The organism is Stenotrophomonas sp. YJH_SMC_40, from assembly GCF_059368615.1.
In genome coordinates, this window is the sequence record NZ_JCAFRX010000008.1 from 112663 (window position 1) to 225525 (window position 112863).

Below are 112863 nucleotides of genomic sequence, written 5' to 3' on the forward strand. Positions count from 1 at the left end.
GAACGAAGCCCGATGGTGGTCGGGTTGTCGCCTTTTAATTGGACGAACGTTCGTTCACTATTCGCGCATGAGCCGAGCCGACCGCAACGAGCAACGCATCGCGCAGATCCTGCAGGCCGCCCTGCAGTGCTTCCTCGCGAAGGGATTCCACCAGACCAGCATGCGTGACATCGCGCAGGCGGCCGGTGTCAGCCTGGGCAATCTCTACAACCACTTCCCGGGCAAGGAAGCGATCATCCTTGCCGTGGCGGTGGCTGAGAGCGAAGAGCTGGCACCGTTGCTGCAGCGACTGGCCGCGTCCGAAGGCGAGCGCGCACAGGTGCTGGCTTTCCTTCGGGACTTCCACGCACTGTGCCGGCAGCCGGAATGGGCGACGCTCGCCGTCGAAGTGCTGGCCGAGAGCGCACGCAATCCGGCCGTAGCCGAGGCATTTGCGGCCAATCGCAGGCAGTTGCAGGCGGTCCTGGCCGAAGCCCTGCAGCAGGTGGCACAGCGCGAACGCCGGCGTCCCGTGCTGGCCCCGGCAGTGCAGGCGCAGGTGCTGCTGGATGCCATTGAAAGCGATGCACTGCGTCGGGGGCTGGGCGAAGCCGGTGGCGGCGATGAGGCTTCGCTGGATCTTGGCCTGCTCGCGCTGCTGCTCGGGGCGCGCGCATGAGTGCCGTTGACCGGCGATTGCACGGCCTTGATCTGGCGCGCTACCTGGCCTTGGCCGGCATGGTGCTGGTCAACTTCCGCCTGGCGATGGCCGTGCCGGCAGAGGGCGCCGGATGGTTGGCAGGCTTCTTCCACTTTCTGGAAGGCAAGGCTTCGGCGACGTTCGTTACGCTGGCTGGCTTGGGCCTGGTGTTGGCCACGCAGCGGCAAGGGGGGTGGCCGGCCAGCGTGCAGACCTGGAGGCGCGCGCTGTTCCTGATGGTGCTGGGCCTGCTCAACCTGACCCTGTTCCCGGCCGACATCCTGCACTACTACGCGGTGTATTTCGCGCTGGCGGTGCTTTGGCTGCGTGCCTCGCCGCGCGTGCTGCTGGCCAGCATCGTGGCCATTGCCGCCTGTTCGTTCTGGGCGCTGCTGCACTGGAACTACAGCGAAGGCTGGAACTGGCAGACGCTGGAATATGCCGGCCTGTGGCAATGGCCGGGCGCGGCCCGCAACCTGCTGTTCAATGGCTTCCACCCGTTGATGCCGTGGCTGTGCTTCTTCCTGCTGGGGATGCTGCTGGCACGGCTTCAGTTGTCGCAGCCGCGGGTACAGCATGCATTGCTGGTGCTGGGGCTGCTGTTGATCGGGGCTGGACATGGCGTGCAGCAGCTTGCGCAGGGAACGCCCTGGCAGGTGTGGCTGGGAACGCAGCCGATGCCGCCGGGACCGGCTTATGTGCTTACGGGTGCGGGTGCGGCCTGCAGTGTCATCGCCGCCTGCCTGTGGCTGGCGCGTGTGCGACCGGGTGACTGGTTGGAGCCGTTCACAGCGGCCGGACGCATGACCCTGACCCTGTATGTGGGCCACATCCTGCTGGGCATGGGCACGCTGGAAAGCCTGGGCCTGCTCGATGGCAGCGCGTCGCTCGCATCGGTGCTGCTGTGGGCGCTGCTGTTCCTGATGCTGGCGACGGGCGCGGCCTGGCTATGGTCGTGGCAGTTCGCACGCGGCCCGCTGGAGACGGTGATGCGGCGCATCGCAGGCTAGTTCCCTGGTCGTACTGAAGCGATGTTGTGACGGACATGTCTGTGCCGCGGCGAACGCATCTGCGATAGTGGTGGCAGGTAACACTTTCTGCTTGCATCCATGTCATTCGCTTCGGCGCAGCATCTCGGCGAAGTCCTGCAACAATCCTATGGCATCACCCCCACCGCCGTGGTGCCACGCCCGGTGGGCGCCGACGCCAATGCCAGCGTGTATCGCGTCGATGCGCGGCACGGGCAGTGGTGGTTGAAATGCCGTACCTACCAGGTCGCCCCAGCGGTGTGGGACAGCCTGCATTGGATGCGCGGCACGCTGGGTATCGATGAGATCGTCGCGCCGTGGCCGGCGTTGACCGGTGGTGCGTCTGTGCAGCGCTGGGGATTGCAGTTCACCCTGTTCCCGTATGTGGAAGGTCAGTCCGGGTTCGAGGCGGCGTTGAGCCGCACGCAGTGGAAACGGCTGGGGGAGGTGCTGCGGCGCCTGCATGGCGCGCAGTTGCCAGCGGAACTGCAGCAGGCACTGCCGATCGTACGGCTGGAAACCGCGGCGCTGGAGACCGTCGGGCAATGGTTGGCCGGCGAGGGCCTGGCGGCCGCGAAGGACGGGCTGGGTCGCGCATTCGTTTCGGTATGGGACCAGCAGCATGCGCGCATCGCGGCGCTGCATGCGCAGGCACGGGAGCTGCTCGCGGCGTTGCAGGACGCGCCGGTAGACCTGCATCTGTGCCACACCGATCTGCATGCTGGCAACCTGCTGATGGGCAATGACGGGGGCCTGCACCTGATCGATTGGGATGGTCTGTCGCTGGCCCCGCGCGAGCGTGACCTGATGTTCATCGGTGCCGCTGTTGGCGGGCGCTGGGGTCGCGAGAATCCACTGGGGTTCGAGGAGGGCTACGGCAGCGACCGCGGTGATCCGCGCTGGATCGCCTGGTACCGGCACTGGCGCATTCTGCAGGACCTGATCGAGTTCCAGCAGGTGCTGCTGGGCAGTGACGGAGAGGACCGATCGCCGCAGCTGCGCCGGCAGTCACTGCACTACCTGGGGGAGCAGTTCGCACCGGGCAATGTGTTCGATGCGGCGGAGCGGGTATATCGCGCGCTGGATCAGCTTCCAGGCCGTTGCCAGGATCTCCCCGGGTAGAGTCGACTGTTAGTCGACTATCGCGCGCAGCGCGGTTTCTGCCCGCTCCGAACGAAAAGCAGTCGACTAACAGTCGACTCTACCCATGGCCTGTCCATGCACGACCCGTGGCTTGCCTGTGCAGGCCCCATGGCTTGTCCATGCAGATGGCTTTCATTCGGCGGGCTTGGCCGCTGCCGAGGCCGCCGCGCTTGCGGCGCGGCGCGACAACACGGCTTCGCGGTGGGCGATGTAGGCGTTGGCGGCGAGGATGATGCCGGCACCGATGAGCGTCCAGCGATCCACGCTTTCGTTGAACAGCAGCCAGCCGCATAGCGTTACCAGCGGCAGCTGCAGGAAGCTGATCGGGGTCAGCGCCGAGACTTCACCGAGCCGCAACGCCCGCGTCCACAGCAGCTGACCGACGGTGCCCAGCACGCCGGTGGCCAGCAGCCACAGCCACGCCATGCCGGAGGGCCAGACCCAGACGAATAGTGCCGGGACCAGCGACAGCGGCACCCAGAACACGTAGGTGTAGAGCACCACGGTGTCAGCGCTGTCGACACGGGTCAGCTGCTTGATCTGGATCGCCACCAATGAGCTGAGCACGGCGGCTGCCACCGCTACCAGGCTGCCGGCGGTGAAGCCGGCGGTACCGGGGCGCACGATCACCAGCACACCGATGAATCCAACCACCACCGCGGCCCAGCGGCGTACACGCACGGTCTCGCCCAGCCACAGCACGGCGGCGATGGTGACGAACAACGGCGTGGAGTACGAGAGGGAAACCGCCTGCGCCAGTGGCAGATGGCCCAGTGCCCAGAATGCGCACAGCATCGAACCCAGGCCAATCGCACTGCGCACGAAATAACGCGGCAGCTGCTGCGTCTTCAGTGGTGCATGGCCGGGGCGCAGCAGCATCGGCAGCAACGCGAGCAGGCCAAAGGCATTGCGAAAGAACGCCACTTCCTGGGTTGGTACGTACCGGGTGGCGTAGCGGATGGCGACGGCCATCAGGCCGAATGCCATCGTGCTGCCGAGCATCAGCAGCGCCGCCCGCATCGGGGTGGCGCTGGGGGAGAGGGCGGGGGTGTTCACCACTGTGCGCCGAGCAGGCGGGGCTCCGGTTCGATCGGCACGCCGAACTTTTCCAGCACCGAGGCCGAGATGCGTCGCGCCAGCGCCAGCAGCTCAGCACCGGTGGCGTTGCCGTGGTTGACCAGCACCAGCGCGTGGCTCGGCGCAACGCCGGCATCGCCTTCGCGGAAGCCCTTCCAGCCGCAGGACTCGATCATCCATGCCGCCGAGACCTTGCGCTTGTCGTCCTGTTCGGCCGGGAACACCGGCAGCTCGGGGAAGTGCTGCAGCAGCACGTCTACCTGTTCCAGTGGCAGCACCGGGTTCTTGAAGAAGCTGCCGGCGTTGCCCAGCACATCCGGATCGGGCAGCTTGCGGCGGCGGATCGCGATCACCGCATTGGCCACGTCCACGGCACTGGGCAGCCCCACGCCCTGTGCCTGCAGTTCCTCGCGGATGCCGGCATAGTCCATGCGCAGGTCGTGCAGCAGCGGCAACTTCAGCTCGATGGCGGTGATCAGGTAGCGATCGGGCTGCTGCTTGAACACGCTGTCGCGGTAGGCGAAGCCACACTGTTCGTTGTCCAGCCGCACCCAGGCCTGCTCCTGGCAGTCCCAGGCTTCAACGGCCTGGATGAACTCGCCGACCTGCGCGCCATAGGCACCGATGTTCTGGATCGGCGCGGCACCGGCCGTTCCGGGAATCAACGCCAGGTTCTCCAGGCCGGACAGGCCTTCCTGCAGCGACCACATCACCAGGCCATGCCAGGGCACGCCGGCCCCGGCGCGGATCACTGCGTGGTCAGCGCGGTGTTCCAGGAAACTGATGTCACGGTTGCCGAACACCAGCACGGTGCCCGGCAGGTCTTCGGCGATCAGTACGTTGCTGCCGGCACCCAGTACCAACAGGGGACCGCTGGCCACTTCGGGCAATGCCAGCACTTCCGGCAGCAGTGCGGCATCGTGCAGTTCCAGCAGCTGCGCGGCGCTGGCCTGCACGTGGAAGGTGTTCAGCGCCTGCAGCGGCGCATTGCGGGTGAGCGTCCAGCGCAGCGGGGCGTTGCCGTCGACGGTATCCATGGGCGCGCTCACAGTGGGGCCACCGCGCCGCGGCTCGGCGCTTCGCGGCGGCGACGGATCGCCTCCACGCATTCGGAGACCAACGCCGGGCCACGGAAGATCAAGCCGCTGTAGCACTGCACCAGCGCCGCGCCTGCGGCCATCTTGGCCACCGCATCGGCACCGGACAGGATGCCTCCGACACCCACCAGCGGTACCGATTCGGGCAGGCGCGAGCGCAGGCGGCGCAGCACCAGGGTGGACTGCTCCAGCACCGGCGCACCGGACAGGCCGCCGGCCTCGTTGGCCAGCGGATCGCCGGCCACCTTGCTGTGGTCGATGGTGGTGTTGGTGGCGATCACGCCGTCCACCTGCAGTTCGCCCAGCACGCGCGCGGCGGCATCGATGTCGCGGTCACTCAGGTCCGGTGCCACCTTCACCAGCATCGGGACCCGGCGGCCATGCTGCGCGGCCAGTGCTTCCTGGCGGTCGCGCAACTGGCTGACCAGCTGGCGCAGCGCGGTTTCCTCCTGCAGTTCACGCAGGCCGGCAGTGTTGGGCGAGGAGATGTTGACGGTGATGTAGTCGGCCAGCGGATACACCTTGTCCAGGCAGGCAATGTAATCGTCCACCGCCTGTTCGTTGGGGGTGTCCTTGTTTTTGCCGATGTTGATGCCGAGCAGGCCGCGACGGTTGCGCGCGCGTTCGACGTTGCGCACCAGCGCGTCCACGCCCGCATTGTTGAAGCCCATGCGGTTGATGATCGCATTGTGCGCCGGCAGCCGGAACAGGCGCGGCTGCGGGTTGCCGGCCTGCGGACGCGGGGTGATGGTGCCGATTTCGACGAAGCCGAAACCCAGCGCGAACAATGCATCGATGTGCTCGCCATTCTTGTCCAGGCCGGCGGCCAGGCCGACCGGATTGGGGAAGGTCAGCCCGAACACGGTGCTCGGCATCGGCGCGATGCGTGCGGCCAGCAGCGGCGTGGTGCCGGTGCGATAGGCCAGGTCCAGTGCGGACAGGCCGAGGCCGTGGGCGCGCTCGGCGTCGAGCGAGAACAGGAAGGGGCGGGCAAGCGAATACATGCGTCGGTTCAGTCCAGCGTGCCGAGGAAGGCTCGGGTTCGATATTCAAAAGCGACCTGGCCGTCGACCGCGTGGGCGGCGAACAGGTCCTGCAAGGCGTCGATCATCGGCGCGTGGCGAGGATGACCGGATTGGGGTGCGTAGGAGGAGGACAGCAGGCGCCCGCGCAGGGCATCGAAGTCCAGATGCTGTACGTTCGGCAGCTCTACCATGCCGCGCAGGCCGGGGCCGAACCAGGCCTGCATGGTGGCATCGTCCTGGTAGCGCTCGGCCACGGCGGTGTAGTCGGTGCCGTAGTCCAGCAGCAGCTGTTCGTAGCCGATCAGGAACGGGCTGGCATCGAGCAGACGCGAATTCCAGTAGATCAGTGCCAGGCCACCTGGACGCAGGATGCGCTGCCACTCGGCGCGCACCGCCACGGTGTCGAACCAGTGGAAGGCCTGCGCCACGCTGACCAGATCGACGCTGGCATCGTCCAGGCCGGTGGCCTCGGCGCGACCATCGACGGCGGAGAAACGCGGGTACTGGGGTGCCAGCCAGTGTTCGGCGGCGGCACGCATGGCGGCATTCGGCTCGACCGCCACCAGTGGATGATCGCTGGCCAGAAACTGACGGCTGGAGATGCCGGTTCCCGCGCCGATGTCGGCCACCAGCGCCTGGTGGCTGACGCCCATCGGGCCGTGCAGCCAGTCCAGCAGCGCGGGCGGGTAATCGGGCCGGTAGCGGACGTAGGCGGCGACGCGGCTGCTGAAGCGTTCAGTGCTGTCGGAGGTGGTCATGGCGTCAGTTCGACACCGCGGCCAGCCACGCCAGGCCACCGAAGAACAGGATGAAGACCAGAATGGCGGCAAGCACGGCGCCGACCATCACCCAGCCCAGCACAAGGCCGGTGACGGCCAGGCCATCGCCTTCCAGTTCATGCGGGCGGCGGCGGATCTCGGCGCGGGCCATGTGGCCGGTGATGATGGCCACGATGCTGGCCACGAAGGGCAGGACGGTCCAGCTGGCGATGCCCATGACCAGGCTGACCACGGCCAGGGCGCTTGTCTGTCGGGGTGCCACGCTCATCGGGGTCCTCCTTGGCAGTGTGCACATGATAGTGCCTCTGCCCAAGCAATCCCATGCCCGGCGGATGCGATGGCAGGCGTGGACCCTGGTGGGCGAACGAGGTGCTAGCCCTGGTAGGCGCCGACCTTGGTCGACAAAGGGTATTTCAGCAGGGCAGGCGTCGACCTTGGTCGACGAAAGGCATGCCAACCAAGGTTGGCAGCTACCGGAGTGCCGGTATCAGCCCATCAACACCTGGCCGCCATCCACGTTGAGCACGCTGCCGGTGACCCAGCGCGCCAGCGGCGAGCACAGGAACAGGGCGGCGTCGGCAATTTCGCGCGGATGGCCGAAGCGGCCGAACGGGATCTTCGCCAGGGTGCCGTGGTACAGCGCCGGATCTTCGGTGCGACGGCGATCCCACAGGCCGTCATCGAATTCAATCGAACCGGGGGCGATGGCGTTGACCCGGATCCGGTCCTTGGCCAGCGCCAATGCCTGCGACGTGGTGTAGTGCGACAGCGCGGCCTTTGCGGCGGCGTAGGGCGCGCCACCGGGGCGTGGCTGCTGTGCGGCAATCGAGGACAGGTTGAGGATGCAGGCATCGCTGGATGCGCGCAGCCACGGCAGTGCCAGGCGCGAGGCCCGTACCGCCGCCATCAGGTCGATCTGCAGGCTGGCGGCCCAGCCATCCTCGTCGTCGGCCATGCCGTAGCCGGTAGCGTTGTTGATCAGCACATCGATGCCGCCGAGTGCACCGGTTGCGGCCTGCAGCCAGACCTGGATCTGGCCGGCATCGGCCAGATCGGCGGAGACGGTATGCAGCGGGGTGCCCTGTGCCTGCGCATCGGCGCGCAGGGCATCCAGTCCGGCCTGGCCGCGGGCGCAGACCGAGACCTGCGCACCGGCGCCGGCGAATGCCAGCGCCATTTCACGACCGATGCCCTTGCTGCCGCCAGCGATCAGCACGCGGCGACCGGTGAAATCGAGGGTCGGAGCCCCATTGGGGATCCGGCCCTGGGCAGGGGTCAGATCCCCGGAGGGGCTCTGACCCGCAGCCATGGCAGAAACGTCTGCCATCACAGATCGAACTTGATGCCCTGGGCCAGCGGCAGCGAGTCCGAATAGTTGATGGTGTTGGTCTGGCGGCGCATGTAGACCTTCCACGCATCCGAACCGGACTCGCGGCCACCGCCGGTGTCCTTTTCGCCACCGAAGGCGCCACCGATCTCCGCACCGGACGTGCCGATGTTGATGTTGGCGATGCCGCAGTCGCTGCCAGCGGCCGACAGGAACTTCTCGGCAGTCTTCAGGTTCTGGGTGAAGATCGAGGACGACAGGCCCTGCGGCACGCCATTCTGCATGTCGATGGCTTCATCGAGGGTGTCGTACGGCATCACGTACAGGATCGGCGCGAAGGTCTCGTGCTGGACCACGGCATCGCTGTTCTTCAGGCCGGAGACAATCGCCGGCAGCACGAAGTTGCCGGCGCGGTCGATGCGGGTGCCGCCGGTTTCGATGGTGCCGCCGGCAGCCTTGGCCTGGGCGATGGCATCGAGGAACTGCTGCACGGCGCCGTCGCTGTTCAGCGGGCCCATCAGGTTGGCCGCATCGGTCGGGTCGCCGATCTTGCCTTCGACCTGCTTGTAGGCCTTGACCAGAGTGGCCAGCACGTCGGCGTAGATCGAGCGGTGCACGATCAGGCGGCGGGTGGTGGTGCAGCGCTGGCCGGCGGTGCCGACAGCGCCGAACACGATGCCCGGCACGGCCAGCTTCAGGTCGGCGGTTTCGTCCAGGATGATGGCGTTGTTGCCACCCAGTTCCAGCAGACAGCGGCCGAGGCGGCGCGCGACCTTCTCGTTGACGGTGCGGCCGACCTGGGTCGAGCCGGTGAAGCTGATCAGCGGCACGCGGCGGTCATCGACCATCTTTTCCGACAGCGCGGTGCCGGCATCGTTGATCAGGAAGAAGATGTCCGGGAAGCCGGCTTCGCGCAGGGCGTCGTTGCAGATCTTCAGCGAGGCGATGGCGGTCAGCGGCGTCTTGTTGGACGGCTTCCAGATGCACACATCGCCACAGATGGCGGCCAGGAACGAGTTCCAGCTCCACACCGCGACCGGGAAGTTGAAGGCGGAGATGATGCCGACCAGGCCCAGCGGGTGGTACTGCTCGTACATGCGGTGGCCGGGGCGCTCGGAATGCATGGTGTAGCCGTACAGCATGCGGCTCTGGCCCACGGCGAAATCGGCGATGTCGATCATCTCCTGCACTTCGCCGTCGCCTTCCGGCTTGCTCTTGCCCATTTCCAAGGCGACCAGCGAGCCAAGCGCATCCTTGTGCTTGCGCAGCGCTTCACCGCACAGGCGCACGGCTTCACCGCGGCGCGGGGCCGGCGTGGTGCGCCAGACCTTGAAGGCTTCCTGGGCGCGGGCGACGACGGTCTCGTACTCGGCCTCGGTGGTCGCGCGGACCTGCGCGATCGGCTCGCCGGTGGTCGGGTTGACCGGGGTGATCAGCTCACCGCTGGTCGCGCTCGACCACTCCCCGTTGCCCAGGTACGTGCCAGCGTTGATCGCGTCCAGGCCAAGGGACTTGAGCAGCTCGGAAGACATGCAGACTCCTGTGTTTCGTTACGTTGTTTGGTGCCATCGCGGGCAGGTGGGGGGCGCGATGAACTGAATCGCCGATGGTAGCAGAGCGGCCTGTCCGGCCATGGTGCAACGCGCCAGCGCCGCCGTGTGGAGCACGAATGCTTGGAGCGCAGGGTGTGTTGCCTGTAAACTTCCCGGCTGCATGGCCCCGTAGCTCAGCTGGATAGAGCGTCCCCCTCCTAAGGGGAAGGTCGCCCGTTCGAATCGGGCCGGGGTCACCACAATCAATAACTTAGGCGGACTCAGTGGTGAGCATTTCCCACTGTTTCCCGCATATCCACAGGATTTGGTCCCAGTAGTCCCAGCGCTCCTGCTCAGTACCTGAGCTTCGCCACCGCGCCATCGTCGCCCTCAGGCGTCAGATGGGCGTAGAACTTCTCGGTCGTGGCGTAATCGGCATGGCCGGCCAGAATCTGCACCCTTCGCAATGGCACTCCGGCCATGACCGCAGCTGGGCGCGCGCTGCGCTCGGGACGGTTGAGCCGGCGCCATGCGGCGATGGGCTTGTCTGGGTCGGCATGCTTGCTGGTCGACCTGCAGGCGCACTCGACTCGGTGGCCACCGCCGGCGGAGGCGCACGGCGCAGTTCGGCAACCCCCTCCGGGTGGCTGATATGTTCCTGGGTCATGGCTTGGTGCACTCCTCCATGTGGTCATGGAGCTTTTCCAGGAGGTAGGCCGCTTGCGCGGCGTCAATGGTGCCGCCAAGGTCGATGACGGAGGCAACTGGAAGTATGCGGAGATGGTGATCAATGCCGAGGCTCCGATGGTTGCATTCATCAGCGACCTTTACCCATTCTTCCCGCAGTTTCAGGAGATCGGCGCAAACCAGTTCAGGCTGACGCTGTGGACGAACACGCCCGCGCGTCTGCAGGGCTGGGCCTACGTGTTCGATCGCCCCGCCAACGAGGATGCGCAGTATCTGGCATTGTGGGATGCGAACGGCCGTCTGACTTATGCGCTGGGCGCAAAGCCCATGCGGATCATCGGTGTGGGCGGCGTCTTTCCCAATGGTGGTATGGGAGAGGGCAGGTTCCCTGACTTCACCGGCAAGACGGTCGCCGGGGTGATCTGCGCCCCTGCCACCAGCACTTTCCAGAACAGTTTCACCGTGATGGGAATCGGGGACGGGCAGGGCGTCAGTGGGAAACACGGCCTGTTCGGTAACGCCATCACCATTCCGAAGATCGGAACAGGCGGCTCGCCAAATCAGGCCGTGGTCGGGATCGTGATGGCCGTGGATGTGAAGAACTACTGACCGGTTGCAACGTGCCGAGATGCCGCTGGGGTTCGATTGAAGCGCGCCTATGCGACCTGCTGCAGCAGTCGCCGTTGTTCCGCGGCGTGTTCACCGCGCGGCTGACCCGGTAGGCCTGCAGTCGGTGGCCCGCTGTCCTTTGCTAGGAGGCTGTCAGCTGATTCAACGCGCTGAGTAGGAATGCGTCTTGTCCGTTTCCTGCAGCGAACGAGAGTCCCACCGGAAGATGATCTACGGACAGAAGAGGCGCTGAGACCTCAGGTAGCCTGGCGACACCCGAGAATGCTGTAATAGCCATGGTTCTATCGTAAAAATCCAGTACTGAGTCCAGAGTTGTCAGGCTGTTCTTCAGTGGTGCGGCAAAGGGTGTTGTCGGGAAGCAGATGAGCGTACCCGGCCTGAAGAAGGTGTTTATCTTGCGGTGCAGTAACTCCCTGAGCTCCCAGCTTTGGGCAAGAGACGTCCGATCAAAGCTCACTACATTCGCATAGGCCTGTGAAAAGCCGTATCCCATCTGCGGCTTGTGGTGGTCAATCCAAGTGCCGAGCGTGCTTTGAACTTCGGCTGTTTGGATATTACGTAGCGCGCGAAGGTTGCATGCTTCGAGTGGAAGGTCTTCATTGGTGATGTCACTGAAGCGAAGAACCTCAAGGCTGACGCCAGACGCGCGAGACAGTGTCTCCAGAGTGGCATATCCAGTAGCTCGCACATCTTCGTCAGCAATGTCCATTGCGTCTTCAAGCACGACAAGTCGTTGAACTGCTTGTTGGGGTTCAACGTGGGCAGGGGATATCGCCTGCATTGCCTTGATCAGCACATCAAGCCCGCTGGCGATGACCCCGACTGTACTGACGCTCGGCATGAAGGGGAGAACTCCTGCTTCGGACACTCGGTGAAGGGATGGCCGTATTCCCCATACACCACAGAAGCTTGCAGGAACCCGTATCGAGCCGCCTGAATCGGTGCCTAGCGAGAAATCGCAGGAGCCAGTCGCAACGGACGCGGCTGATCCGCTTGAAGAGCCGCCCGGAATTCGGTCCGGAGCTTTAGGGTTTAGCGGGGTTCCAAAGAACTGGTTCTGCCCCTCCAGGCTGTAGGTGAACTCATCTGCGACAACTTTGCCCACATATCGAGCACCGGCGGCGAGAGCTAGGTCCACACAGACTGCGTTGTGCAACGCAGCGGGGTGTTCACTTAGCCAATCTGGTGAGCCGTATGAGGAAACCAGGCCGGCTACGTCGATGTTGTCCTTCACAGAGAACGTCACGCCGCTAAGCATGCCCGCTAGAGTGGTTCTGATATCACCTTTGGAAAGAAAGGCGTTTGTATGTTCGCCAGATTCCATTTCTTGCTTCAACTTCATATGCAAATCGTGTAAGTGCGATGTCGGCCGTTGCCGCTTTGATTCGCTGGCCAGCTCCTGCTTTTTTTAGCCTAGACTGCCTCGCATGCCTTCTTGCACGGTTGCATCGATTAGACCTTGGAACATCTCCTGTTGACCGGTCGGAAGTACAGTCTGCAGCGTGGCGCGGCGCTTGTCGGCGTTGAACAGGGATTCGACTGCCCAGCCAACCAGGTACAGTGCTGCGAGGCAGCCTCCGGCCGTAGCAACCCGTCCATGGCAAACCAGGGGGCTGTCAATCGGCTCGACCCCCAGGGCTTCCAGGCTTCCGCGAGCGTCTGGGTGCGTCGTCGCACGTCGGGTTGGCAGCAGTCCAAGGCTCTCGAGAACGAAAGCTCCCGCGCAGATTGAACCGATGTACTGCTTGGACGGATCCAGCTTAAGGGAAGGCAAGAAGTTGGGGTCGCTAAGGGCGTCTGGAATGCCCTGCTTTCCGCTTGCAATCAATACCACGTCCGCTCGATTTGCTTCGCAAAGGGGGCCGTGAACCGTGATGAACAGACCATTGGAGGACCGAACTCTAGGGCTTGCGGCTAAGATTCGCACATTCCAGTCGTCTGTGTTCCTGCCCAAAATGTCCCACATTAAAAAAAGGTCGATATCGGTGAAGTTATCGAAAGTGATCAGCGCTATGGTCTTCAAAATTGCTTCCTGAAATTACTAATTGTCTTTTCGCCTTCGCCTTCGCCTTCGCCTTCGCCTTCAGCTTGAGCGAGGGGTCAGCTGCAGCCGCATAACGACTTCTTCGAATTCATCTTGCTCGACGACTTCGAACCCGAATCGTTTGAAGAATCTTTGCATTACGTCATGGCCGGGGACATGGCATACCGAGATGCTGGTGTACTCGTCAAGCTGAGCAATCTCTTCGATAGCAAGGGCAATTGCTATGGTGCCCATCCCTTCGCCTTGCCGCCCGATATCGATCATGAGCTGATCGATGAAAATTTCATTTGGATGGCCGTTCTCATGGTTCGGATAGTACTGAAGGAATCCGACCGGGCATTCATCCAAATAGATTGCTCGATTGACGTAGTGCTCAAAGAACTTTGAAGCGGCCAGTGCTTCTGAATTGAGCGCCACATACTGTTCTTGGTCTTTGGAGATCTCCAAATTGATGATATCGACCCAGTTGCTCTTTGTTACCTGCCTCAAACTAATGTTCATACTCACTAAGCACATTCCGCAGACTTCGGTCGTCCAACTTTGACTCCGGCTCGTCAAGTCGTATTGAACGAAATTGCTCGCGGCTGGAGGTAGCGGCGCGCACGGCCGACGCACGTGTCTGCGGTGCCTGCGGCCAGCAGGACCCTCACTACGCTGCCACAAGGGGTCATCGCGCTGGGCTCTTTCCGAACTGCTCAGCCACGCGACCAGCGCGTTCGCAGGATCTGCGACGCCCGGCCGTATGCTTCCGGCCATGCTTCCCTCGCACCGCTACCAAGGTTTCCGCACCGCCCCGATTCCCTTTGGCTGGGTCCAGACGGGTGAGCGCTGGGCGCTCTGATACAACGGCCGCGGGACGGCCGGCGTCGAACCCGATGGCGGCCTTGGGGTGCGCCTCTGGTTGGAGAGCTGCAAGTTCTGGGAAGTGAAGGAAATCCGCGCCGCCAATGTCAGGCAGGCGAAGCGCTACGCCGCGCGTTGGTGCGCCGCCAGACTGTATCCCGAGCTGCCTCTGCGTGAGGCCGTTGCCCGGCTGACCGACAGCACGCCGATCCAGGTGCCCCCGCCACTGCCCAGCCTGCCGCCGACCCGCGAGCAACGGCAACAGGCCTGGCGCCTGGCGGAGGCCGGGACAGTGGAGGTGGCGCGAATCAAGGAAGCGCTGGAGCCACGCCGACCGCAGAAGGAGACCAAGCCAAGGGCGAGAGATCCCATGAAGGCGTGGGTCGGGGCAGGTAGAGAGCAGCTGTTCCGAGATCGAATCTGATGCCCCGTTCAGGGGAGGCGGTCGACGTTGCTTGCCCGTCAGACTTGCCCTTTCACCAGAGAGAGCAACGATGAGCGCCAGCAATGGCAAGACCGCCAGCTTCGACACCATGGAAGCCCAGATGAGGCGCACCTACGAGAACGCGCAAGTGCTGCTGGCAGAGTTGGGTGGGTCGCTGGCTGACGTGGTCGAGGAAACGTTGTTCGTTATCGACGTTCCGACCGCGTTCGCGGCCAGCGGCAAGGTCCGGCCGGCCGTGTATGGTCAGCCGGTGCCGCAGGTTGCCAGTAACCTGATTGGGGTCCCGGCGCTGGCCTTCCCAGAGCAGCTGATCGAGATTGCCTTCCGGGCAGAAGTCCAGAGCTGAAGACAGGAGCGGATGGGGGCGTACGCGCCTCATCCGCCACGTCCGCGCCGGAGGCCGCGAGGGTGACCTGTCGATTCAGGCGAGAGAGCACTGGCGCTGTAGGGCGCAGCCCTCATGACGAAATGTGAGCCCCACCGCCATCACGACGGCAGGGCTCAGTCCTCAGAAGGGTGCTACTGAAAGAACAAGCCCCACTGCGCAGGCAATCCAAGACAGAGTAAGCAGGAACAGCGTCCGTGGCTTATTGGTGAACCATTCGGCATTCCGCACCCTCGCTCTATAGGAAACGATGAGCGCGATGAAGACGAGGGATGGAATGATGTACGGCCAGACAAGAGCGCCCTTGGCACCCCTTCCGATCGACAGTCCGGCCAGCATCCATACTGCAGAGCTCATCGTCAGGATCAAAAATGCCCGGATAAGAATGCCGTTTCCGTGGATCGGTCGCTCTGATCCACGTTCTATGGGGTTAGGGAGTTCACTTGGCATTGTGCACCTGAGGGAGTGTAGGAACAGCCGATTCGGAAACCAACATATACCGGTGGAGAGTTTGCGCCGATCCAACGGACACCCAGGTTGTCGAGGTGTCTTATCATCTCACCACCCGGGCCTGCCGCAAGTGGGCCCGTCGGATAAATGTACGTTTGGGAAGCTTGATCGGGGCTCGCAATATCCTTCTGCCCGTCAGGAATCACATTGCCTGCTGCGTCTCGCCCGGATCCGCGGATGTATCTGTACCCGTGATCTTGATAGGTGTATTGCACGAGAATGTAGCGTTCAACGCATTTCAGTTCCTTCCTGGAGTTGTAGATTGCGTGCAAGATAAGCGCAGCATGAACGTGCTGGTGTTTCACCTTATGCTCGCGAGCCTAGCGCGAGCTTTTGCCGATTTTGGCGGAAGAGCTCTTTGATCACGTAGCACGGGTGCTTGGGAAAGGTGAACATTCGCCAGTCCTGCCTCTCGGGCTCCGTGATGGGCAGTGATCACCAGCGTCTTATCCCACGGCAGTGGTCACAATGGCCAGTCAAGTGCGCAGAAGGGCCCAGACTGTCGAGCCTGTCATATTTGCCCGTATACCTGCGGGGTAGACTCGGTTGGCACGCATGAGGCGTGCACTACGCCAATACCGAGGACGATAGTCATGTTGAAGGGATTGAAACCTCTCACCGCTGCCGCCGTGTGCCTGCTCGGCCTGTCCGCCTTTGCCCAGAGCGCTGCTGCGGCACAATGGGTAGACAGCGGCCGCACCGCGTACGTAAAGACCAGTTTCTTCGGCAGTTTCGCCTACCACACCTGCGACTCCAGCGGTGCGCAGATCCAGGGGTACCCGGGTAGCTGCGGCAGCGATGCCGGCAGTGGCTGGACGTCCAACTACACGGCCTCCAGTGACCTTGCCAACAGTCAGCTCATGGCCTGCAACCACAATCCGTTCCAGCTCGGCTCGGCCTGCTACGGCCTGGCGTATGCGATCAATGGCCAAGCGTACGCTGGCGGGCTGCCTGCCGCCTGCAATCTCGGCGCGCGCGCGGTGGTCACCGCGTCCAGCATGGAAACCGTCGAGATCCAATACGAAGAGCTCGACGTGGACACCATCGAGTCGGCACGCGAGTACGTCTGCCGGTAAAGCGCCGACAGGTCGCCGCCGTCGAGTGCGGCGGCTTCCTGCATGGGACATCCGTCTCACGCACTGTTACCGCAGCCCAGTTCGCGCAAGCACGTCCGCTGCAAGCGCCTGATCATCAGCCTCCAACCCAGGCAGCGGCCGCGGCAGGTTGACGGGACCACACAGGCTTCCATATGCCCGCACAGTTGCAACCGGTTCAACCTCGGCATTATCCGCGTATCGCTGGCTGGCTCGATTCGGTTGCAGCGACGCAACGCTGGGCTGGCCCGGGCGTTGCGTTTCCTCTGCTGCCTGAGGCATTCGCACAGGCTCTTGAACTGGCCGAGCGCCCGGGTTGGGTGCTGTTGGACGGGGAGGGTGCGTGCATGGGGTTCGGCCAGTACTGGTTGACCGCGCCCGGCACTGCCCACCTGGGCCGCATCATTGTCTCGCCGCAGGCGCGTGGGCGCGGCCTGGGCCGGGTGCTGATGCAGTTGTTGTGTGCCGAGGCCCTGCGGTCGCCGGATGTGCAGCGCCTGAGCCTGCGTGTCTATCGTGACAACGTCGCGGCGGTCGCGCTCTACCGCGATTTCGGCTTCCAGCCGGTGGAAGATGCCTCGACGCCGGAATTGTTGTTCATGCAGCGCAGCGAGGGCTGAGCCGTGATCACGTGGGCAGCGGTACGGTCTGCTGCGCCTGCCATTCCCTGGCGGTGATGCGGCTGATGTGTTCGGTGCGGTAGTCGGCGAGGAAGCGGTTGAACTGGTTGACCTCGGCGTGGTGATGGCGGAAACCGCATTTGGACTGCGCGCTCATCGATTGCAGGTTGTCGGCGAAGTAGCCGCACGACAACGCATCCAGCTGCAGATCCAGGAAGGCATGCCGCATCACCTCACGTACGGCTTCGGGTACCAGGCCACGCCCCCAGTACGGTACGCCGATCCAGTAGGCGATCTCTCCCTCGCGCTCGCCCAAGCTGAAGTTGCTGTCTGCACCGATCAGGATGCCGACGCAACCGATGGCACGCCCGTTCTCGCGGCTCTGCAGGGCGTAGACCTCCGGTCGGTTGAACACGGTGCGGATGATGTCGGCACTCTCCTCTACGCTGGCATGCGGTGGCCAACCGGCGATGGGCCCCACGCGCGGGTCGCGGGCGTACTCGTACAGATCGGCGGCGTCACTGTCGCGCCAGGGGCGCAGGATCAAGCGTTGGGTGGCCAGTTGCATGGCGGGTCCGTCGGTGGAAAGAGAGCGCACAGGCTAGGTTTCGACGGGCGGGGAGCACAGGGTGGGACCTTGATGGTTTCGGTACTTTTCACAACTTCTTCGTTCGGGCGGATATGCTCTGCCGCGATATCCCAGTGGAATCCCAGTGGATCGGCCCATGGATCGCATTCCCCAGCTTCTGGAACAGGACGAATCCATGCGCTTGGAAGTCAGTACGCTGGCTGAAGGCTTGGGTGTTCCGCTGTCGTTCGGGCACGCCTATCTGACGGTGCTGGTGTGCGTGTCCGGGCGTGCGCGGTTCGCACTGAACTTCCGCGAAGTGGCGGTGCAGCGGCACGACGTACTGGTGCTGGCGGAAGATACGCTGGCGCTGCTGCGGCAGCGTTCGCGCGGCTTCCTTGCGGTGGCCTGCCTGGTGCCGAAAGCGCTGGCCTCGGAGGTGGCCTATGTGCTGCCCAATGCACTGTTCAAGTTCCTGCACGAGCACCCTCATTGTGTACCGTCACCGCTGGAGGTGCCGCTGCTGCAGGGTTGGCTGCAGCAGTTGATGGATGCCCAGCACAACGGTGGCCGCCATCGGCACGTGATGCTGCGCAACCTGCTGCAGACGTTTTTCCTGAAGTTCGCCACACTGCTCCCGGCATACTACGAGGCGGCGCCGCAGGTCGGCCGACGCGAGCGCCTGGCCTGGAGCTTCTGGGAACTGGTCGGCCAGCGCAGCACGCGCCAACGCGACGTGCAGTCCTACGCCGAGGCGCTGTGCATTACCCCGTTCTATCTCTCGCAGGTGACCCGGGAATGCTTCGGCGAAACGCCGAAGGCGTTGATCGACCGCCAGGTGGTGCTGGAGATCAAGGCGCTGCTGAGCTACAGCGAACTGCCGATCGGTCGCATCGCCGAACGCCTGTGTTTCGAGGACGCGTCCTACCTGTGCCGCTATTTCCGGCGGCACACCGGCCAATCGCTGACCGGCTACCGCCGGGCGGGGCAGGGCGGTATCAGTGCGATACGAACAAGGGCGCCGGTACTTCGGCGAGCAGATCCTCGGTGACCCCGCCGAGCACGCGTTCGACCACGCGACTGCGGCTGTAGGGCCCCAGCACCAGCAGATCGGCTTCGGCATCAAGTACATGCTGGCGAATGGTGGCGGCTACGCCCCCTTGGCTGGAGCTGATCGCCTGGATCTCCACTTCAACGCCGTGCCGCGCCAGATGCTGGGCCATTTCAGCGCCGGGTGCCGCTTCAGCCTTGGGCGTGTCGACCATCAGCAGGTGCACGGCCTGCGCGCGGGCCAGCAGAGGCAGGGCATCTGCCACCGCACGACGGGCCTGCTTGCTGGCATTCCAGGCCACCACGATACGCCGGCCAACCTGCTCGCCCTTCCAGCGCGGCGGCACCAGCAGCATCGGTACCCCGGTCTGGCGCAGCGTGCCCAGTGGATGCCAGCCGGAGGGCGCGCCTGGTGTGTGCGGATAGCCGGCGATGATCAGGTCGCAGTACAGCGACTGCAGCGCCAGGTCAGCGCCACCCAGGTAGTCCGAGACGATGCGCAGTTCGGTGCTGATCTGCAGCGGCTCGGAAACGGCACGCAGGTTCTGCATCAGCTGTGCGGTGCAGGCGGCATCCGCGCGGGCCTCGTGGTCCAGCGCGGCGGCGATGCCGGCACCGCGCGCGAAGCCGTTGGCGATGTCGGTGGGATGCAGGGCCGTGGAGACTGCGACCAGATGCGCCTGCTGGGCCTGCGCCAGGTCGGCGGCGATGTTGAGAACGCGGTGCCCGGTGTCGCTGGCGTCGAACAGCACGGCGATATCGCGTAGTGGGTGCAGCATGGTGTTGTCTCCCTCGATGCCTGTGACGCGTTCCCTGCCGTGCACCGACCCGGGTGCACCGGACGCACCGCTGTTGTAGCGCATTCGTGATTCGTGTGAATCATATTTGATTCAGTTTATTAATTGATGATTCATGCTAGCGTGAGGGCCAGCCCACACCCCCTCGCTTTTCATGCGACCTGCCGCAGCACGTACACGACGCGACCTGCCCCATGCGCTGGCGGCCACCCTGGTCAGCCATCCACGCTGCACCCTCAGCGAACTCGCGCGCGGGGCGGGCATCAGCCGCGCGACCCTGTACCGGTTTGCGCCTACCCGCGAGGCGATCGACGAGGCCCTGTTCGCGGCCGGTTTCGAGCGCGTGGAAGCGGCGGCGGCCTGGTTCGACCAGGGCGGTGATGCACGCCTCGTGCTGGAGCAGGTCACCGCCACGCTGCTGGCGGACTGGGAGCTGGTGACGCTGCTGTTCGCGCGGATGATGGAAGAGCAACAGCGCGTGGGAGACTTGCATCTGCTGCCGGAGCGCTGGGCGCCGATCGGCGAGCGCTTCGAGGCCTTTTTCCTGCGGGGTCAGGCGGCCGGAGAGTTCAACGTCGGTTTCACCGCGGTATGGCTCGCGGACTTCTACTGGAGCTGCTTCTACGGCATCACCTGGTCACTGGCACGCGGTCGGCTGGCGCCGGCAGCGGCAGCCTCTACGCTGCTGGCGTCGTTCCAGCGGGGGGCGATGATGGGTTGACCGCAGGGGTTTCCTGCGGGGGCGCCGTGGCTTACGCCTGCCTGAGCAACTGCACCAGTTGGCGCAGGCGATAGGGCTTGGGCAGGAACTCCACCTGCTCGGGCAGCGGCGGCAGCTGCGAACGGGCATAGCCGGACGAGAGGATCATCCGTGCCTGCGGCTGTTCGCGTGCCACATGCTCGCTCAGCTCGATGCCGGACATGCCGTTGGGCATGCTGACGTCGCTGAACACCACGTCGAAACGTGCTTCGCCCTTGAGCAGTTCCGCCGCCTCGTGGCCATCGGCGGTCGTGGCCACATCGATGCCGAGGTCGCGCAGGGCCAGGCCGATCATTTCACGCAGATCGGTCTGGTCTTCCACCATCAGTACGCGGATCGGGTCATCGGTCATCGGCAGGGTCCTCCATTGCGGGTAGCAGCAGGCTGACCGTGGTGCCGACACCGGGCGTGGTGGACACGTCGACGAAGCCGCCGCTCTGGGTAGTGAATCCGAACACCTGGCTCAGGCCCAGGCCGCTGCCTTTGCCGATGTCCTTGGTGGTGAAAAAGGGCTCGGTGGCCCGTTCGGCGATGTCGGCCGCCATCCCGTGGCCTTCATCGCAGACGCTGAGAGTGACATAGCCACGTTGCAGCGTGGAGTCCGCGTCCGGGTCGAGGCGATGCTCCAGCGCGGTGCCGATCAGGATGCGGCCGCCTTCAAGGGTAGCATCGGCGGCATTGGCGACCAGATTGGCCAGCGCCGTCTGCAGCTGCAGCGCATCGGTGTTGACCGCAGGCAGGCCGGGTGCCAGCTGGGCATCCAGCATCACCGTGGACGGGCAGGCGCGTTGCAGGTCCGGCAGCCACTGCTGTATCAGCACATTGATATCCAGTGGTTCGCGGATCAGGGTCTGGCCAGTGCTGAACGCCAGCAGCTGGCGGGTCAGCAGCGCACCACGATCGGTCGCGCTCTGCGCGGCATCGAGCAGCTCGGCGGCGCGCGCATCGTCACCGCCAACGCGCAGGGACAGCAGGTCCAGTGCGTTGCCGATGGTGGTCAGCAGGTTGTTGAACTCGTGAGACAAGCCGCGGCTGAGTCGGCCGACGGTCTCGAACTGTTGGGTATTGCGCAGCGCTCGTTGGGCATCACGCAGCAGGCGCTGTGCCTGCCACTGCTCGGTGATGTCGCGGGTGATCTTGACGAAGCCCAGCAGCTCACCCGCTTCAACCACCGGCTCGATGACAACACTGGCACGGAATGACGAGCCATCGCGGCGTACCCGCCAGCCCTCATTGGCAACGTGGCCATGCTGCGCTGCATGACGGAGCAGGCGTTGCGGTTCTCCTGCCTCGCGGTCGGCGGCCAGGTAGAAGCGACCAAAGTGGGTGCCCACCACTTCATCGGCTGAATAGCCCTTGATGCGCTCCGCACCCGGGTTCCAGCTGCAGACGATGCCATCCGGATCAAGCAGGTACAGCGCATGGTCGCGCACGCTGTCGATCAGCAGTCGCAGTTGGCGGGAAGGGTCCGTCAGCACGGACGTCGTAGAGGCGGCAGCGTCCACGTAAAAATAAGTGTTACCCCTGTGAGGGACGTGAAGCTAGGCATTCAAGTGTGAAGGAGGCGTGGAGGCGGGACACGTGCCATTTGTCCTGTGCGGCTGAATACGACACGGAGTACCATCACCCACCCTTTTTGTTCTGGAACCGACCTGCATGCGTCCTGGTGCGACTACGCGTGACCGCTGGATCTGGATGACGTCCGCCGTGCTGCTGGCTGCGACCATCGCATTGGAGCTGGTGGTACCGCTCGGTTATGCGGTATGGCTGGCGTATTTCCTGGCCGTGGGCGTCACGGTGTTCCAGCGCAGTGTGCGCGCGCCGTTCATCGTGGCTGTGCTCGCCTGCGTCCTGCTGGTCATCGGTTTCAACATCGCCCCGGCCAGCTCGAACTCGGCGTTCTCGCTGGTCAACCGAAGCATCGGTGGTTGTGCGTTCCTGATGATCGCGCTGATCGTCTCCCGCGCGATCCAGGCACGCCGGGACGCAATGCGGGCGTTGTGGCTGCAGGAGGCCGAGAACGCGGTAGCGATGAGCCTGCGCGGCGACCTCGGCCCGGAGCAGATTGCCGAGGCGGCAGCCACCAGCCTGGGCGCGCAACTGGAGGCCGACGTCGGCGCCGTGTACCGGCTGGAAGGCGGACGACTGCAGCTGACCGGCGGCCTGGCGTTGCCGTCCGGCATGCCGGCGTCGCTGGCATTGCAGGAGGGCGTGGCCGGGCAGGTGGCGCGGGATGAGTGCATCCGTCACCTGGAGGGCAGCGACGACGCCGTACTTGAACTGCAGACCAGCCTGGGGCGGTTGCCGGTGCGCGAGCGCATCCTGGCGCCGATCAGCAGTGACGGCACCGTGGTAGGCATCGTCGAGCTGGGACGCGCCCGGGCGGGTGCGCAGCGCGACCTGGATCGTGAGCTGCTGGAGCGCTGCGCCGAGACCATCGGCATGGCGCTGCGTGCATCGCTGCTGCGCGCACAACTGGTGGTGCTGCTGGAGGAATCGCAGCGCCAGGGCGAGGAGCTGCAGGCCCAGCAGGAAGAGCTGCGCGTGGCCAATGAGGAACTGGAAGAGCAGAGCCGCAGCCTGCTGCAGTCGCAGAGCCATCTGGAAGAACAGCAGGCCGAGCTGGAACAGAGCAACGTCCAGCTGGAAGAGCGGACCCACGAGCTGGAGGCGCAGAAGCAGGCACTGCTGGTCGCGCAGAGCCAGCTGGTGCGCAACAGCAACGAACTGGCCGCGACATCGCGCTACAAGTCCGAGTTCCTGGCCAACATGTCGCACGAACTGCGCACGCCGCTGAACAGCTCGCTGATCCTGGCCAAGCTGCTGGCCGACAACAAGGACGGCACGCTCACCGAAGAACAGGTGAAGTATGCGCGTGCGATCCTGTCGTCCAACAACGATCTGCTGGCGCTGATCAACGACATCCTGGACCTGTCGCGCATCGAGGCCGGCCACGTCGAGCTGGCCGATGAAGTGGTGGTGACCGACAGCGTGCTGCAGCGCCTGCGCGAGACTTTCGAGCCGATGGCGCGGCAGAAGGGCCTGGCCCTGCAGATCGAGGCCGATGCGCTGGCGCCGAGCCAGCTGGTGGTCGACAGCCAGCGCCTGCAGCAGATCCTGAAGAACCTGCTGGCCAATGCGGTGAAGTTCACCGAGCATGGAAAGGTCAGCCTGCACGTGCGCGCGGCCGGTCAGGGGCGCATCCGTTTCGAGGTCTGCGACAGCGGTATCGGCATTGCCCGCGAGCAGCTGCAGGTCATCTTCGAAGCCTTCCGCCAAGCCGATGGCAGCACCCGTCGCCGCTACGGTGGCACCGGCCTGGGGCTGTCGATCTCGCGCGATCTGGCCGAGCGCATGGGCGGCAGCATCCAGGTCGACAGCGAACCGGGCCGTGGCAGCTGCTTCATTCTGGAACTGCCGTTGCAGGGCGCGCCCGCGTCGAACGCCGCGGACATCGCCGCAGCTCCCGTGGCTTCGCCTGTCGCGGCCGCTGTGCCGGCGATGCAGGTGCCAGCAAGGGCTCCGGTGGCGCCGCCGACGACGGTGCCCAGCGTGGCCGACGACCGCGGTCGTCGCCAGCACCCGGGCCGCCTGATCCTGGCCGTCGAGGACGACGCCACGTTCGCCGAAGCGCTGGTGGCCCTGGCCCATGAACTGGATTTCGACTGCGTGGTGGCCGGGACGGCCGAAGAGGCGCTGGCCCTGGCCGGCGAACTGCGACCGAACGGCATCCTGCTCGATATCGGCCTGCCGGACGTGTCCGGCCTGAGCGTGCTGGAGCGCCTGAAGCGCAACCCCGATACCCGCCATATTCCTGTGCACGTGGTCTCGGCAACGGACCGCAGCCAGGTGGCGCGCGAGCTTGGCGCGATCGGGTTTGCGATCAAGCCGACCACGCGCGAGCGCCTGGTAAGCGCCATCGAGCAGCTGGAACAGACCAGCCAGCGCGACGTGCGGCGCCTGCTGATCGTCGAGGACGACAGCGAGCTGCGCCACAACCTGGAACTGCTGCTGGGCCGTGATCAGCTGCAGATCGTCGCCGTGGGAACGCTTGCTGGCGCGCTGGAGCAGCTCAGCACGGTCACCTTTGATTGCATGGTGATGGACCTGTCACTGCCTGACGGCAGCGGCTACGACCTGCTCGAACACATGGCCGGCAACGATGACGTCGGCTTCCCGCCGGTGATCGTCTATACCGGTCGCGCGCTCGGTCGCGAGGAAGAACAGCGCCTGTGCCGCTATTCCAAGAGCATCATCATCAAGGGCGCACGTTCGCCCGAACGCCTGCTGGATGAAGTCACCCTGTTCCTGCACAGCGTGGAAGCCAGCCTGCCCACCGACCAGCAGCGCCTGCTGCGCGAGGCGCGCCGTCGCGACACCGTGCTCGATGGACGCACCGTACTGCTGGCCGAGGACGACGTGCGCAACATCTTTGCGCTGTCCAGCGTGCTCGAGCCGCTGGGCGTGACGCTGGAGATCGCGCGCAATGGGCAGGAGGCAGTGGACCGCCTGGCCGAGCGCGAAGTCGACCTGGTGCTGATGGACATCATGATGCCGGAGAAGGATGGCCTGGCCGCGATGCGCGAGATCCGCGCGCAGCGTCACCTGCAGGACCTGCCGATCATCGCGCTGACTGCCAAGGCCATGCCGGACGACCGTGAGCGTTGCCTGCAGGCGGGCGCCAACGATTACATCGCCAAGCCCATCGACGTCGACAAGCTGGTCTCGCTGTGCCGGGTCTGGTGCTCGCGGCAATGAACGAACAGGCGCTGTTCGACCTCGAACTGAAGGTCCTGCTGGAGGCGCTGTACCAGCGCTACCACTACGATTTCCGCAGCTATGCGGTGTCGTCGCTGCGCCGACGCATGCGCCAGGCGATGCAGCGCTATGAGTGCGAGCGGCTGGTCGACCTGCAGTACCGGCTGCTGCACGAGCCGGACCTGTTCGCCCAGGCCATGCAGTTCTTCACTGTGCAGGTCTCGGAGATGTTCCGTGACCCTGCGTATTTCCGTGAGCTGCGCGAGCAGGTGGTGCCAGTGCTGCGTACCTATCCCTCGGTGAAGCTGTGGGTGGCCGGCTGCAGCACGGGCGAGGAAGTGTGGTCGCTGGCGATCCTGCTGCATGAGGAAGGCCTGCTCGAGCGCAGCATCGTCTATGCCACCGACATCAATCCGGCCGCGCTGGCCACCGCCGAGGCGGGCGCCTATGGCATCGACCGGATGGCCCAGTTCAGCCGCAACTACCTGGCCGCCGGTGGCACCGCGTCGCTGTCGGACTACTACGCCACCGCCTACGATGGTGCGGTGTTCGACCGCCAACTGCGCCGCAACGTGGTGTTCGCCGACCACAGCCTGGCCACCGATACCGTGTTCTCCGAAGTGCACCTGGTGTCGTGCCGCAACGTACTGATCTATTTCAACCGCGACCTGCAGGATCGTGCCGTCGGCCTGTTCCGCGAAGCGCTGGTGCACCGGGGCTTCCTTGGCCTGGGCAGCAAGGAGTCGCTGCAGTTCGGGTGTCACCACGATGCCTTCGAGGTCTGTTCGCGAGAGCACCGCCTGTACCGGAAGGTGGCCTGATGACGCTGCCGGTGCGCCCGGCCGTGCTGGTGATCGGCGCGTCCGCCGGTGGCGTGGCGGCCCTGCAGGCGGTGCTCGGCGCACTGCCGGCGAAGCTGCCGGTACCGGTACTGGCCGTGCTGCACCTGCCGCGAGACCGCACCAGCCGCATCGCCGAGGTGCTGGCGCCGCACTGCGCGTTGCCGGTGCGCGAAGCCGAAGACAAGCAGCCGTTGCAGCCGGGCACGGTGACGTTCGCGCCGCCGGATTACCACCTGCTGGTGGAGGACGAGGGGGCGTTGGCGTTGTCGGTGGATGCACCGGTGCTGTTTTCCCGTCCGGCCATCGATCCGCTGTTCGATTCCGCTGCTGCGGTGTTCGGCGCGCAGGTATTGGCCCTGCTGCTGACCGGTGCCAGCAGTGATGGCAGCGAGGGCGTTGCCGCCGTGCGCCGTGCCGGTGGCCATGCCTGGCTGCAATGTCCCGAGGAAGCCGAGGCGTCGATGATGCCCGCTTCCGCCCTGCAGTACGCCGGCGCCGATGCCGTGCTGCCCCTTGAACTGATGTGTCGCCGCCTGAAGGAGTTGTTTGCATGAACCTGTTGCCACCGGAACCTGCGCAGTCGCAGACCCCGGTCAACCTGCTGATCGTCGATGACGTGCCGCAGAACCTGGTAGCCATGCAGGCCCTGCTGCAGCGCGAAGGGGTCAACCTGCTGCTGGCCGGCTCGGGCGCGCAGGCGTTGGAGCTGCTGCTCGAGCACGAGGTGGCATTGGCCCTGCTTGACGTGCACATGCCGGAGATCGATGGCTTCACCCTGGCCGAACTGATGCGCGGTTCGCATCGCAGCCGCGACGTGCCGATCATCTTCCTGACCGCCTCTCCGGATGATCCCCTGCGCGTGTTCAAGGGCTACGAAAGCGGTGCGGTCGATTTCCTGCACAAGCCGGTGGCGCCGCAGGTGATCCTGAGCAAGGTCAACGTCTTCATCGAGCTGTACCAGCAGCGGCAGCTGCTGAAGGCGCGCAACGAGGCACTGGAGCGGGCGCTGAAGCTCAACGAGACGATGGCTGCCGTTTTGACCCACGACCTGCGCACGCCGTTGTCGGCGATCCTGCTGTGTGCCGACAAGCTGGCGCTGGAGCTTCCGGAAGACAACGCAGGCGCGCAGCAGACCCTGCAGTACCTGGAAGCCAGCACCCTGCGGATGGCGCGGATGGTCGAGCAGCTGCTGGATTTCTCGCGGATCCGCAGCGGTGGCCTGAGGCTGGAGGCAAGTGCCTGCGATCTGGCCGACGTGACGCGCGCGGTAGTCGCCGAGGCGGGCAGCGCGCATGGGGCGGACCGGATCCACCTGGACCTGCAGGGAGACACGCGGCTGCAGGGCGATCTGGATCGCCTTGGCCAGGTCGCCGCCAACCTGGTCGGCAATGCGCTGACCCATGGCAGCGAGGCGAGGGTGGAGGTGGATGGGCGCGACCCGCGCGGCGTACTGCTGCGGGTCAGCAACGCCGGCCGGATCGATGACGCGCTGTTGCCGCGACTGTTCGAACCGTTCAAGGCCAGCTTCCACGAGAGCAAGGGCCTGGGCCTGGGCCTGTACATCGTCGATCAGTTCGTCCGCGCGCACGGCGGGCGCATTGCGGCCCGCAACGAAGCGGGCCAGGTGGTGTTCGAGGCAATGCTGCCACGGCGCTGCGACGGCACGGTCTTGGCGGCAACCTGAACGCTTCAGCCAGCATCCCGGCGGACTGAGACGGACTGGTCCGCAACTGCCAGCGTGGGCGCCTATTCTCGCCAGCTTTCCTGCAGTGACTGGTCCGGATTCTCCCGGCGCCTGCAGGGCGATCGTTCGGCACCGACGCCAGTGGACCTGCTCGATCAGGTGGTGCAGTCGGCGCTGCACGCAGGCTGATGGTCTGCGCCGGATTCAGCGCGAAGCAGCACCGCAGTACGCCGCATGCAGCGCCTGCAGCACGCCCAGTGCGGGCCCTTCAAGGATCCGGTAGTGGATCGCCTGCGCTTCGCGCCGGGTCGCCACGATATCCAGTCCGCGCAGCACCGCCAGATGCTGTGACAATGCCGATGCGCTCAGGCCGGTCAGTGCCTGCAGTTCCGGTACCGGCGCTTCACCTTCCACCAGGCGGCACAGCACCCGCAGCCGGGCCGGGTGGGCCAGGCTTTTGAGCAGCGTGGCTGCCTGCGACGCGTGTTCGGCCATCGCGGCGCTGTCGAGCTGGGTCCGGGCCATGGTTGACCATTTTATTTAGAATGATCTAATTTAGAATAATCTAAACAAATGGGCAATCTCATGTACGGCAGCGAAGAGGGTAGGGCATGAACCTGCCATGGAGTGCGGCGGCAGGTGGTGCGTTGATCGGCGCCGCCGCGGTGCTGTTGCTCGCCACCATCGGACGCGTGGCGGGCATCAGCGGCATCACCGCAGGCAGCCTGCGCGCAGGCAAGGGCGAGCGTGCCTGGCGCTGGGCCTTCTTGGCCGGCCTGACCGCATCGGCGGGGCTGGTGCTGTGGTGGCAATCGGTGCCCGAGGCATCGCCGCGTGCGCTGCTGCGTGATGCGCTGCCGGCATGGCAGTTGATGGGAGCCGGCCTGCTGGTCGGCTTCGGTACGCGGCTGGGCAACGGCTGCACCAGCGGCCACGGTGTCTGCGGCATGGCCCGCGCTTCGAAGCGATCGCTGGCGGCCGTGCTGGTGTTCATGGCCTGCGCGATGCTGACCACCTTCCTGGTCCGTCATGGCGGAGGCCCAACATGAGCCGCGCAGTCTGGGCCGCCGGCGCGGCGGGCGCATTGTTTGGCATGGGGTTGGCGCTTTCGGGAATGACCGACGCGCGTCGTGTCCTCGGCGTCCTCGACATCACCGGTGACTTCGATCCCACGCTGCTGTGGGTGCTGGGCTCGGCGCTGCTGGTCAGCGCGATCGGGCAGCGGTGGGTGTTGCGGCGACAGCAGCCGCTGTACGCAGACCGCTTCCGGCTGCCTGTTACCCGGCGTGTGGATGCTCGCCTGCTGCTGGGTGCCGCGCTGTTCGGGATCGGCTGGGGCTGGGCGGGCTATTGCCCAGGCCCGGCCATCGCCGGGGTGGCCGTGGCGTCGCGCGAAGCCCTGTGGTTCGTGCCTTCGATGCTTGCAGGATTCTGGCTGCACGACCGCTTCGTCCGTTGAGGCTTTCACCCCTGTCTCACCCTGCCTGGGGTCCTATCTTCGGATCACGGGGAAAAGGAGTGCAACGACATGGCACGGATGAAGTGGATGGGAAGGGGAATGCTGGCGGTCGCGCTGGCCGCAGCCGTGGCACCGGCACTGGCCTGCACGCGCGCGGTGTACCTGGGTGACAACGGCGATGTGATCACCGCGCGCTCGATGGACTGGAAGGTCGATGTGGCGACCAACCTCTACATACTGCCGCGCGGCATTGCGCGCACCGGCCAGGCCGGCCCGAAGTCGCTGGCGTGGACCGCGCGCTACGGCTCGGTGGTGGCCACCGGCTACGACGTGTCGACCACCGATGGCATGAACGAAAAGGGCCTGGTGGCCAACCTGCTGTGGCTGGTCGAATCGGAGTATCCGCAGCAGCGTGGCAACAAGCCGGGCCTGGCGATTTCGCTGTGGGCGCAGTATGTGCTGGACAACTTCGCTACCGTGGAAGAGGCGGTCGCCGCGTTGAAGCGCGAGCCGTACGCGATCGTCACCGACAAGGTGCCCGGTGAAGATCGGCAGGCGACGCTGCACCTGTCGCTGTCCGATGCCAGCGGCGACAGTGCCATCGTCGAGTACATCGGCGGCCGCCAGGTGATCCACCATGACCGGCGCTACCAGGTGATGACCAATTCGCCGATCTTCGAGCAGCAGCTGGCGCTCAACAGCTACTGGCAGCAGATCGGCGGCACGGTGATGCTGCCGGGCACCAACCGCTCTGCTGACCGTTTCGCGCGCGCCTCGTTCTACATCAACGCCATTCCCAAGGCCGAGGATCCGGTGGAGGCCCTGGCCAGTGTGTTCAGCGTGATCCGCAACGCGTCGGTGCCGTATGGCATCACCACGCCGGGTGAGCCGAACATCTCATCCACGCGCTGGCGCACCGTGGCCGACCACAAGCGGCGGCTGTACTTCTTCGAATCGGCATTGACCCCGAACACCTTCTGGGTCGATCTGAACAAGGTCGATTTCGCCGGCAAGGTGCTCAAGCTCGACCTCGGCAAGGACCAGCGCAATACCTTCGCCGGTGATGCACTGGGCCAGTTCGTGCCCAGCGCACCGTTCGCCTTCCTCGGCGTCGACGGTTAGTTCGACGCCTGGCTGGAGGCCGGGTAGACCGCCTGGATCGTGCAGCTGCCGCGCGTGTACTGCGGCAGCGGGGCGATGCTTTCACCGCGCAGATCGTCTGTCTCGAATTCGGCAGTCATGATCCGATCGCCGGGATTGCCACAGATCAGGCCGTTCTGCAGGCCCGAGTGGAAGCTCAGCTGCGGCGCGCGGTCGAGCTGGCGGCAGTGGCTGCCGAGTTCGACCCGGTAGTAGCGATGGCCGCCATTGCGGCGCGGGTTGGTCTCCACCAGCATGCCCTGCGGGTCGGATGACCAGGCACGCACGTTGCGCGTGGCAAAGCAGTAGGACGGTGAGCCGCCGAAGCTGCGACGCACCTCCTTGCGTTCGCGGATGGTCACGGCAGGCAGGGTAGCGGTGCGCAGGCGGTCGCTGTCGCGGGCGACGCTGGCATAGTCGCGATTCTGCAGCGGGGTGACCGCGCTGATGGTGCATCGGCGGCCGTCGACCACGACGCGTTCGCTGGGGCGGCCGCAGGCCCAGCCGGCGGGGGCTTCCAGTTTCAGCGAGGTGGCACCGCGGACGCCGGGGCAATCTTCGTTGAAGTCGATCCGAAAGGGCTGGCCGGAGGCGGCGCGCAGTGCGATCGAGCGCGGTGATGCCTGCTCCACTTCCTGTACGCCGACAGCGTCCATGCAGTGCGGAGCCGGTGGCGTACGCTCCTGTGCGGAGACCGAAGCTGCGAGCGCCAGGCCGAGGCCGGCGGCGAGCGCCAGGGACACCTGCTGATGGGTCATGTCCTGCACTCCCTGCGTTGGATGACGGATCGACTATAGCAACGGTTTGCACGGCCGTTGTTACACGCGCACACTGCCCGGATGGGCGCCATCTTCCATCTGCGGCACTACGGCCAGGCCACCGGCCTGGACCGCCATGACTACGCGCAGTGGGTGCTGCCAGTGCAGGGTGAACTGCAGTTCGAAATGGAAGGCCGCGGAGGTCGGCTGGACGTGCTGCAGGGGGCATTCGTGGCCGCCGGTGAGGCGCATGACCAGATGGCTGATGGTCCCAATGGTTTCGTGATCGTTGACTGTCCTCCGGGCGTACTTGATGACGGCACGCAGGAGCATCTGTGCCGGCAGCGCTGGCTGCATCTGCCGCTGGCATTGCGCCGACGCCTGGCTGAGGTGCAGGCAGGGCAGTCAATGCAGGCGCTGCTGCCGCAGTTGCTGCAGGTATTTGCACCTGCCGGCAGTGGCGCGCGCATGCAGGGTCTGTGTGCGGCGGTCCAGGCCGACCCCGGGCAGGCGTGGCCGGTGGCGCGCATGGCGGCGTTCGTCGGGGTCAGCGAGAGCCGTTTGCATGCGCTGTTCCGGCAGGAGTTCGGGCTCAGCCCGCAGGCCTGGCTCAGTGCAAGCCGGTTGCGTTGGGCCAAGCACCAGCTGCGCACCAGCGTGGCGCCGATCAGCGATATCGCGCTGGCCGCGGGCTATTCCGAGCAGAGCGCACTGACCCGTGCGCTGCGCCGCGAGTGCGGCCAGACTCCCGCAGCGTGGCGCCGGGGCGCCGGACTGTAGGGTCGAGCCACGCTCGGCTTTGCGCACGCGCGGCCGGTCAGGGCAATAGCCTCGGTCAAGAGCGCCCGCTGGCCAGCGCTTACACTGCGCGGCCTGTTCTCTCCCCCCGAAGAACCCGAATGCGCAACAACCCGATGGCCCTGGGCATCGCCAATGGCGTTGCCGCTGGCGCGCTGTGGGGCGTGGTCTTCCTCGCGCCCGCCGTGCTGCAGTCGTTCAACGCCCTGCAATTGTCGGCCGGCCGCTATCTGGTCTACGGCCTGATCGCCGTAGTACTGCTGCTCCCGCGCTGGAAGCGGCTGGCACCGCAGCTGGGTCGCGCCGAATGGATCGGGCTGCTGTGGCTGAGCCTGGCCGGGAACCTGGTGTACTTCCTGCTGCTGGCCACGGCGGTGCAGTGGGCTGGCGGTGCGGCGGCGTCGCTGATTGTCGGCCTGATTCCGGTGGTGGTCACCCTGGTCGGCGTGCGCGAACAGGGTGCAGTGCCTTTGAAACAGCTGCTGCCGGCACTGGGCCTGTGCGTGCTGGGCGTGGCCCTGGTTGGTTGGGAAGCACTGATGTCCGAGCACCTGGCAACCCCGTGGCGGCAGCGCCTGATCGGCCTGCTGTGCGCGTTCGGCGCGCTGTTCTCGTGGGCGTTGTACTCGATCGGCAACAGCCGCTGGCTGGCGCGTCGACCGGACTTGTCCAGCCACAACTGGTCGCTGCTGACCGGCGTCACCACCGGCGGCCTGGCCCTGCTGCTGGTGCCGATGGCCTTCATCGGCCACACCAGCGGGCACACGGCGGCGCAGTGGAGTGGCTTCTGGGCAATCAGCGCCGGTGTGGCGGTGGTGGCCTCGATCCTCGGCAATGCGTTCTGGAACCGCGCCAGCCGCCTGCTGCCGCTGACCCTGACCGGCCAGATGATCGTGTTCGAGACGCTGTTCGCGCTGGCGTATGCCTTCGCCTGGCAGCAGCGCTGGCCTTCGCTGCTGGAGGCGTTGGCGATCGTGTTCCTGGTGGCCGGCGTGATGCTGTGCGCGCATGCCCATCGTACTCCACGGGCGATCGCCGAACATGCCGGCTGAATGCGTGCGTCAAGCGTGCTGATGCTGCCTTGGTCTCAGATGCAACCAAATGTCGGCACGTTGAGCGATGATCGCGGCACTGGCTTTTTGCATCGCAGCACTTGACAGCAGGCCGGCGCACAGTGTTTTCTGTGCGTCATGGTTCTTGATGACGCCCACGCCAGCCTGATCGCTCCCGCCACTGCGGGCCGTTCGACTGCGCCGGTCGCCACCACCACCATTACCACCACCACCGTCACCACTGCCCTGGTGCGGCCCGTCGTCTTCGTGTAACTCCCGAAAACCACGGCCCCGCACCATACAGGTGGCGGGGAAACTCGACACCTGCATGCGACGGGGCCTCCTGCCGAGGTCTGCATGTCTTCCCACGCCCCCGCTCATCCCGTTGCCCCGGCCGATCTGGCTGCACCGTCCATCGTCGTGCACAAGTTCGGCGGCACCTCGGTGGCCGATGCCGAACGCTACCGCCATGTTGCGGGCCTGCTGCTGGCCCGTCCCGAATCGCTGCAGGTCACTGTCGTTTCGGCAATGAAGGGCGTCACTGACGCGCTGATCGAACTGGCCCAGCTGGCGGCCAAGGGCGACGAAGGCTGGCGCGAGGCCTGGCATGCGCTGCGCGCGCGTCACCGTGGCGCCGCCGTGGCCCTGCTGGGCGAGCAGGTGGGCGAGACCGTCGAATGGATCGACGCCCGCTTCGATCAACTGGCCGAAGTGCTGGCGGCGCTGGCGGTGATCGGCGAGCTGCCGCGCGAAGTACTCGACCGCGTGCAGGGCCTGGGCGAAGTATTCTCCGCGCAGCTGCTTGGCACCTACCTGCGTGCCTTGGGCGAAGACTGTGCGGTACTCGATGCACGCGACGTGCTGGTGGTCGGGCATGGCGAACTGGGTGTGGATGTCGACTGGGAGTCCAGCGCGGACCGCCTGGCCAAGTGGCGCCTGCGGCATCCGCAGATGCGCCTGGTCGCCACCGGTTTCGTTGCCCGTGACCGCCATGACCGCATCACAACGCTCGGCCGCAATGGCAGCGACTATTCCGGCGCGATCTTCGCCGCGTTGTTCAATGCCGATGAACTGCACATCTGGACCGACGTCGACGGCGTGCTGTCGGCCGACCCGCGACTGGTGCCCGAAGCGGTGCAGCTGGAATCACTGAGCTACGACGAGGCCTGCGAGCTGGCTTATTTCGGCGCCAAGGTGGTGCATCCGCAGACGATGTCGCCGGCGATCCGCCTCGGCCTGCCGATCTTCATCCGCAATACCTTCCAGCCGGCGCATCCGGGGACGCGCATCAGCGCCGAGCGCTCGCCGCGCGGGCCGGTGAAGGGCCTGACCCTGAGCCCCGGGCTGTCCCTGTTGAACCTGGAAGGCACCGGCCTGATCGGCGTGCCCGGTACCGCCGAGCGCGTGTTCGCGGCGCTGCGCCAGGCGCAGGTGTCGGTGGTGATGATCTCGCAGGGTTCGTCAGAGCATTCGATCTGCTGCGTGGTGCGCGCTGCCGAAGCGGCGCGTGGCCGTGAGGCACTGCTGCACGCGTTCGCGCATGAACTGTCGGTAGGGCAGGTGCAGCGCGTGCAGGTCAGTGAGGGCGTCAGCGTGCTGGCGGCAGTGGGTGACGGCATGGCCGGCCAGCCCGGTGTTGCGGCGCGCCTGTTCGAGGCGCTGGGACGCGCGCAGGTGAACATCCTGGCGATCGCGCAGGGCTCGTCGGAGCGCAATATTTCTGTGGCGGTGGACAGTGCCGATGCCACCCGCGCATTGCGGGCCGCACATGCGGGCTTCTGGCTGTCGCCGCAGACGTTCGCGGTCGGTGTGATCGGGCCGGGCAACGTCGGCGCGGCACTGCTGGACCAGCTGCTGGCGGCCCGCCCGCAGCTGCTGGCCAAGGCCAATGTGGATCTTCGCCTGCGCGCGCTGGCCTCGCGTTCGCGCATGCGGCTGGAAGTGGATGGCCTGCACGCCGATTGGCGGGAGGCATTGCAGGACGCGGGCGAGCCCAGCGACCTGGATCGCTTCACCGAACACCTGCTGGCCGCGCACCTGCCGCATGCGGTGGTGATCGACTGCAGTGGCAGCGCCGACGTGGCCGAGCGCTATGAGGGCTGGCTGGCCGCCGGCATCCACGTGGTGACTCCGAACAAGCAGGCCGGTGCTGGCCCGCTGCCGCGCTACCAGCGCATCCGCGCTGCTGCGGCGGCCAGTGGTGCGCGCTTCCGCTACGAAGCCACGGTGGGCGCGGGCCTGCCGGTGATCACCACGCTGCGTGATCTGGTCGATACGGGCGACGAGGTGCTGGCGATCGAAGGCATCTTCTCCGGCACGCTGGCGTGGCTGTTCAACCGCTTCGACGGCAGTCAGCCGTTCTCGCAGCTGGTCGCGCAGGCGCGGTCGATGGGCTACACCGAGCCGGACCCGCGCGATGATCTTTCGGGCGTGGACGTGGCGCGCAAGCTGGTGATCCTCGCCCGCGAGGCCGGCCACGCGCTCAGCCTGGAACAGGTACAGGTGGAAAGCCTGGTGCCGGCGCTGCTGCGCGATGGCAGCGTGGATGACTTCATGGCGCGTCTGGGCGAGTCCGATGCCAGCCTGTTGCAGCGGTTGCAGGACGCGCGGGCGCGTGGCGCGGTGCTGCGCTACGTGGCACAGCTGGGCGCTGACGGTGCCTCGGTGGGCCTGCAGGAACTGCCCGCCGACCACGCCTTCGCCAACCTTCGGTTGACCGACAACGTGGTGCAGTTCCGTACCCGTCGCTACTGCGACAACCCGTTGGTGGTGCAGGGTCCGGGCGCCGGCCCGGAAGTCACCGCCGCCGGTGTGTTTGCCGACCTGCTGCGGGTCGCGGCCGGTGAAGGAGCGCGCCTGTGATCGCACGTGCGTTCGCGCCGGCCTCGGTGGCCAACGTGGCGGTGGGCTTCGACATTCTTGGTCATGCCATCGCCGGTGTTGGCGATACCGTGAGCGTGCGCCGCATCGACGAGCCGCTGGTGCGCATCGAAGCGATCCGTGGCAGTGCGGTCGAGCTGCCGCTGGAGGCAGCCGGGAACACCGCGGGCGCTGCGCTGATGTCACTGCGCGAAGGCCTGGGCCTGAATTTCGGATTCGCGGTGGAGATCGACAAGGGCATTCCGTTCGGTTCCGGCATGGGCGGTTCGGCAGCGTCATGCGTTGCTGCGCTGGTTGCCGCCAACGCGCTGCTGGATGTACCGCTGTCGCGCGAGGCGCTGTATCCGTTTGCGCTGGATGGCGAGGCGGTGGCCAGCGGTGGCCGCCACGGCGACAACGTGGGGCCGTTGCTGCTGGGTGGTTTTGCGCTGTGTACGGCCGACCGCCTGCTGCCAATTCCTGTGCCGGCGGCCTGGCACAGCCTGCTGGTGCATCCGCACGCGGTGCTGGAAACACGCCGTGCGCGCCAGGTGCTGCAGGGCAGCTACGCGCTGGGTGAATTCGTGGCACAGAGTGCGAACCTCGCGCTGGTACTCAGCGGTTGCCATCGTAGTGATGCGGCGCTGGTGCGGGCTGGATTGCGCGATGTGCTGGTCGAACCACGGCGGGCCGGCCTGATTGCAGGTTTCGAAGCAGCCCGCGATGCGGCGCTGTCGGCCCATGCAATGGGTGCGGGCATCTCCGGTGCCGGACCCAGCGTGTTCGCTTGGTTCGAGGACGCCGACCAGGCCCGCGCCGCTGCCGCACCGGTGCAGGCGGCATTTGCCGCCGCCGGTTTCGACAGCGATGCCTGGGTGTCGCCGCTGGATGCACCGGGAGCCCGCTTGTGCTGAATCCTTCCCCATTACTGGATACCGAACCCATGCAATTTGTTTCGACCCGGGGTCAGTCCCCGGCCGTTGGCCTCAGTGCGGCGATCGCTGCAGGATTGGCGCCCGATGGAGGGCTGTATGTTCCGCAGGTGCTGCCGGCGCCACGTGAGCTGCGGGCCGGCGCAACGCTGGCCGATACCGCCGCCGATCTGCTGGCACCGTTCTTTTCCGGCGACGCGCTGGAGTCTGCGTTGCCGTCGATCTGCCGGGAAGCGTTCGACTTTCAGGTTCCGCTGCGTGCACTGGGCGGCGGTGACCATGTGCTGGAGCTGTTCCATGGGCCGACGGCGGCGTTCAAGGATATCGGTGCGCGCTTCCTGGCCGGAACACTGTCGCGGCTGCAGGCCGGCAAGGACCGCGATCTGACGATTGTTGTCGCCACGTCTGGCGATACCGGCGCCGCCGTTGCTGCGGCCTTCCATCGCCAGCCCGGCGTGCGCGTGGTAGTGCTGTATCCGGATGGCCGCGTGTCACCGCGCCAGGCGCATCAGCTCGGTTGTTTCGGCGACAACATCCAGGCGCTGCGCGTGGCCGGTGCCTTCGACGATTGCCAGGCGATGGTCAAGCAGGCACTGGCTGACCGCGAACTGCAGGCGCAGGTGCCGCTGAGTTCGGCCAACAGCATCAGCCTCGGCCGCCTGCTGCCGCAGATGAGTTATTACGCGCATGCGGCGTTGTCCCATTACGCGACACATCGTCGTCGGCTCAACCTGGTGGTGCCGACCGGCAACCTTGGCAATGCGATGGCGGCCGTGCTGGCGCGCGCGCTGGGCGTGCCGATCGGGCAGATCGTGCTGGCCACCAATGCCAATGCGGTACTGCCGGCGTACTTCAATGGTGGCGACTACCAGCCGCAGGCCAGCGTGGCCACCGTGGCCAATGCAATGGACGTAGGGGCGCCCAGCAACTTTGAACGCCTGCGCTGGCTTTACCTCGGAGATGACGCCGAGCTGCGCGCTGCGTTCCGCGCGTTCGCGGTGGATGACGTGACCATCCGCGCGACGATTGCGGCGGCGCACGCCAGCAACGGCGAACTGTTCTGCCCGCATACGGCCACAGCGGTGAAGGTGCTGCAGGACCTGCGCGCGCGCGGCGCCAAGGGCGACTGGGCGGTGGTGGCTACCGCACATCCGGCCAAGTTCGAGGCAGTGGTGGAGCCGTTGATTGGCGAATCAGTGGCCGTGCCGCCGGCGCTGGATGCGTTGCTGCAGCGGCCCGCGCACGCGGAACCGTTGGCCGCGGAGTATGCGGCGCTGCGCGAGGTGTTGCTGCGTTGATCGAAGGCATCTGGGGTTGCCGGCCAGCGGCCGGCACTACCCGTGCTGCGTCCACCTGGTAGTGCCGGCCGCTGGCCGGCAACGCAACCAACCGCGATGCGGTCAGATCAACCCTTCACCGGCCAGCGTGCGCAACCCGTCCTCGTCGAGGATCTCCACCACGTTCAGGTGGGGCAGGGCGATCAACCCCTGCTGGCGCAGCTTGGTGAAGGTACGGCTGACCGTTTCCATGGTCAGGCCCAGATGGTCGGCGATGTCGCCACGCCCCATTGGCAGCGAGACGCGCAGGCCATCGCCACCCAGCTTGGCCTCGCGCGCGGCCAGGCGCAGCAGGAAGTCGGCCACTTTCTCGGCCGGCTGCAGCCGCGCCAGTGCCAGCGCGGCATCCTGCGCGGCGTCCAGCTCCTGGCAGGCACGCTGCAGCAGCTTGCGTTCCAGGTGCGGGAAACGGCTGCGAAGCGCCTTCATCTGCGGCAGCGCGACACGGCATACGCGGCTGTCTGCGATGGCCTCGATATCGTAGCGGTGGTGGTCACTGCCGCTCAGGCCCAGGTAGTCGCCGGGAAGCACGAAGCCATTGATCTGGCGGCGGCCATCGGCCAGGGTGCGCACCAGGCGCAGGGCGCCGCCGGTCAATGTATAGACATGGTCGCGCTCTTCGCCGGTGCGGGCCAGGGTACTGCCCATGCTGACCTGCTGGGAAACGGTGACCTGTTCCAGTGCCTGCACTTCATCGGGCGACAGCGCCGAGCACACCGCAAGGTGGCGAACCGAGCAGTGCAGGCAGTCCAGCGTGTTGCAGGACGGCGAGGCGGGATCGTTGGTGGCGGGCGGAGCGCCGGAAGGCCGTGACATGTTGCGGGGGCGTATCGCGGGCGGGGAGGGCCTTATGATACTTCAAGCGGCCGTTCGACCCTGCCCGAGGCGGGGGCGCTAGAATGTCGCCCCCTCCCACGTCCCGTTCCAGCAGGAGTTCCGCCCGTGATCAAGCCCCGTACCCCGCCCGGCACCCTTGAACTGCTGCCGCGCGAGCAGATTGCGTTCCAGCGCATGCTGGACGTCATCCGCCGCAACTACGAGCGCTTCGGGTTCCTGCCGGTGGAGACGCCGGTGTTCGAGCTGTCCGACGTGCTGCTGACCAAGTCCGGTGGCGAGACCGAGCGCCAGGTGTATTTCGTGCAGTCCACCGGTGCGCTGGCCAACGCCGCCGAATCGGGTGACCGTTCGCTGCCGGAAATGGCGCTGCGCTTCGACCTGACCGTGCCGCTGGCGCGCTACGTGGCCGAGCACGAGCATGAACTGACCTTCCCGTTCCGTCGCTACCAGATGCAGCGGGTGTACCGCGGCGAGCGCGCCCAACGCGGCCGCTTCCGTGAGTTCTACCAGTGCGACATCGACGTGATCGGCAAGGACAGCCTGAGCGTGCGATACGACGCCGAAGTGCTGGCGGTCATCCACGCGGTGTTCTCGGAACTGCGCATCGGTGACTTCAGCATCCAGCTGAACAACCGCAAGCTGATGCGTGGCTTCTTCGAGAGCCTGGGCGTGGCCGAGGGCGAGCGCCAGCTGGCAGTGCTGCGCGAAGTGGACAAGCTGGACAAGCGCGGCGCCGATTACGTGCGCGAGACGCTGGTGGGCGAGGGCTTCGAGATTCCGGCCGAGCAGGTCGAGAAGATCCTGGCGTTCGTGGCCGTGCGTTCGCAGGGCCATGCCGATGCACTGGCGCAGCTGGCCACGCTTGAAGCCGACGCCGGTTCTTCGGAGATCCTGCGTACCGGCGTCGCCGAACTGCGCGAAGTGCTGCAGCTGGTGCAGGCGCTGGGCGTGCCGGAAACCGCGTACTGCCTGAATTTCTCCATTGCGCGCGGCCTGGACTACTACACCGGCACCGTCTACGAGACCACGCTGACCGACCACCCGCAGATCGGTTCGATCTGCTCGGGCGGCCGCTACGAAGACCTGGCCAGCCACTACAGCAAGTCGAAGCTGCCGGGCGTGGGCATCTCCATCGGCCTGTCGCGCCTGTTCTGGCAGCTGCGCGAAGCCGGCCTGATCGATGGCATCGAGGGCAGCAGCGTGCAGGCGCTGGTGGCGCTGATGGACGAGCAGGGCATGCCGCAGTCGCTGGACATCGCGCGCCGCCTGCGCGCCGGTGGCATCAACACCGAAGTGCAGATGGAGCCGAAGAAGATCGGCAAGCAGTTCCAGTACGCCGCCAAGGCCGGTATCCGCTTCGTGGTGCTGGCCGGTGAGGACGAGCTGGCGCGCGGCGTGGTGGCAGTGAAGGACCTGCTGCGCGAGCAGCAGTTCGAAGTCTCCCGTGACGAGTTGGCCAGCACCCTGCAGGTCGAGCTGGAGCAGTCGAAGGTGATGTAACGGCCCCTGGCAGCATGCAGCGCTTCAACGAAACGCCCACCAACCGGTGGGCGTTTTCGTTTCCGGGCCTCGTTCCGGGGTCAGGGCCGTTTTCCTCTGGAAAACAGATCCGACCCCGGCAGTCCCGACAGCTCGTGACCACCTGTCGAGGGCGGGGTCGGTCCGGAACCCAGCTGTGCCGATGCTCCGGCCTCTGCGGGTGCGGGTGCAGGGCAGCAGCCCTGCCGCACCCTCAACCCTCGATTTGACGCACTGCGCAAGAATGCGCTAATGTACTAACGCGCTATTACATTGATGCATGGAAACGACCCCGTGAAAGCCCGCCCCGAAATTGCCGTCAAAGACCCGAAGGCCGACCTTGAAGCCCTGGCCCGGGCCTTTGCCGCCCTGCGCGAGCCGGAACAGGTCGAGGCCTTCCTGCGCGATCTGTGCACACCGGCCGAGCTGGAAGCCATGGCTGACCGCTGGAAGGTGGTGCCGCTGCTGCAGCAGGGCGTGCCGTATCGCGAGATCCACGAGCGCACCGGGGTCAGCGTGACCACCACCGGACGGGTGGCACGCACCCTTGAGCATGGCCATCGAGGCTATGCCGCCGCCATCGACCGCCTTGCCTCGCGCTGATCCGCGCCCCGTTCCGAACTTCGAGACCTCCCCCATGAGTGCAACCCAGGCAGCGCCGGCACGAGACCGGCTGCGTATCGCCATCCAGAAGAGTGGCCGGCTGGCCGAACCCGCGCGCAACCTACTCAGCGCCTGCGGCCTGAGCTGGCGCGAGAGCCGCGACAAGCTGTTCTGCTACGGCGAATCGCTGCCGGTGGACCTGCTGCTGGTGCGCGACGACGACATCCCCGGCCTGATCGCCGACGGCGTCTGCGACCTCGGCATCGTCGGTCGCAACGAGCTGGACGAGCAGGCCGCGGCACGTCGCCAGGTCGGCCTGCCGGATGCCTACCAGGCGCTGCGCGGGCTGGGCTTCGGCCAGTGCCGGCTGATGCTGGCGGTGCCGGAGGAGTGGCAATGGCAGGGTCCGGCGCAGCTGGCCGGCACCCGCATCGCCACCAGCTACCCGGCCATCCTCAAGCAGTGGCTGGCCGAGCAGGGTGTGGATGCACAGGTGGTCGAGCTGTCCGGATCGGTGGAAATCGCCCCGCGACTGGGTACCGCCGACCTGATCTGCGACCTCGTCTCCAGCGGCGCCACGCTGCGCGCCAACCAGCTGACCCCGGTGCACAACCTGCTCGACAGCGAGGCGGTGCTGGCGGGTGCGGTGCGCGTGCCGGATGATGCGCGTGCATCGCTGCGCGCGATGCTGCTGCGCCGCCTCGATGGCGTGGTACAGCGGCAGGACCGCAAGCTGCTGATGTTCCGCGCCAGCGAGGATCGCGTCGACGCGCTGTCGCAGCTGCTGGCCGATGCCGAGCCGCTGGTGCGGCTGCCGGCCGATGGCGGCGCGCTGCGCCTGCAGACCATGTGCCCCGGCCCGCTGAGCTGGCAGCGCATGGAAGAACTCGAGCGCGCTGGCGCGCAGGGCCTGATGGTGTTGAGCGTGGAGCGGTCGCTGGCATGAACCGTCTGATCTGGTCCCGACTTGATGAGACCGCGCGCAGCGCGGCGCTGACCCGCCCGGTGCAGACCGTGGCGCAGCAGACCCGCGACGCGGTGGCGACGCTGATTGCACAGGTGCGCACACAGGGCGACGACGCGCTGCGCGCGATCACCGCACGTTTCGACGGTGTCGAGCTGCGATCGTTCGAAGTGAGCGAAGCCGAGTTCGCAGCGGCCGATGCCGCCGTCCCCGCCGAACTGCGCCAGGCGATGGTCGAAGCTGCCGAACGCATCGCCCGCTTCCACGCCGCCGGCGTGGGTACGGGGTATGCGGTGGAAACCGCGCCGGGCGTGGTCTGCGAACGCATGCTGCGGCCGATCGGCCGCGTCGGCCTGTATGTGCCGGCCGGCAGCGCACCGCTGCCGTCCACCGCGTTGATGCTGGGCGTGCCCGCGAAGCTGGCCGGCTGCCCGCAGGTGGTGCTGTGCACGCCGCCGCGCGCCGACGGCACGGCCGATCCTGCGGTGCTGGTGGCCGCGCGACTGACCGGCGTGCAGCGTGTGTTCAAGCTGGGCGGCGCGCAGGCGATCGCCGCGATGGCCTATGGCACGGCCAGCATTCCCGCCTGCGACAAGCTGTTCGGACCGGGCAACAGCTTCGTCACCGAAGCCAAGCAGCAGGTCGCACAGGACGGCGCCGCCGCCATCGACATGCCGGCCGGTCCCTCCGAAGTGCTGGTGATTGCCGATGCAGGTGCAAACCCGGCGTTCGTTGCAGCCGACCTGCTGTCGCAGGCCGAGCACGGCCCGGATTCTCAGGTGCTGCTGCTGACCGACGATGCCGCGATGCTGGCGGCGGTCGAGGCCGAAGTGGAGCGCCAGGTGGCCTTGCTGCCGCGCCAGCAGATCGCACGCCAGGCGCTGTCGGCCTCGCGGCTGATCCAGGTCGATTCGTTGGACGAAGCCTTCGCGATCAGCAACCGCTATGCACCGGAGCACCTGATCCTGGCATTGCGTGATCCGCGTGCGTGGCTGGACAAGGTGCAGGCGGCCGGCTCGGTGTTCCTGGGTGATTACACCCCCGAGGCACTGGGCGACTACTGCAGCGGCACCAACCACGTGCTGCCCACCGCGGGTGCCGCACGTGCCTACAGTGGTGTCAGTGTGGCCAGCTTCCAGAACCTGATCAGCGTGCAGAGCGCCAGCGCCGCCGGCCTGGCAGCGATTGGCGGCTGCGCGCGCATCATCGCCAGTGCCGAAGGCCTGGATGCACATGAACGTGCGGTCGCAGTGCGCATGGAGGTGGCAGCATGAACGCGGCAATCGATGATGTGCTGGCACTGGTTCGCCCGGATCTGCAGGCCTTCGCCGGCTACAGCTCGGCGCGCAGTGCGGCGGTGCAGGGCGAGGTCTGGTTGAACGCCAATGAATCGGCCTGGGCCAATCCCGCTGATGCCGCGGGCAGCAGCCGGCGCTATCCCGAACCGCAGCCGTTGGCATTGCGTGAGGGACTGGCGGCCCTGTACGGCGTGACGCCACAGCAGCTGCTGATCGGTCGCGGCAGCGACGAAGCCATTGATCTGCTGGTGCGCGCGCTGTGCGTGCCGGGCCGCGATGGCGTGCTGGTCACGCCGCCGGTGTTTGGCATGTACGCTGTCTGCGCACGCCTGCACGGTGCCGCATTGATTGAAGTGCCGCTGGTGGACAGCGAGGATGGCCTTCGCGCCGACCTGGATGCGGTGATCGACACCGCCAGGGCGCGCAATGCCAAATTGGTGTTCCTATGCGCACCGTCGAACCCGGCCGGCAGTGATATCGCCCTGGACGAGGTCGAACGGGTGGCAGTTGCGTTGCGCGGGCAGGCACTGGTGGTGGTGGACGAGGCCTATGCCGAGTACGCGCAACGTCCGTCGGCGACCACGTTGCTGGCCGCACACGCCAACCTTGCGGTACTGCGCACCTTGTCCAAGGCGCACGCGCTGGCTGCTGCCCGTATCGGCACTCTGATCGCCGCCCCGGAACTGATTACCGTGCTGCGGCGTTGCCAGGCGCCGTACCCGGTGCCGACCCCGTGCGCCGAGCTGGCCGTGCAGGCCCTGCAGCCGGCCGCGCTGGCACGCACCGCCGAACGCGTGGCCACGGTCATCGCCGAACGCGAGCGCCTGCGAACGGCACTGGCCAGCCTGCCCGGTGTACGCCGGGTGTATGCCTCGTCCGGCAACTACCTGCTGGTCCGCTTCGCCGATGCGCAGGCGGCGTTCGACACGTTGCTGAATGCCGGTGTGGTAGTGCGCGACCAGCGCGCCGCGCCGCAGCTGGACGATGCATTGCGCATCAGCATCGGCAGTCCCGAAGAGAATGACCGCGTGCTTGCGGCCCTGTCGGCGCGGAGGGCCGCAGCATGACCCCGATCCTGTTCATCGACCGCGACGGCACCCTCATCGAGGAGCCGGCCGACTTCCAGATCGATGCCTACGAGAAGCTGCGCTTCGTGCCGCAGGTGATCCCGGCGCTGCTGAAACTGCGGGATGCCGGCTACCAGTTCGTGATCGTCACCAACCAGGATGGCCTGGGCAGCGACAGCTACCCGCGTGCCAGCTTCGATGGCCCCAACGAGCTGATGCTGCAGATCTTCGAAAGCCAGGGCATCACTTTCCGTGACGTGCTGATCGACTGCAGCTGGCCGCACGACAATGCGCCGACCCGCAAGCCGGGCATCGGACTGATGACGGCTTATCTGCAGGACCGCAGCATCGACTGGGCGCGTTCGGGCATGGTCGGCGATCGCATCACCGACCTGCAGTTTGCCGACAACCTCAACATCCGCGGTTTCCAGCTGCGCACCGCGCAGTTTGGTGGCGAGTGGGATTGGCCGGGCATTGCCCATGCGCTGGCCGATGCGCCGCGCACCGCCGTGGTCCAGCGCAACACGAAAGAAACGAAGATCCGCGTCGAACTGGACCTGGATTGCGCGGGTGATGCACGCATCTCCACCGGCCTGCCGTTCTTCGACCACATGCTGGAACAGATCGGCAAGCACGGCGGCTTCGCGCTGGACATCCAGGCCGAGGGCGACCTGCACATCGATGAGCACCACACCATCGAGGACACCGGGCTGGCCCTGGGCCAGGCCCTGCGCGAGGCGTTGGGCGACAAGCGCGGCATCGGCCGCTACGGCTTCACCCTGCCGATGGACGAGACGCTGGCCAGCGCCGCACTGGATTTCAGCGGCCGCCCCTACTTCGTGTTCGAGGGCGAGTTCAAGCGCGAGCGCGTGGGCGACATGCCGACCGAGCTGGTGCCGCATTTCTTCCGCTCGCTGTGCGATGCCAGCGGCCTGAACCTCAACCTGCAGGTACGCGGCGACAACGATCACCACAAGGTGGAGGCCTGCTTCAAGGCGCTGGCGCGCGCGCTGCGTCCGGCGCTGGCCCGGCAGGGCACGGCACTGCCGAGTACCAAGGGGGCGTTGTGAGCGATGTTGCGCTGATCGATGCCGGTGGCGCCAACCTGGGCTCGGTGCGCTACGCACTGGAGCGCCTGGGCGCGACGGTGCGGCTGGTGCGCGATGCGGACGGCCTGGTTGGTGCGCGGCGGGTGATCCTGCCCGGCGTCGGCGCCGCCGGTCCCGGCATGCAGCGCCTGCACGCTCAGGGCCTGGTGGAACCGCTGCAGCGACTGGAGGTGCCGTTGATGGGCATCTGCCTGGGCATGCAGCTGCTGTTCGAACGCTCCGAGGAAGCGGGCGTAGAGACACTGGGACTGATTCCGGGCGTGGTACGCAAGCTGGTGCCGGCCTGTGGCATCCGCGTGCCGCACATGGGCTGGAACCGCCTGCTGCCGCTGCGCGAATCGCTGCTGCTGCGCGGCGTGCCGGAGCGTGCCAGCGCCTACTTCGTGCACAGCTACGCCGCGCCCCTCAATACCCACACCGTCGCTGCCTGCGACCACGGCGGCCTGTTCACTGCCGTGGTGGAGCAGGGGCGTTACTACGGCGCACAGTTCCACCCCGAGCGCTCCGGCGAGACCGGCTCGCTGATGCTGCGCAATTTTCTCGAGGGCACTGCTGCATGAGTTTCATCGTCTACCCCGCGCTGGATATCCGCGACGGCCGCGTGGTGCGGCTGCGCCAGGGCGACTACGCGCAGGAAACCTCGTATGGCGACGATCCGTTGCCACGCGCGCAGGCCTTCGCCGCGCAGGGTGCGCAGTGGATGCATCTGGTCGATCTGGACGCTGCGCGCGCCGGTGGCTATACGCTGGCGCCGCTACTGTCGTCGATCCGCGCGCAGACATCGCTGCAGGTGCAGACCGGCGGTGGCGTGCGCGGCCGCGACGATGTGGCGCGCATCCTCGATGCCGGCGCCGGTCGCGTGGTGGTCGGCTCGCTGGCGGTGCGTCGCCCCGATGAAGTGGTCGGCTGGCTGGAGGAATTCGGCGCCGAGCGCATCACGATTGCGCTGGACGCGCGCCAGGACGCACAGGGGCAGTGGCAGCTGCCGGTGCACGGCTGGACCGAGAACGCCGGGGTGACCCTGGATGAGCTGGCTCAGCGCTACGCGCGCGCCGGCATGCGCCACCTGCTGTGTACCGACATCGCCCGGGACGGCATGCTGGCCGGGCCCAACATCTGCCTCTACCGGCACTTGTCGGGGTTGCTGCCGGGGGTGGCGGTGCAGGCCTCCGGAGGCATCCGCGACGTGGCCGATGTGGCCGAGGCGCGTGCCGCCGGCTGTGGCGGTGCGATCCTCGGCAAGGCACTGCTGGAGCAGCGCATGGACCTGGCGGAGGCGCTGGCATGTTGAGCCGCCGCATCATTCCCTGCCTGGACGTGCGCGATGGCCGCGTGGTCAAGGGCGTGCGCTTCCGCGACCACGTCGACATGGGCGACATCGCCGAGTTGGCGCAGCGCTATCGCGACCAGGGGGCGGACGAGCTGGTGTTCTATGACATCGGCGCCAGCCCCGAGGCGCGTTCGGTCGACGTGGCGTGGATCGAGCGCATCGCGCGGCTGATCGACATTCCGTTCTGCGTGGCCGGTGGCATCGACAGCGTGGAGACCGCGCGCCGCGTGCTGTTTGCCGGTGCCGACAAGGTGTCGATCAACTCGCCGGCGCTGGGGCGCCCGGAGCTGATCACCGAGCTGGCGGACGAGTTCGGCGTGCAGTGCGTGGTGGTCGGTGTCGACTCGGTACGCGAAGCGGATGGCCAGTGGCGGGTGCGGCGTTTCAGCGGCGACCCGGACAAGACCCAGGCGGTGCCGCTGCGCACCCTGGACTGGATTGTCGAGGCGCAACGGCGGGGCGCCGGTGAGATCGTGCTGAACTGCATGGACAGCGATGGCGTACGCCGTGGCTACGATGTCGTGCAGCTGCAGCAGGCGAGGGCCCTGTGCCAGGTGCCGCTGATCGCCTCCGGCGGTGCGGGTGCGATGGCGCACTTCGCCGAAGCCTTCGACCAGGCCGACGTCGACGGCGCGCTGGCCGCCAGCGTGTTCCACAGCGGCGCCATCGCCATTCCAGAATTGAAGCGCTACCTGCGCGGACAGCAGATCGAGGTGCGGGATGTCTATTGAAGTCAGGCCGTCGTTGGACGCATTGCAGGCGCTGGATTGGGCCAAGGGTGACGGCCTGCTGCCGGCGGTGGTTCAGGATGCCGATACCCTGCAGGTACTGATGCTGGGCTATGTGAGTGCCGAATCGCTGGCGGCCACGCTGGCCATCGGCCACATGACCTTCTTCAGCCGCAGCAAGCAGCGGTTGTGGACCAAGGGCGAGCAGTCCGGCAACGTGCTGGTGGTGCAGTCGATCAGCGTCGACTGCGATGCCGATACTTTGCTGATGATGGCACGGCCGGCGGGGCCAACCTGCCACACCGGTGCAGAGAGCTGCTTCGACCAGGCGCCGAAGGATTTCCTGGGCGGGCTGGGCCAGCTGGTGGCGATGCGTGAGGCGCAGCGTCCGCCGGGCAGCTATACGACCAGCCTGTTCGAGGGCGGCATCCGCCGTATCGCGCAGAAGGTGGGCGAGGAGGGCGTGGAGACCGCCCTGGCGGCGGTGGCCCAGGATGACGAAGCGCTGCTCGGCGAGGCTTCGGACCTGCTGTATCACCTGCTGGTGCTGCTGCGCGCGCGTGGCTTGTCGCTGGATGATGCGCGCGCGGTACTGGAAAAACGCCATCGTTGAAGTGGGGTAGTGCCGGCCGCTGGCCGGCAAGCCCCAGATGCCCGACGATCATGAGGTTGCCGGCCAGCGGCCGACACTACCGGCAATGCGTCATCGCGTGCGCGATGTCATCAACGGAATCTACAATAGGCGGTCTTTCTTTTCCCGGACCGCCCATGAAACTGCCTGCCACCTGGCTGTGCTGCCTGTTGCTGACTTCGCCGGCCTGGGCCGCGGATACCGTGGTCAGCGGCAAGGTCTATCTGGAGCGTGACGGCCGGCCGGGGCGCGGCGCGACCGATCCGGGCCTGGCCGGCGTGCAGGTCTCCAACGGCGAGGCCATCGTCAAGACGGCTGCAGACGGCAGCTACAGCCTGCCGGTGCGTGATGGCCAGACCGTGTTCGTGATCAAGCCCGATGCGTATTCCTTCCCGAAAGCGGCCGACGGCCTGCCTTCGTTCTGGCGGCACTATCGCCCGAACGGTTCGCCGGCGTTGAAGTACGGCGGCATCGCCGCGACCAGCGACGTCACCCGCAACTGGGATTTCGCCCTGCAGTCGGATCGCCATGACAGTCGGCGCGGCTTCCAGATGCTGGTGTTCACCGATTCGCAGACCGCCAGCCTGAAGGATATCGGCTACTACCAGCAGTCGATCGTCGCGCCATTGGTGGGACAGACCAAGGCGCGCATGGGCACCACCCTGGGTGACATCGTCAACGACGACCTGACCCTGTATCCGGCGATCAACAAGGTCACCACCGAACTTGGCGTGCCGTGGTTCCATGTGCCGGGCAACCATGACCTCGATTTCGATGCGGCCAGCGACGAACACTCGCTGGACAGCTGGCGCAACATCTACGGCCCGGATACCTACGCGGTGGAAGAGGGTGGCGCCAGTTTCGTGTTCCTGGATGACGTGGTGTACGACCCCAAGGCCAAGCCGAAGTACGTCGGTGGCCTGCGCGAAGACCAGTTCGCCTTCCTTGCCAGCTACCTGAAGGGCCTGCACAAGGATCGCCTGCTGGTGCTGGGCATGCACATCCCGCTGTTCGACGCGGCGCCGGGGCGCGAGACCTTCCGCCATGCCGACCGCCAGCGCCTGTTCGGCCTGCTGAAGGACTTCCGCAACGTGCTGGTGCTCAGCGGCCACAGCCACACCCAGCAGCACGTCTACCATGGCAAGGCCGAGGGCTGGAACGGCGACAAGCCGCTGCACGAATACAATGTCGGCGCCAACTGCGGTGCGTTCTGGTCAGGCGTGAAGAATGCCGCCGGCGTGCCGGACAGCACCATGAGCGATGGCACGCCGAAGGGCTATGCGTTGCTCGACGTGGCCGGCAATGGCAGCTACAGACTGCAGTACCGCGTGGCCGGAAAACCGGCCAGCGAGCAGATCGGCCTGCATGCGCCGAAGGTGCTGCGCCAGGGCGCCTACCCGGCCTGGGGCATCTATGCCAACGTCTACATGGGTGAGGATTCCAGCGTGGTCGAGTACCGCGTCGATGGTGGCGCCTGGCAGCCGATGAAGCAGGTCAGCCAACCCGATCCGCGCCTGATGGTGGAGAACGTGGCCGACGATCTTGCAATCAGCCTGCGTGGCTACGACCGCTCGCCGGAGGCCACCGCATCGCCGCACCTGTGGCGTGGCACGCTGCCGACCGATCTGGCCGTGGGCAGCCACAAGGTCGAGGTGCGCTCCACCCAGCCCGACGGCGCGGTGTTCACCGCCAGCACCAGCTACAGCCTGCAGACTGCCCAGCCCTGACCCCGCACACCACCGCTCCAGCGAAAGGACCCCGCATGGATATCCGCTTCATGGCCGGCACCACGCCGGTGACCCTCAGCCGCCACTGGTTCACCGGCGCGATGCAGTTGCAGAGCGCCACCGAGACGGTCTGGGTGCAGCACCCGCTGCATCCGGGCACCCACTTCTCGTTCTCGCTGGTACAGTCGTGGCTGCGCCACATCGCCGGCCATGAAGTGCTGGTCGAGCGCACCCGGCCGCTGCTGTTCGCCGGCTTCCGCCCGCAGCGGCTGCGCGTGCTGGTGGATGGTGTGCAGGTGGCCGAACAGGAAGGCATGTAGGCCAACCTGAACCATCGGCGCGCTAGGCAAAGCCGCCCCGATGCCTGAGAATCGGGGCGATTCAATCGATCCAAGCAGGCCAGCGTGACCATCGCAGCAGCGTCCCCGGTTTCCTCCGACTCCGCCCGCGGCGGTCTTCCACGCCGTCTGGTCGTTGCCGATGTCGGCGGCACCTTCGCCCGCCTTGCGCTGGCTGAAACCCAACCCGGCCAGGCGCCGCTGCTGGGCAGCCATCGCACCTACGCCTGCGCCGAGCATCCCAGCCTGGCGGCGATCCTGGCCGATTTCACCGCAGGCCTTGGCCAGCCGGTGCAGACCGCGGTGGTGGCCATCGCCGGACTGCTTGATGGCGATGTGCTGATCAATTCCAACCTGCCGTGGACGGTCTTGCTGTCGGCCACCCGCGCGCAGTCCGGGTTGGGAGAACTGCAGCTGATCAACGATTTCGAGGCGGTGGCGCTGGCCATCCCTTATCTGCGGCCGGACACGCTGGTGCCGCTGAACGGCGATGCTGATCCGGCGCAGGCATTCCCGGCGCTGGTGCTGGGTGCCGGTACCGGCCTGGGCGCCGCACTGCGCTTTGCCGACGGCGAGCGCCCGGTGCTGGCCAGCGAGATCGGCCATGCCGCGCTTGGCGCCGGCAACGCGCTGGAACTGCAGGTGCTGGGCAAGCTGCTGCAGCGCTGGTCGCACGTGGACAACGAGCGTGTGCTGTCGGGCAGTGGCCTGATGAACCTGTACCCGTGCCTGTGCGAGCTGCGCGGTGCCACTGCGGTGTGGACCAGCACCGAAGCGCTGGTCGGTGCCGCCCGCAGCGGCGAGGATGCACTGGCGGTGGAAACGCTGCAGGTGTTCTGTGCCTGGCTGGGCAGCCTGGCCGGCGACGCGGCAATCGCCGTCGGTGCGCGCTCGGTGTACCTGGCCGGGGGCATTTCCGCGCATGTGCAGGATTTCCTGGCCGATGGCCGCTTCCGTGAGCGCTTCCTCAACAAGGGCGTGCTGACCGAGGTGCTGCGCCAGGTGCCGGTATGGCGAGTGGAGCACGGCCAGTTGGGCGTGCTCGGCGCAGCGGTCTGGCACGCCGCACGGCAGCCCACGCACGACTGATCGGCAGGGTCGGCATCGGGCCGGCCGTGCGTTGCAGACTGGGAGGGGAAGATGGTGGATCGCAGGCAGTTCCTGCAGGCCGGTGCACTGGCTGCAGGCATGGCGGCTTTGCCGGGCGTGCAGGCGCGCACGCAGGGTGGGGCCAAGGTGGTTTCGACCTGGGACTTCGGCGTACCGGCCAACCAGGCCGCGTGGAAGGTACTGGCGCAGGGCGGCAGCGCGCTGGATGCGGTGGAAGCAGGCGCACGCTGGGCCGAGAGCGAGCTCTGCAACCCCACCGTCGGCCATTGTGGCAACCCGGATCGCGACGGCGTGCTGAGCCTGGACGCGAGCATCATGGATGGCGATGGCCGATGTGGCGCAGTGGCCGCGCTGGTCGACATCCTGCATCCGGTGTCGGTGGCCCGCAAAGTGATGGAGAACAGCCCACACGTGCTGCTGGTGGGCGAGGGCGCGCAGCAGTTCGCGATGCAGCAGGGTTTCGAGCGCAAGCACCTGCTGACGCCGCAGGCCGAAGCGGCCTGGCGCGAGTGGCTGAAGACGGAGAAGTATCAGCCGCAGATCAACGCCGAGCGCCGTGGTATTCCCGGCAACAGCGACAACCACGACACCATCGGCATGCTGGCGCTGGATGCCAAGGGCCACCTTGCCGGTGCCTGCACCACCAGCGGCATGGCCTGGAAGCTGCACGGCCGGGTCGGCGACAGCCCGATCATCGGTGCTGGCCTGTATGTCGACAACGAAGTGGGGGCGGCCACTGCCTCGGGCGTGGGCGAGGAGATGATCCGCAACGCCGCGTCGTTCCTGGTGGTCGAGCTGATGCGCCAGGGGCGCTCGCCGGCGCAGGCTTGCCGCGAAGCCATCGACCGCGTGGTGCGCAAGCGCCCGCAAGCTAGCAGAACGCTGCAGGTGTGCTTCCTGGCCATGAACAAGCAGGGCGAGGTGGGCGCCTACGCGTTGCATCGCGGCTTCGTCTACGCCGTGTGCGATGCGCAGCGCCAGGATGACCTGCGCGACTCGCCGTCGATCTACACGAGCACCCAGGCGTGAGCACGCGGCTGACTCTGGAGGTTGCCAGTAACTCGCTGGCTTCGGCGCTGGCGGCACAGGCCGGCGGCGCCGACCGCATCGAGCTGTTCGACAACCTGGCGGAGGGTGGCACCACGCCGTCGTTCGCCAGCATCGCGATTGCGCGCGAACGCCTGTCGATTCCGCTGTTCGTGCTGGTGCGGCCACGCCCGGGCGACTTCCACTACGACGCGCTGGAAACCGAACTGATGCTGCGTGACATCGCGCAGTGCCGCGCGCTCGGCTGCGACGGCGTGGTGATCGGTGCGCTGGATGTGCAGGGCGGTATCGACCTGGCGCTGTGCCGTGAACTGGTGCAGGCTGCCGGGCCGCTGCAGGTGACCTTCCACCGCGCCTTCGATGCCGCCCGCGATCTGCCGGCGGCACTGGAACAGGTGATCGAACTGGGTTGCCAGCGCGTGCTGACCTCGGGCGGCCAGGTCAGTGCCGAGGCCGGTGCCGATGTGCTGGCAGGCTTGGTCACCCAGGCGGCGGGACGTATCACGGTGATGGCCGGCGCCGGGCTGGGCCCGGCCAATGTCGCCGCCGTCGCACGACGCAGCGGCTGCACCGAACTGCACGCCTCGGCCAAAGGCCTGCGGCGCTCGGCCATGCAGTTCCAAAACCCGGCGCTGCGCGGGCTGGACCCGGACTGGAGCCAGACCAGCACCGCGACCGTGGCCGCACTGCGTCAGGCCCTCGACGGCTGATCGCAGGGCCGGGGTCGGATCCCTTCGCAGAAGGGCTCCGACCCCGCTGCGGAACGCGCACCGGTTGCCGAAAAGTGACGCTTCTGACGTGCGCGGATGGCCAGTCAGTCTGCCAAACATCGGAACGCAGGGGCCTCTGTGTTTCCGGGTAGACGATCAAGCCAGGATTATTGACAGTGGGGTCCAACTCCCCGTGGCAATGATCCTCCTTCCGCATGCCTCGATTGCTCCTGCTATTTCTCTGTTTGCTGCACACCGCCGCAATAGCTGCAGAGGAAGGACAGCCCCCAGTGTTTATCTGGAAGGCGGTCGGACCCGAGGGCGGCGGCATCGACGATTTGCTGGGCGGCGTGACGCTGGCACCCTCTGCTACAGGCGTGTTCGTCGACGCACGGGTACATCGGATCGGGGAGAAGCGCTTTCGCGCGCTCTATCAGGTGTTCGATTCAAACGCTTCCAGCCCGATGGGGCGCTGTGGCGCGGGGCGTGAGATCCATCTGTTCGTCTACGAATTGACCCTGCCGAAGCCCATTGAGCGCGGCAGGGTATTGATCAGCAGCTGCCTTGAGACCCTGTCTCTGGCGAGCCAGAACTCAGGGCGACTCCACAGTGAATCCGACTTTTCCTCGGTCATCTGGCAGGGCGACGGGTTCACCATCGAGTGGTGGGGTATCAGACACAGAGGCGATGCGTCGAGCGGCTACGCCCTCCGAAATGGCCACTTCGTCCCGACTCGATCGGGTGAGGGGAATCGCTGAGGGCGGACAAAACCGTTCCGCGCGCGATTGTCGCGATCGTGTCATTGACGTGTGTGCTGTTCTCTCAGCGATGTTTCGCAACCCTTTGATTGTTCTGGATGCCGGCAGCCGATAGCGGCATTCCCTCGGGCATTGCTGCATCGCCGCATGCCCGGCGTGGTTCAGCTGTGCTTTAGTTTGGATCGATCCACAGGGGAGGGCGTCGGGACGGTCTTGAACCGATCCAGGTGCCCGGATCAGCCGTAGTGCCGCGCCACCACTCGTCCGTGCGTTCACACTTTCGAAGAGCAACCACCCATGGCTCAGTCCGTCCGCAAGCGTCGTCACCTGCTGTCCCAGGGCCTGGTCCTGGCCCTGTTGCCCCTGGCTGCCAGTGCGCAGGAGGCCGCCAGTTCGTCCACCAAGGATCTCGACGCGGTCACCGTCACCGGTTCGCGCATCAAGCGCGCCAGCGTCGAAGGCCCGGCACCGGTCAACGTGATCACCGCCGCGCAGATCCAGAAGGAAGGCTTCGTCAGCGTGTACGACGCGCTGAAGACCCTCACCGAAGCGACCGGCACTGTTGAAGCCGCCTCGCAGTGGGGCTCGCACACGCCCAATGCCAGTGGCCTGAACCTGCGCGGGATGGGCCCGAACCGCTCGCTGCTGCTGGTCAACGGCCGTCGCGTGGCCGACTACCCGCTGCCCTATGGCGGTGAAACCAACTTCTCCAACTACGGCAACATTCCGGCCGCGGCGGTGGAGCGCATCGAAGTGCTGACCGGTGGCGCCTCGGCCATCTATGGCTCGGATGCGATCGCCGGCGTGGTCAACGTCATCTTGAAGACCAACTACGACGGCGACGAAGTGCGCGTGCGTGGCGGCACCTCCACCGAGGGTGGACGCGACACCTGGGACCTGTCCTGGGCCGGCGGCAAGACCGGTGACAACTGGAGCGTGACCTACGCGTTGCAGTACACCAAGCGCGATCCGTTGTTCGGCCGTGACCGCCCGCAGATGGACGATGCCGATGATGCGCCGTACCCGTCCTGGAACATGGAACAACGCAAGGTCGGCTTCCGTCCTACCGCCGGACTGGCGTTGATCGATCCGACCACGGGCCAGCGCCTGGCGCCGCCCACCGGCACCTGCGAGAAGTTCGGCAGTGAGTACTACACCGCCGATCGACTGGTCTACAACTACACCGCCAACACCATCACCAACACCGGCCGCCTGTGCGGCATGAGCGCCGACTACGCCAACTGGCTGCTCACCGGCGGTGCCGAGAACGTGTCCGGCAACCTGTATGCCACCTTCGATTTCAGCAACGACCTGCAGGCCTGGACCAATCTGGCGGTCTACCGTTCCGAAGCGATCTGGGGCACCAATCCGCCCGGCGTGTCGCTGATCGACGATGACAACGGCTACTACTGGGACGCCAACCGCAACCGTCCGATTCTTGGCGTGCGCCAGTTCACCCCGAATGAGGTTGGCGGGCTGGATACGTTGCGCAACACCAACCGCGAACTGTCCTGGGACTGGAGCGCCGGCCTGCGTGGCCGCCTCGCCGACCGCTTCGACTGGAGCGCCACGGTGGGGCGCTCGTACTACCGCGTGGAAGAACGGCAGAACGTGGTCGACAAGCAGAAGTCGTACGACTACTTCCTCGGCCCGAAGCTGGGCACCACGGCCGATGGCGAGGCGATCTACGCCTTGAACGAATCGCGCTGGTGGAATCCGCTGACGCCGGACCAGTACTGGCAGATGGGTACGGTGGCGAAGAACCGTGCGGCGTCCTGGGTCAACCAGGCCTCGGCCGATATCACCGGCGAACTGTTCCAGGGCTGGGCCGGCCCGATCTCGTTCGCCGCAGTGGCTGAAGTCGCGCAGCAGGGTTATCACCTCAGCCCCGACCCACGTGCCGGCATCGACTTCGACCTGCAGAACGTCGATCGCGGTGGCGGCGAGCGCACCCGCTATTCGGCCGGCGTCGAGTTCAAGATTCCGCTGCTGGACAGCGTGACCGCCACTGCGGCCGCGCGCTATGACCGCTATGGCAACTACAAGGCCGACGACAGCAGCGAAGCACTGAACATCGGCAGCCAGAAGGAAACCACCTGGAACGTCGGCCTGGAATGGCGCCCGGTTGAATCGCTGCTGGTGCGTGGCTCCTATGCCACCAGCTTCCATGCGCCGGACATGCATTACCTGCTGGGCCAGCCGAGCAGCTCCGAAGTGCAGACCTATGACCGCCTGCGCTGCATCCAGAGTGGCGCGTACCTGGTCAACAACTGCGGCGTGGGCAACACCGATGTCTGGTACACCTTCGACGTGAACCGGCGTGGCACGCCGCTGCTGCGCTCGGAAACCGGTGATTCGTGGACGGTCGGTTTCGTCTGGGACGTGATGCCGAACCTGTCGGTCAGTGCCGACTACTGGGCGATCAAGCTGGAAGACATGATCGTCGACGTCGGCGCCGATGAGGTGCTGGCCAGCGAGGCCGGCTGCCTGACCGGCAAGAACATCGATGGCACGCCATGGGCCAATCCGGCCGGTGGCGAATACTGCGCCGGCATCCTGGCCCGCGTGAACCGTGACGGCAGCGGCCGCCTGGTGTCGATCGAGCGCGGCCCGTTCAACCTGGCCAGCCGCGAAGTGCGTGGTGTCGACCTGACCGCACGCTATCGCCTGGAAACCGCGCAGTGGGGCAGTTTCCAGCTGGGCCTGAACTACACCAACCAGATCTCGACCAAGGAACAGCGCTACGCCAACGACTCGAACCCGGAACGCCGCGACCGCGACCTGCGCAGCAAGCTGCGCGCGAGCCTGGCCTGGCAGCGCGGCAACTGGAATGCCAATGTCTATGCCGACCGCGTGGGCTCGGTGCCGGGCGTGCGCTACCACTGGGGCACCGACCGCCTGGACAACCCCGGCGGCTGCCTGCCGTTCGCCGACGGCTACGTGCCCAGCGACAGCCCGTCGCTGAACTGCCTGGAGCCGGCGACACGTCCCGACGGCTCGCCGAACCCGAACCCCAATGCCGGGCAGCAGACGGCGCGCTACTACGGTCGAGTGGGGCCGTTCATCACCTGGAACTTCAACGTGGGCTACCAGGTGACCGAACACGCGAAGGTAAACGTGTACGTCAACAACGCCTTCAACTCCGCCAGCTGGAACCACAAGGACCCGTACAAGCTGGATTACGACTTCGCCCCGACCCGCCTGCTTGGCGCGGTCGGCCGCGAGTTCGCGTTGGAGTACGTGTTCACCTTCTGAGCAGACCCGCAGGGGGCGCCGGGCCTGATCCGCCTGGCGCCTCCGTCCGCTCAGCAGTTCCACGCCATGCGTGGATGAACCCCATCATGAACCCCGGGGTGGCTGGATTTGACCTTCCCACGATGGCAAGGTTTAGCCTGTCCGCATCCAGAAGGAACCCCGGGAATCCGATCATGAGCACGCCCCGCGCCACTGCAGCCCCCGCAAGCCCTGCCACCATCAGCCTGCCCATCGAGGGCATGACCTGCGCCAGCTGTGTCGGCCGGGTCGAGGCGGCGCTGTCCAGGGTCGAAGGCGTGGGCAGTGTTTCGGTCAATCTGGCCACCGAGCGCGCGGATATCCGCCCGTCCGGTCCGGTCGATCGGGCCGCGTTGATCCAGGCGGTGGAGCGGGTGGGCTACGACGTGCCCCCCGCCACCGTTGAACTGGCCGTGGACGGCATGACCTGCGCCTCCTGCGTGGGCCGCGTGGAGCGCGCGTTGCTGGCGGTGCCAGGCGTGAGCCAGGCCAGCGTGAACCTGGCGACGGAGCGTGCGACCGTGCGCGGCGTGGCTGATACGGCCGCCTTGGTTGCGGCCATCGACAAGGTCGGCTACGCCGCCCGCCCGATCGAGGCCGGTGTGCAGTCCGATGATGAAGCCGCTGAAAAGAAGGATGCCGAGCGCGCCGAACTGAAGCGCGACCTGATCGTGGCGACCGCGCTGGCGCTGCCGGTGTTCGTGCTGGAGATGGGCTCGCACCTGATTCCCGGCATGCACGAATGGGTGATGGCCACCATCGGCATGCAGGCCAGCTGGTACCTGCAGTTCGTACTGACCCTGCTGGTGCTGGCCATTCCCGGCCGCCGTTTCTACCAGAAGGGGTTCCCGGCACTGCTGCGGCTGGCGCCGGACATGAATTCACTGGTGGCGGTGGGCACCGCCGCGGCGTTTGGCTACTCGGTGGTGGCGACCTTTGCACCGCGGCTGCTGCCGCCGGGCACGGTGAACGTCTACTACGAAGCGGCCGCGGTCATCGTTGCGCTGATCCTGCTCGGCCGCTTCCTCGAGGCCCGCGCCAAGGGCCGTACCTCCGAAGCGATCAAGCGTCTGGTCAACCTGCAGGCCAAGGTCGCGCATGTGATCCGTGACGGCCGAACGGTGGATGTCCCGGTCAATGAAGTGCTGAGCGGCGACGTGGTGGAAGTGCGCCCGGGCGAGCGCGTGCCGGTGGACGGCGAGGTGGTTGAAGGCCGCAGCTACATCGACGAATCGATGATCAGCGGCGAGCCGATCCCGGTCGAGAAGCAGCCGGGCAGCAGCGTGGTGGGCGGTACGGTCAACCAGAAGGGCGCACTGACGGTACGTGCCACGGCGGTGGGCGCGCAGACCATGCTGGCGCAGATCATCCGCATGGTCGAACAGGCGCAGGGCTCGAAGCTGCCGATCCAGGCGGTGGTCGACAAGGTCACGCTGTGGTTCGTGCCGGCGGTGATGCTGGCCGCGCTGGCGACCTTCGCAGTCTGGCTGATCTTCGGCCCGTCGCCAGCCCTGAGCTTCGCGCTGGTCAACGCGGTAGCGGTGCTGATCATTGCCTGCCCGTGCGCGATGGGGCTGGCCACGCCGACCTCGATCATGGTCGGTACCGGCCGCGGCGCCGAAATGGGCGTGCTGTTCCGCAAGGGCGAAGCACTGCAGCTGCTGAAGGACGCGAAGGTGGTGGCGGTGGACAAGACCGGCACGCTGACCGAAGGCCGCCCGCGCCTGACCGACTTCGAGATCACGGACGGTTTCAATCGCAGCACCGTGCTGGCGGCGGTTGCCGCAGTGGAGTCGCGCTCTGAGCATCCGATTGCCCGCGCCATCGTCGATGCAGCCACCGAGCAGGGCATCGCGCTGCCATCGATGGTCGATTTCGAATCGGTCACCGGCATGGGCGTGCGTGCCAACGTTGATGGTGCGCGGGTGGAGGTCGGTGCCGATCGCTTCATGCGCGACCTGGGCGTGGACATCACTTTGTTCGCGACGCTGGCGGCAGAGCTGGGCACCCAGGGCAAGTCGCCGCTGTATGCCGCCATCGACGGTCGCCTGGCCGCAATCATCGCGGTATCCGATCCGATCAAGCCGAGCACGCCGGCCGCAATCGCGGCACTGCATCAGCTTGGCCTGAAGGTGGCGATGATCACCGGTGACAACGCTGGTACCGCGCAGGCAATCGCGCGCCAGCTCGGCATCGACGAAGTGGTGGCCGAGGTGCTGCCGGAAGGCAAGGTCGAGGCGGTGCGCCGCTTGAAGGCCACGCATGGCCATGTCGCCTTCGTCGGCGACGGCATCAACGATGCGCCGGCACTGGCTGAAGCCGATGTCGGCCTGGCCATCGGTACGGGTACCGACATCGCGGTGGAGTCGGCCGATGTAGTGCTGATGTCGGGCAACCTGCAGGGCGTGCCGAATGCCATTGCGCTGTCGAAGGCGACGTTGGGCAACATCCGGCAGAACCTGTTCTGGGCGTTCGCCTACAACACCGCGTTGATCCCGGTAGCGGCAGGCGTGCTGTACCCGGTCTGGGGCGTGCTGCTGTCGCCGGTATTCGCGGCCGGTGCGATGGCGCTGTCCAGTGTGTTCGTGCTGGGCAACGCACTGCGCCTGCGCCGCTTCCAGCCGCCGATGGCGGATGCCGCCGCTGCCACCCACTGAAGGAGATCCGCATGAACATCGGTGAAGCCGCCAAGGCCTCCAGCGTGTCGGCGAAGATGATCCGCTACTACGAACAGATCGGCCTGATTCCCGCCGCTGATAGAACCGAGTCGGGCTACCGGGCGTATTCGCAGGCGGACATCCACCGCCTGCGTTTCATCCGCCGCGCGCGCGATCTTGGCTTCCAGGTGGCCGAGATCACTGATCTTCTGGGCCTCTGGAATGACACCTCGCGGCACAGTGCCGACGTGAAGCACCTGGCTGAACAGCACATTGCTGATCTTGAACAGCGCATCGAGCACATGCGGCAGATGGCCGACACGCTGAAATCGCTGATCAGTTGTTGTGCGGGCGACGAGCGCCCGGAGTGCCCGATCCTGCAGCGGCTGGGTGAGGACGATCAGACGCCGGTGCCGGTCGATACCGCGAAGACCGGTGCGGTGCGGCGGCGTACGCACAAGCATTGACTCGATATCGCATGCATGAAAAAGCCCGCCGGGTGCAGCAGCACCGGGCGGGCTTTTCTGTGTGAGACGGGGGCAGGGGATCAGGCAGTACGTGGCGGGAAGCCGGCGTCGTTCACTGCGGCGAAGACGTCTTCCTGCGATGCGGTGGTCTGCACCTTGACCAGGCCGGTCGGCGGGTCGGCGACCACGCTGGCGTTGGGATCGATCTGCTGGATCGCACGGGTCACGCTGCGCGCGCAGCCGCCGCAGGTCATGCCATCGACATGGAATTCCATCTGTAGCTCCTTCGGTGCTCTTGGGGTGGAGTCAGTGTGCACCTTCCAACGATGTCAGGGTCAAGCGCCGGGCTGAACGAAAGGCAAGGCGCCGACAAAAAAACGGCAGCCACCTGTACCAGCGCGGCTGCCGTGGAGGAACGTCCCCGCCAGGGCGGGGCGTGGGTTGCACCGGGGCGCGCCCGGGCAACCCGGTGTTGCCTTAGAACTTCCAGGTAGCGCCGAAGTACAGCTGGCGGCCTGCATAGGTATTGGAGACCAGGCGTGCCTTGGTGTCGCTTCCCAGGTGCACGCGCTGCTCGGACTTGGTGGCATTGATCACCGAGGCGGTCAGGGTCCAGTCCGGGGTCAGGTTGTAGGCCACGTTCAGGTCCAGCTGGTCATACGGCTCGGTGTAGACGGTGAGGCCATTGTTGAGCCCACCGACCACCTGGCCGCGACGGTTGAACGAGGCGCGCGCGAGGAACTTCTCGTTCTCGTAGAAGACCGTCACGTTGGCCTGGTTCTTGGCGCTGCCGACCAGCGGCGAGGAGCCGATTTCCTGCCCGTCCAGAACAATGGAAGCCAGGTTGGTGTCGTTGTAGGTGTAGTTGGCCTGCACGCCGAAGCCGAAATCGAAGGTGTACTGGCCATACAGCTCGACGCCCTGCGACACACCATCGCGGCCATTGGCCTGGGTCTCGTAGCGCTGCACGTTCACCGCTTCACCGTTGATGACCATGGGCGTGTCGCGCACCACCGGCAGGGTGAAGTTGTCCACGTTCTTGCGGAACAGGCTGACGCCGGCGACCGCGCCAGGCTGGAAGTACCACTCCAGGCCCAGGTCGAACTGGGTGGCCTTGAACGGCTCCAGCTGCTTGTTGCTGCCCTGGCCGACCCAGCCTGCGGTCGATGCGCCACCGGCAACGCGGCGATCATTGACGTACTCCTCGCTGTAGTAGCTCAGCGCGCCCGGTGCTGCGATATCGGTGTAGCCAGGGCGGGCGATCACCTTCGATGCGGCACCACGCAGCACCAGCGTGTCGGTGATGTCCCATGCAATGTTGAAACTCGGCAGCACGTCGGTGTAGGTGCGGTCCACGCCGATCAGGCTGTAGGTCTTGCTCTGCGCCAGGTCATGCGGCAGGCGCACGAAGCCGCTCTCACAGCTGTAGGTCGGGTAGGCCGCAGCGGCGGGGTCGGTGCACGCCATCGGCGCGCCGGACGCGTTGTCCAGGAAGTAGTCGTTGAACTTCTCGATCGAGTCGGAAGACTGCGCGAACTGCTTGGTGCGCACCACACGCACGCCGACATTGCCGCGCAGGCGCTCGGTGCGGAAGTTGGCCTGGAAGTAGCCGGAGTAGATCTTCTCGTTGACGTTGTAGACGAAGTCTTCCTCGGTACGGTTGTGCGAACCACCGTAGGTCTTGTTCAGATAGTCGATGTACGCCGGGTAGTTGATGCCCGGGAACACGTTGGCATTGAAGCCACCGGCAATGTTGCTGATCGGGTTCGACAGGAAGAAGCCGGGCTGCGCATCGCCGGCAGTCGGATCGCAGCCACTCTGGTAGCGGCTGTTGTCATAGTCGGCCGGGTCACGGCCCGGGCATACCCAGTAGGTGTTGCCGGTGTTGCGGTGGACCTTGCCATCACGGTACTTGGCACCGAACTGGATCGAATCCAGCCAACCGGACTCGAACAGCTTGGTCACGTCGGCCTGGAAGTAGTTCTGCTTGACCTCGGTGCGCTTCCACGACGAATCGGTCGAGCCGGTGTCGACTTCGGCGATGCCGTTCATCAGCTGCTGCTGCAGGTCGGGCGAGAAGGTGGCAGACGGCGTGCCGGTCAGGTCCCATGCGCTGTACTGGTTACCGGACAGGTAGTCGTTGCCGACCTTGCGGCGCGGCTTGGCCGACATGCGGAAGTTCATCGACGGACCACCTTCAGACCAGGTGCGGCCACCGGTGAACGAGGCCTTCCACAGCGGGCTGATGTCCCAGTTGATGGTCAGGTCGGCGGTCTGCGACAGCGCCTTTTCCTTGCTGTAGCCACCGGTCAGCTGCGGTGTCGGAATCGTGCAGTCGTCCGGGCCCCAGCCGCCGGGCTTGAGGCCGGCGGCCTTGGCCTGGTCTTCGCTGCAGTAGTAGGTCTTTCCGGCCAGCTTTTCGAACTGGGCACCGGTGACGGTGTTGCCGCTGGGGTCGAAATCCAGGCCGTTGAGCAGGCGGCCGCCGGCCCAGTTTCCATCGCCGTTGAAGCGGGCCATGCTCCATTCCGGAATCTTCAGCATGTTCTGGGTGTAGTCACCCTGCAGCTCGAAGCGGAAGTAGTTGGCGGTCATCGTGACGTTGTCGACCGGCTTGAACTGGAAGGTCAGCTGGCCGCCCTTGCGCTCGCGCTTTTCTTCCTTCACGGCGAAGTTGACCGAGGTCGGCATGAAGAAGTCGCTGTAGTTGCCGCCGGTCTGGTTGTTGAAGCCGGACTTGCCCCACCAGTAGTGGATGCCGTCCTGCTGCTGCACATTGCCATAGGCGTCGCGTGCCTTGCCGGCCCCGTACCACTGGTAGTCCTCGGTGCTGGCTTCCATGGTACGGGTCGTGCGCTTCTGCTGCGTCACGCCGACCAGCACGCCGAAACGCTCATCCTTGCTGTGCCACGAATACAGGGCCGAGGCCTGCGGGTCGATATCGTGGTGGGTATCGGAGGAGGTGCCCTCGAGCGTGACGAAGCCCGAGTTGGACTCCATGTCCAGCGGACGGCGGGTGTGCAGGATGACCGTGCCGCCGATGCCGCCTTCGTCGATGCGTGCTTCCGGCGACTTGAACAGCTCGGCGCTGGACAGCATGTTCGACGGCAGCAGGGTGTAGTTGAACGAACGGGTGGCTTCGTCGTTGGTTTCCGACGTGGCCACGTAGTTGCCATTCAACTGGGTCAGGGTCAGGTCCGGCGCAAGGCCGCGCACGCTGACACTCTTGCCTTCACCACCGCTGCGGGTGATGACCACGCCGGGCACGCGCTGCAGTGCGTCGGCCACGTTCTTGTCGGGAAACTTGCCGACGTCCTCGGCAGTGATCACTTCGACAACGGCGTTGGCGTCGCGCTTCTGCTCAAGGCTCTTTTCGATGGCGTAGCGGTAGCCGGTGACCTGGACGCTGTCCAGGTTGGTGGCTTCCTGCGAGCCGGTGGTGGTTGCCTGCTGCGCGGCGGCGCCGGCCGGAACGACGGCGGCGGCCAGGGCCAGCGCGATGGCCAGCGACAGTGCGTCCTGGCCATGCGTACGTGTTGAATGCTTCATTCCCATCTCTCCCTCTCTCCTGGATTGATCCGGTGACGTGGCACGGACAACTTGAATCGATCTAATTTGAAGTGACATTGTCGCTATCGCCATGCAGTGGCAGTTGCACCGTGCGCGTGGCCTGGTACGTCCTGTTGCCGCTCCCCCAACTCCCGGCCATCGCAATGTCGGCTTGGATCGATCTAAGCGATGGGCGGGCGTTTTTTAGCATGGGTCGCCCGTGGGCGCATGCTGCTCCGCAATATGGTACTGGCGTGGCGAAGGGATGACGGTTTGCTGAAAACAGTGAAATCGTTTTCGTGCGCAGGGGAGGGTGGGTCGGGAGGGCTGCGCCCTGCACCCGCGGTGTGCCGGCCGCTGGCCGGCAACAACCCAAAGCCAAAGCCAAAGCGGCTCTGGTTTTCTGCTGGTTTGGCGGGGCGGTGTGGGCTGGCAGGACACGCCGTAAACCCCCCTTCCGGGGTCCGGCCCAGCCGCTGGCGGCTGTGCGTTCGGGCGCTTGCGAAGCAGTGCTTCGCAAGCAAAGCGCCCTCACCCCTGGGGCTCGATGGCGCCATCCATGGCGCCAACGGTCCTGCCAGCCCACACCGCCCCACCTTTGACAGTTTCCCGGTGACGGTTGGACTGATCCTGGAACGACATGGGGTCCTGGGGCCAGATCCGTTTTCCTTTGGAAAACGGATCTGACCCCAATCGATTTCGTTATCTGACAGAGATTCATCCACGCATGGCGTGGATCTACAGATCGCGGGACTCTGTCGAAGGCGGGGTGGGTCCGGTTGCGGGGGCGTGAGCCGCATGGATGCGGCGACCGAGCTTACATGGACGTACTTGCAGCGTCCCCCGTAACCGGACCCACCCCGCCATCCCACGGACAGCCGGCTTTTGCTGTTGCTGTTGCTCCAGCTCGAAGCAGGTGCAGGGCGCAGCCCTGCCGAACACCCCCTCTCATGCTGCGCCGCAGAATGCATTCGGCTGAAGCCGCATGCTCTACTTGAATCGATCTAAATCCACGGTCTGGTGGGTCGGGCGTCATTCCAGGGGGAGCTCTCTGCCGGTCACGGCGGGACTCAGCGGAACGGTGCCGAACGATCCCGGCCGTCTGCCTCCGCGTCATCGACTACAGGAACCCGACATGCGTCCAGTGCCGTCCGCTCCCGCCGTCCCATTGTCCTCCCGCCCGCTGGCGCGCTTGGCCTGTCTGCTGGCATTTTCGGCCATGCCGATGCTGCTGCAGGCCGCACCGGCGGCGCTGGAGCGCGAGGTCAACACCTTCATCGGCAGCAAGGACGACGGCAATACCTTCCCCGGCGCATCGGCACCGTTCGGCCTGATCCAGGTCAGCCCGATCGGCAGCCACTATTCCGGCTGGCGCTACGACGACGAGAAGATCCGCGGTTTCGGCCACTCCTTCATCTCCGGCGCCGGTTGCTGGGAGCAGGGCGGGCAGGTGTCGATCCTGCCGGTCACCGGCAGCATCGGTCCGGGCGGCGATTTCGATACTGCTGACGCCAAGAACTTCAACCACAAGACCTATGCCGCTTCGTACACGCATGACGGCGAGATCGGCCAGGCCGGCTATTACAAGGTGCGCCTGACCAGCTACGGCGGCATCGACGCCGAGGCCACCGCGCGTACGCGTGCCGCGGCCGAGCGCTACACCTTCAGCCAGCGCCAGGGCGAGGGCCACGTGCTGGTCAACGTCGGCCAGGCCAACGAACGCCACTCGGTGATCGGCAGCGTGGTCGATGTGGTCGGCGACCGCGTGGTCGAGGGCAAGCTGGTCACCAAGAGTTTCTGCGGCGGCCATCAGTACACCACCTGGTTCCGCATCGAGTTCGACCGCCCGTTCAAGGCGCATGGCACCTGGGGCGAGGGCGGCGGCCTGCCGGGCGCGCGTCACAGCATGGAAGGCGAACAGAAGCCGAACGGTGCCTGGCTCAGCTTCGACCTGGCCAAGGGCCAGTCGGTAACGGCGATCACCGCGATATCGCACGTGGATGCCGAGGGCGCGCGCATCAACCTGCGCGCGGAAGGCATGGAGGGCGGCGCGCTGCTCGGTTTCGACCGGATGCGCGCGCTGTCCCAGCAGTCGTGGCGCGAGCAGCTGGGCCGGGTGCGCGTGCAGGGCGGCACCGCCGACGACCGCGCTGTGTTCTACAGCGCGGTCTACCACGCGCTGCTGCAGCCGATGACCGGCAACGACGCCGACGGCCGCTACCGCGGCTATGACGATGGCATCCACCGTGCCGATGGCTGGACCTACTACGAGTACTTCTCGCTGTGGGATACCTACCGCGCGCAGAACCAGTGGCTGGCACTGACCCGCCCGGACGTGGCGCGCGACATCGGCCGTACCCTGCTGGCGATCGACGAGCAGGGCGGCTGGCTGCCGCGCTGGGGCTATGCCAACTTCGAGACCAACATCATGACCGGCGATCCGGTCACCCCGTTCATGGTCGACCTGTGGCGCTTCGGTGCGCTCAAGGGCCGTGAATCGCAGGCCTGGGATGCGCTGCGCCGCAATGCCTTCGGCACGCCGCCGCTGAACTCACGCATGGCCGGCCGTTCCGGCAACCCGACCTACCTGGACAAGGGCTATGTGGTCTACGACCGCGCGTTCCCGTCCAAGGGCATGGACGTCGATCCGCACCACGGCGGTTCGGCAACGCTGGAATACGCACTGGCCGACTGTGCGCTTTCGCAGATGGCCGATGGCCTCGGCCATGCGCAGGACGCGGCGACGCTGCGTGAGCGCGGCCGCAACTGGCGCAAGGTGTGGGACCCGCAGGTGCGCGACGCCGAGACCGGCTTCACCGGTTTCCCGCGCCCGCGCACCGAGGATGGCCAGTGGTACACCCCGGCCGATGGCCACTACAGCCCGCGTTCGCACCACGGTTTCCATGAAGGCACGGCGTGGCAGTACCAGTGGCTGGCGCAGCAGGACGTGCCGGGGCTGGTCGAAGCGATGCAGGGCCGCGAACAGGCCGGCCGCCGCCTCGACGCATTCTTCGCGATGGACGCGCTGCAGGCCGATCCGCTCAACGCCGCCCGCAAGGAGTGGGTGGTCGGGCCGTACAGCTACTACAACCAGTTCCGCTACAACCCGAACAACGAGCCGGACCTGCACTCGCCGTGGCTGTACACGCTGATCGGCCAGCCGTGGAAGACCGCGGCCGTGGTGCGTGCCGCGCAGCAGTTGTTCACCAACGCGCCCAATGGCGTGACCGGCAATGACGACCTCGGCACGATGTCGGCCTGGTATCTCTTCAGCGCCATCGGCGTGTACCCGGCGGTGCCGGGCAGCGGCCAGTTCCTGCTGCACACCCCGCGCTTCAGCAAGGTGGAACTGGACATGGGCAATGGCCGGACGCTGCGCATCGACGCGCCGGGTGCCGATGGCCGCCGCCTGCAGTACGTTCAGGGCGTGCAGGTCGATGGCCAGGCGCATGCGCCGGTCTGGCTGGACTGGAACCAGCTGCAGCAGGGCCCGCGCCTGCAGTTCGCGCTTGACGCGAAGGCGCCGGAGCAGGGCTGGGGTACGGCGGTGAAGGACCTGCCGGTGTCCTGGTGCGCGGCACCGGGCAGCCAGCTGCGCTGAGCCGGACTGTGCCGTTCGCGGTGACCCAGCGAACGGCACGGCACGACACGGCCCTGATCCATTAGGCTTGAGCCTCCAGCGGAGTCCGGGAAGACGATGAACGACAACGGCAGCAGTCCCAGCAAGCGCGCCGGCAAGGCAGTGACGGTGACCGACATCGCGCGTGCCATCGGCGTGTCACGGGCGACCGTGTCGCTGGTGTTGCGCGGCAGCCCGCTGGTCAACGTCGATACCCGTGCCAAGGTCGAGGCCGAGCTGCGCCGGCAGCGCTATGTCTACAACCGCGCTGCCGCCAACCTGCGTCGACGTACCTCGTCGAGCATCGCGCTGGTGATCAACGATCTTTCCAACCCGTTCTTCGCCGAATTCGCGTCCGGCGTGGACGAGGCGCTGGGCGGACGCGGTTACGTGACCCTGCTCGGCAGCACTGGCGAATCGCCGGAGCGCCAGCAGGCCGTGCTGTCCACGTTGATGGAGCACACCCCCGCCGGCCTGATCCTGTCGCCGGCCGAGGGCAGCGATACCGTGCAGTTGCGACAGGCACTGGGTGCCAATGCCAACGTGCTGCTGTTCAACCGCGAGCTGGAAGGGGCCGACTGGGATTTCCTGACCCTGGACAACCAGCACGGCGCCTATCTGGCCACGCGCCACCTGATCGAGCGCGGACATCGCCAGATCGCCTTCTTCGGCGGCCACGCCGCTTCCAGTTCCTGCCACCAGCGCCGTGCCGGTTTCCAGCAGGCGCTGGCCGAGGCCGGTCTGTCGCTGCCGCCGGGCTGGATGATCGAGTCGGCACCGAACCGCCTGGAAGCCGCAGCGCGCACCGATGAGCTGTTTGCCGATGGCCATCGGCCGAGTGCGGCGGTCTGCTACAACGACACCGTCGCGCTGGGCCTGATGCTGGGCTTGAATTCACGGGGCATCCGTCCGGGAGGTGACTTTGCCGTTACCGGCTTCGACGATATTTCCGAGGCTGCGGTGGCGGTGCCGCCGTTGACCACGCTCACCGCCGATCCGCGCGAGCGGGGCCGGCAAGCTGCGGCGCTGCTGCTGCAACGACTGGACGAACCGGACGCGCCGCCACGGCGCACGGTCGCGCCGGTGCAGTTGCGCATCCGCGAAAGCAGTGCCGCACGACCGAACTGATTTATTCCATACACCCCTTCCACGCAACAACGACCTTCCGCGCATCGAGGCGCGTACCGCATGCCGATCTCCGCAACGCCCCGTCCAACGGGATCTTCGGGCAACGCACCTGCCGTCACCAACGGCAAGGCGCTGGCCGTGGTCACCACGATCTTCTTCATGTGGGGCTTCCTGACCTGCCTCAATGACATCCTGATCCCGCACCTGAAGGCGGTGTTCGAGCTGAACTACGCCAAGGCGATGCTGGTGCAGTTCACCTTCTTCGGCACCTATTTCCTGATGTCGCTGCCGGCGGGTCGGCTGGTGGCGGCGCTGGGCTACAAGAAGGGCATCGTGGCCGGCCTGGTGATTGCCGGTATCGGTGCGCTGGGCTTCTGGCCGGCGGCCGAGCTGCGCGTGTATGGCGCCTTCCTGGGCGCACTGTTCGTTCTGGCCACCGGCATCACCGTGCTGCAGGTTGCTGCGAACCCCTACGTCGCGCTGCTGGGCCCGGAGCAGACCAGCTCCAGTCGCCTGACCCTGGCGCAGGCACTGAACTCGCTGGGCACGGCCATCGCCCCGATCTTCGGCGGCATGCTGATCCTGTCCAACACGGTGAAGAGTGCCGATGACATCGCGGCACTGCCGGCCGCCGAACAGCTGGCCTACCGTGCCGCCGAGGCGCAGGCCGTGCAGGGCCCCTACGTAGGCCTGGCCGTTGCGCTGGTGCTGCTGGCGCTGTTCGTATACCTGTTCCGCCTGCCGGCACTGAGCGACGCCACCGAGCAGGCCGACCAGGGCCACCACCACAGCTACCTGGATGCGCTCCGCAAGCGCCACCTGCTGCTGGGTGTGCTGGGCATCTTCTTCTACGTCGGTGCCGAAGTTTCGATCGGCAGCTTCCTGGTCAACTACCTGTCGATGCCCAACATCGGCGGCTTCAGCGAGCAGGAAGCCACGCATTACGTGTCGGCCTACTGGACGATGGCGATGATCGGCCGCTTCGCCGGCTCGGCGCTGCTGGCGCGCTTCTCGCCCAGCCGCCTGCTGGCGATCTTCGCGCTGGTCAACGTGGGGCTGCTGGTCACGACCATGCTGACCTCCGGCAACATCGCGCTGTACTCGGTGGTGGCGATCGGCCTGTTCAATTCGATCATGTTCCCGACCATCTTCGCGCTGAGCATCGAGCGCCTGGGCCCGCTGACCAACAAGGGTTCCAGCCTGCTGATCATGGCCATCGTCGGCGGTGCGGTGGTGCCGTACCTGCAGGGCGTGCTGGCCGACCACATCGGTGTGCAGGCCAGCTTCATCCTGCCGCTGCTGTGCTACGGCTACATCATTTTCTACGGACTGGTCGGCGCACGTACGCCGGCTTCCGCAACGCAGGGAGGCTGAGTCCGGAATGGGTTCCATCGTTTGCTTCGGCGAAATTTTGATCGATCTACTAGCGCAGCCGCCGGCCTCGGCCGATACGCCGCGGGCGTTCCTGCAGTACGCCGGCGGTGCGCCGGCCAACGTTGCCGTGGCCGCTGCGCGGCTGGGCGCGAAGACCCAGTTCGTCGGCATGCTCGGCCGTGACATGTTCGGTGACTTCCTGGCCGACAGCCTGGTCGAGCACGGCGTGGGCACGGAGTACATCGTGCGTACCGATGCGGCGAAGACCGCGCTGGCCTTCGTCGCCCTCGACGCCAGTGGCGAGCGCAGCTTCAGCTTCTACCGCCCGCCGGCCGCCGACCTGCTGTTCCGTGACAGCGATTTCCAGGCCGCCTGCCTCGACAGTGCGCAGTGCTTCCACGTCTGCTCCAACAGCCTGACCGAGCCGGGCATCGCCGAGGCGACCTTTGCCGGCATGGACCGTGCACGTGCGGCCGGAGCGGTGGTCAGCCTCGATCTGAACCTGCGTCCCGCGCTGTGGCCGGCGAACGAGGATCCGACGCCGCGCCTGTGGCAGGCGCTGGAACGCGCCGATCTGGTCAAGCTGTCGCGCGAGGAACTGGACTACCTGGCCGCGCCGCTGGGCAGTGACGGCGAGGCGACGGTGCTGCGGCGCCTGCTGGCCGCGCAGGCGCGCTGGGTCATCGTCACCGACGGTGCGGCCACGCTGCACTGGTACACCCGCGACAACCACGGCACGGTCACCAGTTTCCGCGTGGCCACGGTCGACACCACGGCTGCTGGCGATGCCTTCGTCGGTGGCGTGCTGGTCGGCCTGCTGGAGCGCGGTGGGGCGGGCGCTGGTTTCGCTGCGTTCTGCCAGGACCCGGAGGCGATCACCGCCACGCTGCGTTTCGGCGCCGCCGTGGGGGCGCTGGCTGTTACCCGCAAGGGCGCGTTCGCCGCAATGCCCTCGCTCGATGAAGTGCAGCAGCTGCTGCAGGCCCAGGACATTACCGCATGAGCACCTCGCCCGATTTCCGTTCGCCCGCGTTCCTGCGCGCGCACATCGCCGATACCATGGCGTTCTACCATCCGCGCTGCATCGATCCGGACGGCGGCTTCTTCCACTACTTCCGGGATGACGGCAGCGTCTACGATGCCAGCCACCGCCACCTGGTGAGCAGCACGCGCTTCGTCTTCAACTACGCGATGGCCTACCGCGAATTCGGCAATGCTGAATACCGCGAGGCGGTCGAGCACGGCGTGCGCTACCTGCGGGACGTGCACCGCAACCCGGCCACCGGCGGCTATGCCTGGACCCTGCGCGACGGCAAGGTCGAGGACGACATGAACCACTGCTACGGCGTGGCGTTCGTGCTGCTGGCCTACAGTTGCGCGCTGAAGGCCGGTATCGAACAGGCGCGTGTGTGGATGGACGAAACCTGGCAGCTGCTGGAAGCGCGCTTCTGGGAGCCACAGCACGGCCTGTACAAGGACGAGGCCGATGGCCAGTGGAACTTCACCGGCTATCGCGGCCAGAACGCCAACATGCACATGTGCGAGGCGATGCTGGCGGCGTTCGAGGCCAGTGGTGAGCAGCGCTATGTCGAGCGTGCGCTGCAGCTAGCCGACAACATGACCCGCCGCCAGGCGGCCAAGGCCGGCGGGCTGGTCTGGGAGCACTACGATGAGAACTGGGAAATCGACTGGGACTACAACCTGGACGACCCCAAGCACCTGTTCCGCCCATGGGGCTTCCAGCCCGGCCACCAGACCGAGTGGGCCAAGCTGCTGCTGATCCTCGATCGCCACGTGCAGGCCGACTGGCTGGTGCCGACCGCGCAGCACCTGTTCGATGTGGCTGTGGCGCGCAGCTGGGACGAGGCGCGCGGTGGCTTGTACTACGGTTTCGCACCGGAAACGCGCCGACAGGCGGGCATGGACGGTGCGCCGATCGGTGGCGACAGCTTCGTCTGCGACGACGACAAGTATTTCTGGGTGCAGGCCGAAACGCTGGCCACCGCCGCGCTGATGGCCAAGCGCACCGGCGACGACCGCTACTGGCAGTGGTACGAACGCATCTGGGCCTACGCGTGGGAGTACTTCGTCGACCACCAGTACGGTGCCTGGTTCCGCATCCTTGATGCCGACAACCGCAAGTACAGCGACGAGAAGAGCCCGGCTGGCAAGGTGGATTACCACACCATGGGTGCGTGCTACGAAGTGTTGAACGTGGTGCGCTGAAGATCGTTCGAAGGCAGTAGTGCCAGGCCATGCCTGGCAATCCGGAATCGGCAGCGCCGGGCGACGCCCGGCGGAAAAACAGGAGCTCCGCGTGCATCGTCTTTCCCTCGTTGTCCGTCTGCTCCTGCTGCTGATCGCAGTCTCCGCCTTCCCGGCAACTGCAGCCCCGCTGCAGGCGCGATGGGAATTCCGCATGCTGCCCGGCGATGCGCAGGGCGCCGCCCACCCGGGCCTGCAGCAGTGGCGTGCGGCGAAGGTGCCGGGCAGCGTGCACACCGACCTGCTCGCCCACGGGCTGATCCGCGATCCGTACGTCGGTGCGCCTGAGGCAGAGCTGCAATGGATCGGGCTGGCTGCCTGGGAGTACCGCGCCCGCTTCGACGTGGATGCGGCGACACTGGCCAAGCCCAATGCCGAGCTGCGCTTCGACGGGCTGGATACCTATGCCGAAGTCAGCCTCAACGGCAGGCCGCTGCTGCACGCGGACAACGCGCACCGCACCTGGCGTGCGCGCGTGGACGGGCGCCTGCGCGCGAATGGCAATGAACTGCAGATCGTGTTCCGTTCGCCGATCCGCACACTGCTTCCCGGTGTACAGGCGATGCCGCACAAGATCGCTGGCAATTACCCGTCGCCGTATGGCGATGAGCCCAAGGAAGCGATGGTCGGCAACTTCGCGCGCAAGCCGGCCTATCACTTCGGCTGGGACTGGGGCCCGCGCTATGTCACCGCCGGCGTGTGGCGCGGGGTCGACCTGCAGGCCTGGGATGCGCACCGCCTGACCGATCTTGCCGTGCGTACCGATGCATTGAGCGCGGAGCAGGCGAAGCTGGCCGTGCTGCTGGAGATGGAGCAAGGCGCAGCGGCCGGTTCTGCGGTGGTGAATGTCGATGTGCGCGATCCGCAGGGTCGCAGCGTGGCCCAGGTGCAGCGCACGGTGCTGCTGAAGCCCGGCCAGAACGCCGTCGAAGTACCGGTCGAACTGGTCAAGCCGCAGCGCTGGTGGCCGGTCGGCCACGGTGCACAGGACCGCTACACCGTGCAGGTCCGCCTGGATGATGGCGCCGATGCAGCGCTGGTGCGCGAGCAGCGTATCGGCCTGCGCACGGTTGAACTGCGCCGCGAGGAAGACGGCAAGGGCGGGCAGGGCTTCGCTTTCGTCATCAACGGCGTGGAGATCTTCGCAAAGGGCGCCAACGTCATTCCGTTCGATGCCTTCCCCGCACGGGTCGACGCCGCGCGCCTGCGCCAGGTGCTGACCGCCGCACGCGACGCCAACATGAACATGCTGCGCAACTGGGGGGGCGGCTACTACGAGGACGATGCCTTCTTCGACATCGCCGACGAACTGGGCCTGCTGGTCTGGCAGGACTTCATGTTCGGTGGTGGCATGCAGCCGGGCTACGATCCGGCCTTCCGTGCCAGCGTGGTGGCCGAGGCACGCGACAATGTGCGCCGGCTGCGCCATCACCCCAGCATCGTGCTGTGGTGTGGCAACAATGAGGAAGAAACCGCATGGAAGGACTGGGGCCACGGCCGTGACCTGAAGGCGGCCGACCCGGCGTTTGCGGCAAAGGTCTGGCAGGGTTACGTCGATCTGTTCGGCAACGACCTGCGCCAGGTGGTGGGCGAGGAGGGGCTGGGCGTACCGTACTGGTCCAGCTCGCCCAGCAACGACCTTGACGAAAAAGCCAACGACTCGACCCGTGGCGACAAGCACTACTGGCAGGTCTGGGGCAATCCGGCGCTGCCGGTTCAGGCTTACCTGCGCGAGACGCCGCGCTTCATGTCCGAGTACGGCCTGCAGGCATGGCCGTCGGTGGCCACCGTGGACCAGATCGCCACCCGCGCCGAGCAGCGCATCGACAGCCCGGTGATCCGCGCGCACCAGAAATTCATGGCCGGCGAGGGCAACAGCCGCCTGCTGCACTACATCGAACTGGGCTACGGCACGCCTAAGGACTTCGAGGACTTCGTCTACCTCAGCCAGGTGATGCAGGCCGATGGCATCGCGCTGGCCGCGTTGCACCATCGCGCCTCGCGGCCGTACACGATGGGCTCGCTGTACTGGCAGCTCAACGACGTCTGGCCGGGTGCTTCATGGTCCAGCGTGGACTACTTCGGTCGCTGGAAGGCATTGCACTTTGCCGCGCGGCGCTTCTTCGCGCCGATCACGCTGGCGGCATTGCGTGATGAGGGCAGTACGCGGGTGCGCCTGATCAATGATGGCGCTGCCGCAGATGCACGTTGGCGGCTGCGGGTGATGGATGTGGATGGCAAGGTGCTGCGTCGTCGCGAGGACGCGGTGACGTTGACGGCGGCGGGCGTCACCTCGATTGGTGATTTCCGCGATGCCGAGCTGCTGGCCGGTGCCGATCCGAAGCGCACGGTGGCCGTGTTCGAGCTGCTGCAGAACGGGGCGGTCAGTGCCCGCCAGGTCGTCGGATTCCTCGAAGCCAAGGACCAGGTGTTGCCGCGGCAGAAGCTGAAGGCCACCCTGTCCATCGAAGGCGATCACTATCGTCTACGCCTGGAAAGCGCGGCTTACGTGCGCGCGACGTGGATCGATTTCGGCGCGCTGGATGTGCAGGTCGAAGACAACCTGCTGGACCTGCTGCCGGGCGAGACCCGGGACATTGCGGTGCGCGGCCCGGTGGACCTGACTGCCCTGCGCGAAGCAATGAAGCTGAAGACCCTCAACGATCGTTGAGGGCGGCGTATCCCGCATTGGCAGGTGCCAACCTGGGTTGGCACACCCGGAACATGCCAACCAAGGTTGGCATCCACCAGACGCGGAGCCGGGCAGGTGTGGACCGCTGGTCCGCCCACCTCGATCGTTGAGGGCGGCACATCCTGTTTTGGTAGGTGCCAACCTTGGTTGGCACACCCCGAACATGCCAACCAAGGTTGGCATCCACCAGACGCGGAGCCGGGCAGGTGCGGACCGTTGGTCCGCACACCTTGATCGTTGAGGGCGGCACATCCTGTTTTGGTAGGCGCCAACCTTGGTTGGCACACACCGAACATGCTAACCAAGGTTGGCATCTACCAGACGCGGAGACGGGCAGGTGCGGACCGTTGGTCCGCCCACCTCGATCGTTGAGGGCGGCACATCCTGTTTGGGTAGGTGCCATCCTTGGTTGGCACACCCCGAACATGCCACCCAAGGCTGGCATCTACCAGACACGGAGCCGGGTAGGTGCGGACCGTTGGTCCGCGCACCTCGATCGTTGAGGGCGGCACATGCTGTTTTGGTAGGTGCCAACCTTGGTTGGCACACCCGGAACATGCCAACCCAGGTTGGCATCCACCAGACGCGGAGACGGGTAGGTGCTGACCGTTGGTCCGCACACCTCTCTTCTTTACAGCTGGATCTGCTGGAAGTTCTCGACCCGCTCGTGGCCGTTGGCGGCCTGGCCGATGCGCGGCATCGGGTAGTCATCCAGGCGATCAATCAGGCGGGTCTGCAGGCCGGCTTCGCGGGCGGCGTCCAATTCCTCCACCACATCGGACAGGAACACGATCTCGCCGGCCGGCACGCCGATCGCCTGCACGATGCGGTGGTAGCTGTCGGCCTCGCGCTTGCCACCGATCTCGGTATCGAACCAGCCCGACACCAGCGGGCTGAGGTCACCGGCATCGCTGAAACCGAAGAACAGCTTCTGCGCCGGCACCGAGCCGGAGGAGTACACGTACAGCGGCAGGCCGGCAGCGTGCCAGCCCTTCAGCACCGGCGCCACTTCCGGGTAGAAGTGCGCGGTGTAGTCGCCGCGGCGGTAGCCTTCATCCCAGATCAGGCCCTGCAGCGCCTTCAGCGCGGTGTGCTTGCGGTCCTGGTCGATCCAGCCCTGCAGCGTCTCGGCGACCAGGCTGTCCTGGCAGGCGCCGCCGATCTCGGTAGCCACCGCGTCCAGCCAGCGGCGGACCTCCGGCTGCTGGCCATGTTCGGCGACGAACGCCGGCAAGGCCTTGCGGGCATAGGGGAACAGCACGTTCTTGACGAACGAGATGCTGCTGGTGGTGCCTTCGATGTCGGTCAGGATGACGCGGGGCTGCATGGATCAGGACGCCTGGGTAGGTACGTAACGGGGGAACTTCTGCGCGATGTCGGTGCCGGTGAAATGACCCACCCAGCCGTCCGGCTCGGTGAAGAAGCGGATCGCCACGAAGCTCGGTTCATCGCCCATGTCGAACCAGTGGGTGGTGCCATCGGGCACGGCGATCAGGTCGTCCTTCACGCACTCGATCTCATAGACCTTGTCACCCACGTGCAGGGTGAACAGGCCGGAGCCTGCGACGAAGAAGCGCACCTCGTCTTCCTTGTGGAAGTGCTCGTCGAGGAACTTCTTCCGCAGCTCGGCGCGGTTGGGGTTGTCCGGGGCGATCGAGGCGACGTCCACGCTCTTGAAGCCGCGCTCGGCGACCAGGCGGTCGATGTCCGCACGGTAGGCAGCGAACACTTCCTCCTGGCTGGCGCCCGGCGCGACTGGCGCGGTGGCCTGCCAGCGCTCGAAGGTGACGCCGATCTTCTGCAGTTCGGCAGCAATGACCGCGCCGTCCTGGGTGTCCAGCAGCGGCGATTCGGGGCGGGTGTCGTCGTAGATGCGCAGTCGGCTCATGGCGGCAGCTTGAACGTCTCGGGGGGAAGACAGGGTAGCAGGGTGGGGACGAGGCGCAGATTCCGGATCGGCATCTGCACCTGCGCACGGGTTCAGCCGCGCAGCTTGCGCAGTTCCAGTTCGCAGTGGAACAGGAATTCGAAGGCTTCCAGATGACGGCGCGCCTCGGCCATGTCACGGCCCCAGGCGTACAGGCCGTGGCCGTCGATCAGGTAGCCCCACAGGTTCTGGCGGTCGAGCAGATCATCGACCTGCTTCGAAAGCACGTTCATGTCCTGGGTGTTGGCGAACACCGGTACGTCGATGGCCATCTCGTGGGTGCTGTTGCCGGCGAAGGCCTTCAGCAGTTCGTAGCCTTCCAGGTGCACATGACCCTGCGGCGCGTACAGGCGCGAGGCAATGGTCTGCACCGGCGAATGGGTGTGCAGTACGCAGCCGATTTCCGGGAAGCGGCGGTACAGCTGGGTGTGCAGCAGGGTTTCGGCGGAGGGGCGCAACGGGCGGCCCACGGCCTGGCCGTCGAAGTCCACCACCATGATGTCGTCCTCGATCAGGCGGCCCTTGTCCTTGCCCGAGACGGTGATCGCGGCGTGGCGGTCGTCCAGGCGGTGGGAGAAGTTGCTGCTGGTGGCCGGGGTCCAGCCGGCCTGGGCCAGTTCGCGGACGTTGTCGATCAGCAGCTGGGCCAGTTCGCCCAGGCGGGCGGTGTCGTAGGGAAAGGTGGTGGTGTCCATGGACGGCATTTTACGTGATCCGGCCCGATGCTGGGCCCGCGCGGGTACCGCCTGCCTGCTGCGTGGGCAACGCGAAGCGGTGTGCTGGCAGGCGGCGCGCAGGGGTTGGATCGAGGCAAGCACAGCGCTGGCTGAATGGGGAGGGCAGCGCTCCCGCTGGAAGCGATTCCGGTCGTGGACAGCCCTCTTGCCGCGAAACATCATCGGATTGCCGCAGAAGTTCCGGCGAGCGCCAAGGAAAGGAGTACTTCGATGATCGCGCGCGCGATGGGGATGATGGGGGCGATTGGCATCATGCTTGCCAGCAGTGGCTGCACGATGGAATGGGTGAAGATGGATGCGGGTGCGCGGTCATTCGGCCCCGCCCATTCGAGTTGCAGGGCGCAGGCCGACGATCACTGGCCGGTCAGGAATGAAGTGGCCACGCGCACCGTCTACGAAGACCGCAAGGTGCCCTGCAGGCTTGATGAAGTCTGCGCCATTGACGGCAAGTACAACATGGTACCCATGCCGAAAGAGGAGAGTTACATCGTGGACGTCAATGCGTCCGACCGCAGCAGCGAGTTCAATGCCTGCATGGCCGGTGCCGGCTGGCAGCAGCAGCTCATCTGGTTCAATCGCCGCTAGGCGGAGCCGGCGCGGCGGACGGCAGCGGCTCGACCGGTTGCTGCTCAACGGACTCGAGGCAACAGTGGCCAGCGGAGAATGACGTGGCTCTGCGAACCGTTCAGGCGCTGAGGCTGGAGACGAGCAGGGGGCAGGACAAGAACACGTACGACGTGGACGGAAAGTACGAGCGCGTGCAGCGACCGGAAATCGAGAAGGATGAGGGAGATGGCTACGTGTATGCGACTGGCCGTTGCTGCGGGGCTTGCGCTGTTGACCGGCGGTTGTGCGACCGAATGGGCACGCTTCAGCGACCATGCCGATCCGCTGGATGAGTCGCGTTGGCACTGCAGGGCCGAAGCGAACGAGAAGTGGCCGGAGAAGATTGAGGTTGTCGAGCGCACCGAGGAGATCGAGGTGCTGACCGTCTGCAAGGAAGGCGAGACATGCGACGTGGATGGCAAATACAAGAAGATGCTGATGCCAAAGACCGAGCGCCACACCGTGGACGTCAACGCCAAGGAGAATCACGAGCACTTCATGGGCTGCATGGGCGGCGCAGGCTGGATACAGAAGACCATCTGGTTTGGCCGCAGATGATCATCGTCGGGCGCCCTGGTCGCTGGGAATGACCATCATCCACGCATGGCGTGGATCCACCGGATGCGCCGGGAGAGTGTCGAAGGTGGGGAGGGGTGAGGTTGCGGGGGCGTGAGCCGCATGGATGCGGCGACCGAGCTTACAGGGATGTACTTGCAGCGCCCCCCGCAATCTCGCCCCTCCCCGCCAAACCCTCAGACCCGCTGTTGCCGTTGCCGTTGCTCCGGCTTCAAAGGCGGGTGCAGGGCCGCAGGCCCTGCAATCCCTTTACTTCACCCGCAGGCGGCTGTGCCTGAAGCCGTAGCAGAAATAGATCACGAAACCGACGAACGTCCACACCCCCATCAGCATCCAGTTGTGCATCGTCATCGCCGACAGCAGGGCAAGGCAACTCAGCACGCCCAGACTGCAGATCAGCCACGCCATCGGCATGCGGAACGGGCGCGGCAGGTCCGGCTGGGTACGGCGCAGGATCAGCACGCCGGCGCAGACTGCGGCGAACGCGATCAGCGTGCCCATCGAGGTCAGCTCGCCGAGGATGTCCAGCGGGAACAGCGCCGCCAGCAGCGCGATGCCGATGCCGGTGATCACGGTGTTGATGTGCGGAGTGCGGTACTTCGGGTGGATCCTGGTGAACACCGGCGGCAGCAGGCCGTCGCGGCCCATGATCATGAAGATGCGCGGCTGGCCGATGATCATCACCAGCACCACCGAGGACAGGCCGACCAGCGCGCCGACCTCGACCACCCAGCGCAGCCAGCCCAGCTGCGGATGCGCGGCCACGGCAGTCACCACCGGCTCGTCGGTGCCGAGCAGCTGGAACGGCACCAGGCCGGTCATCACCGCAGCCATCGCGATGTACAGCACGGTGCAGATCACCAGCGACAGCATCATGCCGAACGGCATGTCACGCTGCGGATTCTTCGATTCCTGCGCCGCCACCGACACCGCTTCGAAACCGATGTAGGCGAAGAACACCATCGCCGCGCCACGCAGCACGCCTTCCATGCCGTACTTGCCGGGGCCTTCGTTGGCCGGGATGAAGGGCGTCCAGTTGCTGGTGTCCACGTACTTCCAGCCGACCACGATGACCAGCAGGATCAGGCCGGTCTTCAGCACGACCATTGCCATGTTCATCGCCGAGGACTTGCTGATGCCGACGTAGCACAGCCAGGTCAGCAGCAGTACCAGCGCAGCGGCCGGCAGGTTGGCGATCGCGCCGGTGGGGCGCAGCTGTGCATCGAGTGGGGCGCTGACCAGCGCCGCCGGTAGATGGATGTCGAACTGGCTGAGCAGGCTGAGGAAATAGCCGGTCCAGCTGACTGCGACCGCCGAGGCGGACACGCCGTACTCGAGCACCAGCATCCAGCCGATGAACCAGGCCGAGAGCTCGCCGAAGGTGGCGTAGGTGTAGGTGTAGGCGCTGCCGGAGACCGGCACCATCGAGGCGAACTCGGCATAGGCCAGTGCGCAGAAGGCGCAACAGATGGCGGCCAGTACGAACGACAGCATGATGGCCGGGCCAGCGTGGTTGGCGGCGGCCTGGCCGGTGATGACGAAGATGCCGCCGCCGATCACCGCGCCGATACCGAGGGCGGTCAGGCCCCAGGGGCCGAGGTGGCGGCGCAGGCTCAGGCCGTTGGCGTCTTCATGGGCGGCATGCGGGTGCTTGGTGGCCCACAGTTGCTTGAACATGTGTGGTGGTCTTGTCGAAGCGCGCCACGGGCGGCGCGCGGGGAAAACGGACGGGCCGGCGCGAGGCCGGCCCGTAGGCGGATCAGGGCGACTTGGCCAGCTTGCTGTTGCGGATGCCGTAGCCCAGGTAGATCAGCAGGCCGAGCAGGGTCCAGCCGACGAACAGGTGCCAGTGCACCACGAACGCCTGCCAGAACAGGAACAGGCAGGTGGCCGCGCCGAGCGGGCAGATGATCCACACCATCGGCACGCGGAACGGGCGGTGCAGGTCCGGCTTGGTATAGCGCAGCACCAGCACGCCGACGCAGACGGTGGCGAAGGCCAGCAGGGTGCCCATCGAGACGAGTTCGCCGAGCACGTTCAGCGGCACCAGGCCGGCCAGCGCGGCAGCGATCACGCCGACCACGATGGTGGCGACGTACGGGGTGCGGAAGCGGGCGTGGACCTTGCCGAAGAACTTCGGCAGCAGGCCGTCGCGGGAGATGGTGTAGGCGATGCGGGTCTGGCCCATCATCATCACCAGCACCACCGAGGACAGGCCGGCGATGGCGCCGATTTCCACGAACGTCTTCAGCCAGGACAGGGTCGGGTAGGGCTCCAGCGCGGTCGCCACCGGCTTGTCGGTGCCGAGCAGGTGGTACGGCATCATGCCGGTCAGCACCGCACAGACGATGATGTACACGATGGTGCACACCGCCAGCGAGCCGAGCAGGCCGATCGGCATGTTGCGCTGTGGGTCCTTGGTTTCGCCGGCGGCGGTGGAGACCGCGTCGAAGCCGATGTAGGCAAAGAACACGATGGTGGCGGCGCGGAAGATGCCGCTCCAGCCGAACTCACCCGGCACGCCGGTGTTTTCCGGGATGAACGGCTGCCAGTTGGCCGGGTCGATATGGGCCGCGCCGATGCCGATGAACAGGCAGATGACGGTGACCTTGATTGCCACGATGATGGCGTTGACGAAGGCCGACTGGGTCACGCCCACGTACAGCAGGCCGGACACCGCCGCCACGATCAGCACCGCCGGCAGGTTGAACAGCTTGCCGGAGGAGACGAACTCGCTGCCGGTCCAGGCGATGGGCGCGGCGCTGAGCAGGTCCGGGAACGGCATGTGCAAGGTGGTGGTGATGAAGCTGATCAGGTATGCCGACCAGCCCACCGCGACCGAGGCCGAGGCGAACAGGTACTCCAGCACCAGGCACCAGCCGATGAACCAGGCCATGCCTTCGCCCAGGGTGGCGTAGGAGTACGAATAGGCACTGCCGGAGACCGGCATCATCGCCGCGAACTCGGCGTAGCACAGGCCCGCCAGGGCACAGGCGAAACCGGCCAGCACGAACGAAAGCATCACCGCCGGGCCGGCATGGTTGGCCGCGGCCTGGCCGGTCAGCACGAAGATACCAGCGCCGATCACCGCACCCACGCCAAGCAGGATGAGGTGTTTAGCCGTGAGGGTCCGTTTCAACGTGGCTTCGCCGTCCAGGCTGCCTTCGATGGGTTCGCCGGCATCGACGTGCCCGGCCGGTTCAACCGGCTTGACCCTCAACAGAGCTTTCAGCATGCAGTACTTCCTAGTGATCGGATGGGGTGGGCCGCCGATACGTTGCCGGCAACCCTGGAATGGTGAAGGCCGCGCGAACGGCCCGCTGTACCTTAGCCAAAGCTGAAGCCAACGCACAAGCGCAATCGCAACAATGAACGGCGATAATGAGCAGTATTTTTCCAGACCGCCCCCATTCATGCGCCAGACCGCCGAAACCCTTGCCGTGCTTGACGATCGCCTGCGTGGCCTGCTGCGGGACTATGCCCGCCGTGAGCCTGCCCACGACGCACTGGCTGCCGAATTCGGCACATTGCTGGACGATCCGGAAGATTCGTTCCGCCGCGAGCGCCTGGCCGGCCACTTCACCGCCAGCTGCTGGCTGGTCAGTGCCGATGGCCAGCGCCTGCTGCTGACCCACCACCGCAAGCTGCAACGCTGGCTGCAGCTGGGCGGCCACGCCGACGGTGACCGCGACCTGGCCCAGGTGGCACTGAAGGAAGCCGAGGAGGAGTCGGGCCTGAGCGGCCTGGTGCTGGAAGATCCGGCCATCTTCGATCTGGACAAGCACTGGATCCCGGAGCGCAAGGACGTGCCGGGGCACTGGCACTACGACGTGCGTTTCGTGATCCGCGCGCTCGGTGGCGAGGCATTCGTGCCCAGCGAGGAGTCACTTGACCTGGCATGGCGGCCGGTGACCGAAGTCGCGGCCGACCCCGAATCGGATGAATCCATGCAGCGCATGGCGCGCCGGTGGTTGGCGCGCTAGCAACCTGTAGAGCCGAGCCGATGCTCGGCTCGATGCGGGCCGGAACCGCAGCCGAGCATGGGCTCGGCTCTACAAGTGCAAGGCGGGACGCGCGTCAATACAGAATGCGCGTCCGCAGCGTGCCCGGAATCGCGGCCAGTTCGTCGCGCACGGCGGCGGCCTGTGCCTCGCTGGCGGTGATGTCGATCACCACGTAGCCCACCTTCGGGTCGGTGCGCAGGAACTGGCCGTCGATGTTGACGTTGTGGCGCGAGAAGATCTCGTTGACCTTGGACAGCACGCCCGGCACGTTCTGGTGGATGTGCAGCAGGCGCAGGCTGTCTTCGTGTTCGGGCAGGGTCACTTCCGGGAAGTTGACCGCCGACAGGGTGCTGCCGTTGTCGCTGTAGCGCACCAGCTTGGCCGCCACCTCCACGCCGATGTTGTCCTGCGCCTCCAGCGTGCTGCCGCCCACGTGCGGGGTCAGGATCACATTGTCGTGGCGGGTCAGCGGCGATTCGAAGATATCGCCATTGCCCTTCGGCTCGACCGGGAACACGTCCAGCGCGGCGCCGCCGACGTGGCCGCTGGCCAGCGCCGCGTCCAGCGCATCGATGTCGACCACGGTGCCGCGCGCGGCGTTGATCAGGTGCGCGCCCTTGCGCATCTTCGCCAGCTCGGTGCTGCCGATCATCCACTGCGTGGACGGGGTCTCCGGCACGTGCAGGGTGACGATGTCGGCGCGGGCCAGCAGGTCGTCCAGGCTGGCCGCAGCACGCGCATTGCCCAGCGCCAGCTTGGTTTCCACGTCGTGGAAGATCACCTGCATGCCCAGCGATTCGGCCAGCACGCCGACCTGGGTGCCGATGTGGCCATAGCCGATGATGCCAAGGGTCTTGCCGCGCACCTCATGGCTGCCGCTGGCCGACTTCGACCAGCCGCCGCGATGGCACTCGGCATTCTTCTGCGGAATGCCACGGGTCAGCATGATGGCCTCGGCAATCACCAGCTCGGCCACGCTGCGGGTGTTCGAATAGGGCGCGTTGAACACCGGGATGCCGGCCAGCTCGGCCGCGTCCAGGTCGACCTGGTTGGTGCCGATGCAGAAGCAGCCCACCGCGATCAGGCGCTTGGCCTCGGCCAGCACCTCGGCGCTGAGCTGGGTGCGCGAACGGATGCCGACGATGTGCGCCTCGGCGATGCGCGCCTTCAGTTCGTCCTCGGGCAGTGCCTTGGTGTGTGCCTCGATCTGGCTGTAGCCGGCGGCGCTGAACACCTCCACGGCGGTCTGGCTGACCCCCTCCAGCAACAGCACGCGGATATCCTGCTTGGGGAACGAGGTCTTCTTCGGCGACATGGGGCGACACGGCCAGTGGGACAGGGGCTGACCACTATGCCAGATCGAAGCGCCCATGGTGCAGTGCGCAATTGGTTGCATCCGTAGCTATCTGCAGCGCGGCGGGGCTGGACGCTGGCGCGTGCCGCTGGCACGCTTGCCCGTTCTTCACGCACCGCGCTGGACCGCCATGACCGATTCCCGCATTGCCTCGCTGCAGCACGCCTGTCCCGGCCTGAAGCTGAAGACCGACCCGGCCGACCTGGAGCATTACGGGCGCGACTGGACCCGGCGCTGGACGCCGGCGCCGCTGGCGATCGCACTGCCGGCCACGGTCGAGGAAGTGCAGGCGGTGATGCGCTGGAGCGCAGGCGAGGGCGTGGCCGTGGTGCCGTCCGGTGGCCGTACCGGCCTCTCCGGTGGCGCGGTGGCTGCCAACGGCGAGCTGGTGCTCAGCCTGGAGCGGATGAACAAGGCGCTGGCCTACGACGCGGTCGATCGCACCCTGGTGGTGCAGGCCGGCATGCCGCTGGAGGCCGTGCACAACGCCGCGCTGGACCACGGCCTGATCTACCCGGTGGATTTCGCCGCGCGTGGTTCCTGCACGATCGGCGGCAACATCGCCACCAATGCCGGCGGCATCCGCGTGATCCGCTACGGCAACACCCGCGAGTGGATCGCCGGGCTGAAGGTGGTTACCGCCAGCGGCGAACTGCTGGAGCTCAACAAGGGCCTGATCAAGAACTCCAGCGGCTATGACTTCCGCCAGCTGCTGATCGGTTCGGAAGGCACGCTGGGCGTGATCGTCGAAGCGACGGTGAAGCTGACCGATCCGCCGCCGGCCAGTAACGTGATGCTGCTGGCGCTGCCCAGCTTCGAAGTGCTGATGCAGGTATTCGCCGCGTTCCGCGCGCGGCTGCAGCTGCAGGCCTTCGAATTCTTTACCGACCGGGCGCTGGAGCACGTGCTGGCGCATGGTGCGCAGGCACCGTTCGACGAGGTGCACCCGTATTACGTGGTCACCGAGTTCGCCGCCAACGACGAAGCGCAGGAAGCGGCGGCGATGGCGGCCTTCGAGGACTGCATGGGCAACGGCTGGGTCAGCGACGGCGTGATCAGTGCCAGCGATGCCCAGGCTGCCCAGTTGTGGCGCCTGCGCGAAGGCATCACCGAATCGCTGGCGCGCTACAAGCCCTACAAGAACGACGTCTCGGTGCGGATCTCGGCGATGCCGGCGTTCCTGGCCGAGACCCAGGCATTGATCGGGCAGGCCTACCCGCACTTCGATGTGGTGTGGTTCGGTCATATCGGTGACGGCAACCTGCACATCAACGTGCTCAAGCCCGATGACACCAGCGACGCCGATTTCGTCGCGCAGTGCGAGCAGGTGACCAAGCTGTTGGCGCAGGTGCTGGCCCGGTTCGATGGCAGCATCTCGGCTGAACACGGCATCGGCCTGGTCAAGAAGGGCTACCTGGACAGCACCCGCGGCCCGGCCGAGATCGCCCTGATGAAGGCGGTCAAACGTGCGTTCGATCCCCAAGCGCGGCTGAATCCGGGCAAGCTGTTCGACGTTTGAGCCGGGCAAATCCTTCACACACCCGTTACGCTCCACGCATCCTCACAACCGGCTTCGAACCGATGACCCGTCCGCTTCTGCTGCTCGCCCTGCTGTCCCTGCCGCTGGCCGGCTTCGCTTCCAGCTTCGCCGGCACCTCGGCCGGTTCCGCCACCGGTGCTTCCTCGGGATCCTCGGGCAGCAGCTCGGGTGACGACAAGGTGGTGCTGGCTGCACGCGACGATGCCGCTGCGTTCGTCGCCAGCGATGGCCAGATCCGTGGCGCCCGCCTGCAGGCCGCACTGGTGCACCTGCGTGAGCAGAGCGCTGCCGCGCAGCAGCAGAGCGACCTGGAACTGGCCCGCGCGCTGCTGGCGCGTTGATCCCGGGTAGTGCCGGCCGCTGGCTGGCAACGCCATGACATCTGCACGGAACGCAGCCAGGCATGGCCTGGCTCTACTGCTGGCCGTTCCGGCCGCACATGCCAGCGGAGACCTGCGCCTGGATCCGGAAGGGCTGAGCCCTGCACAGCAGCAGGTGGCGATGCAGACCCTGGCCGACGTGCAGTCCTTGCTGCCAGATGGTCTGCTGCGCGCATTGCCAGCACACGTGCAGGTGCGCTGGAGCGACCACCTGCCGGCCGATGTGCATGGTCGCGCTTTCGCCGGCCGCATCGACCTGCGTCGCGAGCTGCTGGATGATGCTGTGCCCGGCGCACGCCGTGCACGACGCAGCGCGCTGGTGCATGAACTGACCCATGTTGCAGACCGTAGCGGCGCGAACTGGTCGCGCAGTGCGCGCTGGCGCGACCTGGCCGGATGGCAGCGCAAGCCCTGGCATCTCGGCCGTGGTGGCAACGACTTCCGTGACCGTAGTCCGGATGCCTATGAACTGAAGGATCCGGCCGAGTACCTGGCAGTGAACGCCGAGCATTTCGTGCTCGACAGCGAGTTTGCCTGCCGGCGCCCGGCGCTGGCGCAGTGGTACCAGGCCCATTTCGGAACCCCGCCATCGCTGCCGCAGTCGCACTGCGCGGCCACGTTGCCATTGCTGCAGGCCGAATCGGAAGAGGGTGCGGCATCGCTGCTGCAGCTCGATCCTTCGCGCGTCTACGCCGTGGACTACCTGTTCGCCGAAGGCAGTGCGCAGCCGATGAGCCGCTGGGGGCACAGCATGCTGCGGCTGGTGATCTGCCGGCCGGGCCGTGCGCCGGGGCCAGACTGCCGCCTGGACCTGGAGTACCACCGCGTGCTGTCGTTCCGCGCATTCGTAGGTGATGTGCAGATTTCCAACTGGCGTGGCCTGACCGGCGGCTATCCCTCGCGCCTGTTCGTGCTGCCGCTGCAGCAGGTGGTGGACGAGTACACCAAGGTGGAACTGCGTGGGTTGCAGTCGCTGCCGTTGCAGTTGTCGCCCGGCGAGATCGCCGGCCTGCTCGAGCGCACTGCACAGGTGCACTGGAGCTATGACGGGCGCTATTACTTCGTCAGCAACAACTGCGCGGTGGAAACTGCAAAGCTGCTGCAGGCGGGTGTGCCGCGCCTGGGGGAGGCCGGGCTGGCCCAGCTGAGTCCGCGCGGGTTGAAGCGTCGGCTGTCCCGGCTGCATGTGCTGGACGAGCAGGTGCTGACGGACCGGAATGCAGCGCAGGTGCAGGGCTACTACTTTGCCTCGGCGCGCGATCACTATCAGCAGTTGTTCGCGGTGGCGAGCTCACAGCTGGGGCTGCCGGTGCGCGATGTGCGCGCCTGGCTGAAGCTGCCCGCACAGCAGCGTGCGCAGTGGCTGCTGCAGGGTGACCTGCGTGCCAGCGCCGGGCTGCTGCTGCTGGAACAGGCTGCGCAACGCCGCGCCGAACTGCGCGCGCGCGATGTGCTGAAACGGCGCCTGCTGGCCGCACCGCACAGCGCTGAAACGCGCAGCCTGCGGGGGTTGCTGGAGCAAAGCGGGCAATGGCTGCGCCCGGGTACGCTGCTGGTCGACGATGGCTACGGGTTGCCGCTTGCCGATGAGCAGGCGGTGCTGGCCGACGCGGTTGCCACTGCCAGCGCAGAGGCGGTGCCGGCCTGGCAGGCGCTGCGCGTGCAGCTGCGCCAGCAGTTGCCGGCGGGCCAGCGCAACGAGATGGATGCGATCGATGCCAACCTCGCCGCGCTCGGCGCACGCCTGCGGGAACAGGCAGCCACGCCCGCTACTGGCGCGGAAGCTCGATGACGAAGCGGCTGCCGCCGACGCTGCCGGGCATGCAGTAGACGCGGCCGCCATGTGCATCGGCGATGGCCTTGACCACCGCCAGGCCCAGCCCGCTGCCGCCGCCCTGGCGCGAGCGCGAGCCGTCGGCGCGCATGAACGGAGTGAAGATGTCGGTGTGAAGTTCCGGGTCGATGCCCGGGCCTTCGTCCTCGATCGCCACCTGCACGTGTCCGGGCGTGTCGTGCACGGCAATCCGCACCTTGCCCGGGCTGGCGTAGCGGCGCGCATTCTCCAGCAGTGCCAGCAGGGCCTGGCGCAAGCGTGTCGGGTCACAGTGCGCGTTGTGTTCCTCGCGGCTGGTTTCCAGCTCCAGCACGAAGCCGGCGGCGCGGAACTGCGGGTCGACCAGGGTCATCACCGAATGCACTTCGGCCACCACGTCGGTGCGCGCGCGTCGTACGTCCAACCGCGCGTTGTCGGACAGGCTCAACACGCGCAGATCCTCGATCAGGCGTGAGAGGCCTTCGACCTGTGCCAGCAGGCTGCGGAACTGGGATTCATCTGGCTGGAACACGCCCTCGGCCAGCCCCTGCAGGCGACCACGCAGGATCGTCACCGGAGTCCGCAGTTCATGGGCAATGGCCGCATGCCACATCGCGCGCTCGCTCTCCATGTGCTGCAGGCGGCGCGCCATCGCATTGAAATCCTCGACCAGGGTGGCCACTTCGCCGGGCGAGTTTTCCTGGGCGCTGGCGCGCGCACCGAGGTCGCCGCCGGCAAGCGCGCGCACGCTGTCAACCAGTGAATTCAACGGCGACAGGATGCGATGGGCAAGACGGAACGAGGCGGCGATGGCCAGTGCCAGGCCGGTCAGGATCACCCCGACCATCCATGCCAGCTCTGGCCCGGTCGGCAGCCAGCTTTCCGGCTCTTCGGCACTGCCGGGGAAGAACTCGACCAGCACCGCGTACAGCAGCCACGACGACAGGATCATCATCACGATGACGCCGATCACCATCAGCGACATCGAGACGATGATGTGGCGACTGAGCCCGGAGCGGCGCAGGCGGGCCATCAGCGGTCGGCCATCAACCGGTAGCCGACACCGCGCACGCTGGCCGGAACATTGACCATGCCCACTTCATCCAGCTTGCGGCGCAGCTTGCTGACATGGCTGTCGACCGTGCGCTCCAGCGCCTCGCTTTCCGGCAGGCATTCGTGCATCAGTTCGCTGCGGCTGAAGATGCGGGTCGGCGCCAGCGCCATGCAGTGCAGCAGCTTGAACTCGGTGAGGGTGAGCAGCACTTCGTGGCTGTAGCCGTCGCCTTCCACATGCACGGCATGGGTGGCCGAGTCGATCAGCAACGGGCCCGCGCGCAGTGCGGTCGGTGCGTCCACCCGCGAGCCACGCAGCGTACGCCGCAGCACGGCGCGCACGCGCGCTGCCACTTCGGCTGGATTGAACGGCTTGACCACGTAGTCGTCGGCGCCCATGCGCAGCGCAGTCAGCTTGTCCAGGTCCTGGTCCAGCGCGGTCAGCATGATCACCGGCGTTTCGCCGCGCTGGCGCAGCTGGGTCAGTACGCTCCAGCCATCCAGCCGCGGCAGTTGTACGTCGAGCAGGACCAGGTCGGGGCGGGCGCTGCGGTGCAGGTCCAGTGCACTGTGGCCATCGGCGGCACGCAGGGTGCGTAGTCCTTCGCGTTCCAGGTAGGCGGTAAGAATATCGGCGATCTCGGCCTCATCCTCGACGATCAGGACGAGGGCGGCGAGGGCAGGGGAGGCATGCATGCAGGGGCGGGGCCTTAAGGTGCTTGCCTCCATCGTATCTCCACAGTTCCTCCATCGAAACCCCATCATCGCCCCGCAGACTGCACGCTTCAGAACCTATCAGCCGCCCGCGCGGCATTGTGCACAGCAATGAGAACCTTCAGGACTCCGGTCGCGTTGATCGCGGCCCTCGCCCTGGCCATGACGGCCTGCTCCGCCCCCGAAGCCACGCCCGAAGCGGCACCGCGCGTCAGCGTGGTCACGGTCGGCCCGCAGTTCGTGCAGCGCGATGACGAACTGCCCGGCCGCGTGGCCGCCGTACGCACCGCACAGATCCGTGCCCAGGTGGGCGGCATCGTGCAGCGCCGGCTGTTTGAGCAGGGTGCGGAAGTGCGCGCCGGCCAGGCCCTGTTCCAGATCGATCCGGCGGCGTTCCGTGCCGATGTTGACTCGGCACTGGCCGCGCTGCAGCGCAGTGAGGCAGCCCTGGGCCGCAGTCGCGTGCAGTCGCAGCGCCTGCATGCGCTGGCGGCCGCGCAGGCGGTCAGCCAGCAGCACCGCGACGATGCCAGTGCCGAGTACGAACAGGCCCGTGCCGCGGTGAACGAGGCGCGCGCGATCCTGGCCCGCCGCCAGCTCGACCTGCGCTATGCAACGGTCAGTGCACCGATTGCCGGTCGCATCGACCAGGCCCTGGTGACCGAAGGTGCACTGGTCGGCGTGGCCGATGCCGAGCCGATGGCGGTGGTGCAGCAGATCGACCAGGTCTACGTCGATGTGCGCCAGCCAGCGGCGCAGCTCGAGTCGCTGCAACGCAGTGCCGGTGGCGGCGAGCTGCCGGTGACGATCATCGGTGCGGCCGGCAAGCCACTGCCCGAACGTGGCCAGATGCTGTTCTCCGGTATCAATGTCGATGCGCGCACCGGTGATGTGATCCTGCGCATCCTGGTCGACAACCCGCAGCGCCAGCTGCTGCCCGGCATGTACGTGCGCGCGAAGGTGCCGCGGGGTGCGCCGGCCAGCGCACTGACCGTGCCACAGCAGGCCGTGCTGCGCAGTGCCGGTGGCCAGGCCTATGCCTGGGTGATCGGTGGCGATGGCAAGGCGGTGATCCGCACGCTGGAAGTGGACGGTAGTGTCGATCGCCAATGGCTGGTGCGCACCGGCCTGAAGGTGGGCGAAAAGGTGGTGGTCGAAGGCCAGGAACGCCTGCAGGAAGGCGTGGTGGTCGATGCGCGCGACTGGCAGATGCCGGTCGCCAGCGCCGGCGCGGTGCAGGCCGGCAGCAAGGGCTGAGCCTCTACCGGGCCGGTCCCTCCAGGAAAATCCAACATGGCACGTTTCTTCATCGATCGCCCGGTGTTCGCCTGGGTGCTGGCGATCTTCATCATCCTGGCCGGTGTGCTGGCGATCCCGCGGCTGGCGGTGGAGCGCTATCCGGCGGTTGCCCCGCCCAGCGTCAGCATCTATGCCAGTTACCCGGGTGCGAGCCCGCAGACGCTGAATGACGCGGTGATCGGCCTGATCGAGCGCGAGCTGTCCAGCGTCAAGCACCTGCTGTACTTCGAGTCGTCGGTGGACACGTCCGGCGAAGCCTCGATCACTGCGACCTTCAAGCCGGGTACCAACCCGGAGCTGGCGCAGGTGGACGTGCAGAACCGGATCAAGGCGATCGAGCCGCGCCTGCCGCGCAGCGTGCGCCAGAACGGCCTGTTCGTGGAGGCCGCCGATTCCGGCTTCCTGATGCTGGTCGGCCTGCGTTCGCCGGATGCCAGCGTCAGCGAGGCCGCACTGGGCGACTTCATGGCGCGCAACATCATCGAGGAGCTGCGCCGCATCGATGGCGTCGGCCGCGTGCAGCTGTTCGGTGCCGAGCAGGCGATGCGCGTGTGGCTGGACCCGACCCGGTTGACCGGCTACGGCCTGACAATGGGCGATGTGGCCACCGCCATCGAGCAGCAGAACCTGGAGATCTCGCCGGGACGCATTGGTGATTCGCCGGGTGTTCCAGGCCAGCGCATCACCGTGCCGCTGAGTGCCGATGGCCAGCTGTCCACGCCGGAGCAGTTCGCTGCCATCGTGCTGCGCGCCGGGGCCGACGGCTCGCGGGTGGTGCTGGGCGATGTCGCCCGCGTTGAACTGGGCGCGCAGAGCTATGCCTGGGGCACCCGCGAGGATGGCCATCCGGCCACCGCCGCCGGCGTGCAGCTGCGTCCTGGCGCGAACGCGGTGCGTACCGCGTCGGCGGTGCGTGAGCGCATGGCCGAACTGGCGCCGCTGCTGCCGCGCGGCGTGGAATCGAGCATTCCGTTCGACACCGCGCCGTTCGTCAAGATCTCGATCCAGAAGGTGGTGCAGACGCTGCTGGAGGCGATGCTGCTGGTGTTCGCAGTGATGTACCTGTTTCTGCAGAACTGGCGCTACACGCTGATTCCGGCACTGGTCGCACCGATCGCGTTGCTGGGCACCTTCGCGGTGATGCTGGCGCTGGGCTTCTCGATCAATGTGCTGACCATGTTCGGCATGGTGCTGGCAATCGGCATCATCGTCGACGACGCCATCGTGGTGGTCGAGGGCGTGGAACGGATCATGGCCGAGGAAGGCCTGCCGCCGCGCGAGGCCACCATCAAGGCGATGCGCGAACTGACCGGTGCGGTGATCGGCATCACCCTGGTGCTGACTGCGGTGTTCATTCCGATGGCGCTGGCCAGCGGCTCGGTGGGCGCGATCTACCGCCAGTTCACCGTGGCGATGGCGGTGTCGATCCTGTTCTCGGCGCTGCTGGCATTGAGCCTGACGCCGGCGCTGTGCGCGACCCTGCTGCGCCCGAACACCCATGGCCACCATGGTCGGGGCGGTCTGTTCGGCGCCTTTAATCGTGGCTTCGAGAAGATGACCGGGCGCTACCAGCGTGGCGTGGCGTCGGTGCTGCAGCGGAGCGGGCAGGTGATGGGCGTGTTCGCCGCGCTGGTGGCGGCGCTGCTGCTGGGCCTGCACTGGCTGCCGGGCGCCTTCCTGCCGGAAGAGGACCAGGGCTACTTCATGACCTCGATCCAGCTGCCGGCCGAAGCCACCGCCGAACGCACGCTGGCCGTGGTCGAAGCCTACGAACGGCACGTGGCGTCACGCCCGGGCATCGGCTCCAACCAGTCGATCCTCGGCTACAGCTTCTCCGGTTCCGGCCCGAGCGCGGCGCTGACCTACACGATGCTGAAGGACTGGGGCGAGCGTGCAGGGGCCACCGCGGCCGGCGAAGTGGAGGCCGCGCAGAAGGCGATGGCGACGATTGCCGAGGGCGAGGTGATGAGCGTGATGCCGCCGGCGATCGACAGCCTGGGCCGTTCGTCCGGCTTCTCGCTGGCGCTGCAGGCGCGCACCGGGCAGAGCCAGGCCGAACTGCGTGCGGCCCTGCAGCAGCTGCTGAAGCTGGCCGAGGCCAGTCCGCTGCTGTCGGAGGTGCATGCCGATGGCCTGCCGGCAGGTACCAGCGTGCGGCTGGACATCGATCGCGCCAAGGCCGAGGCGATGGGCGTGGGGTTCGAGCAGATCAGCAGCACGCTGTCGGCGGCGATGGGCTCGCAGTACGTCAACGACTTCCCCAACAAGGGGCGGCTGCAGCAGGTGATCCTGCAGGCCGATGCACCCCACCGGATGGAGCTGGAGGACGTGCTGAAGCTGTACGTGCGCAACAGCGAAGGCGGCATGGTGGCGTTGTCGGAGCTGGTGACGCCGCACTGGACCGAGGCGCCGCTGCAGCTGCAGCGCTATCTCGGCTTCCCGGCGCTGAACCTGTCCGGCGCACCGGCCTCCGGCGTGTCGACCGGCCAGGCCATGGCGGAGATGGAGCGGTTGGCGGAGAAGCTGCCGTCCGGTTTTGCCCTGCAGTGGACCAGCCAGTCGCTGCAGGAGCGGGAGTCCGGTGCGCAGGCGCCGTGGTTGCTGCTGTTGTCGATGCTGGTGGTGTTCCTGGTGCTGGCGGCACTGTACGAGAGCTGGTCGATCCCGCTGGCGGTGATGCTGGTGGTGCCGCTGGGCCTGCTCGGTGCGGTTGCTGCGGTGTTGTTGCGGGGCATGCCCAACGACGTGTTCTTCAAGGTCGGCATGATCACCGTGATCGGGCTGTCGGCGAAGAACGCCATCCTCATCGTCGAGTTCGCGCGCCAGCTGCAGCAGCAGGGTCGCGGCCTGGTTGAAGCAGCGCTGGAGGCGGCGCGGCTGCGCCTGCGGCCGATCGTGATGACCTCGTTGGCATTCGCGCTGGGCGTGGTGCCGCTGATGCTGGCGCAGGGCGCGTCGAAGGAAACCCAGCAGGCGATTGGAACCGGTGTGTTCGGCGGCATGGTCAGTGCGACGGTGCTGGCGGTGTTCTTCGTGCCGGTCTTCTATGTAGTGGTGCAGGGCGCGCGGCAGTGGATCGCGCAACGCCTGCGCAGGCGCCGGCCGATGCCGGAAGGATCCGTGGATGGAACGGGACATCGTTGAAGACCTGCATGAGCGGCAGTTGGCAGCGCTGGAACAGCGCCTGCGGCAGGCATTGCTGGATGACGACCACGATGCGCTGACCGCGCTGGTATCGCCGGCATTGTTCATGATGGACGGGCAGGGCGGACGCTTGCTCGACCTGCCGTGGCTGGGCGACTGGCTGGCCGGAAACCTGCAGGTGCGCAGCCTGCAGTCGTACGCGGTGGAAACGCTGCTGTGCGGGCGCCTGGCATTGTTGTCCAGCGACGTGCGCTTGTCGGTGCGCGGGCAGGGCCAGGAGCGCGAGCTGAAACTGCGCCTGCTGCGGGTGTGGACCTGCAGTTCCGGCGAAAGCGGCGCGCAGCTGTTGTCGATGGCGGTACTGGCCGCATGAGCGCGGTCAGGCCGCTTTCAGGCCCCGCTCACCGACAGGTGGTAGGGTCGAGCCTCTCTGTAGTGTCGACAAGGAGTCGAGCCATGCGTGTAGTTCCCAGTCTGTTGGCAGCCTCCCTCGGGTTGGTGCTGGCCGCGTGCCAGCCGGCCCAGCCGCCCGCTGCGAGCGGCAATGATGCCGCGCCTGCCGCGCCGCAGCCGAGCGCCAGCACCGAAGGTGGCAGCGAGACCGCCTACCAGTGTGGTGATCTGAGCGTGCGCGCGACCTTCAATGGCGAGGATGCAGCCACGGTGGTGATCGGCGACCGTACCTTCGCCATGACCTCCGAACGCGCGGCATCCGGCGCCAGGTATGGCGATGGCCAGGGCAACAGCTTCTGGACCAAGGGCAGCGATGACGGCCTGTTGAGCCTGAAGGGCGAGGCGGACCGAGAGTGCCATGCGGTCGAAGCCACTGAAGGCGATGGCAGCGCCGGCAATGCCGCATTCCGTGCCACCGGCAATGAGCCCGGCTGGCTGGCGGTTGTCGACGGCGACACGCCGGGCCTGCAGGTGGAAGTGGATTACGGTGAGCGTCGTTTCGATGTCGCCCAGCCCACCGCAGGTGCTGACGGCTGGAGTGGCAAGGCGTCCGATGGCACCGACGTCAAGCTCAGCTTCCAGCGCACGACCTGCCAGGACGACATGAGTGGCGAGGCGTTCGATGCCAAGGTGAACCTGACCATCGGCACCCGCCAGTACCACGGCTGCGGCAATTTCGGCGCGAAGCAGCCGTAAGCTACCTGTAGAGCCGAGCCACGCTCGGCTGCAGTCCCTGTCCAACGCACAGCAGCCGAGCGTGGGCTCGGTGCTACACGACTGCTACATCCGATGGCCTGCCTGCGGCGAATGCGCCGCAGGCAGGGACAGGCAGCCGATCAGCGCGAGGCGATTAGTCGGCACGGCCCGCGAATTCGCCGGTGGCGGTGTTCACCAGCACGCGTTCGCCGTTGACGATGTACTCCGGCACCATGATCTCGATGCCGGTGTTGAGCTTGGCCGGCTTCGGGCGCTTGGTGGCGGTGCCACCCTTCAGTTCCGGCGGCGTCTCGATCACTTCCAGCACCACCGAGGCCGGCAGCTGGATCGCCACCGGCTGCTCGTCGATGACCTGCACGTAGATGCCGGCCAGGCCGTCGGTGATGTAGCCGGCGTCGTCGCCGATCACGTCCGCATCCAGGGTGTAGGGGGTGTAGTCCTCGTCATCGAGGAAGACGAAGGCGTCGCCGTCCTTGTACGAATAGGTGGACTGGCGGCGCAGCAGTTCGACCTCGACCAGGTTGTCGTCGGCATCGAAGCTGGCGTCGAGCTTGTTGCCGCCCGGCACGCTGTACATGATGAAGCGGAAGCGGACGTTGCCGCCGCGACCCTGCGGCGAGCTGCGCTCGATGTCGCGGATCTGGTACACGCCGTTGTTGTACTCGACGACGTTGCCCTTCTTGATGTCGTTGGCTTTCATGGTGATCTAGGTCGTTGGGGGAGGGCGCCGTCCCGGCGCCCGTGGGGAATCACTTCGGAGCGAGGCGGGTAGCGCCGTCCAGGCGGATGGTCTCGCCGTTGAGGTAGGTGTTGCCGAGGATGAAGCCGACCAGGCTGGCGAAGTCTTCCGGCTTGCCCAGGCGTGACGGGAACGGAATCGAGGCGGCCAGCGACTGCTGCACGGCTTCGGGCATGCCGTCGACCATCGGCGTCCAGAACACGCCGGGAGCAATCGTATTGACGCGGATGCCGAAGCGCGACAGTTCGCGTGCCATCGGCAGCGTCATCGAGACCACGCCGCCCTTGCTGGCGGCATACGCGGCCTGGCCGATCTGGCCTTCATAGGCGGCGATGCTGGCGGTGTTGATGATCACGCCGCGCTCGCCGTCGGTGCCCGCTTCGTTGTGCTGCATGCGGTTGGCCGCGGCCTTGGCCACGTTGAAGCTGCCGACCAGGTTCACCATCACCGTGCCCTGGAAGCCGGCCAGCGGCATCGGGCCTTCCTTGCCCAGCACGCGGCCGGCGCCCAGGATGCCGGCGCAGTTCATCGCCACGTTCAGGCCGCCGAGGAAATCGTGGGCCTGGTCGATGGCCGCGGTCACCGCCGCCTCATCGCTGACGTTGACGTTGAAATAGCGGGCCTTGTCGGCACCCAGCCCGGCAATGGCGGCAGCGCCCTTGTCGTCGTTGAGGTCGAACAGGGCCACCTTGCCGCCCTGGGCGACGAGGTGCTGGGCCACGGCCAGGCCGAGGCCGGAGACGCCGCCAGTGATCACGGCACGTACGGAAGACAGCTGCATTGAACGGTCCTGCAGGTTCGAGAACCGCCGATTCTAACGGAAGCCGCGACCGCCGCTGTTGTGCACTGCGCCGCCTTTGCGGGGCGGCGCAGTGCGGCGGTCAACCGGCGGCGGCCAGCGCCTGCCCGGTGCGGCTGGCGGTGGCGCGGCCGAGCAGGCCGGCCAGCCAGCGGCCGGTCTCGGCCAGTGCCGGCAGGTCCACGCCGCTGTCCAGGCCGAGGCCCTGCAGCAGGTAGACCACGTCTTCGCTGGCCACATTGCCGCTGGCGCCCTTGGCATACGGGCAGCCACCGGCACCCGACACCGCACTGTCGACCACGCGCACGCCTGCTTCCAGGCAGGTGGCGATGTTGGCGATGGCCTGGCCGTACGTATCGTGGAAGTGCACGGCCAGTGCTTCCATCGGAATCTCGGCAGCGACCGCCTGCAGCATCGCCCGTGCCTTGCGTGGGGTGCCGACGCCGATGGTGTCGCCCAGCGAGATTTCGTAACAGCCCATCTGGTGCAGGGCGCGAGCAACGCGCACCACATCAGCCAGCGGCACTTCGCCCTGGTAGGGGCAGCCGAGCACGGTGGAGACGTAGCCGCGCACGCGCACGCCATCGGCGGCGGCGCGGCGCAGGATCGGCTCAAAGCGGGCCAGCGACTCGTCGATGCCGGCATTGGTGTTGGTGCGGTTGAACGCCTCGGACGCGGCGGTGAACACCGCTACTTCCTCGACGCCCACCGCACGGGCGCGGTCGTAGCCCTGTTCGTTCGGCACCAGTACCGGGTAGTGGATGCCGGGCCGGCGCTGGATGCCGGCGTAGACCTCGGCGGCATCGGCCAGCTGCGGGATCCACTTCGGGCTGACGAAGCTGGTCGCCTCGATGCTGCGCAGGCCGGTGGCCGACAGGCGGTTGATCAGTTCGATCTTGTCGCCGGTGGAGACCGACTGCTTTTCGTTCTGCAGGCCGTCACGCGGCCCGACCTCGACGATGCGGACGTAGTCGCTCATGCGGTTGCCCCATTGGCAGGGCGGTGGCAGACCGCCTCGATGTTGTTGCCATCCGGGTCCAGCACGAAGGCGCCGTAGTAGTCCGGGTGATACCACGGGCGCAGGCCCGGGGCGCCGTTGTCGCGGCCACCGGCGGCGAGGGCGGCGGCATGGAAGGCGTCCACCTGGTCGCGGCTGGCGCAGGCGAAGGCCACATGCACGCCATGGCTGGCGGTGCCACCATTGCCAAGCCAGAAGAACGGCTTGCCGTCGCTGCCGAAGCCGATGTGGTCGTGCGCGCCGGTCTGTTCGGCGGTCACTTCCATCACCACGCCGATCTGCAGCGGCGCCAGTGCCTGCAGGAAGAAGGCCTTGCTGCGCGCCAGGTCGGCGCTGGTCAAACCAAGATGATCGAGCATGTTCAGGCTTCCGTGACCCAATGGGGGGCGCGCTTGTCGAGGAAGGCGCCCAGGCCTTCCTGGCCCTCGGCCGACACCCGCAGGCGCGCGATCAGGGCGGCATTATCGCGATCCAGGGTGTCGCGGTCATGGCTGTCGCGGACCTGGCGGACCAGTTGCTTGGCGGTGGACGAGGCGATCGGGCCGGCCTTGTCGAGCAGGGCCAGCTGGCGTTGCACGGCCTCGTCCAGGCGTTCGGGCTCGACCAGCTGGTGGACCAGGCCGATGCGCAGCGCGGTGTCGGCGTCGAAATGCTCGCCGGTGGCGAACCAGCGGCGGGCCTGGCGCGGGCCGATGGCCTCGATCACATAGGGCGAGATCACCGCCGGCAGCAAGCCCAGGCGGCTTTCGGTCAGGCCGAAACGGGCCGAGGTGCTGGCGATGGCAATGTCGCAGCAGGCGACCAGGCCGACGCCGCCACCGAAGGCCGCGCCGTGGACCCGGGCCAGGGTCGGCTTGGGCAGCTCGTCCAGGGTGCGCATCAGCCGGGCCAGGGCCAGCGAGTCCTCGCGGTTATCGGCTTCGCTGGCTGCCGCCATGCCGCGCATCCACTGCATGTCGGCACCGGCCGAGAAGGAGGCGCCGTGGCCGGCCAGCACCACCGCGCGCACCGAAGCATCGTGGCCGGCGGCCTCCAGTGCGGCGGTCAGCCGGGCGATCAGCCCGGCGTCAAAGGCGTTGTGCAGCTCCGGCCGGTTCAGCCAGAGGGTGAGGACGGCGCCGCTGCGCTCGATCTGCAAAGCATCGTTCATGGGATTCCAGGGTCACTCCATACCTGTATGGATCATAGCGGGCCATTGGTCATGGGCCATGACGCGACGCGGGAATGTTAGAATCGAGAACCATTTACATCCAGCAGAGAACACGCTAGATGACGCTGTCCGAACTGCCGCTGCACACCTCGGCCGTGGTCGAGTCCGTGCAGGACCTGCATGCCAACGATGCCATCGCCCGTCGCCTGCGCGAGCTGGGTTTCGTGAAGGGCGAGGAAGTGCGCCTGGTGGCCAAGGGTCCGGTGGGGGGAGAGCCGCTGCTGGTGCAGGTCGGGTTCACCCGTTTCGCGCTGCGGATCAGTGAAGCCAAGCGGGTCGTGGTCGACGCCGCCAGCCAGGAACGACGCGCATGACTGCTACTGCCACTACCGTCCCGCTGCGCGTTGCGCTGGTCGGTAACCCCAACAGCGGCAAGACCGCACTGTTCAACCAGCTGACCGGCAGCCGGCAGAAGGTTGCCAACTACACCGGCGTCACCGTCGAGCGCAAGGAAGGCCGCCTGCGTGCGCCGTCCGGCCGTGAATTCGCGGTGCTCGACCTGCCGGGCGCCTACAGCCTGCATCCGGCCAGCCTGGACGAGGCGATCACCCGTGACCTGTGCCGGGGCTTCTACCCTGGCGAAGCCGCGCCGGACGTGCTGCTGTGCGTGATCGACGCCACCAACCTGCGCCTGCACCTGCGTTTCGCGCTGGAACTGCGCGAGCTGGGCAAGCCGATGGTGGTGGCGCTGAACATGGTTGATGCGGCCCAGCGCCGTGGCATCCAGGTGGATGTGGCCGCGCTGGAGCGCGAGCTGGGCGTGCCGGTAGTGGAGACCGTGGCGGTGCGCAAGCAGGGCGCCAAGGCCCTGGTCGAACGCCTGGATGCGATGGTCCCGCACCTGGATGCGCCGGTGCCGGGCCCGGAAAGTGGCATCGATTACCACGCCAAGGTGCGCGAGATCCTGTCGGTGGCCGTGCGCATGCCGGCGCGGACCGCGAAGATCGACGACGCGCTGGACCGCTGGCTGCTGCACCCGGTGTTCGGCCTGGTCAGCCTGGCGGTGGTGATGTTCCTGATCTTCCAGGCCGTGTACGCCTGGGCGACGCCGCTGATGGACGCCATCGAGGCCGGTTTCGCCTGGCTCGGCGCCTTCGTCGGCAGCGTGCTGCCGGAAGGCCCGCTGGCCAGCCTGCTGACCGACGGCATCATCGCCGGTGTCGGTGGCGTGGTGGTGTTCCTGCCGCAGATCCTGATCCTGTTCTTCTTCATCCTGGTGCTGGAGGAATCCGGCTACCTGCCGCGTGCGGCGTTCCTGCTCGACCGCATGATGGCCGCTGCCGGCCTGTCCGGTCGCTCGTTCATCCCGCTGCTGTCCAGCTTCGCCTGCGCGGTGCCGGGCATCATGTCCACGCGCAGCATCCAGGACCCGCGTGACCGCCTGGCCACGATCCTGGTGGCGCCGCTGATGACCTGTTCCGCACGCCTGCCGGTGTACGCGCTGCTGATCGGTGCGTTCATTCCGCAGAAGACGGTATGGGGCGTGTTCAACCAGCAGGGCCTGGTGCTGTTCGGCCTGTACGCGGCCGGCATCCTCAGCGCGCTGGCGATGTCGTGGATCATGAAGAAGTGGCGCCGCGACAAGAGCGAGCATCCGCTGATGCTGGAACTGCCGTCGTACCGCCTGCCGCACGTGCGTGACCTGGCGGTCGGCCTGTACGAACGCGGCATGATCTTCCTCAAGCGCGTTGGCGGCATCATCCTGGCGCTGACCATCCTGCTGTGGGTGCTGCTGTCGTTCCCGGCAGCGCCGGCGGGGGCCACCATGCCCGCGATCGATTACAGCTACGCCGGCCAGATCGGCCATGCGATGGCGGCGTTCTTCGCGCCGCTGGGCTTCAACTGGCAGATCTGCATCGCGCTGATCCCGGGCCTGGCCGCGCGTGAAGTGGCGGTGTCTTCGCTGGCCACCGTGTATGCGCTGTCGGCAGCCGATGACGATGCCGCCAGCCAGGCACTGACCCCGCTGATCAGCGATGGCTGGTCGCTGGCCACCGCACTGTCGCTGCTGGTCTGGTACATCTACGCCCCGATGTGCATCTCGACGCTGGCCACCATCAAGCGCGAGACCAACTCGTGGAAGCAGATGGGCTTCGCTGCGTTCTACCTGTTCGCGGCGGCCTACGTGGCCGCCCTGATCACCTACCAGGTGACCAGGGCGCTGGGAGGCGGCTGATGGATGCCGGCCTGCTGATCCAGTACCTGATCATCGCGGTGGCCGTGCTGGTCAGTGCCTGGGTGGTGCTGAAGAAGCAGTTCCCCGGTACCGTGCGCAAGCTGCGCGGTGCGTTGGCGCTGGCCCTGCTGAAGCCGGGCCGTGCTGCCTGGCTGCAGGCGCTGGGGCGGAAGGTCGCGCCGCCGGCGAGCGGGAGTGGTGGCGCCTGTGGCGGTTGCGACAGCTGTGGGCCGACTCCGCCGAAGCGGCACTGACGCTGCTTTTCCTGCGCTGGTGGGTGCGAACCTTGGTTCGCACGCTTCCGGGGTTCAGACCTCTCTGCGGATGATCGCCCGGAAGCGTCCATCCCGATTCAATCGCCGCACCGATTCCCGGTTCCCATGGGTTGCCGCGAAGCCGGCCACGTCGGCAAGGGCATCGAGCAGCAGGGCTTTCAGTCCGTCGCGGTTACCAGCCTGCAGCAGGTCTTCAAGATCCTGCTGGATGAAGGCCCGGCGCAGGCCTGGTGTCTCTTCAATCCGCCAGTCGACGTGGGGCGTGGGAATGCTGGAGCGGTACCTGAAAGCCGTTTCAAGATCGTCAGGTGCGAGGGGATGCTCGAGCAGCTCTGGAAAGTAGAGTCCAGCATTCACATAGAAGCCCCGGCTTTCGCTGGCACGCTGGTGATTCACGACAAGCAGGGCGTCATCCAGCAAGCGGTAGCGGGTAGTCGTGGTCCCGGCAAAGCCGGTCTTCCTGGCGCACTTGCTGAAGACAGTCGAGGATTTCATGGGCTTTGCCCGGGCCGGAACAGGGGGCCACAGCCTTGAGGCGCGGTGCCTGGCGGTCAATTGGCAAACGCGACACCCGCAACGAGCGCCCCAGGTGCGTGCGAACGCCCCGGGTGGGTGCGAACCTTGGTTCGCACGCTCTTCTGGCTAGTTGGCCCGTGAGCCCAGCTCCGCCGCCAGCGCCAGCCACTTGCTGCGTTGTGCCGCTGTACTGCTGCGTACAGCGCCAAGGCGGCTGACACGCACCGGGCGGATGCCGCAGAACTGCAGGATGGTGGCGCGGATCTGGGCGACGCCCGGGTCGCGGTAGATCCAGCGGTAGTACCAGGGCGGCGTATCCAGCGTGGTGATCACCCGCGCGCTGCGCCCGGCCAGCAGCCGGTCCCACCACACCGAATCGCGCCGGTAGCGGAAGGCGTACCCCGGCAGCAGCACGCGATCGAAGAAGCCCTTCAGCAGTGCCGGCATCGCGCCCCACCAGGTGGGGTAGACCAGCACCAGGTGATCGCAGGCCTCGATCGCTTCCGCGGCGTCCTGCAGGTCGGCTTCCAGCGGCTGGATCTGGCGGTAACCGTGGCGCAGCACCGGGTCGAACTGGAGGTCACCCAGCGCGATCAGGCGCACCCGGTGGCCAGCATTCTCGGCGGCGGTGGCATAGCGCTGGGCGAGGGCGCCGCACAGGCTGTTGCGGTCGGGATGGCCCAGCAGGATCAGGATGGAACGGGGCACGGCAACCTCGCGCAATGGAAAGTGCGCGAGATTGGGGTCTGCCCCAGGGGCAGAGTCAAACCGGGGTGGTGCAGCCGCTGGGTTGCAGGATGCAGTCGCCGCTGCCGGAGTGCAGCCACTGCTGCAGTTCGTCGCTGACCAGCTGCAGGTCGCGCTCGACCTGTGCCAGCCGCATCCGCTCGTCGGCAATGCGGCCGCGCTGCTGCTCCAGCAAGGCCAGTACCGCTGGCCAGTCGAGCCGTCCATCGCGGCCCTGCAGGCGTGAGATCGCGGCCAGGGTGATGCCCAGCCCCAGCGCCTGGCGGATCAGCTGCACCCAGGCCACGTCCTGTTCGCTGTAGTCGCGATAGCGGTTCAGGCGTGGCACCGGCGGCAGCAGTCCGCGCGCCTCGTACAGGCGGATGGCCCTGGCACTGGCGCCGGTCAGGCGGCTGACTTCGGAGATGCGCATCGACTCAGTCCCGCACCAGCCCGCCATCGACCACCAGGTTCTGACCGGTCACCGCGCGCGACCAGGGGCTGGCGAAGAACAGCGCGGCATCGGCGAACTCGGCCGGCGTGGTGACGCTGCGCAGTGGCGTGTTGGCGGCGATGTAGTCGAACACTGCTTCCGGCGTGGCGGCGCTGGCATCGGTGGTGCGCAGCAGGCCGCCCGACAACATGTTCACGGTGATGCCATGCGGGCCGAGGTCGCCGGCCAGGGTACGGGTCAGCGACAGCAGTGCGGCCTTGGCGGCGGTGTAGTCGTGATAGGGCACCACCGGATTCTGGAACAGGTTGGTGCCGATGTTGATCACCCGACCGAAGCGGCGGGCCTGCATGCCGGGCAGGGCGGCCTGCACGGTGTTCAGCGCGCCGCGCACGCTGCCCTCGAACTGTGCCTGGAACGCCGGCCAGCCGATGTCGGCGGCGCCGTCGCGGGCATCACCATTGAACGAGAACGCTGCCAGTGCGTTGTTGACTACGGTGGTGACGCCCTGGCCGAAGTGGGCCAGGGCGTGCTGCAGCATTGCATCGACCTCGGCGCGCTCAGTGACATCGGCCGGCAGCGCGATCGCCTGTCCGCCCAGCTCGGCAGCCAGAGCACGTGCAGCGCCTTCGCTTCGGTGGTAGTTGATGATGACGCGCGCGCCCTGCGCGGCGAAGGCGCGGGCGATGTGCTGGCCAAGTCCGCGCCCGGCACCGGTGACAAGCACCAGCTGTTCACTGATCTGCATGAGGGAACTGCCATCCATTGCATGAAAGGGCATGCAGCGTAGCAGCGATGGCGCTTGCCGGAGCGGGCGTGCTGCCGCTAGCCTGCAGGCATGAACCAGACTCCCCTGCGATTGCTCATCCACGGTGCCTCCGGGCGCATGGGCCAGGCCCTGCTGCGGCTGGCCGCCGAACATCCCGAAACCCTGCAGATCGCCGCTGCGGTGACGGGTCGTGCGCCGGCCCAGCGCGTGGTCGATGGCGTACCGTTCTTCGCGGCCAGCGAGCTGCCCGGTGCGCCGGCATTCGACGTGGCGATCGACTTCAGCCTGCCGGAGGGTTTCGACCCGATGCTGGCACTGTGCGTGGAACGTGGTGCGGGGCTGGTCTCGGGCACTACCGGCATCTCCAGCACGCAGCGCCAGGCGCTGGAGGCAGCGGCGGCGAGGATCCCGCTGGTCTGGGCCTCGAACTTCAGCCTGGGCGTGGCGGTGCTGGACGAGCTGGTCGAGCGCGCGGCGCAGGCGCTGGCCGGCTGGGACTGTGACATCGTCGAATCGCACCACACCCAGAAGAAGGACGCGCCGTCGGGCACCGCGCTGACCCTGGGCGCGGCCGCGCAGCGGGGCGGGGCGGAGCCGCACTATGCCAGCCTGCGCGCTGGTGACATCGTCGGCGAGCATCTGGTCCAGTTCACCGGGCTGGGCGAGCGCATCGAGCTGGTGCACCGGGCCACCAACCGCGACATTTTCGCCCGCGGCGCCCTGTTCGCCGCCCGCCAGCTGCAGGGCCGCGCCCCGGGCAGCTACCGGGTACGGGACCTGCTGGCGTAAGGCGGTAGTGCCGGCCGCTGGCCGGCAACCTTGGGTTACGGGGCGCCAATGGGATTGCCGGCCAGCGGCCGGCACTACCCGGTAGCGGGTGCCGCATACGCCGCCGGATTGAAATGAATGCGCAATCGCCCGTTCATGAAGCGCGATAACCGCTGGCGCGAGCGCCCCGGCAGCGCTACAATTCGCACTCGCCGAATCACGAAAGCCGGACCGGTCCCAGACCGCACGTCCGCGCTTTTTTGCAACCGGATTTCCGTGAAGCGCAGGCGTGACTTCGGCAGCCCCCTCGGTAGCCAAAGTGAGATTCCCGTGACCCAAGCCGCAATCCTCGTCCTCGAAGACGGCACCGTATTCGAGGGCGAATCCGTAGGCGCGCCCGGCCTGTCCGTCGGTGAGGTGGTGTTCAACACCGCCATGACCGGCTATCAGGAAGTTCTGACCGACCCGTCCTACGCCCGGCAGATGGTCACGCTGACCTATCCGCATATCGGCAACACCGGCATGACCGACCAGGACAATGAAGCGTCCAAGGTGTGGTCGGCCGGCCTGATCGTGCGCGATGTTCCGCGTCGCCCCAGCAACTGGCGCAGCCAGGTGTCGCTGCAGGACTGGCTGATCCAGCGTGGCGTGGTTGCCATCGCCGGCATCGACACCCGCAAGCTGACCCGCATCCTGCGCGAGAAGGGCGCGCAGAACGGTGCGCTGATGGCCGGCGACATCGACGTGGAAAAGGCACTGGAAGCCGCCCGCAAGTTCCCGGGGCTGAAGGGCATGGATCTGGCCAAGGTCGTCACTACCGAGAAGACCTACACCTGGACCGAGGGCCAGCTGGACCTGGATGCCAATGCCTTCGTCAGCGTGCCGGCGAAGTTCAAGGTCGTGGCCTACGATTTCGGCGTGAAGACCAACATCCTGCGCATGCTGGCCGAGCGCGGCTGCGAAGTGACCGTGGTGCCGGCACAGACCCCGGCCGCCGAAGTGCTGGCGCTGAAGCCGGACGGCGTGTTCCTGTCCAACGGCCCGGGTGACCCGGAACCGTGCGACTACGCCATCGAAGCGATCAAGACCTTCATCGACGTGAAGATCCCGACCTTCGGCATCTGCCTGGGCCACCAGCTGCTGGGCCTGGCCTCGGGCGCGCAGACCATGAAGATGGGCCACGGCCACCACGGTGCCAACCACCCGGTGCAGGACCTGGACAGCGGCCGGGTGATGATCACCTCGCAGAACCATGGCTTCGCGATCGATGAAGCGACCCTGCCGCCGACCCTGCGCGTGACCCACCGTTCACTGTTCGACGGCACCAACCAGGGTGTCGCCCGCACCGACGTGCCGGCGTTCTCGTTCCAGGGCCACCCGGAAGCGTCGCCGGGCCCGACCGATGTCGGTCCGCTGTTCGACCGCTTCGTGGTGCTGATGGAGCAGGCCAAGGCGTGATCAGTACGCCGCCGGCCCGCCGGTGGCGTCGCGATGGACCGTAAACCCCGCATCGCTGCTGCCGCTGGCGCGGTGCTGCGGATCAAGATTCCTGATCGACAGCGTGCGATCACTCCCCCTTGTCACGCTGTACTGACTTAGAGAAGAAAATGCCCAAGCGCACTGACCTCAAGACCATCCTCATCATCGGTGCTGGCCCGATCGTCATCGGCCAGGCCTGCGAGTTCGACTACTCCGGCGCCCAGGCCTGCAAGGCCCTGCGTGACGAGGGTTACCGCGTGGTGCTGGTCAACAGCAACCCGGCCACGATCATGACCGACCCGGAGATGGCCGACGCCGTCTACATCGAGCCGATCAACTGGCAGACGGTCGAGAAGATCATCGCCAAGGAAAAGCCCGATGCGCTGCTGCCGACCATGGGTGGCCAGACCGCGCTGAACTGCGCGCTGGACCTGGCCGACCACGGCGTGCTGGAGAAGTACAACGTCGAACTGATCGGCGCCAAGCGCGAAGCGATCCGCATGGCCGAAGACCGCGAGCTGTTCCGCGTGGCCATGGGTGAGATCGGCCTGGAATGCCCGACCGCCGCCGTCGCCCACACCCTGGACGAAGCGCTGGAGATCCAGACCCGCGTTGGCTACCCGACCATCATCCGCCCCAGCTTCACCCTGGGCGGCAGCGGTGGCGGCATCGCCTACAACCGCGAAGAGCTGGTCGAAATCGTCAGCCGCGGCCTGGAACTGTCGCCGACCACCGAAGTGCTGGTGGAAGAGTCGGTGCTGGGCTGGAAGGAGTTCGAGATGGAAGTGGTCCGCGATACCGCGGACAACTGCATCATCGTCTGCTCGATCGAAAACCTCGACCCGATGGGCGTGCATACCGGTGACTCGATCACCGTGGCCCCGGCGCAGACCCTGACCGACAAGGAATACCAGCGCCTGCGCGATGCCTCCATCGCCGTGCTGCGCAAGATCGGCGTCGATACCGGTGGCTCGAACGTACAGTTCGGCATCAACCCGAAGACCGGCCGCGTGGTCGTCATCGAGATGAACCCGCGCGTGTCGCGTTCCTCGGCGCTGGCGTCCAAGGCCACCGGCTTCCCGATCGCCAAGGTCGCCGCCAAGCTGGCCGTGGGCTACACCCTGGACGAACTGAAGAACGAGATCACCGGCGGCCTGACCCCGGCCTCGTTCGAGCCGTCCATCGATTACGTCGTCACCAAGATCCCGCGCTTCGCCTTCGAGAAGTTCCCGGCCGCCGACGCCCGCCTGACCACCCAGATGAAGTCGGTGGGCGAGGTGATGGCGATGGGCCGCACCTTCCAGGAGTCGGTGCAGAAGGCCCTGCGTGGCCTGGAAACCGGCAAGGTCGGCTTCGACCCGACCGGCCTGGACCTGGGCAACGAAGACGACCTGCAGACCCTGCGCCGCGAACTGAAGGCACCGGGTCCGGAGCGCCTGTTCTTCGTCGCCGATGCATTCCGCGCCGGCATGAGCGTGGAAGAGATCTACGCGCTGTCGTTCATCGATCACTGGTTCCTGGACCAGATCGAGGAAATCATCGCTGCCGAAGCTGACGTCGCCGCCGGTGGCATCGACGCACTGGACGCCGCACGCCTGCGCAAGCTGAAGCGCGCCGGCTTCTCCGACGCACGCCTGGCGCAGCTGACCGGCACCAACGAAGCCGCCATCCGCGCGCTGCGTCGTGCGCACAAGGTGCGCCCGGTCTACAAGCGCGTGGACTCCTGTGCCGGCGAGTTCTCCACCGGTACCGCCTACCTCTACTCGACCTACGAGGACGAGTGCGAGGCCGCGCCGAGCAACCGCGACAAGATCATGATCCTGGGCGGTGGCCCGAACCGCATCGGCCAGGGCATCGAGTTCGACTACTGCTGCGTGCATGCGGCACTGGCGCTGCGCGAGGATGGCTATGAAACCATCATGGTCAACTGCAACCCGGAAACCGTGTCGACCGACTACGACACCTCCGACCGCCTGTACTTCGAACCGCTGACCCTGGAAGACGTGCTGGAAATCGTCGAACTGGAACAGCCGAAGGGCGTGATCGTGCAGTACGGCGGCCAGACCCCGCTGAAGCTGGCGCGGGCGCTGGAAGCCAACGGCGTGCCGGTGATCGGCACCAGCCCGGATTCGATCGACCTGGCCGAGGACCGCGAGCGCTTCCAGCAGCTGGTCGACAAGCTGGGCCTGAAGCAGCCGCCGAACCGCATCGCCCGCAACGACCAGGAAGCGCTGCTGCTGGCCCGCGAGATCGGCTACCCGCTGGTGGTGCGCCCGAGCTACGTGCTGGGCGGCCGTGCGATGGAAATCGTCTACGGCGAAGCCGACCTGGCCCGCTACGTGCGCGACGCGGTGAAGGTGTCCAACGATTCGCCGGTGCTGCTGGACCGCTTCCTCGACAATGCTGTCGAGTGCGACGTCGACATCATCGCCGACAAGGAGGGCAACGTCCTGATCGGTGGCGTGATGGAGCACATCGAAGAAGCCGGCGTGCACTCGGGCGATTCCTCCTGCTCGCTGCCGCCGTACTCGCTGTCGGCTGAAACCCAGGCCGAACTGCGCCGCCAGGTGGTGGAGCTGGCCAAGGCCCTGAACGTGGTCGGCCTGATGAACACCCAGTTCGCGATCCAGACCAGCGACGAAGGTGCCGACACCATCTACCTGCTGGAAGTGAACCCGCGTGCCTCGCGCACCGTGCCGTTCGTGTCCAAGGCCACCGGCATGCCGCTGGCCAAGATCGCCGCGCGCTGCATGGCCGGCAAGAGCCTGGCCGAGCAGGGCGCGACCAAGGAAATCGTGCCGGACTATTACTCGGTGAAGGAGGCGATCTTCCCGTTCGCCAAGTTCCAGGGCGTCGACCCGATCCTCGGGCCGGAGATGCGCTCCACCGGTGAGGTGATGGGCGTGGGCCGCAGCTTCAACGCCGCCTTCGCGCGTGCGCAGGAAGCCGGCGGCATCAAGGCGCCGCCGGTCGGCAAGGCCTTCGTTTCGGTCCGCGATCCGGACAAGAAGCGCGTGTTGCCGGTGGCCAAGGCGCTGCTGGCGCGTGGCTACAGCCTGGTCGCGACCCGTGGCACCGCCGCGTGGCTGCAGCAGCACGGCATGGACTGCGAGATCATCAACAAGGTGGTCGAAGGCCGTCCGCACATCGTCGACTCGATCAAGAACGGCGAGATCGTCTACATCGTCAACACGACCGAAGGTCGTTCGGCGATCAACGACTCGTTCTCGATCCGTCGCGAGGCGCTGCAGCATCGCGTCACCTACTCGACCACCATTGCCGGCGCCAAGGCGCTGGTGGATTCACTGGAATTCCGCGGCACCGGCCCCGTCTGGTCGCTGCAGGAGCTGCACAAGGAGTTGAATGCATGAGAGCCCCCATCACGATGAAGGGCGCGCAGAAGCTGCGCGACGAACTGGATCACCTGAAGTCGGTCAAGCGCCCCAAGGTGATCGCCGCCATCGCCGAAGCACGTGAGCATGGCGACCTGAAGGAGAATGCCGAGTACCACGCCGCGCGCGAGGAACAGGGCTTCATCGAAGGCCGCATCAAGCAGCTCGAAGGCGAGCTGTCGCACGCCGAGATCATCGACGTGAGCAAGCTCAATGCCGGCTCCAAGGTGGTGTTCGGCGCCAGCGTGACGCTGGCCGACGTGGAAACCGACGAAGAGAAGAAGTACCAGATCGTCGGTGACCTGGAGGCGGACATCAAGCAGGGCCTGATCGCGATTTCCTCGCCGGTGGCGCGCGCGATGATCGGCAAGCTGGAAGGTGATTCGATCGTGATCGACGCCCCGGCCGGCCAACGCGAGTACGAGATCGTCAGCGTCAGCTACGTGGACTGACCCGGTGGCAACGGCGACCCTGCTGTTGCCGGCACGCAGCCGCTTTGCCGCGGCTGCGTTGCCGGACGATGTGGCGCGCGCGCTTGGCCGCGCCACGACGGTGCAGGTCGCACCGGGTGAACGCGCGCAGCTGACGCGCCATTTCACCGTCGCCGCGCCGCAGTGGCCGGTGGCCGCGTTGACCCGCCAGCGCGACGTCGGCGATGCCGCTGGCGCCAGCTGGCTGCGTGCCGATCCGGCCTGCATGGTGCCGGACATGCATGGCGCGCGGATGATGGCCTACGGCGAAACGCTGCGACCGACCCTGGCCGACTGCCTGGCCCTGCTGCCGGTGCTGCAGCCGTTGTTCGCCGATGCCGGATTCGTGCTCGACGCACCGGACCCTTCGCGCTGGTACCTGCGCCTGCCGATCGACCTGGCCCTGCCGGACTTCGACAGTCCGGACGAGGTGCTGGGCGATGACCTGTTCTCGCACCTGCCGGAAGGCGAGGGCGGCCGCCGTTGGCGGGCGCTGATGACCGAAGCGCAGGTAGTGCTGCACAACCATTCCTGGAACCAGCAGCGCGCCGCGCAGGGACAACAGCCGATCAATTCGCTGTGGTTCTGGGGTGGCGGCGTGATGCCGGTATCGGTCAGCACGCCGCATGCGCAGGTGCGCAGCCGCGATGCGCTGCTGCAGGGCTTGGCTCTTGCGGCTGGCGTAGCCGTGGATGGCGAGCAGGCGGTCGATGCACTGGTTGATCTGCGCCAGCTGCGCTCGCTGCAGCAGCTCGGCAACGATGCGATCCGTCCGCTGCTGGCCGCGCTGAAGCGCGGCGAGCTGCAGCGGCTGGTGCTGGATTTCGAGGACGGCCTGCAGTTCCAGCTGGATCGCGGACAGCGCTGGCAGTTCTGGAAGAAGCCGCGCCAGCTTCACGACTGATCGGGGCCTCTGCCGAGCGGGGTCGGATCCGTTTTCCATCGGAAAACGGCTCTGACCCCATTTTGTCTATCGATATCTGAAAGATGTGTCGACCAAGGTCGACACCTATCAGCAGCGGCGTGAACCTGTCGAAGGTGGGGCGGTGTCAGATTGCGGGGTGTCAGCCGCATGGATGCGGCTGCCAAGCCTACAGGGACGTACTTGCGGCGTCCCCGCAATCCGACACCGCCCCGCCAACCCACGGACTCCCCGCTGTTGCTGTTGCTTCGGATGTTGCTTCGGCAGGTGCAGGGCGCAGCCCTGCAAACAATCACCTCACCGTGCTGACCACCGTCGGCAGCTGCCAATGCCCACCCGCCACGCCGCGGCACTGCCCGGTGGTGAACTCGCCGCTCTTCACGAATCGCGCGCCATCCCAGGCCCAGTCGTGGCCGGAGAAGCAGTCACCGATGCCGCGCCCACGGAAGCGCCCGCGCAGCGTCGCGTCATCGCGATCAAAGTCCTCCGCGTTGGAGGTCACGAACTTCGCCTGGTACGGCGCCTTGTCCTGCACTACCCAGTAGCCGCTGCTGAAGTTGTAGGCACCCATGAAGCAGCTGGTGCTTGCCAGTACATGCTGGGCGTCCAGTCGCTGGATCTCGATCTCGTCTGTCCCACCCTCGCTCAGGCGGCCGCACTCATCCGGCTTCGGCAGGCTGGCGATCAGTGCCTTGCGCAGGCCCGGTGCGTTCGCCAGTGCCGCGTCCGAGGCGCGCGGTGCCACCAGCGTGCCGCGCATGATCACTGGCACCGGCAACGCCGCAGGCACGCTCGCTTCAGCCTTGTCGCCACGCCCCACCAGCGCACCGGGCGTGCCCAGCCGGCCCTGGGCCTCGTCCATCTTCAGCAGTACGGCCGCTGCACCACTGTCGGAGATCGGCCACGCCTTGCCCTTGCCGTCGATGATGTCGATGCGTGCGTGGCGCGGCAGCGCGGCGACCAGCGCATCGGTCTGTCCCTGCTGCAGCAGTACTTGATCTCCGTCGCCGGTGTCGCGCACCGGGCCCAGGTCCTTGCCGTTCAGGCGCAGGCGCAGCGCCCCGGTCGGCGTCGCGCTTTCGCCATCCTCGCCATTGCGCAGCCGCGCGAGCACCTTCGTACCCGGGCCGCCCGCGCGTTCCAGCATCAGGCTGAGCAGATTGCCGGGTTGTTCCGGACTGTAGCCGGCGGCGCGGCAGGTGCGGGTGTTGTCACAGGCCAGCGACCAGTCGTTGTGCTGGAACTGCACGCCGGCCTTCGGTTCGGGCGTGGCGGCGTGGGTGGCCGGGGCCATGGCGAGGCCCAGCAGCGCGGGAAGGAGCGTGCGATGCATGCGTTGAAGTCCATTTCCGGGCCGACAAGCATGGAAGATAGGCTGGCAGATTCCAAATGCTATCGATCGGGGGGAGCCTCCTGCGGGCAGAGAGATCCGACCCCGCGCTATCATGGGGATGTCTTCCGCAACCCGGCGATGCCGATGTCCCTTGCCGCCGATGCTGCGCAGCCGTCCTCTGATACGCCGATGATCCGCCGCCGCGATGCGGTCGTACCGGGCAGCTGGCCAGACGGCACGCTGCCACTGCTGGCGCGACTCTATGCCAGCCGCGGCGCCGGTACGCCAGAGCTGGCACTGCCGAAGCTGGGCAGCCTCCACGCGCCGGAGCTGTTGACCGGTATCGATGATGCGGTGGGTCTGCTGATCGAGGCCATCGCCAACGACAAGCGCATCCTGGTGGTCGGCGATTTCGATTGCGATGGCGCCACCGCCTGTGCGGTCGGCGTGCGGGGCCTGCGCATGCTCGGCGCGCAACACGTCTTCCACGCGGTGCCGAACCGCATGGTGCACGGCTACGGCCTGTCACCTTCTCTGGTGGAGGAGCTGGCCGCGCTGCAGCCGGACCTGCTGGTCACGGTCGACCACGGCATCGCCTGCCATGCGGGCGTGATCGCGGCGAAGGCGCGGGGCTGGCAGGTGCTGGTCACCGACCATCACCTACCCGGGCCGCAGCTGCCGCCGGCCGATGTCATCGTCGATCCGAATCTGGACGGCGATGCGTTCCCCAGCAAGTCGCTGGCCGGCGTCGGTGTGATCTTCTACGTGCTGATGGCGCTGCGCCGTCACATGCGCGAGGCCGGCGTCTTCGCCGATGGCAAGGGGCCGGACCTGACCACGCTGCTGGACCTGGTGGCGGTCGGCACCGTCGCCGACCTGGTGGCGCTGGATCCGAACAACCGGGCACTGGTCAGCGCGGGCCTGCGCCGTCTGCGCGCGGGGCAGGGCTGCGTCGGTCTGCGAGC

The 112863-nt window shown here is 66.6% G+C and carries 105 protein-coding genes, 1 tRNA gene and 1 pseudogene (1 of these 107 only partly in view); 68 read left to right on the top strand and 39 right to left on the bottom strand.

The window, feature by feature from the left end; translation table 11 throughout:
- The first annotated feature begins 67 nt into the window (after positions 1–67).
- The 3 genes from AC5P6X_RS16010 (at position 68) to AC5P6X_RS16020 (ending at position 2829) form a co-directional block, all read left to right on the top strand.
- Positions 68–658, top strand: coding sequence for a TetR/AcrR family transcriptional regulator (locus tag AC5P6X_RS16010; protein ID WP_108270051.1), 591 nt, complete (start codon positions 68–70; stop codon positions 656–658).
- Positions 655–1689, top strand: coding sequence for a DUF418 domain-containing protein (locus AC5P6X_RS16015; protein WP_108270050.1), 1035 nt, complete (start codon positions 655–657; stop codon positions 1687–1689). Before AC5P6X_RS16010 ends, AC5P6X_RS16015 begins: the two co-directional genes overlap by 4 nt.
- A gap of 99 nt (positions 1690–1788) precedes the next feature.
- Entirely contained in the window at positions 1789–2829 is a 1041-nt protein-coding gene (locus AC5P6X_RS16020) for an aminoglycoside phosphotransferase family protein (RefSeq protein WP_164222142.1), read from the top strand.
- A gap of 153 nt (positions 2830–2982) precedes the next feature.
- Here AC5P6X_RS16020 and AC5P6X_RS16025 read toward each other — a convergent pair whose 3' ends face one another.
- The 7 genes from AC5P6X_RS16025 to amaB form a co-directional block, all read right to left on the bottom strand.
- Positions 2983–3870 (bottom strand): DMT family transporter, encoded by an 888-nt coding sequence (locus AC5P6X_RS16025; RefSeq protein WP_164222172.1) that lies wholly within the window; start codon positions 3868–3870, stop codon positions 2983–2985.
- A 32-nt stretch (positions 3871–3902) separates the two neighbouring features.
- Entirely contained in the window at positions 3903–4964 is a 1062-nt protein-coding gene (gene murB / locus AC5P6X_RS16030; RefSeq protein WP_329756769.1) for a UDP-N-acetylmuramate dehydrogenase, read from the bottom strand.
- 8 nt (positions 4965–4972) lie between these two features.
- A complete protein-coding gene (locus AC5P6X_RS16035; protein ID WP_164222138.1) occupies positions 4973–6028 on the bottom strand; it encodes a quinone-dependent dihydroorotate dehydrogenase in 1056 nt (351 codons plus the stop codon).
- Positions 6029–6036: 8 nt separating this feature from the next.
- Complete coding sequence (locus AC5P6X_RS16040; protein WP_164255506.1) at positions 6037–6807, bottom strand: class I SAM-dependent methyltransferase; 771 nt, start codon at positions 6805–6807, stop codon at positions 6037–6039.
- A 4-nt stretch (positions 6808–6811) separates the two neighbouring features.
- Complete coding sequence (locus AC5P6X_RS16045) at positions 6812–7096, bottom strand: DUF4190 domain-containing protein (RefSeq protein ID WP_005413144.1); 285 nt, start codon at positions 7094–7096, stop codon at positions 6812–6814.
- A gap of 219 nt (positions 7097–7315) precedes the next feature.
- Entirely contained in the window at positions 7316–8155 is an 840-nt protein-coding gene (locus tag AC5P6X_RS16050; RefSeq protein WP_329756771.1) for an SDR family NAD(P)-dependent oxidoreductase, read from the bottom strand.
- On the bottom strand, positions 8155–9687 hold the full coding sequence (gene amaB, locus AC5P6X_RS16055) for an L-piperidine-6-carboxylate dehydrogenase (protein ID WP_005413146.1): 1533 nt from the start codon (positions 9685–9687) through the stop codon (positions 8155–8157). The genes AC5P6X_RS16050 and amaB overlap by 1 nt, the downstream gene beginning before the upstream one ends.
- Positions 9688–9870: 183 nt before the next feature.
- On the opposite strand from amaB, the gene AC5P6X_RS16060 reads away from it, so the two are divergent.
- A tRNA-Arg gene (locus AC5P6X_RS16060) sits at positions 9871–9947 on the top strand.
- A gap of 93 nt (positions 9948–10040) precedes the next feature.
- On the opposite strand, the pseudogene AC5P6X_RS16065 reads toward AC5P6X_RS16060, so the two are convergent.
- Positions 10041–10354 (bottom strand): annotated as a pseudogene (locus tag AC5P6X_RS16065) (hypothetical protein).
- 53 nt (positions 10355–10407) lie between these two features.
- On the opposite strand from AC5P6X_RS16065, the gene AC5P6X_RS16070 reads away from it, so the two are divergent.
- Positions 10408–10983 carry a hypothetical protein gene (locus AC5P6X_RS16070; protein WP_237827220.1) on the top strand — a complete coding sequence of 192 codons (576 nt, stop codon included), beginning with the start codon at positions 10408–10410 and terminating at the stop codon, positions 10981–10983.
- Between the two features lie 142 nt (positions 10984–11125).
- On the opposite strand, the gene AC5P6X_RS16075 is transcribed toward AC5P6X_RS16070, so the two are convergent.
- The 3 genes from AC5P6X_RS16075 to AC5P6X_RS16085 form a co-directional block, all read right to left on the bottom strand.
- Entirely contained in the window at positions 11126–12346 is a 1221-nt protein-coding gene (locus tag AC5P6X_RS16075; RefSeq protein ID WP_197592046.1) for an amidase family protein, read from the bottom strand.
- A gap of 66 nt (positions 12347–12412) precedes the next feature.
- Positions 12413–13027, bottom strand: a complete 615-nt coding sequence (locus tag AC5P6X_RS16080; RefSeq protein ID WP_088436191.1) for a DJ-1/PfpI family protein — start codon at positions 13025–13027, stop codon at positions 12413–12415.
- Positions 13028–13087: 60 nt separating this feature from the next.
- Positions 13088–13549 (bottom strand): GNAT family N-acetyltransferase, encoded by a 462-nt coding sequence (locus AC5P6X_RS16085; protein ID WP_049449698.1) that lies wholly within the window; start codon positions 13547–13549, stop codon positions 13088–13090.
- Positions 13550–13937: 388 nt separating this feature from the next.
- Here AC5P6X_RS16085 and AC5P6X_RS16090 point away from each other — a divergent pair, with 388 nt between their 5' ends.
- The 4 genes from AC5P6X_RS16090 to AC5P6X_RS16105 all read left to right on the top strand — a co-directional run bounded on the left by AC5P6X_RS16090 (position 13938) and on the right by AC5P6X_RS16105 (position 16945).
- Positions 13938–14315 carry a hypothetical protein gene (locus tag AC5P6X_RS16090; RefSeq protein WP_308304453.1) on the top strand — a complete coding sequence of 126 codons (378 nt, stop codon included), beginning with the start codon at positions 13938–13940 and terminating at the stop codon, positions 14313–14315.
- A gap of 70 nt (positions 14316–14385) precedes the next feature.
- Entirely contained in the window at positions 14386–14682 is a 297-nt protein-coding gene (locus AC5P6X_RS16095) for a Rid family hydrolase (RefSeq protein ID WP_239503561.1), read from the top strand.
- A 1142-nt stretch (positions 14683–15824) separates the two neighbouring features.
- Positions 15825–16307, top strand: a complete 483-nt coding sequence (locus tag AC5P6X_RS16100; RefSeq protein WP_005409399.1) for a hypothetical protein — start codon at positions 15825–15827, stop codon at positions 16305–16307.
- A 173-nt stretch (positions 16308–16480) separates the two neighbouring features.
- Entirely contained in the window at positions 16481–16945 is a 465-nt protein-coding gene (locus AC5P6X_RS16105; protein WP_088436192.1) for a GNAT family N-acetyltransferase, read from the top strand.
- Between the two features lie 7 nt (positions 16946–16952).
- Here the strand turns inward: AC5P6X_RS16105 and AC5P6X_RS16110 are convergent, their stop codons facing one another.
- The gene (locus AC5P6X_RS16110) at positions 16953–17513 is read right to left on the bottom strand and encodes a GNAT family N-acetyltransferase (protein WP_164222132.1); all 561 of its coding nucleotides are present in this window, start codon (positions 17511–17513) and stop codon (positions 16953–16955) included.
- A gap of 157 nt (positions 17514–17670) precedes the next feature.
- Here AC5P6X_RS16110 and AC5P6X_RS16115 point away from each other — a divergent pair, with 157 nt between their 5' ends.
- A complete protein-coding gene (locus AC5P6X_RS16115) occupies positions 17671–18564 on the top strand; it encodes an AraC family transcriptional regulator (RefSeq protein ID WP_005409402.1) in 894 nt (297 codons plus the stop codon).
- On the opposite strand, the gene AC5P6X_RS16120 is transcribed toward AC5P6X_RS16115, so the two are convergent.
- Entirely contained in the window at positions 18512–19342 is an 831-nt protein-coding gene (locus AC5P6X_RS16120; protein ID WP_049396314.1) for a universal stress protein, read from the bottom strand. The genes AC5P6X_RS16115 and AC5P6X_RS16120 overlap by 53 nt on opposite strands.
- Before the next feature lie 172 nt (positions 19343–19514).
- Between AC5P6X_RS16120 and AC5P6X_RS16125 the strand changes: the two genes are divergently transcribed.
- The gene (locus AC5P6X_RS16125) at positions 19515–20081 is read left to right on the top strand and encodes a TetR/AcrR family transcriptional regulator (protein WP_049449691.1); all 567 of its coding nucleotides are present in this window, start codon (positions 19515–19517) and stop codon (positions 20079–20081) included.
- A gap of 31 nt (positions 20082–20112) precedes the next feature.
- Here the strand turns inward: AC5P6X_RS16125 and AC5P6X_RS16130 are convergent, their stop codons facing one another.
- Together AC5P6X_RS16130 and AC5P6X_RS16135 are read right to left on the bottom strand one after the other, a co-directional pair.
- Positions 20113–20472 carry a response regulator gene (locus AC5P6X_RS16130; RefSeq protein ID WP_005409405.1) on the bottom strand — a complete coding sequence of 120 codons (360 nt, stop codon included), beginning with the start codon at positions 20470–20472 and terminating at the stop codon, positions 20113–20115.
- Positions 20462–21625, bottom strand: coding sequence for a two-component system sensor histidine kinase NtrB (locus AC5P6X_RS16135; RefSeq protein ID WP_414715599.1), 1164 nt, complete (start codon positions 21623–21625; stop codon positions 20462–20464). Before AC5P6X_RS16135 ends, AC5P6X_RS16130 begins: the two co-directional genes overlap by 11 nt.
- Before the next feature lie 151 nt (positions 21626–21776).
- Here AC5P6X_RS16135 and AC5P6X_RS16140 point away from each other — a divergent pair, with 151 nt between their 5' ends.
- Genes AC5P6X_RS16140 through AC5P6X_RS16160 form a run of 5 tightly spaced genes read left to right on the top strand, consistent with a single transcriptional unit; the run spans position 21777 to position 27593 of the window.
- Entirely contained in the window at positions 21777–24878 is a 3102-nt protein-coding gene (locus AC5P6X_RS16140; RefSeq protein WP_495215529.1) for a response regulator, read from the top strand.
- Positions 24875–25699: a CheR family methyltransferase gene (locus AC5P6X_RS16145; protein ID WP_005409408.1), complete on the top strand. Its 825-nt coding sequence runs from the start codon at positions 24875–24877 to the stop codon at positions 25697–25699. The genes AC5P6X_RS16140 and AC5P6X_RS16145 overlap by 4 nt, the downstream gene beginning before the upstream one ends.
- Entirely contained in the window at positions 25699–26274 is a 576-nt protein-coding gene (locus AC5P6X_RS16150; protein ID WP_227415221.1) for a chemotaxis protein CheB, read from the top strand. Before AC5P6X_RS16145 ends, AC5P6X_RS16150 begins: the two co-directional genes overlap by 1 nt.
- Positions 26271–27404 carry a hybrid sensor histidine kinase/response regulator gene (locus tag AC5P6X_RS16155; RefSeq protein ID WP_329756776.1) on the top strand — a complete coding sequence of 378 codons (1134 nt, stop codon included), beginning with the start codon at positions 26271–26273 and terminating at the stop codon, positions 27402–27404. The genes AC5P6X_RS16150 and AC5P6X_RS16155 overlap by 4 nt, the downstream gene beginning before the upstream one ends.
- 54 nt (positions 27405–27458) lie before the next feature.
- Complete coding sequence (locus AC5P6X_RS16160) at positions 27459–27593, top strand: hypothetical protein (RefSeq protein ID WP_265411824.1); 135 nt, start codon at positions 27459–27461, stop codon at positions 27591–27593.
- Between the two features lie 15 nt (positions 27594–27608).
- Here AC5P6X_RS16160 and AC5P6X_RS16165 read toward each other — a convergent pair whose 3' ends face one another.
- Positions 27609–27929 (bottom strand): ArsR/SmtB family transcription factor, encoded by a 321-nt coding sequence (locus AC5P6X_RS16165; RefSeq protein ID WP_005409412.1) that lies wholly within the window; start codon positions 27927–27929, stop codon positions 27609–27611.
- Between the two features lie 86 nt (positions 27930–28015).
- On the opposite strand from AC5P6X_RS16165, the gene AC5P6X_RS16170 reads away from it, so the two are divergent.
- The 3 genes from AC5P6X_RS16170 (at position 28016) to AC5P6X_RS16180 (ending at position 29985) form a co-directional block, all read left to right on the top strand.
- A complete protein-coding gene (locus tag AC5P6X_RS16170) occupies positions 28016–28453 on the top strand; it encodes a YeeE/YedE family protein (RefSeq protein ID WP_043035070.1) in 438 nt (145 codons plus the stop codon).
- On the top strand, positions 28450–28863 hold the full coding sequence (locus tag AC5P6X_RS16175) for a DUF6691 family protein (RefSeq protein ID WP_099529579.1): 414 nt from the start codon (positions 28450–28452) through the stop codon (positions 28861–28863). The genes AC5P6X_RS16170 and AC5P6X_RS16175 overlap by 4 nt, the downstream gene beginning before the upstream one ends.
- Positions 28864–28932: 69 nt before the next feature.
- Positions 28933–29985 (top strand): linear amide C-N hydrolase, encoded by a 1053-nt coding sequence (locus AC5P6X_RS16180; protein WP_038645921.1) that lies wholly within the window; start codon positions 28933–28935, stop codon positions 29983–29985.
- Here the strand turns inward: AC5P6X_RS16180 and AC5P6X_RS16185 are convergent.
- Positions 29982–30761: a DUF6491 family protein gene (locus tag AC5P6X_RS16185; RefSeq protein ID WP_111118076.1), complete on the bottom strand. Its 780-nt coding sequence runs from the start codon at positions 30759–30761 to the stop codon at positions 29982–29984. The two genes, AC5P6X_RS16180 and AC5P6X_RS16185, sit on opposite strands and share 4 nt — an antisense overlap.
- An 81-nt stretch (positions 30762–30842) precedes the next feature.
- Between AC5P6X_RS16185 and AC5P6X_RS16190 the strand changes: the two genes are divergently transcribed.
- Both AC5P6X_RS16190 and AC5P6X_RS16195 read left to right on the top strand, forming a co-directional pair.
- Complete coding sequence (locus AC5P6X_RS16190) at positions 30843–31541, top strand: helix-turn-helix transcriptional regulator (RefSeq protein ID WP_111118075.1); 699 nt, start codon at positions 30843–30845, stop codon at positions 31539–31541.
- Positions 31542–31660: 119 nt separating this feature from the next.
- The gene (locus AC5P6X_RS16195) at positions 31661–32611 is read left to right on the top strand and encodes a DMT family transporter (protein ID WP_099479030.1); all 951 of its coding nucleotides are present in this window, start codon (positions 31661–31663) and stop codon (positions 32609–32611) included.
- Positions 32612–32620: 9 nt separating this feature from the next.
- On the opposite strand, the gene AC5P6X_RS16200 is transcribed toward AC5P6X_RS16195, so the two are convergent.
- On the bottom strand, positions 32621–32941 hold the full coding sequence (locus AC5P6X_RS16200; RefSeq protein WP_329756782.1) for a hypothetical protein: 321 nt from the start codon (positions 32939–32941) through the stop codon (positions 32621–32623).
- A gap of 27 nt (positions 32942–32968) precedes the next feature.
- Between AC5P6X_RS16200 and thrA the strand changes: the two genes are divergently transcribed.
- Genes thrA through thrC form a run of 3 tightly spaced genes read left to right on the top strand, consistent with a single transcriptional unit; the run spans position 32969 to position 37700 of the window.
- Entirely contained in the window at positions 32969–35473 is a 2505-nt protein-coding gene (gene thrA / locus AC5P6X_RS16205) for a bifunctional aspartate kinase/homoserine dehydrogenase I (protein ID WP_329756784.1), read from the top strand.
- Complete coding sequence (locus AC5P6X_RS16210; RefSeq protein WP_329756786.1) at positions 35470–36384, top strand: homoserine kinase; 915 nt, start codon at positions 35470–35472, stop codon at positions 36382–36384. The genes thrA and AC5P6X_RS16210 overlap by 4 nt, the downstream gene beginning before the upstream one ends.
- 29 nt (positions 36385–36413) lie before the next feature.
- A complete protein-coding gene (gene thrC / locus AC5P6X_RS16215; RefSeq protein WP_049449581.1) occupies positions 36414–37700 on the top strand; it encodes a threonine synthase in 1287 nt (428 codons plus the stop codon).
- A gap of 102 nt (positions 37701–37802) precedes the next feature.
- On the opposite strand, the gene AC5P6X_RS16220 is transcribed toward thrC, so the two are convergent.
- A complete protein-coding gene (locus tag AC5P6X_RS16220; protein ID WP_005409422.1) occupies positions 37803–38555 on the bottom strand; it encodes a Crp/Fnr family transcriptional regulator in 753 nt (250 codons plus the stop codon).
- Between the two features lie 126 nt (positions 38556–38681).
- On the opposite strand from AC5P6X_RS16220, the gene hisS reads away from it, so the two are divergent.
- From hisS to cueR, 19 genes are all read left to right on the top strand, one after another.
- Positions 38682–40076: a histidine--tRNA ligase gene (gene hisS, locus AC5P6X_RS16225; protein WP_005413164.1), complete on the top strand. Its 1395-nt coding sequence runs from the start codon at positions 38682–38684 to the stop codon at positions 40074–40076.
- A gap of 312 nt (positions 40077–40388) precedes the next feature.
- On the top strand, positions 40389–40697 hold the full coding sequence (locus AC5P6X_RS16230) for a YerC/YecD family TrpR-related protein (RefSeq protein ID WP_123958510.1): 309 nt from the start codon (positions 40389–40391) through the stop codon (positions 40695–40697).
- 34 nt (positions 40698–40731) lie between these two features.
- A complete protein-coding gene (gene hisG, locus AC5P6X_RS16235) occupies positions 40732–41643 on the top strand; it encodes an ATP phosphoribosyltransferase (protein WP_088436200.1) in 912 nt (303 codons plus the stop codon).
- Entirely contained in the window at positions 41640–42935 is a 1296-nt protein-coding gene (gene hisD / locus AC5P6X_RS16240) for a histidinol dehydrogenase (RefSeq protein ID WP_329756788.1), read from the top strand. Before hisG ends, hisD begins: the two co-directional genes overlap by 4 nt.
- Positions 42932–44026: a histidinol-phosphate transaminase gene (gene hisC, locus AC5P6X_RS16245; RefSeq protein WP_123958512.1), complete on the top strand. Its 1095-nt coding sequence runs from the start codon at positions 42932–42934 to the stop codon at positions 44024–44026. The genes hisD and hisC overlap by 4 nt, the downstream gene beginning before the upstream one ends.
- Complete coding sequence (hisB, locus tag AC5P6X_RS16250; protein ID WP_123958513.1) at positions 44023–45096, top strand: bifunctional histidinol-phosphatase/imidazoleglycerol-phosphate dehydratase HisB; 1074 nt, start codon at positions 44023–44025, stop codon at positions 45094–45096. The genes hisC and hisB overlap by 4 nt, the downstream gene beginning before the upstream one ends.
- Positions 45093–45695: an imidazole glycerol phosphate synthase subunit HisH gene (gene hisH, locus AC5P6X_RS16255; RefSeq protein WP_058982384.1), complete on the top strand. Its 603-nt coding sequence runs from the start codon at positions 45093–45095 to the stop codon at positions 45693–45695. The genes hisB and hisH overlap by 4 nt, the downstream gene beginning before the upstream one ends.
- Positions 45692–46426, top strand: a complete 735-nt coding sequence (hisA, locus tag AC5P6X_RS16260) for a 1-(5-phosphoribosyl)-5-[(5-phosphoribosylamino)methylideneamino]imidazole-4-carboxamide isomerase (protein ID WP_049395190.1) — start codon at positions 45692–45694, stop codon at positions 46424–46426. Before hisH ends, hisA begins: the two co-directional genes overlap by 4 nt.
- Complete coding sequence (hisF, locus tag AC5P6X_RS16265) at positions 46420–47196, top strand: imidazole glycerol phosphate synthase subunit HisF (protein ID WP_088436202.1); 777 nt, start codon at positions 46420–46422, stop codon at positions 47194–47196. Before hisA ends, hisF begins: the two co-directional genes overlap by 7 nt.
- The gene (hisIE, locus tag AC5P6X_RS16270) at positions 47186–47806 is read left to right on the top strand and encodes a bifunctional phosphoribosyl-AMP cyclohydrolase/phosphoribosyl-ATP diphosphatase HisIE (RefSeq protein ID WP_088436203.1); all 621 of its coding nucleotides are present in this window, start codon (positions 47186–47188) and stop codon (positions 47804–47806) included. The genes hisF and hisIE overlap by 11 nt, the downstream gene beginning before the upstream one ends.
- Before the next feature lie 155 nt (positions 47807–47961).
- Positions 47962–49551 (top strand): calcineurin-like phosphoesterase C-terminal domain-containing protein, encoded by a 1590-nt coding sequence (locus AC5P6X_RS16275; RefSeq protein ID WP_049449721.1) that lies wholly within the window; start codon positions 47962–47964, stop codon positions 49549–49551.
- A 35-nt stretch (positions 49552–49586) separates the two neighbouring features.
- Entirely contained in the window at positions 49587–49871 is a 285-nt protein-coding gene (locus AC5P6X_RS16280) for a hypothetical protein (RefSeq protein ID WP_012480039.1), read from the top strand.
- Between the two features lie 84 nt (positions 49872–49955).
- Positions 49956–50978 (top strand): glucokinase, encoded by a 1023-nt coding sequence (locus AC5P6X_RS16285; protein ID WP_123958514.1) that lies wholly within the window; start codon positions 49956–49958, stop codon positions 50976–50978.
- 51 nt (positions 50979–51029) lie between these two features.
- Positions 51030–52028, top strand: coding sequence for a glycosylasparaginase (locus tag AC5P6X_RS16290; RefSeq protein ID WP_329756793.1), 999 nt, complete (start codon positions 51030–51032; stop codon positions 52026–52028).
- Positions 52025–52756, top strand: a complete 732-nt coding sequence (locus AC5P6X_RS16295; protein ID WP_049449724.1) for a copper homeostasis protein CutC — start codon at positions 52025–52027, stop codon at positions 52754–52756. Before AC5P6X_RS16290 ends, AC5P6X_RS16295 begins: the two co-directional genes overlap by 4 nt.
- A gap of 290 nt (positions 52757–53046) precedes the next feature.
- Positions 53047–53514 carry a hypothetical protein gene (locus AC5P6X_RS16300; RefSeq protein WP_123958515.1) on the top strand — a complete coding sequence of 156 codons (468 nt, stop codon included), beginning with the start codon at positions 53047–53049 and terminating at the stop codon, positions 53512–53514.
- Positions 53515–53811: 297 nt separating this feature from the next.
- On the top strand, positions 53812–56769 hold the full coding sequence (locus tag AC5P6X_RS16305; RefSeq protein WP_123958516.1) for a TonB-dependent receptor plug domain-containing protein: 2958 nt from the start codon (positions 53812–53814) through the stop codon (positions 56767–56769).
- Between the two features lie 173 nt (positions 56770–56942).
- Positions 56943–59444, top strand: coding sequence for a heavy metal translocating P-type ATPase (locus tag AC5P6X_RS16310; protein WP_123958517.1), 2502 nt, complete (start codon positions 56943–56945; stop codon positions 59442–59444).
- Positions 59445–59455: 11 nt separating this feature from the next.
- Positions 59456–59911 (top strand): Cu(I)-responsive transcriptional regulator, encoded by a 456-nt coding sequence (cueR, locus tag AC5P6X_RS16315; RefSeq protein ID WP_005409440.1) that lies wholly within the window; start codon positions 59456–59458, stop codon positions 59909–59911.
- Positions 59912–59991: 80 nt separating this feature from the next.
- Here cueR and AC5P6X_RS16320 read toward each other — a convergent pair whose 3' ends face one another.
- Together AC5P6X_RS16320 and AC5P6X_RS16325 are read right to left on the bottom strand one after the other, a co-directional pair.
- Entirely contained in the window at positions 59992–60186 is a 195-nt protein-coding gene (locus tag AC5P6X_RS16320) for a heavy-metal-associated domain-containing protein (protein ID WP_005409441.1), read from the bottom strand.
- 202 nt (positions 60187–60388) lie between these two features.
- Complete coding sequence (locus AC5P6X_RS16325; RefSeq protein ID WP_329756796.1) at positions 60389–63466, bottom strand: TonB-dependent receptor; 3078 nt, start codon at positions 63464–63466, stop codon at positions 60389–60391.
- Positions 63467–64595: 1129 nt separating this feature from the next.
- On the opposite strand from AC5P6X_RS16325, the gene AC5P6X_RS16330 reads away from it, so the two are divergent.
- The 6 genes from AC5P6X_RS16330 (at position 64596) to AC5P6X_RS16355 (ending at position 74517) form a co-directional block, all read left to right on the top strand.
- Complete coding sequence (locus AC5P6X_RS16330) at positions 64596–67061, top strand: GH92 family glycosyl hydrolase (protein ID WP_123958518.1); 2466 nt, start codon at positions 64596–64598, stop codon at positions 67059–67061.
- Positions 67062–67157: 96 nt separating this feature from the next.
- On the top strand, positions 67158–68207 hold the full coding sequence (locus tag AC5P6X_RS16335) for a LacI family DNA-binding transcriptional regulator (RefSeq protein WP_005413180.1): 1050 nt from the start codon (positions 67158–67160) through the stop codon (positions 68205–68207).
- Between the two features lie 60 nt (positions 68208–68267).
- Positions 68268–69581, top strand: a complete 1314-nt coding sequence (gene fucP / locus AC5P6X_RS16340; protein ID WP_005409446.1) for an L-fucose:H+ symporter permease — start codon at positions 68268–68270, stop codon at positions 69579–69581.
- A gap of 7 nt (positions 69582–69588) precedes the next feature.
- Positions 69589–70584: a carbohydrate kinase family protein gene (locus AC5P6X_RS16345; protein WP_123958519.1), complete on the top strand. Its 996-nt coding sequence runs from the start codon at positions 69589–69591 to the stop codon at positions 70582–70584.
- Positions 70581–71807 (top strand): AGE family epimerase/isomerase, encoded by a 1227-nt coding sequence (locus tag AC5P6X_RS16350; RefSeq protein WP_123958520.1) that lies wholly within the window; start codon positions 70581–70583, stop codon positions 71805–71807. Before AC5P6X_RS16345 ends, AC5P6X_RS16350 begins: the two co-directional genes overlap by 4 nt.
- 91 nt (positions 71808–71898) lie before the next feature.
- Entirely contained in the window at positions 71899–74517 is a 2619-nt protein-coding gene (locus AC5P6X_RS16355; RefSeq protein WP_329756798.1) for a beta-mannosidase, read from the top strand.
- 652 nt (positions 74518–75169) lie between these two features.
- Here AC5P6X_RS16355 and mtnC read toward each other — a convergent pair.
- The 3 genes from mtnC to AC5P6X_RS16370 all read right to left on the bottom strand — a co-directional run bounded on the left by mtnC (position 75170) and on the right by AC5P6X_RS16370 (position 77160).
- Complete coding sequence (gene mtnC, locus AC5P6X_RS16360; protein WP_099497644.1) at positions 75170–75865, bottom strand: acireductone synthase; 696 nt, start codon at positions 75863–75865, stop codon at positions 75170–75172.
- 3 nt (positions 75866–75868) lie between these two features.
- Positions 75869–76426: a 1,2-dihydroxy-3-keto-5-methylthiopentene dioxygenase gene (locus AC5P6X_RS16365; RefSeq protein ID WP_005409451.1), complete on the bottom strand. Its 558-nt coding sequence runs from the start codon at positions 76424–76426 to the stop codon at positions 75869–75871.
- Positions 76427–76518: 92 nt separating this feature from the next.
- The gene (locus AC5P6X_RS16370; RefSeq protein ID WP_088435781.1) at positions 76519–77160 is read right to left on the bottom strand and encodes a methylthioribulose 1-phosphate dehydratase; all 642 of its coding nucleotides are present in this window, start codon (positions 77158–77160) and stop codon (positions 76519–76521) included.
- 252 nt (positions 77161–77412) lie between these two features.
- On the opposite strand from AC5P6X_RS16370, the gene AC5P6X_RS16375 reads away from it, so the two are divergent.
- Both AC5P6X_RS16375 and AC5P6X_RS16380 read left to right on the top strand, forming a co-directional pair.
- Positions 77413–77787: a hypothetical protein gene (locus AC5P6X_RS16375; RefSeq protein ID WP_032957971.1), complete on the top strand. Its 375-nt coding sequence runs from the start codon at positions 77413–77415 to the stop codon at positions 77785–77787.
- A 207-nt stretch (positions 77788–77994) separates the two neighbouring features.
- A complete protein-coding gene (locus tag AC5P6X_RS16380) occupies positions 77995–78366 on the top strand; it encodes a hypothetical protein (protein ID WP_329756801.1) in 372 nt (123 codons plus the stop codon).
- Between the two features lie 267 nt (positions 78367–78633).
- Here AC5P6X_RS16380 and AC5P6X_RS16385 read toward each other — a convergent pair whose 3' ends face one another.
- Positions 78634–80061, bottom strand: coding sequence for an amino acid permease (locus AC5P6X_RS16385; RefSeq protein WP_049407148.1), 1428 nt, complete (start codon positions 80059–80061; stop codon positions 78634–78636).
- A gap of 82 nt (positions 80062–80143) precedes the next feature.
- Complete coding sequence (locus AC5P6X_RS16390; protein WP_005409456.1) at positions 80144–81619, bottom strand: amino acid permease; 1476 nt, start codon at positions 81617–81619, stop codon at positions 80144–80146.
- Positions 81620–81752: 133 nt separating this feature from the next.
- Between AC5P6X_RS16390 and AC5P6X_RS16395 the strand changes: the two genes are divergently transcribed.
- On the top strand, positions 81753–82367 hold the full coding sequence (locus AC5P6X_RS16395; RefSeq protein ID WP_123958521.1) for an NUDIX hydrolase: 615 nt from the start codon (positions 81753–81755) through the stop codon (positions 82365–82367).
- A 94-nt stretch (positions 82368–82461) separates the two neighbouring features.
- On the opposite strand, the gene serA is transcribed toward AC5P6X_RS16395, so the two are convergent.
- On the bottom strand, positions 82462–83703 hold the full coding sequence (serA, locus tag AC5P6X_RS16400) for a phosphoglycerate dehydrogenase (RefSeq protein WP_019661444.1): 1242 nt from the start codon (positions 83701–83703) through the stop codon (positions 82462–82464).
- Between the two features lie 169 nt (positions 83704–83872).
- Between serA and AC5P6X_RS16405 the strand changes: the two genes are divergently transcribed.
- From AC5P6X_RS16405 to AC5P6X_RS16415, 3 genes are all read left to right on the top strand, one after another.
- Positions 83873–85261 carry an FAD-binding oxidoreductase gene (locus AC5P6X_RS16405; protein WP_329756804.1) on the top strand — a complete coding sequence of 463 codons (1389 nt, stop codon included), beginning with the start codon at positions 83873–83875 and terminating at the stop codon, positions 85259–85261.
- Between the two features lie 62 nt (positions 85262–85323).
- Entirely contained in the window at positions 85324–85623 is a 300-nt protein-coding gene (locus AC5P6X_RS16410; protein WP_049447145.1) for a DUF2388 domain-containing protein, read from the top strand.
- 34 nt (positions 85624–85657) lie between these two features.
- Complete coding sequence (locus tag AC5P6X_RS16415) at positions 85658–87454, top strand: Lnb N-terminal periplasmic domain-containing protein (RefSeq protein ID WP_123958523.1); 1797 nt, start codon at positions 85658–85660, stop codon at positions 87452–87454.
- Here the strand turns inward: AC5P6X_RS16415 and AC5P6X_RS16420 are convergent.
- Positions 87432–88508, bottom strand: a complete 1077-nt coding sequence (locus AC5P6X_RS16420) for an ATP-binding protein (RefSeq protein ID WP_049448945.1) — start codon at positions 88506–88508, stop codon at positions 87432–87434. The genes AC5P6X_RS16415 and AC5P6X_RS16420 overlap by 23 nt on opposite strands.
- On the bottom strand, positions 88508–89224 hold the full coding sequence (locus AC5P6X_RS16425) for a response regulator (protein WP_005413196.1): 717 nt from the start codon (positions 89222–89224) through the stop codon (positions 88508–88510). Before AC5P6X_RS16425 ends, AC5P6X_RS16420 begins: the two co-directional genes overlap by 1 nt.
- 129 nt (positions 89225–89353) lie before the next feature.
- Here AC5P6X_RS16425 and AC5P6X_RS16430 point away from each other — a divergent pair, with 129 nt between their 5' ends.
- The 4 genes from AC5P6X_RS16430 (at position 89354) to AC5P6X_RS16445 (ending at position 94834) form a co-directional block, all read left to right on the top strand.
- On the top strand, positions 89354–90499 hold the full coding sequence (locus AC5P6X_RS16430; protein WP_049448947.1) for an efflux RND transporter periplasmic adaptor subunit: 1146 nt from the start codon (positions 89354–89356) through the stop codon (positions 90497–90499).
- Positions 90500–90535: 36 nt separating this feature from the next.
- Positions 90536–93685 (top strand): multidrug efflux RND transporter permease subunit, encoded by a 3150-nt coding sequence (locus tag AC5P6X_RS16435; protein ID WP_329756806.1) that lies wholly within the window; start codon positions 90536–90538, stop codon positions 93683–93685.
- The gene (locus AC5P6X_RS16440) at positions 93666–94058 is read left to right on the top strand and encodes a nuclear transport factor 2 family protein (protein WP_049448951.1); all 393 of its coding nucleotides are present in this window, start codon (positions 93666–93668) and stop codon (positions 94056–94058) included. The genes AC5P6X_RS16435 and AC5P6X_RS16440 overlap by 20 nt, the downstream gene beginning before the upstream one ends.
- Positions 94059–94141: 83 nt before the next feature.
- Positions 94142–94834 (top strand): COG3650 family protein, encoded by a 693-nt coding sequence (locus tag AC5P6X_RS16445; RefSeq protein ID WP_005409467.1) that lies wholly within the window; start codon positions 94142–94144, stop codon positions 94832–94834.
- Positions 94835–94988: 154 nt separating this feature from the next.
- On the opposite strand, the gene yeiP is transcribed toward AC5P6X_RS16445, so the two are convergent.
- The 5 genes from yeiP to AC5P6X_RS16470 form a co-directional block, all read right to left on the bottom strand.
- On the bottom strand, positions 94989–95555 hold the full coding sequence (gene yeiP, locus AC5P6X_RS16450; RefSeq protein ID WP_088436798.1) for an elongation factor P-like protein YeiP: 567 nt from the start codon (positions 95553–95555) through the stop codon (positions 94989–94991).
- A gap of 49 nt (positions 95556–95604) precedes the next feature.
- Positions 95605–96375, bottom strand: coding sequence for an SDR family oxidoreductase (locus tag AC5P6X_RS16455; protein ID WP_005409469.1), 771 nt, complete (start codon positions 96373–96375; stop codon positions 95605–95607).
- A gap of 100 nt (positions 96376–96475) precedes the next feature.
- Positions 96476–97372, bottom strand: coding sequence for a hydroxymethylglutaryl-CoA lyase (locus AC5P6X_RS16460; RefSeq protein WP_012480063.1), 897 nt, complete (start codon positions 97370–97372; stop codon positions 96476–96478).
- A complete protein-coding gene (locus tag AC5P6X_RS16465) occupies positions 97369–97770 on the bottom strand; it encodes a VOC family protein (protein ID WP_005409471.1) in 402 nt (133 codons plus the stop codon). Before AC5P6X_RS16465 ends, AC5P6X_RS16460 begins: the two co-directional genes overlap by 4 nt.
- Before the next feature lie 2 nt (positions 97771–97772).
- Positions 97773–98561 carry an enoyl-CoA hydratase/isomerase family protein gene (locus AC5P6X_RS16470; protein ID WP_005409472.1) on the bottom strand — a complete coding sequence of 263 codons (789 nt, stop codon included), beginning with the start codon at positions 98559–98561 and terminating at the stop codon, positions 97773–97775.
- Between the two features lie 119 nt (positions 98562–98680).
- On the opposite strand from AC5P6X_RS16470, the gene AC5P6X_RS16475 reads away from it, so the two are divergent.
- From AC5P6X_RS16475 to AC5P6X_RS16485, 3 genes are read left to right on the top strand one after another with little or no spacing between them, the layout of a single operon-like run.
- Entirely contained in the window at positions 98681–98935 is a 255-nt protein-coding gene (locus tag AC5P6X_RS16475) for a FeoA family protein (RefSeq protein ID WP_005409473.1), read from the top strand.
- A complete protein-coding gene (gene feoB / locus AC5P6X_RS16480; RefSeq protein ID WP_123958525.1) occupies positions 98932–100797 on the top strand; it encodes a ferrous iron transport protein B in 1866 nt (621 codons plus the stop codon). Before AC5P6X_RS16475 ends, feoB begins: the two co-directional genes overlap by 4 nt.
- Positions 100797–101051, top strand: coding sequence for a DUF6587 family protein (locus tag AC5P6X_RS16485; protein ID WP_005409475.1), 255 nt, complete (start codon positions 100797–100799; stop codon positions 101049–101051). The genes feoB and AC5P6X_RS16485 overlap by 1 nt, the downstream gene beginning before the upstream one ends.
- A 54-nt stretch (positions 101052–101105) precedes the next feature.
- Here AC5P6X_RS16485 and AC5P6X_RS16490 read toward each other — a convergent pair whose 3' ends face one another.
- The 4 genes from AC5P6X_RS16490 to AC5P6X_RS16505 all read right to left on the bottom strand — a co-directional run bounded on the left by AC5P6X_RS16490 (position 101106) and on the right by AC5P6X_RS16505 (position 103513).
- Positions 101106–101567 carry a DUF4304 domain-containing protein gene (locus tag AC5P6X_RS16490; RefSeq protein WP_088436796.1) on the bottom strand — a complete coding sequence of 154 codons (462 nt, stop codon included), beginning with the start codon at positions 101565–101567 and terminating at the stop codon, positions 101106–101108.
- 147 nt (positions 101568–101714) lie between these two features.
- The gene (locus AC5P6X_RS16495; RefSeq protein ID WP_123958526.1) at positions 101715–102296 is read right to left on the bottom strand and encodes an NAD(P)H-dependent oxidoreductase; all 582 of its coding nucleotides are present in this window, start codon (positions 102294–102296) and stop codon (positions 101715–101717) included.
- Positions 102297–102351: 55 nt separating this feature from the next.
- Positions 102352–102747, bottom strand: a complete 396-nt coding sequence (locus tag AC5P6X_RS16500; RefSeq protein WP_123958527.1) for a MerR family transcriptional regulator — start codon at positions 102745–102747, stop codon at positions 102352–102354.
- Positions 102748–102751: 4 nt separating this feature from the next.
- A complete protein-coding gene (locus AC5P6X_RS16505) occupies positions 102752–103513 on the bottom strand; it encodes a 3-oxoacyl-ACP reductase (RefSeq protein WP_414486345.1) in 762 nt (253 codons plus the stop codon).
- A 90-nt stretch (positions 103514–103603) separates the two neighbouring features.
- Between AC5P6X_RS16505 and dapB the strand changes: the two genes are divergently transcribed.
- From dapB to AC5P6X_RS16530, 5 genes are all read left to right on the top strand, one after another.
- The gene (gene dapB / locus AC5P6X_RS16510) at positions 103604–104323 is read left to right on the top strand and encodes a 4-hydroxy-tetrahydrodipicolinate reductase (protein ID WP_080357179.1); all 720 of its coding nucleotides are present in this window, start codon (positions 103604–103606) and stop codon (positions 104321–104323) included.
- A gap of 309 nt (positions 104324–104632) precedes the next feature.
- A complete protein-coding gene (carA, locus tag AC5P6X_RS16515) occupies positions 104633–105760 on the top strand; it encodes a glutamine-hydrolyzing carbamoyl-phosphate synthase small subunit (protein ID WP_094001949.1) in 1128 nt (375 codons plus the stop codon).
- 149 nt (positions 105761–105909) lie between these two features.
- A complete protein-coding gene (gene carB, locus AC5P6X_RS16520) occupies positions 105910–109152 on the top strand; it encodes a carbamoyl-phosphate synthase large subunit (RefSeq protein ID WP_024958340.1) in 3243 nt (1080 codons plus the stop codon).
- 8 nt (positions 109153–109160) lie between these two features.
- Complete coding sequence (greA, locus tag AC5P6X_RS16525; protein ID WP_181453298.1) at positions 109161–109625, top strand: transcription elongation factor GreA; 465 nt, start codon at positions 109161–109163, stop codon at positions 109623–109625.
- Between the two features lie 4 nt (positions 109626–109629).
- The gene (locus AC5P6X_RS16530) at positions 109630–110547 is read left to right on the top strand and encodes a phosphoglycerate mutase (protein ID WP_123958528.1); all 918 of its coding nucleotides are present in this window, start codon (positions 109630–109632) and stop codon (positions 110545–110547) included.
- A gap of 310 nt (positions 110548–110857) precedes the next feature.
- Here the strand turns inward: AC5P6X_RS16530 and AC5P6X_RS16535 are convergent, their stop codons facing one another.
- Positions 110858–111898 (bottom strand): DUF1176 domain-containing protein, encoded by a 1041-nt coding sequence (locus tag AC5P6X_RS16535; RefSeq protein WP_123958529.1) that lies wholly within the window; start codon positions 111896–111898, stop codon positions 110858–110860.
- 144 nt (positions 111899–112042) lie between these two features.
- Between AC5P6X_RS16535 and recJ the strand changes: the two genes are divergently transcribed.
- On the top strand, positions 112043–112863 hold the start of the coding sequence (gene recJ, locus AC5P6X_RS16540) for a single-stranded-DNA-specific exonuclease RecJ (protein WP_088435746.1). 937 nt of this gene lie beyond the right edge of the window; the window shows 821 of its 1758 coding nt (coding positions 1–821); its start codon is at positions 112043–112045; its stop codon lies beyond the right edge, outside the window.

Coding starts and splice junctions, on each gene's coding strand:
- AC5P6X_RS16010 (WP_108270051.1), top strand. CDS start 68: ATGAGCCGAGCCGACCGCAACGAGCAACGCATCGCGCAGATCCTGCAG.
- AC5P6X_RS16015 (WP_108270050.1), top strand. CDS start 655: ATGAGTGCCGTTGACCGGCGATTGCACGGCCTTGATCTGGCGCGCTAC.
- AC5P6X_RS16020 (WP_164222142.1), top strand. CDS start 1,789: ATGTCATTCGCTTCGGCGCAGCATCTCGGCGAAGTCCTGCAACAATCC.
- AC5P6X_RS16025 (WP_164222172.1), bottom strand. CDS start 3,870: ATGCGGGCGGCGCTGCTGATGCTCGGCAGCACGATGGCATTCGGCCTG.
- murB (WP_329756769.1), bottom strand. CDS start 4,964: ATGGATACCGTCGACGGCAACGCCCCGCTGCGCTGGACGCTCACCCGC.
- AC5P6X_RS16035 (WP_164222138.1), bottom strand. CDS start 6,028: ATGTATTCGCTTGCCCGCCCCTTCCTGTTCTCGCTCGACGCCGAGCGC.
- AC5P6X_RS16040 (WP_164255506.1), bottom strand. CDS start 6,807: ATGACCACCTCCGACAGCACTGAACGCTTCAGCAGCCGCGTCGCCGCC.
- AC5P6X_RS16045 (WP_005413144.1), bottom strand. CDS start 7,096: ATGAGCGTGGCACCCCGACAGACAAGCGCCCTGGCCGTGGTCAGCCTG.
- AC5P6X_RS16050 (WP_329756771.1), bottom strand. CDS start 8,155: ATGGCAGACGTTTCTGCCATGGCTGCGGGTCAGAGCCCCTCCGGGGAT.
- amaB (WP_005413146.1), bottom strand. CDS start 9,687: ATGTCTTCCGAGCTGCTCAAGTCCCTTGGCCTGGACGCGATCAACGCT.
- AC5P6X_RS16075 (WP_197592046.1), bottom strand. CDS start 12,346: ATGAAGTTGAAGCAAGAAATGGAATCTGGCGAACATACAAACGCCTTT.
- AC5P6X_RS16085 (WP_049449698.1), bottom strand. CDS start 13,549: ATGAACATTAGTTTGAGGCAGGTAACAAAGAGCAACTGGGTCGATATC.
- AC5P6X_RS16095 (WP_239503561.1), top strand. CDS start 14,386: ATGAGCGCCAGCAATGGCAAGACCGCCAGCTTCGACACCATGGAAGCC.
- AC5P6X_RS16100 (WP_005409399.1), top strand. CDS start 15,825: ATGTTGAAGGGATTGAAACCTCTCACCGCTGCCGCCGTGTGCCTGCTC.
- AC5P6X_RS16105 (WP_088436192.1), top strand. CDS start 16,481: ATGCCCGCACAGTTGCAACCGGTTCAACCTCGGCATTATCCGCGTATC.
- AC5P6X_RS16110 (WP_164222132.1), bottom strand. CDS start 17,513: ATGCAACTGGCCACCCAACGCTTGATCCTGCGCCCCTGGCGCGACAGT.
- AC5P6X_RS16115 (WP_005409402.1), top strand. CDS start 17,671: ATGGATCGCATTCCCCAGCTTCTGGAACAGGACGAATCCATGCGCTTG.
- AC5P6X_RS16120 (WP_049396314.1), bottom strand. CDS start 19,342: ATGCTGCACCCACTACGCGATATCGCCGTGCTGTTCGACGCCAGCGAC.
- AC5P6X_RS16125 (WP_049449691.1), top strand. CDS start 19,515: ATGCGACCTGCCGCAGCACGTACACGACGCGACCTGCCCCATGCGCTG.
- AC5P6X_RS16130 (WP_005409405.1), bottom strand. CDS start 20,472: ATGACCGATGACCCGATCCGCGTACTGATGGTGGAAGACCAGACCGAT.
- AC5P6X_RS16140 (WP_495215529.1), top strand. CDS start 21,777: ATGCGTCCTGGTGCGACTACGCGTGACCGCTGGATCTGGATGACGTCC.
- AC5P6X_RS16145 (WP_005409408.1), top strand. CDS start 24,875: ATGAACGAACAGGCGCTGTTCGACCTCGAACTGAAGGTCCTGCTGGAG.
- AC5P6X_RS16150 (WP_227415221.1), top strand. CDS start 25,699: ATGACGCTGCCGGTGCGCCCGGCCGTGCTGGTGATCGGCGCGTCCGCC.
- AC5P6X_RS16155 (WP_329756776.1), top strand. CDS start 26,271: ATGAACCTGTTGCCACCGGAACCTGCGCAGTCGCAGACCCCGGTCAAC.
- AC5P6X_RS16165 (WP_005409412.1), bottom strand. CDS start 27,929: ATGGCCCGGACCCAGCTCGACAGCGCCGCGATGGCCGAACACGCGTCG.
- AC5P6X_RS16170 (WP_043035070.1), top strand. CDS start 28,016: ATGAACCTGCCATGGAGTGCGGCGGCAGGTGGTGCGTTGATCGGCGCC.
- AC5P6X_RS16175 (WP_099529579.1), top strand. CDS start 28,450: ATGAGCCGCGCAGTCTGGGCCGCCGGCGCGGCGGGCGCATTGTTTGGC.
- AC5P6X_RS16180 (WP_038645921.1), top strand. CDS start 28,933: ATGGCACGGATGAAGTGGATGGGAAGGGGAATGCTGGCGGTCGCGCTG.
- AC5P6X_RS16185 (WP_111118076.1), bottom strand. CDS start 30,761: ATGACCCATCAGCAGGTGTCCCTGGCGCTCGCCGCCGGCCTCGGCCTG.
- AC5P6X_RS16190 (WP_111118075.1), top strand. CDS start 30,843: ATGGGCGCCATCTTCCATCTGCGGCACTACGGCCAGGCCACCGGCCTG.
- AC5P6X_RS16195 (WP_099479030.1), top strand. CDS start 31,661: ATGCGCAACAACCCGATGGCCCTGGGCATCGCCAATGGCGTTGCCGCT.
- AC5P6X_RS16200 (WP_329756782.1), bottom strand. CDS start 32,941: ATGCAGGTGTCGAGTTTCCCCGCCACCTGTATGGTGCGGGGCCGTGGT.
- thrA (WP_329756784.1), top strand. CDS start 32,969: ATGTCTTCCCACGCCCCCGCTCATCCCGTTGCCCCGGCCGATCTGGCT.
- thrC (WP_049449581.1), top strand. CDS start 36,414: ATGCAATTTGTTTCGACCCGGGGTCAGTCCCCGGCCGTTGGCCTCAGT.
- AC5P6X_RS16220 (WP_005409422.1), bottom strand. CDS start 38,555: ATGTCACGGCCTTCCGGCGCTCCGCCCGCCACCAACGATCCCGCCTCG.
- hisG (WP_088436200.1), top strand. CDS start 40,732: ATGAGTGCAACCCAGGCAGCGCCGGCACGAGACCGGCTGCGTATCGCC.
- hisD (WP_329756788.1), top strand. CDS start 41,640: ATGAACCGTCTGATCTGGTCCCGACTTGATGAGACCGCGCGCAGCGCG.
- hisC (WP_123958512.1), top strand. CDS start 42,932: ATGAACGCGGCAATCGATGATGTGCTGGCACTGGTTCGCCCGGATCTG.
- hisB (WP_123958513.1), top strand. CDS start 44,023: ATGACCCCGATCCTGTTCATCGACCGCGACGGCACCCTCATCGAGGAG.
- hisA (WP_049395190.1), top strand. CDS start 45,692: ATGAGTTTCATCGTCTACCCCGCGCTGGATATCCGCGACGGCCGCGTG.
- hisF (WP_088436202.1), top strand. CDS start 46,420: ATGTTGAGCCGCCGCATCATTCCCTGCCTGGACGTGCGCGATGGCCGC.
- hisIE (WP_088436203.1), top strand. CDS start 47,186: ATGTCTATTGAAGTCAGGCCGTCGTTGGACGCATTGCAGGCGCTGGAT.
- AC5P6X_RS16275 (WP_049449721.1), top strand. CDS start 47,962: ATGAAACTGCCTGCCACCTGGCTGTGCTGCCTGTTGCTGACTTCGCCG.
- AC5P6X_RS16280 (WP_012480039.1), top strand. CDS start 49,587: ATGGATATCCGCTTCATGGCCGGCACCACGCCGGTGACCCTCAGCCGC.
- AC5P6X_RS16290 (WP_329756793.1), top strand. CDS start 51,030: ATGGTGGATCGCAGGCAGTTCCTGCAGGCCGGTGCACTGGCTGCAGGC.
- AC5P6X_RS16305 (WP_123958516.1), top strand. CDS start 53,812: ATGGCTCAGTCCGTCCGCAAGCGTCGTCACCTGCTGTCCCAGGGCCTG.
- AC5P6X_RS16310 (WP_123958517.1), top strand. CDS start 56,943: ATGAGCACGCCCCGCGCCACTGCAGCCCCCGCAAGCCCTGCCACCATC.
- cueR (WP_005409440.1), top strand. CDS start 59,456: ATGAACATCGGTGAAGCCGCCAAGGCCTCCAGCGTGTCGGCGAAGATG.
- AC5P6X_RS16320 (WP_005409441.1), bottom strand. CDS start 60,186: ATGGAATTCCATGTCGATGGCATGACCTGCGGCGGCTGCGCGCGCAGC.
- AC5P6X_RS16325 (WP_329756796.1), bottom strand. CDS start 63,466: ATGGGAATGAAGCATTCAACACGTACGCATGGCCAGGACGCACTGTCG.
- AC5P6X_RS16330 (WP_123958518.1), top strand. CDS start 64,596: ATGCGTCCAGTGCCGTCCGCTCCCGCCGTCCCATTGTCCTCCCGCCCG.
- AC5P6X_RS16335 (WP_005413180.1), top strand. CDS start 67,158: ATGAACGACAACGGCAGCAGTCCCAGCAAGCGCGCCGGCAAGGCAGTG.
- fucP (WP_005409446.1), top strand. CDS start 68,268: ATGCCGATCTCCGCAACGCCCCGTCCAACGGGATCTTCGGGCAACGCA.
- AC5P6X_RS16345 (WP_123958519.1), top strand. CDS start 69,589: ATGGGTTCCATCGTTTGCTTCGGCGAAATTTTGATCGATCTACTAGCG.
- AC5P6X_RS16350 (WP_123958520.1), top strand. CDS start 70,581: ATGAGCACCTCGCCCGATTTCCGTTCGCCCGCGTTCCTGCGCGCGCAC.
- mtnC (WP_099497644.1), bottom strand. CDS start 75,865: ATGCAGCCCCGCGTCATCCTGACCGACATCGAAGGCACCACCAGCAGC.
- AC5P6X_RS16365 (WP_005409451.1), bottom strand. CDS start 76,426: ATGAGCCGACTGCGCATCTACGACGACACCCGCCCCGAATCGCCGCTG.
- AC5P6X_RS16370 (WP_088435781.1), bottom strand. CDS start 77,160: ATGGACACCACCACCTTTCCCTACGACACCGCCCGCCTGGGCGAACTG.
- AC5P6X_RS16375 (WP_032957971.1), top strand. CDS start 77,413: ATGATCGCGCGCGCGATGGGGATGATGGGGGCGATTGGCATCATGCTT.
- AC5P6X_RS16380 (WP_329756801.1), top strand. CDS start 77,995: ATGGCTACGTGTATGCGACTGGCCGTTGCTGCGGGGCTTGCGCTGTTG.
- AC5P6X_RS16385 (WP_049407148.1), bottom strand. CDS start 80,061: ATGTTCAAGCAACTGTGGGCCACCAAGCACCCGCATGCCGCCCATGAA.
- AC5P6X_RS16390 (WP_005409456.1), bottom strand. CDS start 81,619: ATGCTGAAAGCTCTGTTGAGGGTCAAGCCGGTTGAACCGGCCGGGCAC.
- AC5P6X_RS16395 (WP_123958521.1), top strand. CDS start 81,753: ATGAACGGCGATAATGAGCAGTATTTTTCCAGACCGCCCCCATTCATG.
- serA (WP_019661444.1), bottom strand. CDS start 83,703: ATGTCGCCGAAGAAGACCTCGTTCCCCAAGCAGGATATCCGCGTGCTG.
- AC5P6X_RS16405 (WP_329756804.1), top strand. CDS start 83,873: ATGACCGATTCCCGCATTGCCTCGCTGCAGCACGCCTGTCCCGGCCTG.
- AC5P6X_RS16410 (WP_049447145.1), top strand. CDS start 85,324: ATGACCCGTCCGCTTCTGCTGCTCGCCCTGCTGTCCCTGCCGCTGGCC.
- AC5P6X_RS16415 (WP_123958523.1), top strand. CDS start 85,658: ATGACATCTGCACGGAACGCAGCCAGGCATGGCCTGGCTCTACTGCTG.
- AC5P6X_RS16420 (WP_049448945.1), bottom strand. CDS start 88,508: ATGGCCCGCCTGCGCCGCTCCGGGCTCAGTCGCCACATCATCGTCTCG.
- AC5P6X_RS16425 (WP_005413196.1), bottom strand. CDS start 89,224: ATGCATGCCTCCCCTGCCCTCGCCGCCCTCGTCCTGATCGTCGAGGAT.
- AC5P6X_RS16430 (WP_049448947.1), top strand. CDS start 89,354: ATGAGAACCTTCAGGACTCCGGTCGCGTTGATCGCGGCCCTCGCCCTG.
- AC5P6X_RS16435 (WP_329756806.1), top strand. CDS start 90,536: ATGGCACGTTTCTTCATCGATCGCCCGGTGTTCGCCTGGGTGCTGGCG.
- AC5P6X_RS16440 (WP_049448951.1), top strand. CDS start 93,666: ATGGAACGGGACATCGTTGAAGACCTGCATGAGCGGCAGTTGGCAGCG.
- AC5P6X_RS16445 (WP_005409467.1), top strand. CDS start 94,142: ATGCGTGTAGTTCCCAGTCTGTTGGCAGCCTCCCTCGGGTTGGTGCTG.
- yeiP (WP_088436798.1), bottom strand. CDS start 95,555: ATGAAAGCCAACGACATCAAGAAGGGCAACGTCGTCGAGTACAACAAC.
- AC5P6X_RS16455 (WP_005409469.1), bottom strand. CDS start 96,375: ATGCAGCTGTCTTCCGTACGTGCCGTGATCACTGGCGGCGTCTCCGGC.
- AC5P6X_RS16460 (WP_012480063.1), bottom strand. CDS start 97,372: ATGAGCGACTACGTCCGCATCGTCGAGGTCGGGCCGCGTGACGGCCTG.
- AC5P6X_RS16465 (WP_005409471.1), bottom strand. CDS start 97,770: ATGCTCGATCATCTTGGTTTGACCAGCGCCGACCTGGCGCGCAGCAAG.
- AC5P6X_RS16470 (WP_005409472.1), bottom strand. CDS start 98,561: ATGAACGATGCTTTGCAGATCGAGCGCAGCGGCGCCGTCCTCACCCTC.
- AC5P6X_RS16475 (WP_005409473.1), top strand. CDS start 98,681: ATGACGCTGTCCGAACTGCCGCTGCACACCTCGGCCGTGGTCGAGTCC.
- feoB (WP_123958525.1), top strand. CDS start 98,932: ATGACTGCTACTGCCACTACCGTCCCGCTGCGCGTTGCGCTGGTCGGT.
- AC5P6X_RS16485 (WP_005409475.1), top strand. CDS start 100,797: ATGGATGCCGGCCTGCTGATCCAGTACCTGATCATCGCGGTGGCCGTG.
- AC5P6X_RS16490 (WP_088436796.1), bottom strand. CDS start 101,567: ATGAAATCCTCGACTGTCTTCAGCAAGTGCGCCAGGAAGACCGGCTTT.
- AC5P6X_RS16500 (WP_123958527.1), bottom strand. CDS start 102,747: ATGCGCATCTCCGAAGTCAGCCGCCTGACCGGCGCCAGTGCCAGGGCC.
- AC5P6X_RS16505 (WP_414486345.1), bottom strand. CDS start 103,513: ATGCAGATCAGTGAACAGCTGGTGCTTGTCACCGGTGCCGGGCGCGGA.
- dapB (WP_080357179.1), top strand. CDS start 103,604: ATGAACCAGACTCCCCTGCGATTGCTCATCCACGGTGCCTCCGGGCGC.
- carB (WP_024958340.1), top strand. CDS start 105,910: ATGCCCAAGCGCACTGACCTCAAGACCATCCTCATCATCGGTGCTGGC.
- AC5P6X_RS16535 (WP_123958529.1), bottom strand. CDS start 111,898: ATGCATCGCACGCTCCTTCCCGCGCTGCTGGGCCTCGCCATGGCCCCG.